Annotated in this window: 98 protein-coding genes, 7 tRNA genes and 1 riboswitch (2 of these 106 only partly in view); of the genes, 67 read left to right on the top strand and 38 right to left on the bottom strand. The window is 66.9% G+C overall.

The features are described 5' to 3' along the window. Positions 1 to 469, bottom strand: partial view of a TIGR01777 family oxidoreductase gene (locus ACR65J_RS15420; RefSeq protein ID WP_440170600.1) — the 5' portion only. 434 nt of this gene lie to the left of the window's left edge; 469 of the gene's 903 nt are visible here — the first part of the coding sequence; the start codon lies at positions 467 to 469; the stop codon falls past the left edge of the window. A 74-nt stretch (positions 470 to 543) separates the two neighbouring features. On the opposite strand from ACR65J_RS15420, the gene ACR65J_RS15415 reads away from it, so the two are divergent. Further along, complete coding sequence (locus ACR65J_RS15415; protein WP_440170597.1) at positions 544 to 4,086, top strand: S41 family peptidase; 3,543 nt, start codon at positions 544 to 546, stop codon at positions 4,084 to 4,086. An 81-nt stretch (positions 4,087 to 4,167) separates the two neighbouring features. Here the strand turns inward: ACR65J_RS15415 and ACR65J_RS15410 are convergent, their stop codons facing one another. The 5 genes from ACR65J_RS15410 to ACR65J_RS15390 all read right to left on the bottom strand — a co-directional run bounded on the left by ACR65J_RS15410 (position 4,168) and on the right by ACR65J_RS15390 (position 10,269). Beyond that, the gene (locus ACR65J_RS15410; protein WP_440170596.1) at positions 4,168 to 4,596 is read right to left on the bottom strand and encodes an OsmC family protein; all 429 of its coding nucleotides are present in this window, start codon (positions 4,594 to 4,596) and stop codon (positions 4,168 to 4,170) included. A gap of 137 nt (positions 4,597 to 4,733) precedes the next feature. After that, entirely contained in the window at positions 4,734 to 5,087 is a 354-nt protein-coding gene (locus ACR65J_RS15405) for a hypothetical protein (protein WP_440170594.1), read from the bottom strand. A gap of 147 nt (positions 5,088 to 5,234) precedes the next feature. After that, a complete protein-coding gene (gene sucB / locus ACR65J_RS15400; protein WP_440170592.1) occupies positions 5,235 to 6,995 on the bottom strand; it encodes a 2-oxoglutarate dehydrogenase, E2 component, dihydrolipoamide succinyltransferase in 1,761 nt (586 codons plus the stop codon). A 114-nt stretch (positions 6,996 to 7,109) separates the two neighbouring features. Then, positions 7,110 to 8,492: a dihydrolipoyl dehydrogenase gene (lpdA, locus tag ACR65J_RS15395; protein WP_440170589.1), complete on the bottom strand. Its 1,383-nt coding sequence runs from the start codon at positions 8,490 to 8,492 to the stop codon at positions 7,110 to 7,112. Between the two features lie 253 nt (positions 8,493 to 8,745). Then, positions 8,746 to 10,269: a leucyl aminopeptidase gene (locus tag ACR65J_RS15390; protein ID WP_440170586.1), complete on the bottom strand. Its 1,524-nt coding sequence runs from the start codon at positions 10,267 to 10,269 to the stop codon at positions 8,746 to 8,748. A gap of 256 nt (positions 10,270 to 10,525) precedes the next feature. Here ACR65J_RS15390 and ACR65J_RS15385 point away from each other — a divergent pair, with 256 nt between their 5' ends. From ACR65J_RS15385 to ACR65J_RS15370, 4 genes are all read left to right on the top strand, one after another. Beyond that, on the top strand, positions 10,526 to 11,464 hold the full coding sequence (locus ACR65J_RS15385) for a proteasome assembly chaperone family protein (RefSeq protein ID WP_440170584.1): 939 nt from the start codon (positions 10,526 to 10,528) through the stop codon (positions 11,462 to 11,464). A gap of 51 nt (positions 11,465 to 11,515) precedes the next feature. Next, entirely contained in the window at positions 11,516 to 12,862 is a 1,347-nt protein-coding gene (locus ACR65J_RS15380) for an MFS transporter (RefSeq protein ID WP_440170582.1), read from the top strand. Between the two features lie 111 nt (positions 12,863 to 12,973). Beyond that, positions 12,974 to 14,311, top strand: a complete 1,338-nt coding sequence (locus ACR65J_RS15375) for a DUF4192 domain-containing protein (protein WP_440170579.1) — start codon at positions 12,974 to 12,976, stop codon at positions 14,309 to 14,311. Positions 14,312 to 14,554: 243 nt separating this feature from the next. Next, on the top strand, positions 14,555 to 15,871 hold the full coding sequence (locus ACR65J_RS15370) for an RNA polymerase sigma factor (RefSeq protein ID WP_440170576.1): 1,317 nt from the start codon (positions 14,555 to 14,557) through the stop codon (positions 15,869 to 15,871). Between the two features lie 240 nt (positions 15,872 to 16,111). On the opposite strand, the gene ACR65J_RS15365 is transcribed toward ACR65J_RS15370, so the two are convergent. Further along, complete coding sequence (locus tag ACR65J_RS15365; RefSeq protein ID WP_306633037.1) at positions 16,112 to 16,333, bottom strand: DUF7455 domain-containing protein; 222 nt, start codon at positions 16,331 to 16,333, stop codon at positions 16,112 to 16,114. 256 nt (positions 16,334 to 16,589) lie between these two features. Between ACR65J_RS15365 and ACR65J_RS15360 the strand changes: the two genes are divergently transcribed. Then, positions 16,590 to 18,698, top strand: a complete 2,109-nt coding sequence (locus ACR65J_RS15360; RefSeq protein WP_440170572.1) for a DNA gyrase/topoisomerase IV subunit B — start codon at positions 16,590 to 16,592, stop codon at positions 18,696 to 18,698. A gap of 41 nt (positions 18,699 to 18,739) precedes the next feature. On the opposite strand, the gene ACR65J_RS15355 is transcribed toward ACR65J_RS15360, so the two are convergent. Next, positions 18,740 to 19,732, bottom strand: a complete 993-nt coding sequence (locus ACR65J_RS15355; protein ID WP_440170570.1) for a M56 family metallopeptidase — start codon at positions 19,730 to 19,732, stop codon at positions 18,740 to 18,742. A gap of 6 nt (positions 19,733 to 19,738) precedes the next feature. Beyond that, a complete protein-coding gene (locus tag ACR65J_RS15350) occupies positions 19,739 to 20,122 on the bottom strand; it encodes a BlaI/MecI/CopY family transcriptional regulator (protein ID WP_440170568.1) in 384 nt (127 codons plus the stop codon). A 259-nt stretch (positions 20,123 to 20,381) separates the two neighbouring features. Between ACR65J_RS15350 and ACR65J_RS15345 the strand changes: the two genes are divergently transcribed. Genes ACR65J_RS15345 through cydD form a run of 3 tightly spaced genes read left to right on the top strand, consistent with a single transcriptional unit; the run spans position 20,382 to position 26,508 of the window. Further along, positions 20,382 to 21,980: a cytochrome ubiquinol oxidase subunit I gene (locus ACR65J_RS15345; protein WP_440170566.1), complete on the top strand. Its 1,599-nt coding sequence runs from the start codon at positions 20,382 to 20,384 to the stop codon at positions 21,978 to 21,980. A 33-nt stretch (positions 21,981 to 22,013) separates the two neighbouring features. Next, positions 22,014 to 23,063, top strand: a complete 1,050-nt coding sequence (cydB, locus tag ACR65J_RS15340) for a cytochrome d ubiquinol oxidase subunit II (RefSeq protein WP_440170563.1) — start codon at positions 22,014 to 22,016, stop codon at positions 23,061 to 23,063. Position 23,064: 1 nt separating this feature from the next. Further along, positions 23,065 to 26,508 (top strand): thiol reductant ABC exporter subunit CydD, encoded by a 3,444-nt coding sequence (gene cydD / locus ACR65J_RS15335; protein WP_440170560.1) that lies wholly within the window; start codon positions 23,065 to 23,067, stop codon positions 26,506 to 26,508. Between the two features lie 55 nt (positions 26,509 to 26,563). Here cydD and ACR65J_RS15330 read toward each other — a convergent pair whose 3' ends face one another. Both ACR65J_RS15330 and ACR65J_RS15325 read right to left on the bottom strand, forming a co-directional pair. After that, positions 26,564 to 27,082: a DinB family protein gene (locus ACR65J_RS15330; protein ID WP_440170558.1), complete on the bottom strand. Its 519-nt coding sequence runs from the start codon at positions 27,080 to 27,082 to the stop codon at positions 26,564 to 26,566. Positions 27,083 to 27,122: 40 nt separating this feature from the next. Further along, entirely contained in the window at positions 27,123 to 29,651 is a 2,529-nt protein-coding gene (locus tag ACR65J_RS15325; RefSeq protein ID WP_440170556.1) for a DNA gyrase/topoisomerase IV subunit A, read from the bottom strand. Between the two features lie 76 nt (positions 29,652 to 29,727). Here ACR65J_RS15325 and ACR65J_RS15320 point away from each other — a divergent pair, with 76 nt between their 5' ends. The 5 genes from ACR65J_RS15320 (at position 29,728) to ACR65J_RS15300 (ending at position 36,920) form a co-directional block, all read left to right on the top strand. After that, on the top strand, positions 29,728 to 32,412 hold the full coding sequence (locus ACR65J_RS15320) for a bifunctional acetate--CoA ligase family protein/GNAT family N-acetyltransferase (RefSeq protein ID WP_440170554.1): 2,685 nt from the start codon (positions 29,728 to 29,730) through the stop codon (positions 32,410 to 32,412). A 41-nt stretch (positions 32,413 to 32,453) separates the two neighbouring features. Next, the gene (locus ACR65J_RS15315) at positions 32,454 to 33,197 is read left to right on the top strand and encodes a DUF5998 family protein (protein ID WP_440170551.1); all 744 of its coding nucleotides are present in this window, start codon (positions 32,454 to 32,456) and stop codon (positions 33,195 to 33,197) included. 1 nt (position 33,198) lies between these two features. Beyond that, complete coding sequence (locus tag ACR65J_RS15310) at positions 33,199 to 34,425, top strand: alkaline phosphatase family protein (protein WP_440170548.1); 1,227 nt, start codon at positions 33,199 to 33,201, stop codon at positions 34,423 to 34,425. Further along, positions 34,418 to 35,167: a thymidine kinase gene (locus ACR65J_RS15305; protein WP_440170545.1), complete on the top strand. Its 750-nt coding sequence runs from the start codon at positions 34,418 to 34,420 to the stop codon at positions 35,165 to 35,167. Before ACR65J_RS15310 ends, ACR65J_RS15305 begins: the two co-directional genes overlap by 8 nt. Before the next feature lie 97 nt (positions 35,168 to 35,264). Beyond that, positions 35,265 to 36,920 carry an HNH endonuclease signature motif containing protein gene (locus ACR65J_RS15300; RefSeq protein WP_440170542.1) on the top strand — a complete coding sequence of 552 codons (1,656 nt, stop codon included), beginning with the start codon at positions 35,265 to 35,267 and terminating at the stop codon, positions 36,918 to 36,920. A 111-nt stretch (positions 36,921 to 37,031) separates the two neighbouring features. Here ACR65J_RS15300 and ACR65J_RS15295 read toward each other — a convergent pair whose 3' ends face one another. From ACR65J_RS15295 to ACR65J_RS15285, 3 genes are all read right to left on the bottom strand, one after another. Next, positions 37,032 to 37,616, bottom strand: coding sequence for a dihydrofolate reductase family protein (locus ACR65J_RS15295; protein ID WP_440170540.1), 585 nt, complete (start codon positions 37,614 to 37,616; stop codon positions 37,032 to 37,034). Positions 37,617 to 37,745: 129 nt separating this feature from the next. After that, positions 37,746 to 39,077, bottom strand: a complete 1,332-nt coding sequence (sepH, locus tag ACR65J_RS15290; RefSeq protein ID WP_440170538.1) for a septation protein SepH — start codon at positions 39,075 to 39,077, stop codon at positions 37,746 to 37,748. 129 nt (positions 39,078 to 39,206) lie between these two features. Then, a complete protein-coding gene (locus tag ACR65J_RS15285) occupies positions 39,207 to 39,695 on the bottom strand; it encodes a DUF3093 domain-containing protein (protein ID WP_440170536.1) in 489 nt (162 codons plus the stop codon). A gap of 115 nt (positions 39,696 to 39,810) precedes the next feature. Between ACR65J_RS15285 and dut the strand changes: the two genes are divergently transcribed. The 4 genes from dut to ACR65J_RS15265 all read left to right on the top strand — a co-directional run bounded on the left by dut (position 39,811) and on the right by ACR65J_RS15265 (position 42,270). Continuing rightward, positions 39,811 to 40,329 carry a dUTP diphosphatase gene (gene dut, locus ACR65J_RS15280; protein WP_440170533.1) on the top strand — a complete coding sequence of 173 codons (519 nt, stop codon included), beginning with the start codon at positions 39,811 to 39,813 and terminating at the stop codon, positions 40,327 to 40,329. A gap of 108 nt (positions 40,330 to 40,437) precedes the next feature. Continuing rightward, complete coding sequence (locus ACR65J_RS15275) at positions 40,438 to 41,151, top strand: DUF3710 domain-containing protein (RefSeq protein WP_440170531.1); 714 nt, start codon at positions 40,438 to 40,440, stop codon at positions 41,149 to 41,151. Between the two features lie 100 nt (positions 41,152 to 41,251). After that, the gene (locus ACR65J_RS15270) at positions 41,252 to 41,503 is read left to right on the top strand and encodes a single stranded DNA-binding domain-containing protein (RefSeq protein ID WP_440170528.1); all 252 of its coding nucleotides are present in this window, start codon (positions 41,252 to 41,254) and stop codon (positions 41,501 to 41,503) included. Then, positions 41,500 to 42,270, top strand: coding sequence for a DUF3159 domain-containing protein (locus ACR65J_RS15265; protein WP_440170526.1), 771 nt, complete (start codon positions 41,500 to 41,502; stop codon positions 42,268 to 42,270). The genes ACR65J_RS15270 and ACR65J_RS15265 overlap by 4 nt, the downstream gene beginning before the upstream one ends. 118 nt (positions 42,271 to 42,388) lie before the next feature. Here ACR65J_RS15265 and ACR65J_RS15260 read toward each other — a convergent pair whose 3' ends face one another. Continuing rightward, positions 42,389 to 43,147, bottom strand: coding sequence for a potassium channel family protein (locus tag ACR65J_RS15260; RefSeq protein WP_440170523.1), 759 nt, complete (start codon positions 43,145 to 43,147; stop codon positions 42,389 to 42,391). Next, positions 43,144 to 43,818 carry a potassium channel family protein gene (locus tag ACR65J_RS15255; RefSeq protein ID WP_440170520.1) on the bottom strand — a complete coding sequence of 225 codons (675 nt, stop codon included), beginning with the start codon at positions 43,816 to 43,818 and terminating at the stop codon, positions 43,144 to 43,146. Before ACR65J_RS15255 ends, ACR65J_RS15260 begins: the two co-directional genes overlap by 4 nt. A 118-nt stretch (positions 43,819 to 43,936) precedes the next feature. On the opposite strand from ACR65J_RS15255, the gene ACR65J_RS15250 reads away from it, so the two are divergent. From ACR65J_RS15250 to ACR65J_RS15200, 11 genes are all read left to right on the top strand, one after another. Beyond that, a complete protein-coding gene (locus ACR65J_RS15250) occupies positions 43,937 to 45,913 on the top strand; it encodes an APC family permease (protein WP_440170518.1) in 1,977 nt (658 codons plus the stop codon). Then, positions 45,910 to 47,298, top strand: coding sequence for a class I SAM-dependent RNA methyltransferase (locus ACR65J_RS15245; RefSeq protein ID WP_440170516.1), 1,389 nt, complete (start codon positions 45,910 to 45,912; stop codon positions 47,296 to 47,298). Before ACR65J_RS15250 ends, ACR65J_RS15245 begins: the two co-directional genes overlap by 4 nt. A gap of 166 nt (positions 47,299 to 47,464) precedes the next feature. Then, positions 47,465 to 50,290, top strand: coding sequence for an aconitate hydratase (locus ACR65J_RS15240; RefSeq protein WP_440170513.1), 2,826 nt, complete (start codon positions 47,465 to 47,467; stop codon positions 50,288 to 50,290). Between the two features lie 144 nt (positions 50,291 to 50,434). Beyond that, on the top strand, positions 50,435 to 52,408 hold the full coding sequence (dxs, locus tag ACR65J_RS15235) for a 1-deoxy-D-xylulose-5-phosphate synthase (RefSeq protein WP_440170510.1): 1,974 nt from the start codon (positions 50,435 to 50,437) through the stop codon (positions 52,406 to 52,408). After that, positions 52,405 to 53,025, top strand: coding sequence for a DUF402 domain-containing protein (locus ACR65J_RS15230; protein WP_440170507.1), 621 nt, complete (start codon positions 52,405 to 52,407; stop codon positions 53,023 to 53,025). Before dxs ends, ACR65J_RS15230 begins: the two co-directional genes overlap by 4 nt. Beyond that, the gene (locus tag ACR65J_RS15225) at positions 53,022 to 53,582 is read left to right on the top strand and encodes a hypothetical protein (protein ID WP_440170505.1); all 561 of its coding nucleotides are present in this window, start codon (positions 53,022 to 53,024) and stop codon (positions 53,580 to 53,582) included. Before ACR65J_RS15230 ends, ACR65J_RS15225 begins: the two co-directional genes overlap by 4 nt. A gap of 9 nt (positions 53,583 to 53,591) precedes the next feature. Beyond that, positions 53,592 to 54,569 (top strand): aldo/keto reductase, encoded by a 978-nt coding sequence (locus ACR65J_RS15220; protein WP_440170502.1) that lies wholly within the window; start codon positions 53,592 to 53,594, stop codon positions 54,567 to 54,569. A gap of 6 nt (positions 54,570 to 54,575) precedes the next feature. After that, the gene (locus tag ACR65J_RS15215; protein ID WP_440170500.1) at positions 54,576 to 55,601 is read left to right on the top strand and encodes a nucleoside hydrolase; all 1,026 of its coding nucleotides are present in this window, start codon (positions 54,576 to 54,578) and stop codon (positions 55,599 to 55,601) included. A 186-nt stretch (positions 55,602 to 55,787) separates the two neighbouring features. Beyond that, on the top strand, positions 55,788 to 56,699 hold the full coding sequence (locus ACR65J_RS15210; RefSeq protein WP_440170499.1) for an ECF transporter S component: 912 nt from the start codon (positions 55,788 to 55,790) through the stop codon (positions 56,697 to 56,699). 10 nt (positions 56,700 to 56,709) lie between these two features. Next, on the top strand, positions 56,710 to 57,498 hold the full coding sequence (locus ACR65J_RS15205; protein ID WP_440170496.1) for an energy-coupling factor transporter transmembrane component T: 789 nt from the start codon (positions 56,710 to 56,712) through the stop codon (positions 57,496 to 57,498). Between the two features lie 85 nt (positions 57,499 to 57,583). Beyond that, positions 57,584 to 59,125, top strand: a complete 1,542-nt coding sequence (locus ACR65J_RS15200) for an ABC transporter ATP-binding protein (RefSeq protein ID WP_440170621.1) — start codon at positions 57,584 to 57,586, stop codon at positions 59,123 to 59,125. 12 nt (positions 59,126 to 59,137) lie between these two features. On the opposite strand, the gene ACR65J_RS15195 is transcribed toward ACR65J_RS15200, so the two are convergent. From ACR65J_RS15195 to ACR65J_RS15155, 9 genes are all read right to left on the bottom strand, one after another. After that, positions 59,138 to 61,303: a 3-hydroxyacyl-CoA dehydrogenase NAD-binding domain-containing protein gene (locus tag ACR65J_RS15195; RefSeq protein ID WP_440170494.1), complete on the bottom strand. Its 2,166-nt coding sequence runs from the start codon at positions 61,301 to 61,303 to the stop codon at positions 59,138 to 59,140. Further along, a complete protein-coding gene (locus tag ACR65J_RS15190) occupies positions 61,300 to 62,580 on the bottom strand; it encodes a thiolase family protein (RefSeq protein ID WP_440170492.1) in 1,281 nt (426 codons plus the stop codon). Before ACR65J_RS15190 ends, ACR65J_RS15195 begins: the two co-directional genes overlap by 4 nt. A 122-nt stretch (positions 62,581 to 62,702) precedes the next feature. After that, positions 62,703 to 64,037 carry an HRDC domain-containing protein gene (locus ACR65J_RS15185; RefSeq protein ID WP_440170489.1) on the bottom strand — a complete coding sequence of 445 codons (1,335 nt, stop codon included), beginning with the start codon at positions 64,035 to 64,037 and terminating at the stop codon, positions 62,703 to 62,705. A gap of 39 nt (positions 64,038 to 64,076) precedes the next feature. Next, on the bottom strand, positions 64,077 to 64,742 hold the full coding sequence (locus ACR65J_RS15180) for a DUF3000 domain-containing protein (protein WP_440170487.1): 666 nt from the start codon (positions 64,740 to 64,742) through the stop codon (positions 64,077 to 64,079). Between the two features lie 58 nt (positions 64,743 to 64,800). Then, the gene (locus ACR65J_RS15175) at positions 64,801 to 65,898 is read right to left on the bottom strand and encodes a threonine aldolase family protein (protein ID WP_440170618.1); all 1,098 of its coding nucleotides are present in this window, start codon (positions 65,896 to 65,898) and stop codon (positions 64,801 to 64,803) included. 43 nt (positions 65,899 to 65,941) lie between these two features. Then, positions 65,942 to 66,661, bottom strand: a complete 720-nt coding sequence (locus tag ACR65J_RS15170; protein ID WP_440170485.1) for an SDR family oxidoreductase — start codon at positions 66,659 to 66,661, stop codon at positions 65,942 to 65,944. Then, a complete protein-coding gene (locus ACR65J_RS15165; RefSeq protein ID WP_440170484.1) occupies positions 66,658 to 68,025 on the bottom strand; it encodes a DUF6421 family protein in 1,368 nt (455 codons plus the stop codon). The genes ACR65J_RS15170 and ACR65J_RS15165 overlap by 4 nt, the downstream gene beginning before the upstream one ends. A gap of 168 nt (positions 68,026 to 68,193) precedes the next feature. Next, positions 68,194 to 68,712, bottom strand: a complete 519-nt coding sequence (gene msrB / locus ACR65J_RS15160) for a peptide-methionine (R)-S-oxide reductase MsrB (RefSeq protein WP_440170482.1) — start codon at positions 68,710 to 68,712, stop codon at positions 68,194 to 68,196. Positions 68,713 to 68,726: 14 nt separating this feature from the next. Beyond that, on the bottom strand, positions 68,727 to 69,218 hold the full coding sequence (locus ACR65J_RS15155; protein ID WP_440170480.1) for a hypothetical protein: 492 nt from the start codon (positions 69,216 to 69,218) through the stop codon (positions 68,727 to 68,729). Positions 69,219 to 69,403: 185 nt separating this feature from the next. Between ACR65J_RS15155 and ACR65J_RS15150 the strand changes: the two genes are divergently transcribed. The 4 genes from ACR65J_RS15150 to ACR65J_RS15135 all read left to right on the top strand — a co-directional run bounded on the left by ACR65J_RS15150 (position 69,404) and on the right by ACR65J_RS15135 (position 75,034). Further along, positions 69,404 to 70,723 carry an alpha/beta hydrolase family protein gene (locus ACR65J_RS15150; RefSeq protein WP_440170477.1) on the top strand — a complete coding sequence of 440 codons (1,320 nt, stop codon included), beginning with the start codon at positions 69,404 to 69,406 and terminating at the stop codon, positions 70,721 to 70,723. Between the two features lies 1 nt (position 70,724). Beyond that, a complete protein-coding gene (locus ACR65J_RS15145; RefSeq protein WP_440170474.1) occupies positions 70,725 to 72,296 on the top strand; it encodes a succinic semialdehyde dehydrogenase in 1,572 nt (523 codons plus the stop codon). Positions 72,297 to 72,328: 32 nt separating this feature from the next. Continuing rightward, positions 72,329 to 73,162 carry an SDR family oxidoreductase gene (locus ACR65J_RS15140; RefSeq protein ID WP_440170472.1) on the top strand — a complete coding sequence of 278 codons (834 nt, stop codon included), beginning with the start codon at positions 72,329 to 72,331 and terminating at the stop codon, positions 73,160 to 73,162. Positions 73,163 to 73,306: 144 nt separating this feature from the next. Next, positions 73,307 to 75,034, top strand: a complete 1,728-nt coding sequence (locus ACR65J_RS15135) for a multicopper oxidase family protein (RefSeq protein ID WP_440170470.1) — start codon at positions 73,307 to 73,309, stop codon at positions 75,032 to 75,034. Between the two features lie 29 nt (positions 75,035 to 75,063). Here the strand turns inward: ACR65J_RS15135 and ybaK are convergent, their stop codons facing one another. The 3 genes from ybaK to ACR65J_RS15120 are packed head-to-tail and all read right to left on the bottom strand — an operon-like array spanning position 75,064 to position 76,994. After that, complete coding sequence (ybaK, locus tag ACR65J_RS15130) at positions 75,064 to 75,576, bottom strand: Cys-tRNA(Pro) deacylase (protein ID WP_440170616.1); 513 nt, start codon at positions 75,574 to 75,576, stop codon at positions 75,064 to 75,066. 10 nt (positions 75,577 to 75,586) lie between these two features. Next, positions 75,587 to 76,039 carry a SufE family protein gene (locus ACR65J_RS15125; protein ID WP_440170467.1) on the bottom strand — a complete coding sequence of 151 codons (453 nt, stop codon included), beginning with the start codon at positions 76,037 to 76,039 and terminating at the stop codon, positions 75,587 to 75,589. Positions 76,040 to 76,067: 28 nt separating this feature from the next. Beyond that, positions 76,068 to 76,994, bottom strand: coding sequence for a sulfurtransferase (locus ACR65J_RS15120; RefSeq protein WP_440170464.1), 927 nt, complete (start codon positions 76,992 to 76,994; stop codon positions 76,068 to 76,070). 214 nt (positions 76,995 to 77,208) lie between these two features. Here ACR65J_RS15120 and zapE point away from each other — a divergent pair, with 214 nt between their 5' ends. Continuing rightward, on the top strand, positions 77,209 to 78,246 hold the full coding sequence (gene zapE / locus ACR65J_RS15115; RefSeq protein WP_440170462.1) for a cell division protein ZapE: 1,038 nt from the start codon (positions 77,209 to 77,211) through the stop codon (positions 78,244 to 78,246). Here zapE and ACR65J_RS15110 read toward each other — a convergent pair. From ACR65J_RS15110 to ACR65J_RS15080, 7 genes are all read right to left on the bottom strand, one after another. Continuing rightward, on the bottom strand, positions 78,243 to 79,466 hold the full coding sequence (locus ACR65J_RS15110; protein WP_440170459.1) for a benzoate/H(+) symporter BenE family transporter: 1,224 nt from the start codon (positions 79,464 to 79,466) through the stop codon (positions 78,243 to 78,245). The genes zapE and ACR65J_RS15110 overlap by 4 nt on opposite strands. A gap of 141 nt (positions 79,467 to 79,607) precedes the next feature. Beyond that, positions 79,608 to 79,871, bottom strand: coding sequence for an antitoxin (locus ACR65J_RS15105; RefSeq protein ID WP_440170457.1), 264 nt, complete (start codon positions 79,869 to 79,871; stop codon positions 79,608 to 79,610). Positions 79,872 to 80,019: 148 nt separating this feature from the next. Next, positions 80,020 to 80,091, bottom strand: a tRNA-Val gene (locus tag ACR65J_RS15100). Between the two features lie 33 nt (positions 80,092 to 80,124). Then, a tRNA-Gly gene (locus ACR65J_RS15095) sits at positions 80,125 to 80,197 on the bottom strand. Between the two features lie 57 nt (positions 80,198 to 80,254). Beyond that, positions 80,255 to 80,326, bottom strand: a tRNA-Val gene (locus tag ACR65J_RS15090). Between the two features lie 37 nt (positions 80,327 to 80,363). Next, a tRNA-Cys gene (locus ACR65J_RS15085) sits at positions 80,364 to 80,434 on the bottom strand. 47 nt (positions 80,435 to 80,481) lie between these two features. Next, a tRNA-Gly gene (locus ACR65J_RS15080) sits at positions 80,482 to 80,554 on the bottom strand. A 327-nt stretch (positions 80,555 to 80,881) separates the two neighbouring features. Between ACR65J_RS15080 and ACR65J_RS15075 the strand changes: the two genes are divergently transcribed. From ACR65J_RS15075 to hisF, 14 genes are all read left to right on the top strand, one after another. Further along, positions 80,882 to 80,953: transfer RNA gene (locus ACR65J_RS15075), tRNA-Val, on the top strand. A 104-nt stretch (positions 80,954 to 81,057) separates the two neighbouring features. After that, positions 81,058 to 81,912 carry a cytochrome gene (locus tag ACR65J_RS15070; RefSeq protein WP_440170455.1) on the top strand — a complete coding sequence of 285 codons (855 nt, stop codon included), beginning with the start codon at positions 81,058 to 81,060 and terminating at the stop codon, positions 81,910 to 81,912. A gap of 77 nt (positions 81,913 to 81,989) precedes the next feature. Next, positions 81,990 to 82,592: a peptide deformylase gene (gene def / locus ACR65J_RS15065; RefSeq protein ID WP_440170452.1), complete on the top strand. Its 603-nt coding sequence runs from the start codon at positions 81,990 to 81,992 to the stop codon at positions 82,590 to 82,592. Next, positions 82,589 to 83,509 carry a methionyl-tRNA formyltransferase gene (gene fmt / locus ACR65J_RS15060; RefSeq protein ID WP_440170450.1) on the top strand — a complete coding sequence of 307 codons (921 nt, stop codon included), beginning with the start codon at positions 82,589 to 82,591 and terminating at the stop codon, positions 83,507 to 83,509. The genes def and fmt overlap by 4 nt, the downstream gene beginning before the upstream one ends. Continuing rightward, the gene (locus tag ACR65J_RS15055; RefSeq protein ID WP_440170448.1) at positions 83,506 to 85,095 is read left to right on the top strand and encodes an RsmB/NOP family class I SAM-dependent RNA methyltransferase; all 1,590 of its coding nucleotides are present in this window, start codon (positions 83,506 to 83,508) and stop codon (positions 85,093 to 85,095) included. The genes fmt and ACR65J_RS15055 overlap by 4 nt, the downstream gene beginning before the upstream one ends. An 81-nt stretch (positions 85,096 to 85,176) precedes the next feature. Further along, positions 85,177 to 85,854, top strand: a complete 678-nt coding sequence (gene rpe / locus ACR65J_RS15050; protein WP_440170446.1) for a ribulose-phosphate 3-epimerase — start codon at positions 85,177 to 85,179, stop codon at positions 85,852 to 85,854. A 39-nt stretch (positions 85,855 to 85,893) separates the two neighbouring features. After that, positions 85,894 to 86,042: riboswitch (FMN riboswitch) on the top strand. 174 nt (positions 86,043 to 86,216) lie between these two features. Continuing rightward, positions 86,217 to 87,356 carry a bifunctional diaminohydroxyphosphoribosylaminopyrimidine deaminase/5-amino-6-(5-phosphoribosylamino)uracil reductase RibD gene (gene ribD / locus ACR65J_RS15045; protein ID WP_440170444.1) on the top strand — a complete coding sequence of 380 codons (1,140 nt, stop codon included), beginning with the start codon at positions 86,217 to 86,219 and terminating at the stop codon, positions 87,354 to 87,356. After that, the gene (locus ACR65J_RS15040; RefSeq protein WP_440170443.1) at positions 87,356 to 88,024 is read left to right on the top strand and encodes a riboflavin synthase; all 669 of its coding nucleotides are present in this window, start codon (positions 87,356 to 87,358) and stop codon (positions 88,022 to 88,024) included. The genes ribD and ACR65J_RS15040 overlap by 1 nt, the downstream gene beginning before the upstream one ends. Beyond that, positions 88,021 to 88,728 carry a 3,4-dihydroxy-2-butanone-4-phosphate synthase gene (gene ribB / locus ACR65J_RS15035; protein ID WP_440170440.1) on the top strand — a complete coding sequence of 236 codons (708 nt, stop codon included), beginning with the start codon at positions 88,021 to 88,023 and terminating at the stop codon, positions 88,726 to 88,728. The genes ACR65J_RS15040 and ribB overlap by 4 nt, the downstream gene beginning before the upstream one ends. After that, complete coding sequence (ribA, locus tag ACR65J_RS15030) at positions 88,725 to 89,459, top strand: GTP cyclohydrolase II (RefSeq protein ID WP_440170438.1); 735 nt, start codon at positions 88,725 to 88,727, stop codon at positions 89,457 to 89,459. Before ribB ends, ribA begins: the two co-directional genes overlap by 4 nt. Positions 89,460 to 89,492: 33 nt before the next feature. After that, on the top strand, positions 89,493 to 89,981 hold the full coding sequence (gene ribH, locus ACR65J_RS15025) for a 6,7-dimethyl-8-ribityllumazine synthase (RefSeq protein ID WP_018770776.1): 489 nt from the start codon (positions 89,493 to 89,495) through the stop codon (positions 89,979 to 89,981). Between the two features lie 104 nt (positions 89,982 to 90,085). Next, the gene (locus tag ACR65J_RS15020) at positions 90,086 to 90,349 is read left to right on the top strand and encodes a phosphoribosyl-ATP diphosphatase (RefSeq protein WP_009358176.1); all 264 of its coding nucleotides are present in this window, start codon (positions 90,086 to 90,088) and stop codon (positions 90,347 to 90,349) included. Positions 90,350 to 90,435: 86 nt separating this feature from the next. Next, positions 90,436 to 91,296, top strand: coding sequence for an ATP phosphoribosyltransferase (hisG, locus tag ACR65J_RS15015; protein ID WP_440170436.1), 861 nt, complete (start codon positions 90,436 to 90,438; stop codon positions 91,294 to 91,296). A 42-nt stretch (positions 91,297 to 91,338) separates the two neighbouring features. Continuing rightward, positions 91,339 to 92,115 carry an imidazole glycerol phosphate synthase subunit HisF gene (gene hisF, locus ACR65J_RS15010; RefSeq protein WP_440170433.1) on the top strand — a complete coding sequence of 259 codons (777 nt, stop codon included), beginning with the start codon at positions 91,339 to 91,341 and terminating at the stop codon, positions 92,113 to 92,115. Positions 92,116 to 92,185: 70 nt separating this feature from the next. Here hisF and ACR65J_RS15005 read toward each other — a convergent pair whose 3' ends face one another. Continuing rightward, complete coding sequence (locus ACR65J_RS15005) at positions 92,186 to 92,830, bottom strand: TIGR03085 family metal-binding protein (protein ID WP_110544633.1); 645 nt, start codon at positions 92,828 to 92,830, stop codon at positions 92,186 to 92,188. 112 nt (positions 92,831 to 92,942) lie between these two features. Here ACR65J_RS15005 and hisI point away from each other — a divergent pair, with 112 nt between their 5' ends. The 11 genes from hisI (at position 92,943) to pyk (ending at position 108,304) form a co-directional block, all read left to right on the top strand. Next, positions 92,943 to 93,398 (top strand): phosphoribosyl-AMP cyclohydrolase, encoded by a 456-nt coding sequence (gene hisI / locus ACR65J_RS15000; RefSeq protein WP_440170429.1) that lies wholly within the window; start codon positions 92,943 to 92,945, stop codon positions 93,396 to 93,398. A 111-nt stretch (positions 93,399 to 93,509) separates the two neighbouring features. Beyond that, on the top strand, positions 93,510 to 95,072 hold the full coding sequence (locus ACR65J_RS14995) for an anthranilate synthase component I (RefSeq protein ID WP_440170427.1): 1,563 nt from the start codon (positions 93,510 to 93,512) through the stop codon (positions 95,070 to 95,072). Further along, positions 95,072 to 95,725: a Trp biosynthesis-associated membrane protein gene (locus ACR65J_RS14990; protein ID WP_440170424.1), complete on the top strand. Its 654-nt coding sequence runs from the start codon at positions 95,072 to 95,074 to the stop codon at positions 95,723 to 95,725. Before ACR65J_RS14995 ends, ACR65J_RS14990 begins: the two co-directional genes overlap by 1 nt. 104 nt (positions 95,726 to 95,829) lie before the next feature. Beyond that, a complete protein-coding gene (locus tag ACR65J_RS14985) occupies positions 95,830 to 96,117 on the top strand; it encodes an HGxxPAAW family protein (RefSeq protein ID WP_056333411.1) in 288 nt (95 codons plus the stop codon). Then, a complete protein-coding gene (gene trpC / locus ACR65J_RS14980) occupies positions 96,117 to 96,938 on the top strand; it encodes an indole-3-glycerol phosphate synthase TrpC (protein ID WP_440170421.1) in 822 nt (273 codons plus the stop codon). The genes ACR65J_RS14985 and trpC overlap by 1 nt, the downstream gene beginning before the upstream one ends. 121 nt (positions 96,939 to 97,059) lie before the next feature. Further along, positions 97,060 to 98,379 (top strand): tryptophan synthase subunit beta, encoded by a 1,320-nt coding sequence (trpB, locus tag ACR65J_RS14975; protein WP_440170419.1) that lies wholly within the window; start codon positions 97,060 to 97,062, stop codon positions 98,377 to 98,379. Further along, positions 98,376 to 99,224, top strand: a complete 849-nt coding sequence (gene trpA / locus ACR65J_RS14970) for a tryptophan synthase subunit alpha (RefSeq protein ID WP_440170417.1) — start codon at positions 98,376 to 98,378, stop codon at positions 99,222 to 99,224. Before trpB ends, trpA begins: the two co-directional genes overlap by 4 nt. Before the next feature lie 2 nt (positions 99,225 to 99,226). Then, positions 99,227 to 100,393, top strand: a complete 1,167-nt coding sequence (gene lgt / locus ACR65J_RS14965) for a prolipoprotein diacylglyceryl transferase (protein WP_440170415.1) — start codon at positions 99,227 to 99,229, stop codon at positions 100,391 to 100,393. A 261-nt stretch (positions 100,394 to 100,654) separates the two neighbouring features. Beyond that, entirely contained in the window at positions 100,655 to 105,268 is a 4,614-nt protein-coding gene (gene gltB, locus ACR65J_RS14960; RefSeq protein WP_440170413.1) for a glutamate synthase large subunit, read from the top strand. Then, positions 105,261 to 106,718, top strand: coding sequence for a glutamate synthase subunit beta (locus ACR65J_RS14955; RefSeq protein WP_440170410.1), 1,458 nt, complete (start codon positions 105,261 to 105,263; stop codon positions 106,716 to 106,718). Before gltB ends, ACR65J_RS14955 begins: the two co-directional genes overlap by 8 nt. Positions 106,719 to 106,795: 77 nt before the next feature. Next, positions 106,796 to 108,304 (top strand): pyruvate kinase, encoded by a 1,509-nt coding sequence (gene pyk / locus ACR65J_RS14950; protein WP_440170408.1) that lies wholly within the window; start codon positions 106,796 to 106,798, stop codon positions 108,302 to 108,304. 139 nt (positions 108,305 to 108,443) lie between these two features. On the opposite strand, the gene ACR65J_RS14945 is transcribed toward pyk, so the two are convergent. Then, a complete protein-coding gene (locus ACR65J_RS14945; protein WP_009358190.1) occupies positions 108,444 to 109,049 on the bottom strand; it encodes an ANTAR domain-containing response regulator in 606 nt (201 codons plus the stop codon). Positions 109,050 to 109,251: 202 nt separating this feature from the next. Between ACR65J_RS14945 and ACR65J_RS14940 the strand changes: the two genes are divergently transcribed. The 5 genes from ACR65J_RS14940 (at position 109,252) to ACR65J_RS14920 (ending at position 112,120) form a co-directional block, all read left to right on the top strand. After that, a tRNA-Leu gene (locus ACR65J_RS14940) sits at positions 109,252 to 109,333 on the top strand. Between the two features lie 87 nt (positions 109,334 to 109,420). Then, complete coding sequence (locus ACR65J_RS14935; RefSeq protein ID WP_440170405.1) at positions 109,421 to 110,551, top strand: tyrosine-type recombinase/integrase; 1,131 nt, start codon at positions 109,421 to 109,423, stop codon at positions 110,549 to 110,551. Positions 110,552 to 110,624: 73 nt separating this feature from the next. Next, positions 110,625 to 110,900 (top strand): hypothetical protein, encoded by a 276-nt coding sequence (locus ACR65J_RS14930; RefSeq protein WP_440170403.1) that lies wholly within the window; start codon positions 110,625 to 110,627, stop codon positions 110,898 to 110,900. 125 nt (positions 110,901 to 111,025) lie between these two features. Next, positions 111,026 to 111,736, top strand: coding sequence for an HNH endonuclease family protein (locus ACR65J_RS14925; RefSeq protein WP_440170401.1), 711 nt, complete (start codon positions 111,026 to 111,028; stop codon positions 111,734 to 111,736). A 99-nt stretch (positions 111,737 to 111,835) separates the two neighbouring features. After that, positions 111,836 to 112,120 carry a hypothetical protein gene (locus ACR65J_RS14920; protein ID WP_440170399.1) on the top strand — a complete coding sequence of 95 codons (285 nt, stop codon included), beginning with the start codon at positions 111,836 to 111,838 and terminating at the stop codon, positions 112,118 to 112,120. 38 nt (positions 112,121 to 112,158) lie between these two features. Here ACR65J_RS14920 and ACR65J_RS14915 read toward each other — a convergent pair whose 3' ends face one another. Continuing rightward, positions 112,159 to 113,265 (bottom strand): alpha/beta hydrolase family protein, encoded by a 1,107-nt coding sequence (locus tag ACR65J_RS14915; RefSeq protein WP_440170397.1) that lies wholly within the window; start codon positions 113,263 to 113,265, stop codon positions 112,159 to 112,161. Positions 113,266 to 113,500: 235 nt separating this feature from the next. On the opposite strand from ACR65J_RS14915, the gene ACR65J_RS14910 reads away from it, so the two are divergent. The 3 genes in view from ACR65J_RS14910 to ACR65J_RS14900 are tightly spaced (each overlapping or abutting the next) and all read left to right on the top strand, a layout consistent with a single transcriptional unit that may run on beyond the window. Then, positions 113,501 to 113,989, top strand: coding sequence for a hypothetical protein (locus ACR65J_RS14910; protein ID WP_440170395.1), 489 nt, complete (start codon positions 113,501 to 113,503; stop codon positions 113,987 to 113,989). Beyond that, on the top strand, positions 113,986 to 115,023 hold the full coding sequence (locus tag ACR65J_RS14905) for a hypothetical protein (protein ID WP_440170393.1): 1,038 nt from the start codon (positions 113,986 to 113,988) through the stop codon (positions 115,021 to 115,023). The genes ACR65J_RS14910 and ACR65J_RS14905 overlap by 4 nt, the downstream gene beginning before the upstream one ends. Further along, positions 115,013 to 115,343: the 5' portion of a hypothetical protein gene (locus ACR65J_RS14900; protein ID WP_440170391.1), read on the top strand. 110 nt of this gene lie beyond the right edge of the window; the window shows 331 of its 441 coding nt (coding positions 1–331); the start codon lies at positions 115,013 to 115,015; its stop codon lies beyond the right edge, outside the window. Before ACR65J_RS14905 ends, ACR65J_RS14900 begins: the two co-directional genes overlap by 11 nt.

Below are 115,343 nucleotides of genomic sequence, written 5' to 3'. Positions count from 1 at the left end.
TCACCACCCGCACTCCCGGCGGCGCCATCAGAGCCGCCTGCTCCCATTCCAGGCAGATCTGCGCCAGCGTCCCGGAGCCTGCCGGAGCGTCCTCGCGCAGGACAGTGTTGCCGGCATCACCGTAGTAGTTGGCACCTGACTGGCTGATGAAGGTGGCTGGTGGCGTATCGGCCCGTGCCATGGCCTGCACCAGCGTCCTGGTTGGTCCCAGCCGTGAACTGAACAACTCCGCCACGCGCCTCCGGGTCCACGGCCGGTCACCGATGCCGGCGCCGGAGAGGTTCACCACCGCGTCGACACCGGCAAAAACACCGGGATCGAGGACACCTGCCGCCGGGTCCCAGCGGACTTCGGCGGCGCTTGCCGGGGGCCTGCGGACCAGCGTCACCACCGAGTGGGCGGCACGGCGGAATGCTGCGGACATGTAAGTACCGATAAGCCCGGAGGCGCCGGCCATGACAATGTGCATGGGTCCATCTCACCACGGCAGCCCGGGCCGTGTAGCTCCCGTGGGGCGGGGTAGCAGTTGACTATGATCGAACGATGACCTCTTCGAGCTACTTCCGTTTCCCGCATTTGCATGGTGATCTGGTCACTTTCGTGGCCGAGGATGACGTGTGGATTGCGCCCCTGGGCGGCGGCCGGGCCTGGCGTGTCTCGTCGCTCCAGCTCCCTGCCCGCAACCCGCGCTTCACGCCCGACGGTAAGCGCCTGGTGTGGACCGTCGTGCAGGGAACGGCACCGGAGGTGGTCTCCGCACAGGTCGACGGCGGCGGGTACCGGCAGCTCACCTATTTCGGCCACAGCAGCACTAAGGTCAAGGGATTCACCACCGGGGGCTCCGTGGTGGTCACCAGTGCCTTCCGCCAGGCCGAAAGCCGGCACACTCACGCCTACAGTGTTCCCCTCGAGGGCGGCTGGGCCCAGGAGCTTCCCTACGGGCCGGTTGAGTCCGTTGCCTTCGGTCCCGAGGTAGGCGATGAACGCCCTGTAGTGCTGGCAAGCGTACTGTCCCGCGAACCGGCATGGTGGAAGCGGTACCGCGGCGGAACGGCAGGGAAATTGTGGATCGACCGCGACGGCAACGGTGAGTTCGAACGCCTGCTCCCGGACCTCGACGGCAACCTCACCGATCCCCTCTGGGTGGAGGGCCGGATCGCGTTCCTGTCAGACCATGAGGGCTACGGCAACCTGTACTCGGTCCTGCCCAGCGGTAAGGACCTGCGCCGGCACACCGACCACCAGGACTTCTACGTCCGGCATGCAGCCACTGACGGCAAGCGGGTCATCTTTGAATCCGCAGGGGAACTCTGGGTCCTCCATGACCTGGGCTCGGACGCGGTAAAGCTGGACATCACCCTCGGCTCCGCCTCACAGACCAGGCGCCCCGCATTGCTCGACGCCGTCAAGCACCTGGGGGCGGTGGCGCCGGATATGGCCGGCGCCGCCAGTGCCGTTGAATCCCACGGCACCATCCACTGGCTGCGGCACAAAGACGGTCCATCCCGCATCATCGAGGCCACCCCGGGCGTCCGCGGCCGGCTGCCCAGGCCGCTCGGGGACGGCCGCATCGCCTACATTGCCGACCACGACGGCGTGGAAGCCCTGCACATCAAGGACATCGCCGCTCCCGTTCCGCACACCGCAGCGCAGCTGGATCCGCAGTCCGGCAGCGTCCCGGCCGCCGTCGCGGGCGCTCCTTCCAACCCTCCCGCGAATGCTTCCGCGGAGGCGGCAACCGGCGGGGAGGACACTGACGCAGTCAGCCTTCCCCGGCCTGTTCCCGCGTCCAGTGGCAAGCCCGCGGGAGCCGCGGCACACGTACCCTCGGATGAGGAGCAGCAGGCCGACGTGGCGCCCACGGATGCAGCTCCCGCCCCGGCTGCCCAGGCAACCCCGGCGGAAGCAGGCATCACCGTACCGACGCCGTCCCGTGCCAGTTCCCTGGAGGCAAGTCCCGACGGCCGCTGGGTTGCCCTGGGAACATCGTTCGGCGACGTATACATACTGGACACCCGCAGCGGCGCCCTCAGCCAGGTGGCCAGCATCGGGGAAGGGAGCATTTCCGAACTCGCTTGGTCGGCGGACTCGCGCTGGCTGGCCTGGTCGGAGCCCGTCACCTCCTTTGGTTCGCGCAGCCGGCTGCGCCTGGCCACCGTGGACCGGCTCGACGCCGAGCCGGTGGACGTTACCGACGGCCGCTTCCGCGACGCGTCGCCTGCGTTCACCCCGGACGGCAAATTCCTCGCCTTCCTGTCCAACCGCAGCTTCGACCCCGTGTACGACGGACATTCGTTCGATCTCTCCTTCCCCAGCCCCATCAAGCCCTACCTGGTGGCACTCGCGGCTGAGACGCCGTCGCCCTTTGGCCCGTCGGTTGATCCCGCGGGCGCGGAGCTGGATACCGGCACGGACGCGAAGTCCACGGATGCAGCCGAGGCAGGGGAAAGCCCCGTGCCTGCGGTCAAGGTGGATGCGGAGGGCCTGGCCCACCGCGTGATCGGTGTCCCCGTGCCACAGGGCAACTACAGTTCACTGAAGACGGTTGACGGTGCGCTCCTCTGGCTCGACTCCGTCCTGGCAGGCGTGACCGGCGACGGGAAGGCCAGCCAGGAGGACAAGGACGCCCGTCCCAGCCTGGTCCGGTACGACATCACCCGGCGCAAGCAGGCCACCCTGGTGGATGCTGTGGACAGCTACCGCCTCTCCGGCGATCGCAGCAAGGTGGTGGTGGTTGCCGACAAGCAGGTCACCGTGGTTCCGTCGGACGCCAAGGCGGACGAGGAATCGGGCAAGGTGGTCAAGGTGGACCTGGGCCGGATCCGTGTCCTGATGGACCCGCTCAGCGTCTGGGGACAGGCATTTGACGAAGCCTGGCGGCTGCAGCGCGACTTCTTCTGGACCGAGGACATGGCCGGCCAGGACTGGGAATCCATCCACGCCCGCTACCGTCCCCTGGTGGATCGGCTGGGCTCCCACGATGACCTGGTGGACCTGCTGTGGGAACTGCACGGCGAACTCGGAACGTCCCACGCGTACGTGCGCCCCGCCGCGGTCACCGAGCGCGGCAGCCGCGGACAGGGCAGGCTCGGCGCCGACCTCTCGCACACCGCGCGGGGCTGGGAAATCACCCGCATCCTGGCGGGCGAGTCCTCTGACCCGCTGGCCACCTCCCCGCTCACCCGGCCGGGCGTCGGTGCCAAGGCGGGGGACGTCCTGCTGGCCGTCGACGGCGTCCCGCTCTCCGAAAACGTAACCCCTGCCATGCAGCTGGTGGGAGCCGCCGGCCGCGCTGTGGAACTCACCCTCCTCAACGGTCCCGGACACGGCGGCGCTGAAGGCACCCAGCGCCGGGTCGCCGTCGTCCCTGTCAAGGATGAGGAGCGCCTGCGGTACCAGGAATGGGTGGCGGGCAACCGGCGGACCGTCCGCGAGGCCTCCAACGGAACCTTCGGCTACCTGCACATTCCCGACATGATGGCCAACGGCTGGGCCCAGCTCCACCGGGACCTGGACACGGAAACCGCATTTGATGGACTGATCGTCGATGTCCGCCGCAACCGCGGGGGCCACACATCACAGCTTGTGGCTGAGCTCATCGGCCGCAAGGTCACGGGGTGGAGCATGCCGCGCGGGGAGAAGCCCCGCACCTACCCCCACCACGCGCCGAGGGGGCCAGTCATCATCCTGGCGGATGAATTTGCCGGCTCAGACGGCGACATCATCACCCAGGTGTCAAAGCTGCGGGGCATCGGGCCGGTGATCGGAACGCGCACGTGGGGCGGCGTTGTCGGCATCGACAACCGGTTTGCGCTGGCGGACGGCACCGGCGTCACCCAGCCCCGCTATGCGAACTGGTTCAGCGGCGGCGTTGGCTGGAGCGTGGAGAACTACGGAGTTGATCCGGATATCGAGGTGGCGTACCCGCCGCATGCCTATGCTGCCGGACGTGATCCCCAGTTGGAGTACGGCATTGGGGCACTGAAGGAAATGATCCAGGAACTGCCGACTGACCGGCCGCCGGCCCGCTCCGGCTACCGCAAGGTGCTGCCCGCTCCGCTTCCGGCCCGAAGGCACGAAGGCTAGCGCCACCAGGAACAACAAAGGCCCTGCCTTTCCGGGATTCCGGAAAGGCAGGGCCTTTGGCGTTTGGCGCGGCGGTGTGGCCTAGGACTGCAGCGTGGCGTCGAGGGTGATCTCGATGCCGGCCAGGGCCTGGGACACGGGGCAACCCTTCTTCGCGGCCTCGGCAATGCGCTGGAAGTCTTCCTGCGAGATGCCGGGGATCCGGGCGTTCAGGGTGAGGTGGCTGCCGGTGATCCCGGTTCCGGGCTGGAAGCCAACCTCCGATTTGGTGTTGACCTCTTCCGGCGTGAAGCCCGCCTGGCTGAGTTCGTGGCTGAAAGCCATGGAGAAGCAGGCCGAGTGCGCGGCGGCGATCAGCTCTTCCGGGCTGGTCTTTCCGCCGGCAGCCTCGGTGCGCGCCTTCCAGGTGACATCGAAGGTGCCCAGGCCGGAGCTGTCCAGGGTGGTGTTGCCCGAGCCTTCGGTCAGGCTTCCGGTCCATACGGTGTGGGCGTTGCGTGTTGTAGCCATGTCTCTCCTCAACGTCGATTCGGTCCGGGTCCGGCAGCATGGCCGGGCCCACCGCTCCCCATCCTAGGGATCCGGCCCATGACTTGCACGGATAATCCGCTCTCAGAGCATTATGACCGGCTGTCCGGCCTGGGAAGTTACTGCCAGAGGGTGGCGATGGCGATGTTGACCAGGGCCAGGCCACCGACGCTGTGGGCGAGGCCGGTGGAGACGGGCTGGCCGTTCTTGACCTTGCGCGTTCCGATCACGGCCAGGACGGCCACCACGATGGCGATGACGAACTTGATGCCCAGTTTGGCGTAGTTGGGATCCGAATCGGGCAGGAACGGAAGGATGCCCATCATGGCAATGCCGGTGAGGAGCTGCAGGAAGGCGCCATCACGCTGGCGCGGATGTACGGTGGGGGTCCGCATCGTGGCGATCCAGTAGCCCACAATCATGGCCGCGCCCACCACGTGCAGGAATACCAGGATGTTAAAGAGGATAGTCATGGCTCCAGCTTAGCCAGTCTGTTCTACGGCCCGTAGCAAAGCCACGCTGGGCATCCCTGCCGGCTGCCCGTTAAACCGCGACGGCGGCGCGCGCCGCCGGTGGTCATCCCACCGTTGGCGCCCGCCGCCGTCGTTCGTGGCTGGCTGTTACAGCCCCAGGTCCGCTTCGAACGCGCCTTCTTCGAGGCGTGCCTTCAGGGTCTGGAGGAACCGGCCTGCGTCAGCACCGTCCACCAGGCGGTGGTCGTACGTCAGGGACAGGTACATCATGGAGCGGATGGCGATCGAGTCGTCACCGTTTTCGTCAGCAACCACAACGGGGCGCTTGACGATGGCACCGGTACCGAGGATGCCCACCTGCGGCTGGTTGATGATCGGGGTATCGAACAGGGCGCCCACCGAACCGATGTTGGTGATGCTGAACGTGCCGCCGGACAGTTCGTCCGGACCGATCTTGCCGTCGCGGGTACGGGAGGCAACATCGGCGATCTTGCCGGCCAGGCCGGCGAGGTTCAGGTTGCCGGCGTCGGCGATGACCGGAACCAGCAGGCCCTTGTCGGTGTCGACGGCGATCGCCAGGTGCTCGGCGTTGTGGTAGGTGATTTCCTGCTTGTCCTCGTCGTACGCAGCGTTGAGCTTGGGGTGCTGCTTGAGGGCTTCGGCTACTGCCTTGGCGATGAAGGGCAGGAAGGTCAGCTTGGTGCCGTTCTGGGCCTGGAACGAGTTCTTGGCCTTGAGGCGGAGCTTGGCCACCTTGGTCATGTCCACTTCGTGCACCTGCGTGAGCTGGGTGGAGACCTCGAGGGACTCGCGCATGCGGCGGGCGATGACCTGGCGGATGCGGGGAGCCTTCTGGGTGGTTCCGCGCAGCGAGGAGGCGGCTGCACCCGACGCGGCGGGGGCCGAAGCGGCGGGGGCTGCGGCCGGAGCCGCGGCGGGAGCGGCCTTGGCTTCAGCGGCGGCTATCACATCCTGCTTGCGGATGCGGCCGCCAACACCGGTGCCGGACAGAGAGGAAATGTCCACGCCATGCTGGTTGGCCAGCTTGCGGACCAGGGGAGTGACGTAGCCGGATTCCGAACCTGCGGCCGGTGCGGCTTCCTGGGCTGCCGGAGCAGGAGCCTGGGCAGCCTGCGACGCGGCCGGTGCAGCCTGCTCAGGAGCCTGCTGGGCGGGAACGGCCTGGGCGGGCGCGGTCTGCGCGGGAGCGGACTCTGCCGGTGCGGGCTTGGGGGCTTCCTGCTGGGGAGCTGCGGGCGCAGCCTGCGGAGCCGCGGCAGCGGGGGCGCCGGAGCCGATGACGGCGAGCACGGAACCAACCTCGGCGGTCTCGTCCTCGTTGACGCGGATTTCCTGCAGGGTGCCGGCAACGGGGGACGGGATCTCGGTGTCCACCTTGTCGGTGGAAACCTCGAGCAGGGGTTCGTCGACCTCGACGGCGTCGCCCACGGCCTTGAGCCAGCGGGTGACGGTGCCTTCAGTGACGCTCTCGCCCAGTGCGGGGAGGGTTACTTCGTGGCTCTCGCCGCCGGCAGCCGGGGCTTCCTGGGCCGGGGCTTCCTGTGAAGGCGCCGCTTCAGCGGGGGCTTCCTGAGCGGGAGCAGCCGCAGGTGCCTCTTCGGCGGGAGCGGCAGCGGGAGCTTCTTCGGCCGGCGCGGAGCCGCCGCCGGAGCCGTCGCCGATGCGCACCAGCGGTGCGCCTACCTCGGCGGTCTCATCTTCAGCGACCAGGATTTCTTCAATCACGCCAGCTACAGGAGAGGGGATTTCAGTGTCTACTTTGTCGGTGGAGACTTCGAGCAGCGGCTCGTCCACCTCTACCCGGTCACCTACCTGCTTGAGCCAGCGGGTGACGGTTCCTTCGGTGACACTCTCACCGAGGGCGGGCAAGTTAACGGATTCAGACATGTCGTCCCCGTTCTCCTTATTGATCTTTAGTGCGAATGATTGCTGCCTTGTTGGAAGCCTAGTGCACCCGGTCTGTACGGCCGGGTGCACCGGGCCTGGTAATGCTGGGGGGAACTAGCCGTGCAGCGGCTTGCCGGCCAGCGCCAGGTGCGCTTCGCCGAGGGCTTCGTTCTGGGTGGGGTGGGCGTGCAGCAACTGCGCCACGTCTTCCGGGTAGGCTTCCCAGTTCACGATCAGCTGGGCCTCGCCCACCTGCTCGCCCATGCGGGCACCGATCATGTGGACGCCCACCACGGGGCCGTCCTTCTGGCGGACCAGCTTGACCAGGCCGGAGGTGCCCAGGATGGAGCTCTTGCCGTTGCCGGCCAGGTTGTATTCCTGGGTCTGGACCTGGTCGTCGCCGAACTTTTCCTTGGCAGCCTTCTCGGTGTAGCCGACGGTAGCGATTTCGGGTTCGGAGTAGGTGACCTTCGGGATGTTGATGTCCTCGACCACCACAGGCTTCAGGCCGGCGATTTCCTCGGCCACGAAGATGCCCTGCTGGTAGCCGCGGTGGGCCAGCTGTACGCCGGGGACGATGTCGCCGACGGCGTAGATGTTGCCGACGCCGGTGTGGAGGCGCTCGTTGGTGATGACGAAGCCGCGGTCGATGGTGACGCCGGCTTCCTCGTAGCCCAGGTTGGCCGTGACGGGGCCGCGGCCGACGGCGACCAGCAGCAGGTCCGCTTCGAACGTCTTGCCGTCCACCAGGGTGACCTTGACGCCGTCGTTATTCTGCTCCACGCCCTGGAAGAAGATGCCGGTGGAGAACTTGATGCCGCGCTTCTTGAAGGCACGCTCGAAGTTCTTGACGATGGTGGCGTCCTCGTTGGGAACGAGGGAGGGCAGGCCTTCGACGATGGTGACGTCCACGCCGAATGACTTCCAGACCGAGGCGAATTCGACGCCGATGACGCCGCCGCCCAGGATGATGGCGCTCTTGGGGATGTAGTCCATGGTCAGCGCCTGGTCGGAGGTGATGACCTTGCCGCCGATTTCGAGGCCCGGAAGGGTGCGCGAGTAGGAACCGGTGGCCAGGACGATGTTCTTGCCCTTGTACGCCGTGCCGTTCACTACGACGGTGTCGGTGCCCTGCAGCTTGCCTTCACCCTCGATGACGGTGATGCCCTTGGACTTGATGAGACCCTGCAGGCCCTTGTACTTGCCGGCGATGATGCCGTCCTTGTACGCGTTGACGGCATTGATGTCGATGCCGTCGAGGGTGACATTCACGCCGTACTTGGCGGAATCACGGGCGTGGTCGGCCAGCTCTGCGGAGTGCAGCAGGGCCTTGGTGGGGATGCAGCCGTTGTGGAGGCAGGTGCCGCCCAGCTTGCCCTTCTCCACGAGGCCGACGGTGAGGCCGAGTTGTACCGCCCGCAGCGCTGCAGCGTATCCGCCGCTGCCGCCACCGAGTACCAGGATGTCGAATTCTTGCGCAGTTGCCTGATCGGCCACTAAAACGCTCCCTCGCGTGAACGATGACGCGATCAGCGCGCATCATCTGGTCTTGGAACTTGCACTGCCGTGATTATGTCAGCAGGGCAACCCTCTTGCATTTGTGACTACCGTGGTTCACCTTAGCGAACCACCTATCCATGCTCCACCTTGGCGTTGCGTTTGTGGAGCGCTTGTGTCCAGTGTCACGCGGCTCTGTGGCACAGGGATCACCTGTGCCCAGAGCCGCGTGGTACCGGGGCTGCAGCCGTTCCTAGGCAGCGGCCAGGATGTCCTCCACGTAGGCAACCAGGGTACGCACGGTGCATCCGGTGCCCTGCTTGTGGGTGTAGCCGTAAGGGCTGCCGTTATTAAAGGACGGTCCTGCGATGTCGATGTGCGCCCAGGGGATCTGTTCGCCTGCCTTGTCCTTACCCACGAACTCGCGCAGGAACACGGCGGCGGTCATCATGCCGCCGTGCCGTTCGCCGATGTTGGCCAGGTCCGCCACCTGTGAATCGAGGGTGGGGCGCAGTTCCTCGGGCAGGGGCATGGGCCAGACCAGTTCACCGGCACGGTCAGCCGCTGCCTTGAGCGCACCTGTGACACTGTCCGATCCCATGATTCCTGCGGTGCGGTTGCCCAGCGCGATCAGTTGCGCACCGGTGAGGGTGGCGACGTCGATGATGGCGTCCGGGTATTCGCGGCTGGCAGCGACGATGCCGTCGGCCATGACCAGCCGGCCTTCGGCGTCGGTATTAAGGACTTCCACGGTCTTGCCGCCGAACATGGTCAGGACGTCAGCAGGGCGTGAGGCGCCACCGCCGGGCATGTTCTCCGCGATGCAGAGCCACGCGGTGGCCTTGACCGGCAGGCCCAGTCCGGCGAGGGCCAGGACAGTGTTAAGGACGACGGCGGCGCCCGCCATGTCGCTCTTCATGTCGCCCATGTTCAGGGCCGGCTTGATGGAGATGCCGCCGGTGTCGAAGGTGATGCCCTTGCCGACGAGGGCGATCTTGGCGGTGGCCTTGGCGGGGGAGTACTCGACCTTGACCAGGCGCGGCTGGCGCGTGGAGCCCTTGCCCACGCCCATGATGCCGCCATAGCCTTCCTTTTCAAGGCGCTTCTCGTCCCAGACGGTTACCTTGACGGGCAGGCCTTTGGCCAGGTCCTTGGCTGCCTCCGCAAAGGATTCTGGGTACAGGTGGCTGGGCGGCGTGTTGACGAGGGAACGGGTGTGGTTCACGGCCCTGGCCACCAGCCCGGCACGCTTCAGGCCCGCGTCCAGGTCCGCGCTGCCGGCCAGGCCGGTGAAGATCACGGCATTGCGGACAGGATCCTTGAGTCCGTCCGCGGAGGATCGGAACTCGGTGAAGGAATACGCACCCAGCGCGGCGCCTTCGGCGACGGCCGTGACGTCCTGCACCGTCGCCGTCGGAAACGCCAGGGTGACCGTGGCCAGGCCGGCCAGCTGCCGGACGGCCGATCCTGCAGCCCTGCGGAGTGCCTCACCCGTAAGCGCCCCCGTGGCAGGAACCTTGCCGACGCCGGCGAGGACCAGGATGCCGGCGCCGGTTTCCGGCAGGCCCGGCAGGCGGACCAGTTGGTCGGCAGCGCCGGTTACCCCCAGTGCGCTGAGGGAGTCTGCGAGTGCCTCGGCGGACTTCGCCGTCAGCGGGTTGTCCAACAGGACGGGGCCATCGGTTCCCTGCCCCACCCCGATGACCACGGCGTCGCTGGGGCTCTTCTTCAGGTCCCGAGAGACGGTACTAAGGTTGACTTCAGTATTCTTGACCACAGGGATGAGTCCTCAATTCTCGAAACGTTCGGGCAGGGATGCATGTTGGGCGCTCTGCCATGCTGGTCCGGATCCGCCCGTTCTGGACGGTCACCGGGTGGGTGCAAGCCCGCCTGGCAGGCCAGTTCCGATCGTAGTCCTTCCCCGGTGCCGCAGGAGAATTTCCTGAGAGGTGCGCCACACCGGCCGGTGGAATGCCGCGTGCCCTTGCAGCGTTATGAATGATGTCCACCCGCACCCCTGAAAGGAACATGCCGTGCTTGAACGGATTTCCGGCTCCCTGCTGGACCCCGACGCGCTCTATGCCAGCAACATCGAGCTGTTCCACAGCCCCGAACTCCAGGGGCTGAACATGGTCATGGGTTTCACCGGGTTTGCCGACGCAGGCCACGTGGTGAAGCAGATTAACTCCGAGCTGCTGGACTCCCTTGATGCCCAGCCGGTGGCAGTCTTCGATGCCGACCAGCTGATCGACTACCGGTCCCGGCGGCCGCACCTGAGCTTTGTCGAAGACCACATCCAGGACTACCAGGAGCCCCGGCTGGCCCTGTACCGGCTGGTGGACGGGCTGGGTAAGCCGTTCCTCCTCCTGGCCGGCTTCGAACCTGACCTGCAATGGGAACGGTTCGCCCGCGCCGTGGTGAACATCGTGGAGAAACTGGACGTCAACCTGGTCACCTGGATCCACTCGATTCCCATGCCGGTGCCGCACACCCGGCCTGTGGGCGTGACCGTGCACGGCAACCGGCCTGAACTGATCGAGGGCATTTCGGTATGGAAGCCCACCGTCGAAGTTCCTGCCGCCGTGGGCCACATCCTGGAGCTGCGCCTCGTGGAGGCCGGACGCAACGTTGCCGGGTACGTCATCCATGTCCCGCACTACCTGGCTGAGGCTGAATACCCGACCGCCGCCGTCGCCGGCCTGGAATACCTGGGCGCCGCCACGTCCCTCATGCTGCCCACCGACCGGCTCCGCGAATCGGGCCGTGAGGTCAGCCGCCAGATTGCCGAGCAGATCGAGGCGTCCGAAGAAGTCCAGCAGGTGGTGTCCCGCCTCGAAACCCGGTACGACGAAAAGTCGGACGGCATCGTGCGCCGGTCGCTCCTGGCCAACGAGAACGATGAGCTTCCCGACGCCGACGACCTCGGCGCCGCCGTGGAGGCCTACCTTGCGCGGGAGAACCCGGGGCAGTAGCGCTGGTCACAACTTCCGGGAAACCGGCGTCCCGCCGGGCATAATGAAGTGGTGACTGCACCCCGCGCCTGGCTTATCTGGACCATTGGAATTTTCGGGTACCTGGTGGCCGTGGCGCAGCGCACCTCGTTCGGTGTGGTGGGACTTGAGGCGACAGAGCGGTTCCACGCCAGCGCGTCCGCCATCTCCTTCTTCACAGTCCTGCAGCTGCTGGTCTACGCCGGCCTCCAAATTCCCGTGGGCGTGCTGGTGGACAGGTTCGGATCGCGGGCCATGATTGCCGGCGGCGCCGTCCTGATGGGACTCGGGCAGCTGCAGCTGGCCTTTGCAGAAAGCATTCCCGGGGGAGTCCTGGGCCGCGTCCTGGTGGGCGCGGGCGATGCCATGACCTTCATCTCGGTGATCCGGCTCATTCCGCTGTGGTTCGCTCCCGCCCGGGTACCCCTGGTCACCCAGTTAACGGGCATGTCCGGCCAGTTGGGGCAGCTGTTCAGTGTCCTGCCCTTCGCGCTGGTCCTCCACCTCGCGGGATGGACCCCCGCCTTCCTGATGCTGGCAGGGATGTCCGCGCTCGCCGTCGTACTCGTCGTCTTGCTGTTGCAGGACGCTCCGCCGGGCACCGAACGGCCGCATGCACGGCAGGGGCTCCGGGCCACCGGGGCGTCGCTGGCCCGGGCATGGCGCCAGCCCGGCACCCGGCTGGGAATGTGGAGCCACTTCACCATCCAGTTCTCCGGCACCGTATTTGCCATGACCTGGGGCTATCCATTCCTGATTTCCGGCCAGGGCCTGGATGCCGGAACCGTCGCCGCCCTGATGGCGCTGTACGTCGCCGCCGCGATGGCGGTTGGCCCCTTCATTGGGCGCTTCGTTTCACGGCACCCGCTGCGCCGTTCCACCATGGTGCTGCTGATCGCCGCCGGCACCGCCGCGGCCTGGGCGGCGGTGCTGCTGTTGCCCGGCCGGGCTCCGCTGTGGCTGCTGGCCGGCCTGGTGGTGGTGCTCGCAATCGGCGGCCCAGGCTCGATGATCGGTTTCGACTTCGCCCGCACCTTCAACCCTGCGCACCGGATCGGCACCGCCACCGGGATCGTCAATGTTGGCGGCTTCATTGCCGCCCTCGTGTCCATCTTCCTGATCGGCCTGGTGCTGGACGTCCTCTACGCTTCCGGTTTCTCGCAGGGGGTGCTGTACGGGCTGGATCCCTTCCGGCTGGCCCTGAGCGTCCAGTTCCTGCTCCTGGCCTTCGGCGCCGCCGCGATCCTGGCCTCCCGGCGAAAGGTGCGCCGGCAGATGGCCGACCAGGGGATCGTGGTGCCGCCACTGCGCAGCGCCCTGGCCCGGCAGCGCCGGGAAAGCCTGGCCCGCCGTCGCCAGACGACGCCCACCGACGACTGACTACTCCTGCACAGGCCCGTGTGGCGCGGGTTTGGCTGCCGGTTGGCGGACTTTTCCACTTAGGCCAAGGACGCCCTTCTGCGGGGTTGGGTCCGGGCGAATGCTGGAGCAATGACAGCTTCAGAACGATTAACAGTCCGCGGGCCGGAAGACATCCTTGGCTTCATCCCCCACTCCCTGGGTTACTGGCCTGAATCCAGCCTGGTGGCCATGACGCTGCACGGCACCAGGCTCGGGGCCACGTTGCGGCTCGACCTCCCGGGACCGGACATACAGGCAGACCCGGCAGGGTTCGCCCGTGCCGTCCGCCGCTACCTTGAGTCTGACCAGGAGGCAGACGGCGCGTTGCTGGCAGTGTTCACCAGCGACGCCGGCATGCTTCCGCCGTCCGACTACGACCGTTTGATTTCGGCGGTGCAGTCCGCCCTGGCCCAGGGCGGGATGCCGGTCCGCGATGCCTGGTTTGTGGGCGGCGAATACTGGCGCGACGCATTCTGCGCTGATCCTTCCTGTTGCCCGCTTCCAGGTAGGCCCGTGCAGCAGATCACGGACAGCATGTTGAATACGGAGATGGTGTACAGGGGCAGCAGCGTTGGCCCGGCTCCCAAGACAGGCCGCGGTCCGGCAACAGCCGTCCCCGCCATGCACCTGGCCGCCGTCCTGGAGGCGCAGAAAGGCTGGGAGGAAGAGCTTGCCGGACGGTCCGGATCCAGGGCACAGTTCGATGCCGTGCTCGACTTCTGGGAGATGCTGTTGGACAGGACGCCGGCACGGCCATGGATGGCGGATGTTGAGCGCGACGCCTTCCTCCGTGCCACGCTGCTCTGTCCCACCTGGCGCGACGCGGTACTGGTGATGGCAGCGGCAGGCCGGAACGCTGCGGAGGCCGGAGCCGAGCAGTTCGGCGTCCTTCACGACGGGGGTGGGGACTCCAGCGGGGTCTCCGTGGTGCCGCTGCCGCTGTTGCCTCCGGCGGACTTCGCGGGCCGCCAACCGCGGAGGGGAAGCAGAAGGTCCGGTGCGGCGGGGCAGGCTGCGGCCCGTCCACGGGAGTTGCGCCTGCTGCGGGGAACCGCGGCCGCTTCCGGCTCTGTGCCTGCGGGCTACGGCGAGGTCCTCATGGGGCTGGCGCCGGACGTTCCCGACTGGGAGGGCCTGGACGCGCTGGACCGGGTTCTTGGCCAATTGGCTGTGCTGGGCGGTGGCGCAGCGGCCGCGGCGCTGACGCTTCAGGGCTGGGTTGCGTGGTGCCGGGGCCGCGGATCCTACTCTGCCGCTTACCTGGACCAGGCTCTTGAACTTGAGCCGGGCTACCGGCTCGCGGAACTGCTGCTGGACCTCGTGGGCAGGGGAACACTCTGTGGCTGGGCGGCCCGGAAGGACGCGGCATGGCAGAAGTTCGGGGAGGAAAGCGCGGGGGAGAAGGCAACAGGGAAGGAAGGTTTGTGAGCGGATGGCGGCGGGAGAGGCCGGATTCCGGCAAATCATGAGACAATGGATGCCGAGACCCGGTTGGGTCCGTGTACCGAGTGCTTGTCAGCGTCCCGCAAGGGAACATTACAGCCACTCCGGGAGTTGTCTTAAGTGACTCTGCCGGCCGTGGTGGCGCTCGGTTTTCATCACGGACTTGACAGGGTCATAGTGGTGTTGCCCGTATGGTGATTCCACAGACCACCGCTAGAAAGGTTTTCTGTGACCCCGTCTTCCACGAAGAAGGATTCCGCCGCCCAGGATGTCTTGTCCCCTGAGGAGAAGCAGGCCGCGACCAATGCCAAGCGGGCAGCCACGCGGGCAGCCAACAAGGCTTCGGCCGGGGAGGCTGCAGCGGACGGCAAGCGCGAGCCCAAAAAGCGTGGGCCCAAGCCCGGCGCCAAGGCTGCAGCAGCGGCCGCAGGAAAGTCCGGTGACGTTGACCCGGACGAGGTCGAAGAAGTCGAGGAAGACATCGACGACAACGACATCGTCCTCGAAGGCGCGGAAGCAGTTGAGGATGCCGACGCTGAACCCGTCAAGGGTGCCGCCGGCAGCGGCAAGGGCTTCGTCTACTCCGATGCAGACGACGACGACGCCCCCGTGCAGCAGGTCATGTCTGCAGGTGCCACGGCCGACCCCGTCAAGGACTACCTGAAGCAGATCGGCAAGGTGGCACTGCTCAACGCTGAGCAGGAAGTGGACCTTGCGCTGCGCATCGAAGCCGGGCTGTTTGCCGAGGAGAAGATCGCCGCTGACGACGGGTCCATGGATCCGAAGTACAAGCGTGAACTCGAATTCATCATCCACGACGGCAAGCGCGCCAAGAACCACCTGCTGGAGGCCAACCTTCGCCTTGTGGTCTCGCTGGCCAAGCGCTACACCGGCCGCGGCATGCTGTTCCTGGACCTGATCCAGGAAGGCAACCTGGGCCTCATCCGCGCCGTTGAGAAGTTCGACTACACCAAGGGCTTCAAGTTCTCCACCTACGCCACCTGGTGGATCCGCCAGGCCATCACCCGCGCCATGGCCGACCAGGCCCGCACCATCCGTATCCCGGTGCACATGGTTGAGGTCATCAACAAGCTGGCACGCGTCCAGCGCCAGATGCTGCAGGACCTGGGCCGCGAGCCCACGCCCGAGGAACTGGCACTGGAACTGGACATGACCCCTGAGAAGGTTGTCGAGGTCCAGAAGTACGGCCGCGAACCCATTTCGCTGCACACCCCCCTCGGCGAGGACGGCGATTCCGAGTTCGGCGACCTGATCGAGGACTCTGAGGCCGTTGTCCCGGCTGATGCCGTGAGCTTCACCCTCCTCCAGGAGCAGCTGCACTCGGTGCTGGATACCCTCTCCGAGCGCGAAGCCGGCGTGGTTGCCATGCGGTTTGGCCTCACGGACGGCCAGCCGAAGACTTTAGACGAAATCGGAAAGGTCTACGGCGTCACCCGCGAGCGGATCCGCCAGATCGAATCGAAGACCATGTCCAAGCTCCGCCACCCCTCCAGGTCGCAGGTGCTGCGGGACTACCTGGACTAAGTCGTCTGCAGGGTTGAACAGGGGTCGTCCCGGATCCACCGAAAAGGGTGGGTTCGGGACGGCCCCTGTTGTCGTCGGGTCCATTGTCTTGTCGGGTCCATTGTCTTCAAGTTCCCCCCGGGAAGGTTTCCGCAGTCCGCGGGGGCGGGGCAGGATCAGCCCTGATGCGGGTCCTTAAACGCCTGCGGGACCCTTCCGTGTGGAAGAGCCCCGCAGGATTCGTTGTTACCGATGCCTCATCTAGTCGATTTCAACGGCAGCTTTCTCGTGAAGCTTTCCCGTCTCGTCGTGCCAGTCGGAGCTCAACGGCTTGAGCGTCGACTCGACTGCACGGGCGTGGTGGCCGCAGAACAGCAGTTCACCGCCGGAGGACTCGAGTACAACCCGGACATATGCCTGAGCTCCGCAACGGTCGCACCGGTCCAGTGCATTCAGCGTGCGGTCTGCCACTGCTGTTGTCATATCGGCCTCCTTAGTAGATCAGTACATCTATATAACCAGCATTCGTATCCAAACCATCGCAAGGATGGGGCAAGTTCGCTGTGCGCGTATCCGCAAGGTTCGGTCAAGAACTCCACAGTTCCGCCCGTCACCCGGGTTCGTGGCGCGCCGCACACCGGTCCGCGGGTGTGGCAGGCGGCCGGGACCGCTGCCGCCGACTACCCTAGAAGGTGCGGTCCCAGCGCCGCGCCGTCGTCCCTGAAGGAGTTCATCACCAGTGGCACCCAGCTCTGAGTACACCGCCCGGCACCTCTCCGTCCTGGAGGGCCTCGAAGCCGTCCGCAAACGCCCGGGCATGTACATCGGCTCGACCGACTCGCGCGGCCTCATGCACTGCCTCTGGGAAATCATCGACAACTCCGTGGACGAGGCCCTGGCCGGGTTCGGCCATGACATCAAGATCATCCTGCACGCCGACAACTCCGTGGAGATCCACGACGACGGCCGCGGAATTCCCGTCGACAAGGAACCCAAGACGGGGCTCACCGGCGTCGAAGTTGTCTTCACCAAGCTCCACGCCGGCGGCAAGTTCGGCGGCGGCTCCTACACAGCCTCGGGCGGCCTGCACGGCGTGGGCGCTTCCGTGGTCAACGCCCTGTCCTCGCGGCTGGACGTGGAGGTGGACCGGGGCGGCAAGACCTACAAGATGTCCTTCCGCCGCGGTGAACCCGGCCGCTTCAAAGACACCGGTTCCCGCCTGGATCCGGCAGCACCGTTCACGCCCTTCGTCAACGACTCCGTACTGGACGTGGTGGGCAAAGCCAAGCGCGGCGTCACCGGGACGAGGATCCGTTACTGGGCGGACCGGCAGATCTTCACCCCAGACGCAAAATTCTCCTACGAGGACCTCGCGGCCCGTGCCCGCCAGACTTCCTTCCTGGTGCCCGGACTCAAGCTCACGGTGCGGGACGAGCGCAGGGTCCCCGGGACGCCGGGTGAAGCCGGCCCCCACGAGGAGGTCTTCCACCACGACGGCGGCATTTCAGAATTCGTCGAGTTCCTTGCAGCGGACCCGGCCGTCACCGACGTCTGGCGGCTGCACGGGTCAGGGAAGTTCAAGGAGACGGTCCCGGTCCTCGACGAACGGGGGCACAGCCAGCTGGCCGAAGTAGAGCGTGACTGCGAGGTGGACGTGGCGCTCCGCTGGGGGATCGGCTACGACAGCACCGTACGGAGCTTCGTCAACATCATCGCCACCCCGAAGGGCGGTACGCACCAGTCGGGGTTCGAACAGGCCCTGATCAAGACTTTCCGCAAAGCCGTCGAGACCAACGCCCGCAAGCTCAAGGCCGGCAACGACAAGATCGAAAAGGACGACATCTTCGCCGGCCTGACCGCAGTGCTGACGGTCCGGCTCGCTGAACCGCAGTTCGAAGGCCAGACCAAGGAAATCCTGGGCACCAGCGCGGTCCGCGCCATCGTGGCCAAGGTGGTGGAGCGCGAAATTTCCGCCAAGCTGTCCGCCAGCAACCGGAACGACAAGGCCCAGTCGGCGCTGCTGCTGGAAAAGATCGTCAACGAGATGAAGTCGCGCATCTCGGCCCGCGTGCACAAGGAAACCCAGCGGCGCAAGAACGCGCTGGAAACCTCCTCGATGCCCACCAAGCTGGCCGACTGCCGGACGGACGACGTCGAACGCTCCGAACTGTTCATCGTGGAAGGTGATTCCGCGCTGGGCACGGCCAAGCTGGCCCGCTCCTCGGACTTCCAGGCGCTGCTGCCCATCCGCGGCAAGATCCTCAACGTCCAGAAGGCCTCGGTGGGGGACATGCTCTCCAACGCCGAGTGTGCAGCCCTGATCCAGGTGGTCGGCGCGGGTTCCGGCCGCAGCTTCGACATCAGCGCCGCCCGCTACGGGAAGGTGATCCTCATGACCGACGCCGACGTGGACGGCGCCCACATCCGCACGCTGCTGCTGACCCTTTTCTTCCGCTACATGCGGCCCATGATCCTCGAAGGCAGGGTATTTGCCGCGGTGCCGCCGCTGCACCGCGTGGAGGTCATCAATGCCGGCCAGAAGGCCAACGAGATGATCTATACCTACTCGGAGGCCGAACTCCACGTGCTGCTGGCCCGATTGGCCAAGGAGGGCAAGCGGTACAAGGAGCCCATCCAGCGGTACAAGGGGCTGGGGGAAATGGACGCCGAGCAGCTGGCCGAGACCACCATGGACCCGCGGCACCGGACCCTGCGCAAGGTGGGAATCGAAAACGCGCAGCAGGCAGAAGAGATTTTCGACCTGCTGATGGGCTCGGATGTGTCCCCGCGCAAGGACTTCATCATCGCCGGCGCGTCCAGCCTGGACCGGGAGCGCATCGACGCCTGATTGCCGCCGGCGCCAGCCCAGCAGCCCGATTGCCGCCGGCGTCAGCCGAGCAGTCCGGGAACCACGAGCAATGCCGTGGGCAGGGCAAGCAGCAGGACGCAGCCGGCCATGACCGCACTGCGGACGGCGGCAGGAAGCTGGGGCTGCGGCGTCAGGAGGCGGCTGACCCTCGAGGCCGCGGTCCTCACGGCATCCGATCCCGGGCCGCCCGCTGCTGCCTCGAGCCCGGACAGGGCCAGGGCGGGGGTGGAGGGCCGGATGTCGCCGGTGCCCGCGCTGGCTGCGGAGCCGCTGGCCACGATGGCGATGGCCTTGATGAGGGTTGCTTTGCTCTCGGTCCGGAGGGCGACGTCGTCGGCCAGCATTTCGATGAGCGAGTTCACCGATTCCTGCGCAAGCCGGGTGGTGGGAAGCCAGGGGAGGGCCTGCCGCCAGGCTGCGAAGGCCCAGAGCAGCAGGTGGTGCCGCTGGCTCAGGTGGGCGTTCTCGTGGATCAGGACGGCACGCAGTTCGGCTGGTTCAAGGGCCGCCATGAGGCCGTCCGACAGGACGGTCACCGACCGGGCGCCGCCCGGAAGGCAGTAGGCGACAGGGGAGTCGTGGCTGATGACGAGGGTTCCGGCGTCCTGGCCGGATGGGGAGGCCAGGAGGGCGAGCAGTTCGCGGTGCCGGCGACGCTGCCGCTGGATTTTGTAGTACGTCAGCAGCAGCGTGAACACCAGGTGGGCCGTGAGCAGGGCGGCGGCAGACAGGGCAAAAATATGCCAGAACCCCAGTGCCGTGGTGGGGGCGTTGAAAAGCACCATGCCGGCAAGGGCGCGCAGCCCCGCGATGAGGTTGTCACCAACAGGTTCCAGGCCGTAGACCAGCATGGCGCCGATCATGGAGAGGCCACCTGCCAAGGCGATCGCCTGCCATAAGAGCATCGCCGTGAATGGCGACCTGGCCGGCCATTGTGCCCGCGACAGGAGGATCGGCACCGGCCAGGCCAGGATAATCGCAAGGACCGCCAGCAGGTATGAGGCCCAGAACATGGTGTGCTAGAGGTGGCCCAGCAGTTTGCGCAGCGTCTCGGCTTCACCTTCGGAGACTGACCCGATGAAGCGGGCCAGGACGGCCTCACGGTCCGGGGCTGAACCCAGGACCTCATGCATCAGTTCAGCGGTGTGGTCTGCGCGGCTGGACACCGCCTGGTAACGGTGCGGGCGGGTTCCGCGTTCGCGTTCCACCAGCCCCTTCTTCTCCAGGCGGGAAAGTACGGTAAGTACTGTCGTGACGGCCAGTTCCTTGCCTTCGTGGCCCGGCCCGCCCTGTGCAGTCGACGTGCGCGCCAACTGGTCCCTCAGGGTGTTGGCCGTAGCCGCTTCGTGGCCCGCCCAGAGCAGGTCCATCACTGCCCGTTCCAGTTCACCAAGACTAGCCATTTCACTTTTCCTTTATTTCCCCGCACCATGCGCCTGGGCGCCCGGTGACGTCACGCGGTTGTTCAACTACACCACTAAATTTACCCCGAAACCGCCGAACCTTCTACATCGGGTAGAACATCTGGCGCGCCGCGCCCCCGTGGGCGATCCTAGGGGAGGGTAATTGGTTTTCATCCGCCGCCGACCATGTTCTACACTTTGTAGAAGTTACAGTTCTACGGAGCGTAGAAAACTGCATTGGCTAACAGTAGGGACTGCCATGGACGCCTTGGAAATCGCACGCTGGCAATTCGGTATCACCACGGTCTACCACTTCATGATGGTGCCGCTGACCATCGGCCTGGGCCTGGTGGTGGCCGTTATCCAGACGGCCTGGTACCGCACCGGCAAGCCCGAGTACCTGCGCATGACCAAGTTCTGGGGGAAGCTCTTCCTCATCAACTTCATCATGGGCGTCGCCACGGGCATCGTGCAGGAGTTCCAGTTCGGCATGGCCTGGAGCGAGTACAGCCGCTTCGTGGGTGACGTCTTCGGCGCACCGCTGGCCCTCGAGGCCCTCCTCGCCTTCTTTGTCGAGTCCACTTTCCTGGGCCTGTGGATCTTCGGCTGGAAGCAGCTCAAGCCCGCCATCCACCTTGCCTGCCTGTGGGTGGCCGTCATTGGATCAGCGCTTTCCGCTTACTTCATCATCGTCGCCAACAGCTGGATGCAGCACCCGGTGGGCGTGGAAATGATCAACGGCCGGCCCGTCATGACCGACGCCTGGGCCGTCTTCACCAACAACACCGCCCTCGTTGCCGTCCCGCACACCCTCTTCGGCGCCCTCGCCGTGGCAGGCGGCTTCCTCCTGGGCATCGCCTGGTACCACCTGTGGCGGAGGCGGCACGACGGCGTTGACACCGTGGGTGCCGACGGCCGGGTCATCCCGGGTGAAGACGCCCGGATCCCGGGCCGGGACCTTGCCGACCACAAGGTGTGGATCCGGTCCCTGCGCATCGGCGCCGTGGTGGCCATGATCTCGTTCGCCGGCACCGCCGTCACCGGTGACCTGCAGGGCAAGCTCATGTTCCAGCAGCAGCCCATGAAGATGGCCGCGGCGGAGGCTGCCTGCCACGACGGCACGGGCTTCTCCGTCCTGAGCATCGGCAACGTGGGATCCAAGAACTGCGACGACGTGGTGGCCGTGATCGAAGTTCCGGGCATCCTGTCCTTCCTGGCAAAGGGCGACTTCACCACCGAGGTCCAGGGCGTCAACAGCCTGCTGCCCGAATACAAGGCCAACTACGGAACCCACCTGCCGGACAACCCGATCTACGGTGACCGGGCCGGCCAGGAAATCCAGTACGTGCCCGTCATGGAAGTCACCTACTGGGGCTTCCGGATGATGATCGGCTTCGGCGGCCTCGCCGCGCTGGCGGCATTGGTGGCACTCTGGCTTACCCGCAAGGGCACGGTCCCGGAATCCCGGTGGCTCATGCGCCTGGCCGTCTTCGGCATCCTGGCCCCCTTCGGCGCCAACGCCGCCGGCTGGATCTTCACCGAGATGGGCCGGCAGCCGTTCGTGGTGGCGCCCAACCCCGATCCCAGCGGCATCGACCAGGTATTCATGTTCACCGCGGCCGCCGTCTCACCGGGCGTCTCCGCCGGCGAGCTGATTGCCTCGCTGGTGGCCCTGACCGCCGTCTACGCCGTCCTGCTGGTGGTGGAGGTGAAGCTGCTGGTCACGTACATCCGCGGCGGCGTGGTGTCCGCGATGCCGGAACTGGGCCACGCGCCGGCGGACGAGAACGAGGATGAAACACCCGGCGGCAGCGGGGACACCAAACCGGCCGACGACGTCCTGGCCTTCGCCTACTAACCGCACCCGCAGACCGAGCAGAGGAAACACACAATGGAACTGCTTCCCACCATTTGGTTCATCGCCATCGCGGTGCTGTGGACCGGCTACCTCTTCCTGGAGGGCTTCGACCTGGGCGTGGGGATGCTGATGAAGCTCTTCGCCCGCGACAACACCGAACGCCGCGTGCTGCTGAACACGATCGGACCCGTCTGGGACGGCAATGAGGTGTGGCTGCTGACCGCCGGCGGCGCCACCTTCGCCGCCTTCCCGCTCTGGTACGCGTCCTTGTTCTCCGCGCTCTACCTGCCGCTGCTGGTGGTCCTGCTGGCCCTGATCTTCCGTGCCGTGGCGTTTGAATACCGCGGCAAGGTGGACACCGACAGCTGGCGGAACCGGTGGGACTGGGCCATCGCGCTGGGCTCCTTCTTCGCAGCCTTCGGCGTGGGTGCCGCCCTGGCCCTCACCACCACCGGCCTGCCGCTGAACGCCAACGGCGACCGCGAGGGCGGCCCCATGGCCTGGTTCAGTGGCTACGCCCTCCTTGGCGGCGTGGCAGTGGTGGGATTCTCGCTCCTGCACGCCCTTGCCTTCCTGGCACTCAAGACCGACGGCGAGGTCCGGCACCGGGCCCGGCAATGGTTCGTGCGGCTCCTGCCGGTCCTGCTCCTTCCCATCGCAGCATGGGCCCTCGCCATCCAGTTCATGGACGGCAAGCCCTGGACCTGGGCGGCCGTTGTCCTGGCAGTCGGTGCCGCCCTTACTGCCTGGCTGCTGGCCCGGAAGGGTTCTGAGGGCAGGGCCTTCCTGGCCCTGGGAGCCTTCCTGGTGCTGGGCACGACCGCCATCTTCGGAGCCGTGTTCCCCGTAGTGCTGCCTTCCACGCTGGACAGCGCCTTTGACCTCACCATCTCCAACGCCTCGTCCTCCGACTACACCCTGGGACTGATGAGCATCGTGGCGGCCTTTGGCCTTCCCCTGGTGATTGCCTACCAGGCCTGGACCTACTGGGTGTTCCGCCGCCGCGTCAGCGCGGCGCACATCCCGGAAGCCCACAGCTTCCTCCCGGCGGTGGCTGCCAAGGCCTTTACCACCAAGGGCTGACGTGCGCCCAACTTTTCCCGCCGGTCCCTCCACCCGCTCAGCCATCTACTGGCTGGGACTGCTGGCAGCGCTCAAGGCCCTGTCCCTGGTCCTGATCGGCCAGGCGGTGGCCTCCGTCCTGGCCGGACTGGTTGCCGGGAACCCGGCCTGGGGGAGCCAACTGACCGCCGGACTCCTCGGCGTCGTCCTCCGGTCCCTGACCGTGTGGGGCCAGGCCGTCGCTGCCCGCCGCGCCGCACTGGGCGTGAAGGAAGAACTGCGCGCTGAGCTGCTGGAGCGGGCGCTGCGTACCGGCGTGCGCGGAGCCGGGCCCGGCGACGGCGGCCTGGCGGTCCTTGCCACCCGTGGCCTGGACGCACTGGACAGCTACTACACCCAGTTCCTTCCCGCGCTGGTCAACTGCGCGGCCGTTCCGCTGCTGCTGGGGGCCCGGATCCTCTTCGCGGACTGGGTCAGCGCGCTGGTCATCGTGCTGACGGTGCCCCTGATCCCGGTGTTCATGGTGCTGATCGGCCGGTACACCGAGGACAACGTGCGGGAGGCCCAGGCCTCGCTGGCGCGGCTGTCAGCGCACATGCTGGAGCTCGCCAAGGGCCTGCCGGTCCTGGTGGGGCTGGGCCGTGCCACCGCCCAGCGCAAGGCCCTCGAAGACATCTCGGAGGAATACCGTTCGCGCACCATGGGCACCCTGCGCACTGCGTTCCTGTCCGCGCTGGCCCTGGAACTCATCGCCACCATCTCCGTGGCGGTGGTGGCCGTCTTCATCGGCGTCCGGCTGGTCCACGGCGACATGCCGCTGGAGGCGGGCCTGCTGGCCCTCCTCCTCGCCCCGGACTGCTACCTCCCGCTGCGGGAACTCGGCACCGCCCACCACGCCAGCGACGACGGCAGGGTGGCGCTCGCGGAAACAACCGCGGTGACCCGGGCGCCGGAGCCAACACCGCTGCCCGCGGCCAAGGCCGGCAGGCCGGGCGCCCCGCTGGAGGTCACCGGACTCACGGTGACCTACGCCGGCAGGTCCGGAACCGCCGTCGGACCCCTCACCTTCACCGCACCGCTGGACAGGATTACGGCACTGGAGGGCCCCAGCGGTGCGGGCAAGAGCACTGTCCTGGGCGTCTTGGCCGGAACCATTGGCCATGGAGACGGAACAAGCATCGCCGGCTCCATCACCGGGCTGGACCGCCGTGCCGTGGCCTGGGTGCCGCAGCACCCCGTCATGGTGGCCCGAACCGTCCTGGACGAAGTGCTGCTGTACCTCTCACCGGACCCGGGCCACGCCCCGGACCGGTTCACCGCCGAAGACGCGGCCCGGCAATGCCTTGAACGCGCCGGAGCCGGGCACCTGGCAGCAAAGCACCAGGCGGAGCTGAGCCCGGGCGAGCTCCGCCGTGTGGCACTGGCCCGTGGCCTTGCCAGGATCGACGCCGGGGCTACCCTCCTGCTGCTCGACGAACCCACCGCACACCTCGATGACGCTTCTGCCGTCGTCGTCGAGGACGCCATCCGCCTGCTCCGCGGCCAGGTCACCGTGATCCTGGTGGCCCACAACGAGCGCACCCGGCAGCTTGCGGACGTGCTGGTGCCGGTGGCGCGGGCCACGGCTACAGCCCGTCAGGCGGGCGGAGGCGTGGCGTTCCTGCCCACCTCCCTGCCCGCCTCCCTGCCCGCCGGCTCGGCGGACCCCGCAGGAAGCAGTGCGGGGGACGCGGGCGCCGCCAGCGCTTCCACGGACAGCCAGACCACAGGGAATTCCTCCGCCGGCGGTCCTGCGCAGGCCGTCCCCGGTTCTGGCCGCCTCCTGGCCGCACTCCTTGCGCCGGTCCGGGGAAAGTTCGCGGCTGCGGCCTTCGTCGGCACCCTGGCGGCCGTCTTCGCCGTGGCGCTTTCCGGCCTGTCGGGCTGGCTCATCATCCGGGCCAGTGAACAGCCGCCCATCCTGTATCTCCTGACCGCCATTGTCGGTGTCCGGTTCTTCGGCATTGGCCGGGCTGTGTTCCGCTACTGGGAGCGGCTGCTGCTGCACGATGCCGTGTTCGCCGCACTCACCCGGCTCCGCGGCCGCCTCTGGGAATCCCTGAGCCGCAGGGCACTGTCGCTGCGCCGGCTCCTGCAGGGCGGAAACGTGCTGGGGACGGTGATCGACGACGTCGACACCGTCCGGGACCTCCTGCCCCGCGTGGTCCTGCCCCCTGTCACGGCGTTCGCGGTATCTGTCCTGGCCATAGCTGCCACCGGCATCCTGGTGCCTGACGCCCTTCCAGCCGTGGCGGCAGCAGCCATCAGCGGCCTGCTCGTGGCGCCCGCCGCCGCCCTGTGGGGCGACCGCAAATCCGCCGCCGCCGAGCAGTCCCTGCGTTCCGGCGTCCTGCGCCGCGTCACCGCTGCCCTCGATGCCCGGGCCGAACTGCACGCCAACGGCGTTGCGCCCCGCGTGCTTGACGCGCTGCTGGCGGAGGACCGGGACGCCACCCGTGCGTCGCAGCGCTCGGCCTGGGCGGACGGGCTGGGGCATGCCGTCGCCACCGCGGCCTGCGGCACGGCCGCGCTGGCGGCCGCCTGGTTGGCGGGCCCCGGGGTCCTCACGGCCCAGGTGGCCCCCGCGACGGCGGCCGTGGTGGTCCTCCTGCTGCTCGCGCTGGTGGAACCCTACGCAGCGATGACGACGGCGGTGCGCCAGTTTCCCGCGCTGCGCTCGGTCATGCGCCGGGTGGGGGAGTCCGGCGCCCTTCAGGGAGGCGAAAGCCCTGGCGGCCTGCAGCACGTTCCCCCCAGTGCCGGGGACGCACCAGGCGTTGAACTGGTGGACCTGGCCGCGGCATGGCCGGGCGGCTCTCCGGTCTTCTCCGGCGTGGATGCGGTGGCCGGCCCCGGGCGCTGGCTGGCCGTCACGGGACCGTCCGGTTCGGGAAAATCCACGCTGCTCTCGGTGCTGCTCGGCTTCCTGCCGCCGGCCGCGGGGCAGGCCATGGTTACGGGCCGTGCAGCGTGGTGCCCGCAGGAGGCCCACCTGTTCGATTCCACCATCCGGGGAAACCTGCTGCTGGGACGGCCGTCAGGGAACGTCGCATCCACGGCAGGTGACGGCGAGCTGGAAGCCGTCCTCGCCGCCGTCGGACTTTCAGGACTGGTGGGCCGGCTGCCGGCGGGGCTGGACACCCGGATCGGTCCCGGTGGTGCCTTCCTGAGCGGCGGCGAGCGCCAGCGCCTGGCTGTGGCGCGGACCCTGCTGACCGGAGCCGAAGTGATCCTGCTGGATGAACCCACCGCCCACCTGGATGCGGAGTCAGCGGCTGCCATGCTGGCGGACCTGCGTGCCGGGCTGGGGGACCGCACCGTGGTGCTGGTCACGCACAACCCCGCCGATATCCATGCCGGTGACGCCAGGCTGGACCTCACGGCCTCCTCCGGACAGCCCCGGGGATCCCTGGCGCCCTCGCGCTGAGCCCCCGCTACCGTGCGCCGCCGCCAACCAGGGCGCCGCAGCAGGAACCCCGCCGTCAGCCGTCGACGTCGTGGAGGTGATGGACTACGTCGTGCAGGAAGTATTGGGAGAGCGTCAGGACGGTGAACTCCGAGCCGTTGCTGCGCAGCCCCTTGCGTCCCCAGTCGTCTTCGGGGACACGGGCGAAGGACTCGGCGGCCTCGTGCCCTTCCGCCGCCAGTTCCGGACCCACATCCGACGGGTCGGCGTTGGCGTAGTCCTTCTCGATGGCTGTACGGTCCTGGTCCCAGTCGGCGAAGCGGGTGTCATCCTCCGTGAGCATCAGGTTCAGGCGCTGGTTGAAAAGGGCGAAGACGTCCCGCACGTGGCATGCGTACTCCAGCGCCGACCACGTCTGCCCGTCGGGGCGCTCTGCCGCGTCCGGCCGGCGGAGGACCGCCAGCCACCGGGGGATCATGCTTTCGATGCTTCCGGGGACCGTGGCGGGGGTGGCCGTGGAGGCGTGGAAATTGCATTCCGGGCAGGGCCGGGACAGGACCCAGGTCCAGTTCTTTTCATCAGGAACGATAGGCATGGGAGCAGTCTAAGCTGTGCGCCGTCAGTGGAGGCAGCCGCTACTCGGCGGTTTCCCCGGCTGCGGCCCCGTCCGTCCACGCCATGGCCGGGCCCACCACGTCCACGGCCTGGGAGAGCGGGACGCCCGAGCCGTCGCGGCGGCCGTGCTCCTGCGGCAGCGACCGCGCCACTCCACCGGCGGAGGAGGCCTTGGCCGGTCCATGCCCTGCCCAGGCCAGCAGCAGCATGTCCTCACCCTTCAGGAACCGGTGCGCCCGGACCCCGGCCGTGGCACGCCCCTTCGCAGGGTATTCGGAGAAGGCCGTGACCTTGGCCGTGCCCGGGGCGGTGCCTGGGAGGGCGCCGTTGGTACCGGCGATGGTGACCACGACGGCGGCCTCATCCTGGGGCTTCACGGCACCAAAGAAGATCACCTGGTCACCCGCGGCGAGTTTGATGCCAGCCATGCCGCCGGCAGTGCGGCCCTGGGGGCGGACCACGGCTGCGGTGAACTTCAGCAGCTGGGCCTCCCGGGTGAGGAACACCAGTTCGGTGTCATCGCCACCGGCAGGAGCCACTCCAACCACCACGTCCTTGTCCTTGAGGGTGATGACCTCCCAGTCTTCACGGTTCAACGGGTAGTCCGGCTGGACGCGCTTCACCACGCCCTGGGCGGTGCCGATGGCCAGGACTTCGTCCAGCCGTACGAACGCCACCAGGGACTCACCCTTGACGAGGGTCAGGAACTCTTTGGCCGGAACGCCCCCCGCAAGGTTGGGGAGGCCAGCCACGGGGGCCAAAACCGGCATGTCCATGACCTGCAGCCGGAGCATGCGGCCCAGCGAGGTGACCGCAGCGATTTCGCCCCGGGCCGACGTCTTGACCACCGACGTGTACACGTCATGCCTGCTGCGGGGACCTGCCTCGGCCAAGGGTTCCTGGTTGCCGGTGCGCGCCACCTGCCCGGAGGCGGTGAGGATGGCCCAGCAGGGGTCGTCCGCGATCTCCAGGGACAGCGGCACGGCCTTGCCCTTCTTGCCGTCGGCCGCCGCAGGATCGGCAGCAGCGACGGTGGGGGACACGGCCTCGGATTCCAGCAGCACGGTCCGGCGCGGCGTCCCGTGTTCCTCGGCAATCACGGCGAGCTCGTCGGAGACCACCGTCCGCAGCAGTTCCTCCGAGTCCAGGATGGCCTGCAGTTCCGCGATCTCCCGGCGCAGCTCGTCCTGCTCCTTCTCCAGCTCGATCCGCGAGTACTTGGTGAGCTGGCGCAGCCGCAGTTCCAGGATGTAGTTGGCCTGGATCTCGGTGAGGTCGTAGATGGACATCAGCCGCTCGCGGGCCGCCGCGGCCTCGTCCGAGGACCTGATGATCTGGATGACCTCGTCGATGTCCACGATGGCGATCAGGAGGCCCTCCACCAGGTGCAGGCGGTCCTTCTTCTTGCCCAGTCGGTAGACGGTCCGGCGGCGGACCACGTTGATCCGGTGGTTGACGTAGACGGACAGCAGGTCCACCAGGCCCAGCGTCTGCGGCTGGCCGTCCACCAGGGTGACGTTGTTGATGCCGAAGGAGTCCTCCATCGGCGTGTACCGGTAAAGCTGCTGCAGGACCGCGTTCGGGTTGAAGCCGTTCTTGAGCTCAATGACCAGCCGCAGCCCGTGCTTGCGGTCGGTCAGGTCCACGATGTCGCTGATGCCGGTCAGCTTCTTGGCGTTGACAGCATCCTTGATCTTCTCGATCACCTTCTCCGGGCCCACCATGTACGGCAGTTCCGTAACCACCAGGCCGGTGCGGCGTGCAGAGAGCTGTTCGATTTCCACCTTGGCGCGGGTCTTGAAGGACCCGCGGCCCGTGGCATAGGCGTCCCGGATGCCGTCCAGGCCCACGATCCGGCCGCCGCTGGGCAGGTCCGGTCCCGGCACGAACCGCATGAGGTCATCCAGCGTTGCGCCAGGGTGGGCGATCAGGTGCCGGGCAGCGGAGATGACCTCCACCAGGTTGTGCGGGGCCATGTTGGTGGCCATGCCGACGGCGATGCCCGTGGCGCCGTTGACCAGCAGGTTGGGGAAGGCGGCGGGAAGGACGTCCGGCTGGGTCAGCTGGTTGTCGTAGTTGGGAACGAAGTCCACCACGTCTTCGTCCAGGTGGTTGGTCAGCGTGAGGGCGGCCGCCGCCAGCCTGGCCTCGGTGTACCGCGGGGCTGCCGGGCCGTCGTCGAGCGAGCCGAAGTTGCCGTGCCCGTCGATCAGGGGCAGCCGCAGCGAAAAGTCCTGGGCCATGCGAACCATGGCGTCGTAGATGGCGGCGTCACCGTGCGGGTGCAGCTTGCCCATGACCTCGCCCACCACACGGGCGCTCTTGACGTGGCCGCGGTCCGGGCGCAGGCCCATGTCGCTCATCATGTACAGGATGCGGCGCTGCACCGGCTTCAGGCCGTCCCGGGCATCAGGCAGGGCGCGGGAGTAGATCACCGAGTACGCGTACTCCAGGAAGGAGCCCTGCATTTCGGACGTCACGTCGATATCGACGATGTTTTCCGTGTAGCTGTCGTCCACGATGGGTTTTGAACTTTGCCGGCGGGCCATGGGGTTTGGTGAATCCTTCTGCGGTTACTGCGCAGCCTTTGGGTGTGCTGCGATAGTTTTTGGCTAGGCTAAGCCTATGGTGGATCAGCCCGGGGACGGCGAATATCCGGAACATTGGGAAGCCGATGTCGTCCTGCGTGACGGCGGGACAGCGCATCTGCGGCCCATCCACCCGTCGGACGCGGACGCCGTCCAGGCCTTCCATACCGGGCAGTCGCAGAATTCAATCTACATGCGCTTCTTTGCGTTCAAGGCCAGGCTGTCCGCCAAGGAGCTCAAGCGCTTCACCGAGGTGGACTACAAGGACCGGGTGGCGTTCGTCATCACCATCGGCGGCGAAATCATCGGCATCGGCCGCTATGACCGGCTGACCGATCCCACCGAGGCGGAGGTCGCCTTCAACATCGCCGACGCCCACCAAGGGAGGGGCATCGGGTCCATCCTGCTGGAGCACCTAGCCGCCGCAGCGCACGAAAACGGGATCCGGAAGTTCACCGCCGAGGTCCTGCCGGAGAACCGCAAGATGCTGATGGTCTTCTCCGACGCCGGCTACGACGTCAAGCGCCACTTCGACGACGGCGTCGTCAGCCTGGAGTTCAACGTCGACCCCACCGAAAAATCCCGTGCCGTGATGGAATCCCGCGAGCACCGCGCGGAGGCGAGGAGCGTCCGGGAGCTGCTGGCGCCGTCGTCCGTTGCCGTCATCGGGGCCAGCCGCAAGTGGGGGACCGTGGGGTACCAGCTGCTGGAGCACATCATCGAGGGCGGTTTCCACGGCCCGGTCTACGCCATCAACCCGGAGGCGCTGGAACTGGCGGGCATGCTGTCCTACGGCAAGCTCTCCGAGGTTCCCCAGCCCGTCCAGCTGGCCATCATCGCAGTGCCCTACGAGGAAGTGGCCGGCGTGGTAGAAGAGTGCGCCGCGGCAGGGGTCAAGGGTGTGGTGATCGCCTCAGCAGGCTTCGCGGACGACGGCGAACGCGGGCTCCAGCGGCAGCGCGCCCTGGTGCGCCAGGCCAGGGCCAACGGGATGCGCGTTATCGGGCCCGCATCGCTGGGCATCGCCAACACCCACCCGGACGTGTCACTGAACGCCTCCATGGCGCCCAGCATGCCGCTGCGCGGCAGCCTGGGCCTGTTCAGCCAGTCGGCGGCCATCGGCGTCTCGCTGTATGCCGCCTCCAGCCGGCGCCGGCTCGGGCTGTCCAGCCTGCTCTCCGCGGGCAACCGGGCGGACGTCTCCGGCAACGACATGATGCAGTACTGGGAGGACGACGCCGATACGTCCGCCGTCGGCCTGTACCTGGAGTCGATCGGCAACCCCCGAAAGTTCTCCCGCATCGCACGCCGGCTGGCACGCACCAAGCCGGTCATCGTGGCCAAATCGGACACCATGGGCCTCCGCCTGCCGCCGGGGCACGCCGTGCGGACCACGCAGGCGCCGGCCGGGGCACTGGACGCCATGCTTCGCCAGTCCGGGGTGATCCGCGTCGAAACCGTTGAACAGCTCGTGGACGTCGCCCAGGTGGTGTCAGGCCGCCCGCTGCCTGCCGGAGCCGACGTCGCCATCTTCAGCAACTCCCAGGCGCTGGGCAACGTGGTGGCAGACAGTGCGGCAGCGCACGGGCTGGGAGTGGCGCAAGTGGTGTCCGGACTCGACCTGGACTCCGGCCAGTCGGTGGCCCTGCCCGCGCTGCGGACGGCCCTCCTTGACGCCCTTGCCTCGGACTCGGTCCACGCCGCGGTCGCCGCACTGCTGCCCGCCCGGGGGCTGACCGTCGACACGGTGGCCAGGGTCCTCGCGGAATGTTCCGCCAGCGCAGGGAAGCCGGTGGTGGCAGCCTTCACGGGAATCCTTGACCCCGCCATCAACGTGGAGGGCCTGCTGGGCGTCGAGGGCTGCACCGTCCCCTGCTTCTCAAATCCCGGCGCCGCCGTCGCCGCCCTCGCCGCAGTGGTCCGGTACGCCGAATGGGCCGCGCGCGACCAGGGGCACTTCGTGGAGCCTGCCGGCTGCGACCCCCGGCAGGCTGCGGCAGAGCTCGACGAACTCCTGCGGGACGTCACGGGCGAACAGCTCAAGCAGTTGGACCCCGCGGCAACGGCCTCGCTGCTGCGGCATTACGGCATTACTGTCCTGCCCTCGGCCCCGTTCACCACCCCGGATGAGGCCGTTGCCGCCGCAGACTCACTGGGCTGGCCGGTGGTGCTGAAGACCACCGAACCTGCCCTCCGCCACCGGCTGGACCTCGGCGGCGTGCGGCTTGGCATCGAGGACGCCGAATCGCTGCGCCTGAACGTGCTGCAGATGCGGCGCGCGCTCGCTGCCTACGGAAACCCGGCACTCGAAGTCCAGGCCATGGCGCCGGTGGGGCAGGCATGCACGTTCCGGGCCATCGAGGACCCGTTGCTGGGGCCGGTGATCTCGTTCGGCCTCGCCGGTGACGCCGTCAACCTCCTGGACGACTGGTCCCACCGGGTTCCACCGCTCTCCGCGGCGGACGTGCACGACTTCATCCGGGCGCCCCGGGCGTCCCGCAAGCTCTTCGGTTACCAGGGCCTGCCCGCCGTGGATGTGCAGGCCCTCGAGGACCTGGCCGGGCGGCTGGCGTGGATGAAGGACAACCATCCGGAGATTGCGCTGGCGGAATTCAACCCTGTCCTGTGCGGCACCTCAGGCGTCACGATCCTCGCCGCCGACGTGCGGATCGGCAACGCCGCACAGCGCACGGACAGTGCCCGCCGGGCCATGCTGGGCTGAGGCGGTTAGCAAGTGACCGGACGATCTGTGAAAATGGGGGCATGAGCTTCCAGCCTCCCGCGTCGGCGCCCCAAACGCCCGGCAATGAAAACCAGGCAGTCCGCCAGCACAGCTCACACAACCACGGGGCCCAGGGCCAGAGCCTGGAGGATGCGCTGCAGAAGGCAGGGTTCTATCCGCGCCTGGTGTCTGACGTCGTCGACGATGCACTGGATGACCGGGACTGCGTGGCCCACCTGGTGCACCTGGAAACCCACTTCGACAGGGCAGAAGTGCGCCGCCACATCACCGTCCTGGTCCTGACCGCAGACATGCTGGTCATCACCCATGTGGACGACCAGCAGCTGGACGAGGCAGGGGAGCAGATCGTCGCCCAGATCTCTACCGAGTCCGTTCCCGTGGCCCAGATCCGGTCGGTGGTCCTGAGCTACATGTACGCACAGCCGCAGAACTACAAGCCGTCCGATCCCGTCCGGGAACTGACGCTGTCCATCGCGTGGTCCGGCGGCCAGCGGTTGGACATGGGCCCGGCCAGTTGTGGCGATCCGCAGTGCGAAGCGGACCACGGCTACACCGGAACCATTGCGCAGGAGGACATCGTGCTCCGCATCAGCGCCGAGGCGGACGGGCTCCAGGCCGTGCAGGACGCCAAACTCTTTGCCCGGGCCCTGCGGGCGGTCAACACCGGTTCCGCCGCTCCCGTATCCCACGCCCAGTCCATGGCGCCGCGGCCGCGGTCCGGGGTGTTCGGCAACCGGCTCAGCCGCGGGCACCAGCAGCGCTGAGATGCCGGAAGACCGCCACCACGCCGTACAAACCTCCGGACGCACTCCCGACCTTCCGCCCGCTCCCGCCTATGGGCACCGCTCCATCGCCGAAGTCCTGACCAGCGCGGCGGCCAGCCTTGGCATGGAGGATTTCACCAATACCTTGGGACTTCCGGCTGCCTCCCGGGTGTGCGTGGTGCTGGCGGACGGTCTGGGCCGGAACCTCCTCAAGCAAAAGTCCGCGCACACGCCCTTCCTGCGCTCGGTGTTGCAGGCCGGGCAGGGGGATGTCCCGGTGTGGCTGGACTCCGCCTTCCCCTCCACCACCGCAGCGGCACTGTCAAGCTTCGGGACGGGACTTCCTGCCGGCCAGCACGGCATGGTGGGCTACGACGTCCTGGACCCGGACCAGGACAAGGTGGTCAACCTGCTGGGGAACTGGGATCCAGGCGTCAACCCGTCCGAGTGGCAGCCTTTCCCCACAGTGTTCGAACGGATCGCCGGACAGGTGGAGGTCAGCACCGTCAGTCTCGCCCAGTTCGACGGCTCACCCATGACCCGGGCCGCACTGCGGGGCGGCAGGTTCATCCCCGGGGCCACGCCCCATGCCCGGACTGCCGCCGCTGCCGAAGCCATGGCAGCCTCCGGCCCATCGCTCATGTATTTCTACGTCAACGACCTGGATAAGGCCGGACACCGCTACGGCTGCCGTTCCGAACAGTGGGAACACCAGCTGGAAGAGCTCGACGCCACCGTCAAGCGGCTCAACTCCGCCCTTCCCGCGGGCACCACCATCCTGCTCACGGCGGACCACGGGATGCTGGACGTGGCCGAACCGCAGCGGATTGATTTCTCCACGGACCCTGCCCTGGTGGAAGGTGTCCGCCATACTGCAGGTGAGCCACGGATGGTGCACCTGTACCTGGCGGAAACGCACCTGTTGGCCGGCGGCCGCGACCGGCTGGTGGCCGCGTGGAAGGCTAGGTTCGGTGACCGGGTCTGGGCTTTCACCCGGGACGAGGCCGTTGCCGGGGGACTCTTCGGCGACGATGTCCGGCCGGCTGTTGAAGGCAGGATCGGTGACGTCATGATCGCGGCGCGGGACGCCGTCGCGCTTTACGATGGCCGGCGCATGCGGCCAACCGCCATGGAAGTGGTGGGCCAGCACGGCTCGCTGACCAAGGCCGAGCGGGAGGTCCCGCTGCTCTGCTTCACGGCCGAAGGAAGGAACCGCCGGCGTGGCTGAGCTCATCTTCTTCTCCGGCACCATGGACTGCGGAAAGTCCACCCTGGCCCTGCAGATGGACTACAACCACCGGGCCCGCGGCCGCGGCGGCGTGCGCTTCAGCCGCAACGACCGCGCCGGTGAGTCCCGGATCTCCAGCCGCCTGGGCCTGGAGACGGACGCCGTGGAGGTGCTGGACAGCACCGACTTCTGGGAGGAAGTCATGCTCCGCCGCACCCAGGGCCGGCGCGTTGACTACCTCATCTGCGACGAGGCCCAGTTCTACACGCCCGAACAGGTGGAGCAGTTGGCCAAGGTGGTGGACGAGATCGACGTCGACGTTTTCGCGTTCGGCATCACCGCTGACTTCCGCACCAGGCTGTTCCCCGGCTCGCAACGCCTGATCGAACTCGCGGACCGGGTGCAGGTGCTCCAGGTGGAGGCGCTGTGCTGGTGCGGCCGGCGCGCCACGCACAATGCCAGGACGGTCGACGGCGTGATGGTTACCGAGGGTGCCCAGGTTGTGGTGGGGGACGTGGACATGGTGGTTGAAGCCGCTGTCCCCGAGGCCGGGCATGTACCCGTGGTGGGATACGAGACGCTGTGCCGGCGCCACTTCATGCGGCGGGTGACCGCGCATGGCGCGTCTTTGATGGCACAGCAGGACCAGTTGCTGCCGTTCGACGTTGACGCATGCCTTTGGCACGGCTCCGGCGGACCTGGCGAGGGCCGGGGGATCCACGGCCAGGGCAGCAAAGGCTGACCCTGCCGGGCACCCGCCGGCATTTCAATCCGGGATGAAGAAGCGCTCTGTTCCACCTCCGATCTTAATTGTCGTACCCCCTTGTCATGATTAGTTCATGGGGAAAGCAGCGGTGACTAAGGCGTTAGCGGACATGCGCGCTGCCCTTGCCGTGCTCGTTTTAGAGGTGGACGGTTCTGGTCCGGAGCCGTTTTCTGTGGGTGATCCGTTGGCTGGTTTGGCGGATGGTTGCCTGGACATTCTTGCCGGTGCCCGTGAGGTGGAAGCAGGGATCGCTGCGTTGAAGGCCAGGGCTGCTGTGGCGTATGCGGAGAGCGCCCATGCTGTGGCCGGGCCGCGGGTGCCGGTGCGGGCGCAGGAGATGGCGGTGGCCGCGGAGATCGGGTGCGTGCTGGCTTTGGGTCAGCGGGCGGCGTCCTCGTTCCTGGCGACCTCCCACGCCGTGACGACGATGTTGCCGCGGACGCTGGCGGGGTTGCAGGCCGGGGTTCTGTCCTGGGGCCATGCGGTGGTCATGGCGGACGAGACCGCGTGCCTTGATGCAGTGGGGGCGGCGGCGTTGGAGGCGCATTTCCTGGACCCGGACGCACCAAACCCGGCAAGGGGATGCCCTCCGGGGGAGATGCCGGCGCACCGGTTCAGGGCCAAGGCCCGGACGTGGCGGGAACGCCACCAGGCGGAGAGTATCGAGAAACGCCACGCCAAGGGGGTGGCTGAGCGGCGGGTGGAGTTCCGGGCGGACCAGGACGGGATGGCGTGGCTGTCGGCGTATCTGCCCGCGGCTCAGGCGCTGGCCGGCTGGAATCGGCTCACCGCTATCGCCAGATTCCAGCAGGGGCCGGAAGAGTCCCGCAGCATGCCCCAGCGGCGGGCGGATAACTTTGCCGATGCGATCCTCGGGAGCGGCAGTCTCACGCAAGGCAGCGGCACCTGTGCCGCGCGTGCACGCGACACTAACAGCGACGACGAGGACGGCTGCGGGGACGGCGCGGGTGGCGCCGACCGCCCTAGTCCCAGTGATGATGCCGGGCGGCAGCCTTGGTCTTCGCCCATCCGGGCCCAGGTTCTGGTCACGGTCCCGGTGTACTCAATGATGGGGCTGACCGAAGAGCCGGCGATGCTGGACGGGTACGGTCCCATCCCGCCATCAATGGCCAGGGAGCTCGTGGCCAACGGTGCGGGGTCGTTCTACCGGGTCCTGGTGGACCCGCGGGATGGGGCACCGTTGGAGATCGGCCGGACCAGCTACAGGGTGACCGGCGCGATGCGTGCCTGGTTGCGGATGCGGGACGGCAAGTGCCCGTTCCCCGGCTGCAGCAACAACTCCCTGGACAACGACGCCGACCACATCCTCGCCTGGGCCAACGGCGGCACCACAGGGATCAGCAACCTGGGACAGCCCTGCCCGAAACATCACAAACTTCGCCACAGCACCGGCTGGAATCCTACCCCCGCCACGAAGAATGAACCACCCGGTTGGACCTCACCCTCCGGCCGCCACTACCCGAGCGAACACCAAGACTGGGAACCAGTCCGATGGCCTGCCGGGTTCCTGCAACGTGCACGGAGCCGACCCGAAAAGCTCAGCCTGCAAGGTGAACCGCAGCTGCCCGAAAAACGGAGCCTGCCCGAAGAACGGAGCCTGCCCGAAGAACGGAGCTTGCCCGAAAAATTGGGCTTCAGCAAAGAACCAGCCCTCCTTGAACAGCGAAGCCTTCTCGAAGACGCGCTCTGCCAGCATCTCGCCTCGTGACAGTCCAAGCGCGCGGGTTCGACATGCGCGAGCCGCCGTTCCGCGATGCGCTGCGTGCTGAACCTCGCGTCAGCGGCCGCGCTGCCAGCCTGCTGTCAGCCCAGCCTGCTGTCAGCCCAGCCGGCGGTAACGGATGTGGGTGGCCAAGGGAGAGTGGAGCACCTCGACGGGTTCGAAGCCAAAGGACTCAATCCCGTCAAAAATCCGTTCACCCGAGCCGAGCAGGACCGGAGCGATGTCCAGGGTGAGCTCGTCGATGACGCCGGCGGCCAGCGCCTGACGGACAGTGGAGGCTCCGCCGGCGATATCCACCCCCTTGTCCCCGGCGGCATCGAGGGCCGCGGCGTAGGCCGCGTCGAAGCCACCGGTGACAAAGTGGAAGGTTGTCCCGCCCTCCATCTGGATCGGATCATGGGCGTGATGGGTGAGGACGAACACGGGTGCGTGGTAGGGAGGTTCGGGGCCCCACCATCCGCTCCATTCCTCGTCCCAGTCGCCACGGACGGGCCCATACATGTTGCGGCCCATCACATATGCGCCGCGCGGGCGCATGAGCCAGTCGGCCGCAATACCGTTGGCCTCGTTGGCGCGGGGATCCCCGATATGCCAGCCGTGCAGTTCGAGTCCCCGTTTGCCCAGCGGGTTCTCTCGGCTTTGGTCAGGCCCGGCGACGAAGCCGTCCAGTGACATTGACATGTGGCAGGTGGTATCCGGCACAGCAAACCTCCCGGGATGATTGCAGCTTCTGACCGATTGGGTGCGGGGAGCCTAGCATGCAGGAGGGGCAGGATCGACCCTCGGCGCATCGGCCGGAGGCAAGTGTTTCTAGTCGCTCCGCGTGCCGAAGACGATTTCGTCCCAGGACGGGACGCTGGAACGCTTGGGGCGTGCAGGCCGTTCCGGCGCCTCGGTCTCGGGCAGTTGTCCGGTAGCGGGCGATGCATCGGACTGCTTGGGTGCGGGGCGGCGGGGGTTGCTTCCCAGCAGTTCATCCAGGCCGGCGCCACCGGAGTTGCCGGACCCGGCTGCAGGCGTGGCACCGGTCGGCTTCTGTGGGGACGCCGCGATGGTGATTTCCCGGGTGTCGGTGCTGACGCCGTCGTGAAGCCGCAAGGCGTCATCATGGCCGTCCCGGTGGGGCGGAAGCAGGCTCAGCCGTGACAGCATGGACGGCCTGGCGTCCCTCCGCCGGATGAACGAATCCCCCTGCGCTGCCGGTGCTTCCTGCTGCCCGTCCTGCGCTTCGGGGTCCTCTGCTTCAGGCTGGGCAGAGGCCTCTGCCACCACTTCGGAAGGCCTCGGGTGTGCTGCCGGGACGCCGTGCGCCAGGAGCAACGCCAGGGCGTCGTCCGAATCCTCATCGACGCCGAGCCGCTGGCCCCGCCGTGACCGGAGCATGTCCAGGAGGCCGTCGGATTCCTTCCCGGAGTCCTGGCCGGCACCCTGGGCGACGGGGGAAGCCTTGGAGGAATCCGCGTCAGTCTCAAAATCAAAGGGACGGTCGGAAACCGCTGTGAGCCGGCGGGCGGGAACAGGACCGTCCAGCGGTTCGAGTTCGCTCAACTGCTGCGCCCAGCGGTTGGTGTTCTGCAGTGATTTGCGTCCGGGGCTGAAGGTCCACAGCGCGGGCGGTTCCTCCCCGATTCCGGAGGTTCCGCCGGGCTTGGCCTCGAAGCTTGCCGAGACAGTCCAGGTGCCGTCCTGGCGCCGCCACGAGTCCCATTCCACCGTTGCGGGGTCGATGCCGTGGGCGGAGAGACGATGGGCCACCATGTCGTCCAGCGTCGCCGGGTTGTCACCGAAAGCAGATCGGTAGGCGTCGTGGCCGGGGGAGGGCGCCGCCACTTCAACCTTCCGTGCCTGTTGCGCAACGTACTCACGCTCCGCCAGGACCGGGCCTTCGTAGCGCTCCACCTTGGCCAGCGGCATCCCGGACAATTCCGCGACGTCGGCAGCGGTGGCGCCGGCACGGATCCGGGCCTGGATGTCCCTGGGAGACATGGGAACGGCAGGCCGCTCCGTCCGCACTTTGGCCGTGCCCCGGCTGGCCGTCCTGAGGGCCTCATCGATCGGCAGCTGGAACATCTCGCCGCCGGCCCCGCTCAACAGGAGATGCGTCCCGTCGTCGTGCACGCCTACAAGCCGTAGATCCTGCATACAAATCCTCCACCCTGGCATTACTATCAATCGAAACTCTGCCACCCGGCGGCGCCGATTTGGCTCAAGAAGCAGGGCGCGCCGTGATTTTCCGCTTCATCCGCGGCCGGAAGGAGAAAGGGGGCAGTGTCAGCGCCGGGCCAGGGCTGCTGTCAACTGGTCCGGGTGACGGGTTGAGGCCAGCCAATAGGGGGTCCGGTCGGCAGGGTCGTTGATTTCGATCTTCACCACGGGATCGATCCAGCCGCGGATGCAGAGATAGGCCAGTCCGTTCAGCCGCGTGCCGCGCTCTGCCGTCGCTTCCTCCGACGTGAATTGCTGCACACTGCCTACAAACCGGCGCTCGATGGTGGCCCGGCCCACGGTGAGGGCGTCCGCTGTCACAGTGATGACAGGCGTGGAAAGGACCAGGAGGACCGTGATGATGGCCAGGAGCACCAGTGCCGCCGTGTAGCCCGCGGCCATACTGATGGGGGCGAAGACCAGGATCCCGGCTGCGGATACACCGGCCGCTATAACCCAGATCCAGGCGTTGGGCCACAGCTTCTCCCTGTAAATGACAGGTCCCCCGGTGGAGGGTGTACTGGGGACGGGCGCAGGGGAGCTTGATTCGGGCATAGCCCCAGCTTTCCACCTTTGTCGCGCCATTTCACCTTGGGTCAGGCCTTCCGCCGAACTCCTTGCTGCGGGCTTCTTAGGACTGACTCGGGGGCGCGGGTTAGAGTGAGTGACTGTGACTGATCATCCCGCCACGGTAGACCTTGTTCCGGACGCAGCATCTCCTGCCCCTGCCGCCCCCACCCTGCAGGTCCAGTTGAAAATGCTGGACCCGGAGCTGGAAGCACCGTCCTACGCACACCCGGGCGACGCCGGGGCGGACCTCCGTGCCCGCGAAGACGTGGTCCTGCTGCCGGGAGAGCGCAAACTGGTCCCCAGCGGTGTCGCGATCGCACTTCCCGAGGGATTCGTGGCCCTGATCCACCCCCGTTCCGGCCTGGCCACCAAGCACGGACTCACGATCGTCAATGCCCCCGGCACCGTGGATGCGGGCTATCGCGGCGAGATCTCGGTAACCCTGCTGAATACCGACTCGTCCCAGCCGATAGAGCTGCGGCGCGGCGATAGAATTGCCCAAATGGTCATCCAGCGGGTGGAGTACGCCAAGTTCATTCCTGTCAGCGAACTGAGCGGTTCCGTGCGCGGCACGGGCGGCTTTGGGTCCACTGGCGGCTTCAACGTTCCCGGAGCCTGACCCCGGGGACGCACCCGCTGCCACGCCAGCACGCACGACGGCGGGACCTCCACGGTTCCCGCCGGCACCATTCAGAACTGGCACTTTTTCAGGATTAAGGAGTCACCCATGGTCTTTGGACTCGGCAGGAAAGCAAAGAACGATGAGCCGGCGCAGCCAGCCGAAGAGCTGACGATCGCGGAGGCCGGAGAAGGCACACCGGGCACCGCCGCCCGCCGCCAGGACGGCCCCTTCGACGAAGCCGAGATCAGCAGCCGTGACGGCTTCGTCGACCTCGGCGCCCTGCTGATTACCCCCAGTGAGGGCCTCCAGCTCCGACTCGAGGTGGAAGAGGCAACGCAACGGGTAGTGGCAGTCACCCTGGACCTGAACGGCTCCAGCCTCCAGCTGCAGGCCTTCGCCGCCCCCAAGACAGAGACGCTGTGGGACGAGATCCGCGAACAGATCGGCCAGTCGGTCGGGGCGCAAGGCGGCCAGGTTGAAGAGGTGGAAGGCGCTTTCGGTACCGAACTGGTGGCCAAACTTCCTGCCGGACTTCCCGATGGCAGCCAGGGCTATCGGGTGGCCCGCTTCATCGGCGTTGACGGCCCCCGCTGGTTCCTGCGCGGCGTCCTGGGCGGGCCTGCGGCGCTGGAACGCCCCGCCGCCGAACCGCTCGAGGCCCTGTTCCGGCAGGTCATCGTGGTCCGCGGCGACAGCCCCATGCCGCCGCGCGACCTTCTGCAGCTGAGGCTGCCCAAGGACGCATCAGCCACTCCTCCGCCCGCCGCGCCCACCCTGGAGGAGCCCGAACGTGGTCCCGAAATTACCCAGATCGGCTGAGCCCCCGCAGGAGGGGACCGCGCAGCCACCGCGTGGGATCACGCCCCTGGGCCAACTGCCGGACCGGGGCCGCATCATGTGCCAGGGACACATTGAATCGGTGACGTTTGTTCCTGCCGACCGGACTGCTGAATTCAGCGCGATCGTCTCCGAGGACGACGCCGCACGTCCCGCCGGCCCGGGACAGGGCAGGCCGCCACGGCTCCGTGTCGTCTGGCTGGGCCGCCGCCGCGTGCCGGGCATCGAAGCAGGCGCGGAAATCCGGGTCGAGGGGATGCTTGCCCGCGGTAAGGACATCCCTACCATCTTCAATCCGCGCTACGAGATACTGTCCCGCCAGGAGAACGAATGACCCCGCACCAGCCCGAACAGCCAACCGGCCCCGAGAACCCCGGCCGGAGCGCACAGCAGGGCGGGCCGCAGGCCGGGGGTACGTCCCCCGTGGCCGGGCTGGCCGCTGAGTATGCGGCGAAGGCCGGGCTCCACCGCACCCACGACGGAAGGGTGGACGTCCTGCGGAGCGCCGGGGGAGTGCAGGGCATCGCCGAGAGCATCGTTCCCGGCCTCGTCTTCCTGGTGGCCTTCACCATCACCCGCGAGCTCACCCTGTCCCTGGTTGCGGCCCTGGCGTCCGCAGCAGTCTTCACGGTGGTGCGGCTGGTCCAGCGGCGCCCCCTGACCCAGGCGCTGGCGGGTGTTGCCGGCGTCGGCATTTCGGCCTGGTTGGCCAACACCACCGGCAAGGCGGAGGACTTCTATCTTCCCGGCTTCTTTGCCAACGGTGCCTACATCCTGGCGATGGTCCTGTCCATCGCGGTGAAGTGGCCCGTGGCGGGGCTCCTGTTCGGCTTTATCCGGAACGAGGGCGTTGAGTGGCGCAAGGAACCGGCACGGGTCAAGGCATACCGCTTGGGTACCTGGATCATCGTGGCCGTCCTGGCGCTCCGGCTCATCGTGCAGGTGCCGCTGTACCTCATGGGCACCGAAGGCCTCGCCGCACTGGCCACCACCCGGCTCATCATGGGCGCACCCCTGTACATCCTCGGGGTATGGGTGGCCTGGCTGGTGACCCGGCCGGCTCCGGCCGACCCTGAAACCGGCGCGGACCGCACCGCCTGACAAACCAGGCCGCCTGACGCACCAGCTACCGGACGTACCAGCTACCGGACGCACCAGCCACCCGGCGCACAAGCTGCTTGATGCCCAAGCAGCTTATGCCCTGGGCGCGGCGGCCGGCCTAGCCGTCGAAGCCGTCGTCGTCCAGGGCATGGCCGTGGCTGCCGGCTGTGGCCGGCTGGCCGTTACCCGCAGCCTGTTCGCCGGTGTCGATGCTGCCCGGGGCGGAGGAGAGCAGCTCCCGCAGTCCGTCCTCGGCGGCGATGGTGGTCACGAAGAAGAGCTCGTCGCCGCCGTCGATGACGTCGTCCCGGCTGGGCGTGATGGGTGCCTGGTCCCGCAGGATGGCCACCAGGGTGGCGTCCTCGGGCCAGTGGATGTCACCGACGGTCATGCCGATGACGTGGGAATCGTGGGGCACGGTGAATTCCACCAGTGATGCCACGCCGGTCTGCAGCGTCAGCAGGCGGACAAGGTCACCGATCTCCACTGCCTCCTCCACGAGGGCGGTCATCAGCTGCGGAGTGTTGACGGCGACGTCGACGCCCCAGGAGTCGTTGAACATCCAGTCGTTCTTCGGATTGTTTACCCGGCCCACGGTGCGGCCAACGCCGAACTCCGTTTTTGCCAGCAGGGACACCACCAGGTTGACCTTGTCGTCGCCCGTGGCGGATACCACGACGTCGGCGTCCTCCACCTTCGCACCCTGCAGCGTGGAAAGCTCACAGGCGTCGCCCACCAGCCAGTGGGCGCCCCGGAGGCCGCTGCGCCCGATCACCTCGGGTTTGAGGTCGATGAGGAGGATCTCGTGCTTATGTGCCAGCAATTCCCTGGCGATGGACGATCCGACGCTGCCGGCGCCGACGATAACGACTTTCAATGGTTCTCCTTCGCGGGGGCTTTGGCGAGGATCTGTGCGATCTGGGCGCTGCGGTCCACCTGCAGCATGGCGTGCACGGTGTCGCCGTCCTGGTAGGACGTTCCGGCGTCCGGCAGCAGGCCCTCTCCGAAGCGGGTGAGGTAGGCAACGCGGACATCGGCAGCCTTTTCGATGCTGCCGATCCGGTGTCCGATCCACCCGGAGTCGAGGTCCAGTTCAGCAAGGACCAGCCGGCCGGAAGGCTCACGGAAGTCGCCTGCGAGATGCTGTTCGGGAAGGATGCGGCGCAACACCTGGTCCGCGCTCCAGCGGACGGCGGCCACCGTGGGGATGCCCAGGCGCTGGTAGATCTCGGCGCGTCCCGGGTCATAGATCCTGGCGACGACATGCGGGACATGGAAGGTTTCGCGGGCTACCCGGGTGGCAAGAATATTGGAGTTGTCACCGCTGGAGACGGCAGCGAAGGCATACGCTTCGCCGACCCCTGCCTGCTTGAGGGTGTCGCGGTCAAAGCCCACACCGGTGACCTTCCTGCCGGTGAAGCCCTGGCGGAGCCGGCGGAAAGCGCGGTCGTCCTGGTCGATGATGGCCACCGAATGGCCGGCATCCTCCAGTGTGTGCGCCAGGGTTGCCCCCACCCGGCCACATCCCATGATCACGAAATGCGCCACCGTATCTCCTCTGTATTTATGTCACGATCGTGCAGCTAGAACTCTACCGGCATAGCCCCTGGCAGGCGTGGCCGGGGCCCGTCATGACATCCTCCGCGAATCAGACTAGCTTTGTGGGGTGTTGACAATACTGAACGCCGTCAAACGCGTGCTGGTAGGCAGGCCCTTCCGCAATGACAGCCTGTCCCATACCCTGCTCCCCAAAAAGATCGCACTGCCGATCTTCGCGTCCGACGCACTGTCGTCCGTAGCCTACGCACCCGACGAGATCCTGCTCACCCTGGCCCTGGCAGGGGTCAGTGCGGTAGCGATTTCGCCCTTGGTTGGTTTGGCCGTGATGGTGGTGCTGCTGACCGTAGTGGCCTCCTACCGGCAGAACGTGCACGCGTACCCGTCAGGCGGCGGCGACTACGAGATTGCCAACGAGAACCTGGGCAAGTACGCCGGCCTGACCGTGGCGTCGGCCCTTCTGGTGGACTACGTCCTGACGGTGGCCGTATCGATGTCGTCGGCAGCCGCGTACCTCACCACGGCTGTACCGTCACTGCACGGTGAGCAGGCCGTCATCGCCACCATCGGCGTCGTCATCCTTGCCCTGGTAAACCTCCGGGGCATCAAGGAAGCCGGCAGCGTCTTCGCCGTCCCCACCTACATCTTCATGGCGTCCATCCTGGGCATGACGGCGGTGGGCGTGTTCCAGGCCACCACGGGGCAGCTGGGGCAGGCGCCGTCGGCTGCCTTCACCATCGTCCCCGCAGAGGGCTTCGACCAGGGCCTCGTGGGCCTCGCCGGCGCCTTCCTGCTGCTGCGCGCTTTCTCCTCCGGCGCCGCGGCACTCACCGGCGTAGAAGCCATCAGCAACGGCGTCCCCAACTTCCGGCACCCCAAGAGCAAAAACGCCGCCACCACCCTGCTGCTCCTCGGGGTGATCGGCGCCGCCATGCTGGCCGGCATCATCTACCTGGCCAACGCCACCAAGGTCCACATCGTGCTGGACCCCGCGAAGGAATTCCTGCTCAACGGCAGCCCGCTGCCCGAGGGCTACATCCAGAACCCGGCCATCAGCCAGATTGCGCAAACCATCTTCGGCGCCGGTTCCATCCCCTTCTACATCGTGGTGGCCGCCACCGGCGTCATCCTGGTGTTCGCATCCAACACCGCCTTCAACGGCTTCCCGGTCCTGGGCTCCATCCTGGCCCAGGACGGCTACCTGCCCCGCCAGCTGCGGACCCGCGGCGACCGGCTCGCGTTCAGCAACGGCGTCCTGGCCCTCGCCGCCGGCGCCCTGGTGCTCATCATTTCGTTCGATGCGGACGTCACCAAGCTCATCCAGCTCTACATCGTGGGCGTCTTCATCTCCTTCACCCTCAGCCAGCTTGGCATGATCCGGCACTGGGGCCGCGAGCTGAAACTTGCCAAGGACAAGGCCGTCAGGCGCAAGATGATCAAGTCGCGGACCATCAACAGCATTGGTTTCGGCATGACCGGGCTGGTGCTGGTCATCGTGCTGATCACCAAGTTCCAGCAGGGCGCCTGGATCGCCCTGCTGGCCATGTTCATCCTGTTCCTGATCATGTGGAGCATCCGGGCCCACTACGACAACGTCGCCAAGGAGCTCGCCGTGGACGAGGACTCCTCGCCGCGCGCGCTGCCCACCCGGGTCCACGCAGTACTGCTGGTGTCGCACGTCCGCAAACCGGTGCTGCGTGCACTGGCCTACGCCCGCGCGTCCCGGCCCTCCCGGCTCGACGCCATCACGGTGGACATCGATCCGGACGAGACGGCACACACCATCGCGGACTGGGAAAAGCTCGAGATCCCTGTGCCGCTGACCGTCCTCGCCAGCCCCTACCGCGAGACGGTGACGCCCATCATGGAGTACGTCAAGCAGATGCGCCTGGACTCCCCGCGGGACCTCGTGGTGGTCTACATCCCGGAGTACGTGGTGGGCAAGTGGTGGGAGCAGCTGGTGCACAACCAGACCGCCCTCCGCATCAAGACCCGGCTGCACTTCGAACCGGGAGTCATGGTGGCCAGCGTTCCCTGGCAGCTCAAATCCTCCGAAGAAGCCAAGAACCTCCAGGACGTCCAGTGACCGCCAGAAGCTCTGCCACCACGCAGCCCGCAACCGACGAAGCCGGCCACACCGGGGAAGAGGCTGTGCTCGACGTCGGGCCGGTTGCCCACGGCGGGCACTGCGTGGCGCGCCATGAAGGCCGCGTGGTCTTTGTCAGGCACGCCATTCCAGGGGAGAAGGTCCGGGTCAGGCTGACCGACGCCGCGGACGGCGCCAAGTTCTGGCGGGCTGACGTCATCGAGGTGCTCGAAGCGTCCCCCGACCGCGTCGAGCACTTCTGGCACGTGGCCGATTCCCCGCGCGCCTGGGGCCACGGCCACCCTCCCGTTGGCGGCGCAGAATTCGGGCACGTCACCCTTGCCAGGCAGCGCAGCCTGAAAGCGGAGGTGGTTGCCGAACAGCTCACCCGCCTGGCCGGCTTCGAGCAGTTGCCCTCCGCCTGGACAGGCGAAGTGGAAGCAGTGGGGGAGAAGGACGACGGCGGCAGCGGCCTTGGGTGGCGCACGCGGGCCAGTTTTTCGGTCACCCCCGGCGGCAGGCTCGGGATGCACGCCCACCGCTCCAACCACATTGTTGCGGTGCGCGAGATGCCCCTGGCCAGCGAAGCCATCAACGCCCTGCGCCTATGGGACCTGGACCTGCAGGGCATCGAACGGGTTGAGGTGGCCGCGCCGGCCAACGGTTCCCGGCCCCTGGTGCTCCTGGCCCCCGCGCCCGGCACCAAGGACAAGCGGCTGCGGGCCATCGCCGCGGCACTGTCCGCCGAGGCGTCGGTGGCGGCATTCGATCCGCTGACTTCCACGGTTACGCAGCTCCGGGGACGCACCTGGGTGCAGGAATCCGCCGCCGGACACGAATACCGGGTGACCGGCGAGGGGTTCTGGCAGATCCACCGCGACGCGCCCGGGACACTTGTGGGGGCTGTCACACAATTCCTGGCGGAGGGGGACTTCCTCCACCCCGGTGCGGTGGTCGCCGACCTCTACGCGGGCGCCGGGCTTTTCACCGCCGTCCTGGCCGACGCCGTGGGCGGGACCGGGTCCGTGCTTTCGGTCGAAGGGGCGCCGGGCGCCAGCCGCGATGCCCGGAAGAACCTGCACTCCGCACCGCGGGTGGAGGTGGTCCAGGGGCGCGTGGAGCGGGTCCTGCGCCAGCAACCACGGAACTTTGACGCCCTGGTCCTTGACCCGCCCCGGGCCGGAGCCGGGAAGGCCGTCGTCGGACAACTCGTTGCGTCACAGCCCCGGGCCATTGCCTATGTGTCCTGTGATCCGGCGTCGTTCGCACGTGACCTCGGTTACTTTCGCCGCTCAGGGTGGGGGCTCGTCGGGCTTCGGGCCTTCGACCTGTACCCCCACACCCACCACCTCGAGACGGTGGCACTGCTGACTCCGGCTCCATGATGCCGCCACGGTTTTCGACTACGATGGCCGTGGTAGTCCCACGTCGCGCCCGAATTCTCGGCCGGCCGTGTGCAAATTTTCGGGCCCTGGAACTACTTAGGGCTTCCTAACTAGCAGGCGGTCAACCGCGCGACAAAGATGAAACTGTTGCGAGAGGAGTCCTGCGATGAGCACTGTGGACAGCTTCGGTTCAAAAGGCAAACTTAATGTAGCCGGAACCGAGTACGAAATTTTCCGGTTGAACTCCGTTGAAGGTGCAGAAAACCTTCCGTTCAGCCTCAAGGTATTGCTTGAAAACCTGCTGAGGACCGAGGACGGCGCGAACATCACTGCCGATCACGTTCGCGCTTTGGCAGGCTGGGATCCGAATGCGGAACCCGATACAGAAATCCAGTTCACGCCGGCGCGCGTGATCATGCAGGACTTCACCGGTGTCCCCTGCGTGGTTGACCTGGCCACCATGCGTGAAGCGGTCAAGGACCTGGGCGGCGACCCCAAGCGGGTCAACCCGCTGGCACCCGCCGAAATGGTGATCGACCACTCGGTGCAGATCGACGCCTTCGGCAACTCCGGCGCACTGGAGCGCAACATGGAGATCGAATACCAGCGCAACGGTGAGCGCTACCAGTTCCTGCGCTGGGGCCAGACCGCGTTTGACGACTTCAAGGTGGTTCCGCCGGGAACCGGCATCGTGCACCAGGTCAACATCGAATACCTGGCCCGCACGGTGATGACCCGCGAAGTGGACGGTGCGCTCCGCGCCTACCCTGACACCTGCGTCGGCACCGACTCGCACACCACCATGGTCAACGGCCTGGGCGTGCTGGGCTGGGGCGTGGGCGGCATCGAAGCCGAGGCTGCCATGCTTGGCCAGCCCGTCTCCATGCTCATCCCGCGCGTCGTGGGCTTCAAGCTCAGCGGCAGCATCCCCGCCGGCGCCACCGCAACCGACGTGGTGCTGACCATCACCGAAATGCTGCGCAAGCACGGCGTGGTGGGCAAGTTCGTGGAGTTCTACGGCGAGGGCGTTGCAGCCGTGCCGCTGGCCAACCGCGCCACCATCGGCAACATGAGCCCCGAGTTCGGCTCCACCGCTGCCATGTTCCCCATCGACGACGTCACCCTTGACTACCTGCGCCTCACCGGCCGGTCCGAGCAGAACGTGGCCCTCGTGGAGTCCTACGCCAAGGAACAGGGCCTCTGGCACGATGCTTCCCGCGACATCAAGTTCTCCGAGTACCTGGAACTGGACCTGTCCACGGTTGTTCCGTCCATCGCCGGCCCCAAGCGCCCGCAGGACCGCATCGAACTGACCGAGGCCAAGGACGAGTTCCGCCACGACCTCAAGAACTACGTTGCCCACGACGCCAACGCCGGCACCCTGGACGAGTCCCTGGAGGAGACCTTCCCGGCCTCCGACGCCCCGTCCTTCACCTCCGGCGCTACGCACGTCTCGGACACGGACCGCGAACCGCCCAAGTACTCCGCAGCCCACGGCGGCGCAGGACGCATCACCAGCCCGGTCCCGGTCAAGATGGCTGACGGCCGCGAGTTCGAGCTGGACCACGGCGCGGTGACCATCGCATCCATCACGTCCTGCACCAACACGTCCAACCCCTCGGTCATGCTGGCCGCCGCCGTCCTGGCGCGCAACGCCGTCGAAAAGGGCCTCACCGCCAAGCCCTGGGTCAAGACCTCCGTCGCACCTGGCTCGAAGGTAGTCACCGACTACTACGAGAAGTCCGGCCTGACCCCGTACCTGGAGAAGCTCGGCTTCTACATCGTGGGCTACGGCTGCGCCACCTGTATCGGCAACTCGGGCCCGCTGGAAGCAGAGATCTCCGAGGCCATCCAGGCCAACGACCTCGCCGTCAGCGCCGTCCTGTCGGGCAACCGCAACTTCGAAGGCCGCATCAACCCGGACGTCAAGATGAACTACCTGGCCTCCCCGCCGCTGGTCATCGCGTACGCCCTGGCCGGTTCCATGGACTTCGACTTCGAAACCGACGCCCTCGGCAAGGACGAGGCCGGCAACGACGTCTTCCTGAGGGACATCTGGCCCAACCCGGTTGAGGTCCAGCAGGTCATCGATTCCTCGATCGACAAGGACATGTTCGCCAAGGGCTACGAAGGCGTCTTCGACGGCGACGACCGCTGGAAGGCACTGGACACCCCGGCCGGCGACACCTTCGCCTGGGATCCGAACTCCACCTACGTCCGGAAGCCCCCGTACTTCGAGGGCATGCAGGCACAGCCGGAGCCCGTCAAGGACATCTCGGGTGCCCGCGTGCTCCTGAAGCTCGGCGATTCGGTCACCACCGACCACATCTCCCCGGCCGGTTCCTTCAAGTCCGACACCCCCGCCGGCCAGTACCTGCTGGCCAACGGCGTGGAGCGCAAGGACTTCAACTCCTACGGTTCACGCCGTGGCAACCACGAAGTGATGATCCGCGGCACGTTCGCGAACATCCGCATCAAGAACCAGCTCCTGGACGGCGTTGAGGGTGGCTTCACCCGCGACTTCACCCAGGCTGACGGTCCGCAGGCATACGTCTACGACGCCGCGCAGAACTACCAGGCGGCCGGCACCCCGCTGGTGGTCCTGGCGGGCAAGGAGTACGGTTCCGGATCATCGCGCGACTGGGCAGCCAAGGGCACCGCGCTGCTGGGCGTCAAGGCCGTCATCGCCGAGAGCTACGAGCGCATCCACCGCTCCAACCTCATCGGCATGGGCGTCCTGCCGCTGCAGTACCCGGCCGGCGAGAACGCTGCCAGCCTGGGCCTGACCGGCACGGAAACCTTCTCGGTGGAGGGCGTCACCGCCCTTAACGAGGGCACCACGCCCAAGACCCTGAAGGTCACCGCCACCGCCGAGGATGGCTCCTCGAAGTCCTTCGACGCCGTGCTCCGTATCGATACCCCGGGTGAAGCGGACTACTACCGCAACGGCGGCATCCTGCAGTACGTGCTGCGCCAGATCTCCGCGAACTAGCGGGAACTGCCGCTCAGGCACCAACCTCCCCGAAGCCCCGGCCGGTCACCGACCAGCCGGGGCTTCGGCTTTGCAGCCACGTCCGGCCCTGCGGACCGAGGCGTTAGAGTTAAACGGCATGTCTACCACCCGAAGGAGGGGTCATTGGGAATCTTGGACACCATCCGGAATCCGCAGGACCTGAACGAGTTGACCGAGGAACAGCTGGAACAGCTGGCTTCGGAGATCAGGGATTTCCTGATCACGAACGTCTCCCAGACGGGTGGCCACCTCGGGCCCAACCTCGGCGTCGTGGAACTGACGCTTGCCGTGCACCGCATCTTCGAATCCCCCCGCGACAGCATCGTCTTTGACACAGGCCACCAGTCCTACGTCCACAAGCTGCTCACCGGGCGCCAGGACTTCAGCACGCTCCGCCAGGAAGGCGGCCTCTCCGGCTACCCGGACAGGGCCGAATCGGAACACGACATTGTGGAAAGCTCCCACGCGTCGTCGTCCCTGTCCTGGGCTGACGGCATTTCCCGGGCCCGCCAGCTCACCGGCGAAGGCGACCGGCACGTGGTGGCCATCATCGGCGATGGTGCCCTCACCGGCGGCATGGCCTGGGAAGCCATCAACAACATTGCGGCGGACAAGAAGCGCCGCGTGGTCATCGTGGTCAACGACAACGGCCGGTCCTACGCCCCCACGGTCGGGGGCTTCGCGGACTACCTTGCCTCCCTGCGCCCCACCATCGACTCCTTCCGCGCCGCCCCGGCGTACGAGGGCGCGCTTGACTGGTGGAAGAAGAAGCTGCAGGACGGCGGCCCCGTGGGGCAATTCACCTACAAGAGCCTGCACGCCATGAAAAAAGGCATCAAGGACTGGTGGGCGCCGCAGGGCATGTTCGAGGACCTCGGCATGAAGTACATCGGCCCGGTGGACGGCCATAACCTCCAGGCCATGGAGCACGCGCTCTCCACGGCCAGGAACTACGGCGGTCCCGTCATCGTGCACGCCATGACGGAAAAGGGCCACGGGTACGCTCCGGCCCGCGCCCACGAAGCCGACCAGTTCCACGCCGTCGGCATCATCGATCCCGAAACAGGCGAACCCACCGGCACCGGCGGCGCCCAGTCCTGGACCTCCGTGTTCGCGGACGAGATCGCCGCCATCGCCGACGAACGCGACGACATTGTCGGCATCACCGGCGCCATGCTGATCCCGGTGGGCCTGCACAAGTTCGCGGCCAAGCACCCCAAGCGCGTCATCGACGTCGGCATTGCCGAACAGCATGCGCTCACGGCTGCCGCGGGCATGGCATTTGGCGGCCTGCACCCGGTGGTTGCCGTCTACGCAACGTTCCTGAACCGGGCCTTCGACCAGTTGCTCATGGACGTCGCCCTCCACAAGGCCGGCGTCACCATCGTCCTGGACCGTGCCGGCGTCACCGGCCCGGACGGCGCCAGCCACCACGGCATGTGGGACATGGCCATGGTCCAGATCGTCCCCGGCCTGCACCTGTCCGCACCCCGTGACGCCACCCGGCTCCGGGAGGAACTCCGCGAGGCCGTTGCCATCAGCGACGCCCCCAGTGTGGTGCGTTTCTCCAAGGGGTCCGTCGGCCCCGCCGTCGAGGCACTGGAACGCCTCAGTGACGGCGTGGACGTCCTCGCCCGCCGGCCTTCGGGCTCCACGGAAAACGACGTGCTGATCGTCAGCGTTGGTGCCATGGCCGAACTGGCCCTCGACGTTTCGAACCGGCTCGGCGCCCAGGGCATCAGCACCACCGTGGTTGATCCGCGCTGGGTCCTTCCTGTCCGCCGTTCCATCATTGCGCTGGCTTCACACCACCGCCTGGTGGTCTGCATCGAAGACGGCGTCCGTGCGGGCGGCGTTGGCTCGCGCATCCGCCAGGAGATGCGTGCCGCAGGCGTCGACACCGCCCTGAACGAGGTGGGCCTGCCGGTTGAGTTCCTTGACCACGGCACCCGCAACCAGGTGCTGGAGCGCGTTGGGCTGACCGCCCAGCAGATCACGCACGACGTCGTCGCGCAGGTCCTGGGCACGAAGGTTCCGTTTGCGCGGCCCTTGCCGGGCCAGCAGCACCCCACCACCGGCAGCCTTCCGATCCTGTGAGGGACGAGGATGAACTGAAGTACCCCGGCCCTGCGGGGGAGTCCGGAGCAGTCCTGCACACCACCACCACCCGAGTCCCCAACGGGCTGCAGCCGGGCCAGCTGGTGGTCTCCCGGAACCGGAAATGGAACGGCAAGGCCCACTGGGTGGTCCCCGGGCGCTACCTTGGCGAGGACCAGCACGGGTGGTGGATCTTCCAGGGCACCAACGAGTTCTGTTCCCGCCCCGGCGCCGCGTTCTACACCCGCTCGGACGCTGTCCTGCTGGTGCCGCGCCAGGGCGACTGGGTGGCCACGTTCTACGACTCAGCCCACCCCGGCGGAGTACGGGTCTACATCGACTTGGCGGTAGGCCACGAGTGGACCCACATCCGGCCCGCCGTGACTGAGTTCCATGTGATCGACATGGACCTTGATGTCATCCGCACCGCGGCCCGCGGCGTCTTCATCGACGACCAGGACGAGTTCGCGGAGCACAGCGTCTCCATGCACTACCCGCACCGGCTGATCGAGGACATCCAGGCTGCCGCGGACGGGCTTTACCACGCCGTGAAGGCACAGCACGCGCCATTCGACGGCACCGACGTCGAATGGTTTACCAAAGGACGCACCACATGAGCGGCATTGTCAGGGTCTACAAGCGCGACGACGAGGGCGTCCTCCAGTTCCGGGAGGCCTGGTTCGACGAGGAATACTCCCAGTTCGTCATGAACTTCGGTGCCGTGGGGCACCAGAGCAAGACCGAGGAGACCGATGTCCCCGATGCCGGCGCTGCCGAGGGCCTCCTGGACGCCTTTGCCGCACAGTGCGCGGAGGACGGATACGCGGAGGTCCCCAACGAGGAACAGTTCTGGGTGGTGGCGCAGTTCGCCCTCAAGACCAAGGAAGGCACCGACCGGGACCGCCGCCTTGAGCAGAAGGCCAAGTACGCGCTCATCAGCCACTTGGCGTGGCGGGGCCTGGGAACCGTGGAGCGGTCCGAATTCACCGATTACAAGCTGAATATCTTCTGCCTGTGCCCGGACGTGAACAAGGCAGTCAACGCCATCAAGGTGTGCGCCCGCGGCGAGGACCTCGACTTCACCAAGCTCAGCATCGGGGCTGCCCCGTACAGCGACCCGGACCACTTCAAACTCAAGCATTCCGCCAAGACCGCCAGCAGCTTCAGCCTTTAGGAGGCGTCCGTGACCAGTTACCGCCGCGTTGGAAAATCAGGACTGACCGTCTCCACAGTTGGCCTGGGCTGCAACAACCTGGGCCGGGCCAACACCGCCACGGAGTCGCAGGAAGCCACGGACGCGGTGGTCAACGCCGCGATCGATGCCGGCATCACGCTGTTCGACGTGGCGGACAACTACGGCAAGGAACCGGGACTCAGCGAAACCATGCTGGGCAAGGCCCTCGGCGGCCGGCGGGGCGACGTGGTGGTTGCCACCAAGTTCGGGATGGACGCCAAGGGCGCCAATGGTCCCGACTTCGGCGCCCGCGGTTCCCGGCGGTACATCATCCAGGCGGTTGAGTCCTCGCTGCGGCGGCTCGGCACGGACTGGATCGACCTTTACCAGTTCCACACCCCGGATCCGCTCACGCCCATCGATGAAACCCTGGCAGCGCTGGACACCCTGGTCCGCAGCGGCAAGGTCCGCTACATCGGCCACTCCAACCGCTCCGGCTGGCAGATCGCCCAGGCGGAATACGTGGCCCGCGAACTGGGCACGGCCCGGTTCATTTCCTCGCAGAACCACTACAACCTCCTGGACCGGCGCGCCGAGCTGGAGGTGACCCCGGCTGCGGAGGAATTCGGCCTGGGCGTCCTGCCGTACTTCCCGCTGGCCAACGGGCTGCTCACCGGCAAGTACGCGCCGGGCCATGCTCCCGAAGGGTCCCGCCTCAGCCACACCCGCACCAACATGGTGGACGACGCCGACTGGGACCAGCTGGGCAGGTACAGCGCCTTCGCAAAAGAGCGCGGCCTGACGGAGATCGAGGTGGCCTTCTCCTGGCTCGCCGCCCAGTCCTCGGTAGCCAGCGTCATCGCGGGTGCCACCAGGCCGGAGCAGGTCAGGCAGAACGCGGAAGCGGCCAACTGGGCCCCCACCCCGGAAGATCTCGCCGCCCTGGACGATATCTTCCCGTCCGTGCCCAAGGTGGCACTCTTCTAGGCAGCCGTGCCCGCCTACCTGCTGGATGTCGATACCGGCATCGATGATGCCCTGGCCCTTGCCTATCTTGCCGCCCTCCCGGACACGGAGATCGTGGCGGTCACAGCCACCCCGGGCAACGTTGATGCCGACCAGGTGGCGCGCAACACCCTGGCGCTGCTGGAGCTGTGCGGCCGCCCGGGTGTCCAGGTTGCTGTGGGTGCCCGGAAGCCCCTCTCCATTCCCTTGGTCACCACTCCTGAAACCCACGGGCCGCAGGGCATCGGCTACGCGGTGCTGCCTGGACCGTCAGGCGAACCCAGCCCGCGGAACGCCGTTGACCTGTGGATCGAACATGCCAGGGCCAGGCCGGGGGAGTTGACCGCACTCATCACCGCCCCGCTCACCAACTTCGCCCTCGCATTGCGGCAGGAGCCGGAACTTCCAGACCTCCTGGCGAAGGTGGTGATCATGGGAGGTGCGTTCTACCATCAGGGCAACACCACCCCCACCGCCGAGTGGAACACCCACGTGGATCCGCACGCGGCCAAGGAGGTCTACGCCGCGTACCGGGGCCGGCCGCTGGAGAAACTCCCCATCGTCTGCTCGCTGGACACCACTGAACGCATGGAACTGCACCCGGCCCACGTGGAGGCGCTGGCGCGGGCTGCGGGCGCCGCCGTTCCGGAACTGGTGCTCCCGGAGGACCCAGAGGGCCGCCGCAGCACCTCCGACAACACCCTCATCAGGCATCTTTCGGACGCCCTGCGCTTCTATTTCGAGTTCCACAGGCTCTACGACCAGGGCTACCTGGCGCACGTCCACGATGTCTTTGCCGCGGGGGTGGCCGCCGGAACGCTCGAATACACCGCGCGCCCCGCCACCGTTGACGTCGAAACGGACTCGCCGCTCCTCGTCGGAACAACAGTGGCAGACTATCGGGGACTCTGGGGCGCACCCCCGAACGCCCGGATCGTGTCCGGCAACGACCCGGAGCAGGCCTTCGGTGAGCTGGTCTCCGCCGTGGGGCGCCTGGCCCGGAAGACGGGGTAAGGCGCAGGATCCACGGCCGGCGCGGCAGGAAAATCCTGAAGGGGACGCTGCCGGAGGATGGCCGGTAGAATGTGTTCCGGACCGGCCCGGCGCAGTTGCCGCCGGCTGCTGCCGAGGTGACATAGGCAGCCACATCCCGGCCAGGTACTGCCGGGCCACTGCCTGCACCCCGAAGGAACAGTCCCCATGTCATCGCCCTCTTTGACGCTTCCGTCCCAGGAACGCCCAGCGCGCCGCCGGCTGCTTGAGATCCTCGGCGCCCTGGCCATCGCCGCCACCTACGTCTACCTGGTCCTCAACCAGCCGGCGGACATCACCGGAGGTCCGGGCAGCGCCTCGGCCCTGATCGCCCTCACCGGCTTCCTGGCCGGGGCGGTCCTGCTGATCGTCGCCGTGCTGCCAACCCTTCCGGCCTCCACCCTGGTGCTTATCCCGGTGGCGCTGGTCCTGAACATCGTGCTGGGCCAGTTTGTCGGCAGCACCCTTGTTCCGTTCTACCTCGACGCCATCGGCACAGTGCTGATCGCCGTCCTGGCAGGCCCCGCCGCCGGTGCGGCCACAGGCGCCCTCAGCAGCATCGTCTGGTCCTTCTTCAACCCCACCGTGCTGCCGTTCGCAGCAGGCGCCGCGCTCATCGGCTGCCTGGCAGGGCTCGCCGCACGGTACGGTCTCTTCCGCCGCTTCTACTTGGCTCCCGTTGCGGGTTTCCTCACCGGGATCATCGCCGGTGTCGTGTCCGCCCCTGTGGCTGCCTTCGTCTATGGCGGAACGTCGGGCGTGGCCACCGGTGCTATCGTCAGCGCCTTCCGGGCCATGGGGGACAGCCTCCTGGCCGCCATCACCAAGCAGGCACTCCTGTCCGACCCCATGGACAAGGCGATTGTGTTCACCATCGTCGCCGTCCTGGCCTACGCTTTGCCCCGCCGGGCGCGCCAGCAGTTCCCCTTCATCCGGCACCACCGGGTACTCGCCGGAAACAGCCCGGCCCCGGCGACGCAGGCAAACACGCAGGCCGGCGTCCGGTCCGACGCTCCAGCGCAGGCGCCTGCCCCGGGGAGTGCTTCGGGACCGGCCAACGATTCAGCGCTGAACGGCTGAGCCGGGCACCGTGACAGCATCCCCGGCGGGCAGGACCGCGGCCCCTGCCAGGCGGGAGCGGATTAATCCGCTGACCTCGCTTGCCGCTGCCTGCAGTACGGCGGTGATCACGACGGCGGCAGCAAGCTGGGTGCTGTCAGCCGCCGTGGTCTCGGCGTGCCTTGCCCTGTCACTGGCAGCCGGCACGGCCCGCCGCATGGTGCCCGCCGCTGCGGCAGTCCTGGTCCCGCTTGGCCTGTCCCTGCTGGTGCTGCACGGCCTGTTCTTCCCGGAAGGAAGGACAGTCCTGGCAGAGTGGGGACCTGCCCGCATCACGGCGGAGGGCCTGGACTTCGCCGGGCAACGCATTCTGCAGCTGGCCGCAGTGGTCCTGGTCCTCCTGCTGTTTTCCTTCAGCGCCAACGTCCCGGACCTTGTGGCGGCGTTGTCTGCCCGCGGCGTGCAGGGCCGGTTCGCGTTCGTGCTGGCGTCCACATTGACCCTGCTGCCGGCCATCGCCGAGCGGGCGCGCCGGATCAGGCAGGCCCAGGAATCGCGTGGCCTGGTCATCTCCCGGAGCCTGGTTTCCAGGGCGGCCGCATTCAGGTTGCAGGCTGTTCCCCTGGTCCTGTCCCTCATCGAGGACGCCGGTACCCGGGCTGCTGCGCTGGAAGCGCGTGGACTGACGAGCCGCGGGCCGCGGACCGTCTACCGGGAGGTGCCCGATTCCACCGCCCAGCGGGCAGGGCGGGCCGTCCTGGCGGTGATGGCCCTCGCAGCAGTGGTTCTCCGCGTTGTGCAGGCAGGCGCGAGTGGCTGAACACACGGTCACGGGCGGCCCACAGAAGCCAGGCAGTGACAGGAATGCCGGCAGTTCAGGAAAAGACAGCAATGCAGCCGCGCCTGTGTTGGCTGCCGGCATACGGCGTTTCACCTTCCACGAGGCGGATGCTCCCACCCTGCACAGTGTCACTGTTTCCTTCGCACCCGGGTCCTTCACAGCCGTCCTGGGCGCATCCGGGAGTGGCAAGTCCACCCTGGGCCGCCTGCTGGCCGGCTGGCTGCCACCGAACGGCCACGGAACGCTGGCGGGATTCCTTGAGCTGGCCGGTACACGGCTTGAATTCGACGGCGGCACGGGGGACCCGCGGATCGATCCCGCACAGTGGGGCCGGCATGTAGGCTTCGTCCCGCAGGACCCGGCTGCCGTCCTGTCCACCGTCCGTGCCACCGTGGCAGAGGAACTCGCGTTCGGCCTGGAAAACACCGGCATGGACCGGGCCGGCATGAAAGCCGCCGTGGAGCGCACCGCCGGCCTGCTGGGATTGGACGGCCAGCTGGACCAGGACCCTGCCAGGCTCTCCGGCGGCCAGCTGCGGCGGCTGGCCATCGGCTGCGCAATCATCCCCGGGCCTCCGATGCTGGTCATGGACGAGCCCCTCGCCTCCCTGGACGCGGCAGGGGCCCGGGATCTTGCCGCTGTGGTCCGGGACCTTCTCAAACAGGGAACCGCCGTCGTGATCCTCAACCAGGCGGTTGACCCGCTGCTGCTGGAGGCCGGCACGTGGCTGGTGCTCGCGGACGGCACGCTCACCGCCGGCGGACCTCCTGCTGACCTCGGACCCGGCTCCGGTCTCCTGCCGCCGGCCATCCGGCGCCTTGACGCCCTTGACGCCCTGGAAGCCGCTGTGACGCCCGCGCCCCGCCCCTCCAGCCCCCGGGTGGAGAAGCCGTCCACGGGCCCCGCCGCGCTGGAGCTGCGCGGGGTGTCCTTTGGATACCCGGAAAAGCCGGTACGCCGCGGCAGGAGCCGCAGGCAGGAGCCGGGACCAGGCCGCGGGGCAATGGTGCTCCGGGATGTCCATCTGGCAGTCCATCCGGGGGAAATCGTAGCTGTCACCGGCCCCAACGGGACAGGGAAATCAACACTCCTGCGGCACTTCAACGGCCTGCTGCGTCCCACCGCAGGGACTGTCCTGGTCCACGGCGGCAACATCGCGGGGGTCCCGGTGGGAGAAACAGCAGCGTCCGTGGGCCTGCTCTTCCAGCAGCCCCGTGACCAACTGTTCGAGCAGACCGTGCTGCGGGAAGTCGGGTTCGGGCTGGACCGCCTGGTCGGTCCGGCCAAGGCGGCCGGCCACGCCGCAGCGGCACTGCAGGCTGTTGGCCTGGCAGATGCAGCCCAAGAACATCCAGCTGAACTGCCGGCCTCCGCCCAACGCCTGCTGGCCCTGGCCACCGTCCTGGCACGCAGGCCCGCCGTCCTGGCCCTGGATGAACCCACCGTGGCGCTGGACGGCGACGGGCTGGCCCTGCTCGACGCCGCCGTACGGTCGGCAGCGGAGGCGGGCGCCGCCGTCGTGCTGGTCACCCATGAGCTGGGCTACGCACGCGCGGCGGCGCACCGCGTCCTGGCGCTCGACGGCGGCCGGCTGGTTCCGGCCTGACCGCCGGCGCGCCTACCCCTGGGAGCGGCTTGACGCGACGCCGGGCTGCAGGAAGCGCTTGCCGTTGACCCGCTCCGATGCGCCCACCCGGTCCAGGTACGGCGTGATGCCGCCCAGGAACATGGGCCAGCCCGCGCCCAGGATCATGCAGAGGTCGATGTCCTCGGGGCCGGCGACGACGCCTTCGTCCAGCATCAGGCCGATTTCCTCTGCGAGGGCATCCTGGACGCGGTGCAGCACCTGCTCCGGGGTGGAAGGGCTGGAGCCAAAGGACATCAGGTCAAGCGTGGACTGCGGGATGGCCCGGGTACCGTCCGGGGCGGTCTCCCACAGTGCCTTGACGTTGTTGTCGATGAGCTTCTTCAGGTTGGCGGAGACCGGGAAACGGTCGCCGAAGGCAGTATTCAGCGATTCCTGGACATGCTGGGCCACGGGCAGGCCCACCATGGCCAGCAGCGTGAACGGCGTCATGGGCAGGCCCATGGGCCGCAGCGCGGTGTCCGCCACTTCCGCGGGGGTGCCCTCGTCGAAGGCAGCCGTCACGTCGCCCATCAGCCGCAGCAGGATGCGGTTGACCACGAACGCGGCCGCATCCTTGACCAGCACCCCGGTCTTCTTCAGGGCCTTGGCCAGCTCGAAGGCGGTGGCCAGCACGGCGTCATCGGTCCGCGGGGCACGGACAATCTCCAGCAGCGGCATGACGGCCACGGGATTGAAGAAGTGGAAGCCCACCAGCCGTTCCGGGTGCTGCAGGTCCGCGGCCATCTCCGTCACCGAGAGGGACGACGTGTTGGTGGCCAGGATGCACTCCGGCGACACGATGGCCTCCAGTTCGGCGAAGACCTGCTTCTTGATGTGCAGTTCCTCGAAGACGGCCTCGATCACGAAGTCGGCGTCCGCGAAGGCTTCCTTTGACACCGATCCCGTCACCAGTGCCTTGGTGCGGTTGGCAGCGTCCTGGCTGAGGCGCTTCTTCGCCAGCAGTTTGTCCACCTCGCCGTGGACGTAGGCCACGCCTTTGTCCACCCGCGCCTGGTCGATGTCGGTCAGGACCACCGGTACCTTCAGCTGGCGGGCAAAGAGCAGTGCCAGTTGGCCGGCCATCAGGCCTGCGCCCACCACACCCACTTTGGTGACAGGCCGGGCCAGCTTGCGGTCCGGAGCGCCGGCGGGGCGCTTTCCGCGCTTCTGCACCAGGTCCAGGAAGGCGTAGACGGTGGAGCGGAATTCGTCCGTCTGCATCAGCTCAGCCAAAGTTTCGCATTCCAGGGCGGCGGACTCCGCAGCGGTCACGGTGCGGTTGGCTTCGAGGATGTCCAGGACTTTCGCGGGCGCCGGGGAGGCATTGGAGGTCTTGCCTTCCACGAATTTGCGGCCGGCATCCACGGCAGCGGTCCAACGGGCGGCAGCGTCGGGGGAGGAAGGGTCGACGGCGTTGGGCCGCTCCGGGACCACGTCGCCGGAGATGACTCCCGCGGCCCAGGCCAGCGACTGCTCCAGGAAGTCCGCCGGTTCGAACAGGGCGTCTGCGATGCCCATGCCGAAGGCCTGCGCTCCTGAAAGCGTCCGGTTGTTGCTGAGCGGGTTCTCGATCATGACCTTGACCGCGTTTTCTGGCCCCACCAGGCGGGGAAGGATGTAGACGCCGCCCCAGCCGGGGACCAGTCCCAGGAAGGCTTCCGGCAGGGCCAGGGCGCCCCCGCCGGTGGACACGGTGCGGTAGGTGGACTGCAGGGCGATCTCCAGGCCGCCGCCCAGAGCCACCCCGTTGATAAAGGCGAAGCTGGGGACGCCAAGGTTTGCCAGGGTTGCATAGACGTCGTGGCCCAGTTGTGCCATCCACAGTCCGTGCTCGCGCTTTTCCAGCGACTTCACTGCGGAGAGGTCTGCACCCGCCACCAGGTAGTGCGGCTTGCCGGTGACGCCCACGCCTACGATTTCCCCACGTGCGGCACGGTCCCGCAGGCCTCCCAGGACCGTGCCGAGTTCCACCAAAGTGTTGGGGCCCAGGGTGGTGGGCTTGGTGTGGTCAAGGTCGTTGTCCAGGGTGACCAAGGCAAAAATGCCGGGGCTCGGCTTCCCCGCGGTGCCCGGGAGGACGATGTCCTGCACGTAGGAGTGGGTGACGGTTTCGTTGGGGAAAAGGTCAGCCAGCTTGCGGAAATCTGCGGCGCTCATGCCATGGCTCCTTCTGAAACGGTAGCGGTGGCGGTCTCCCCGGCGGGGGTTCCACTGTAGTCGGGGTGGTGCGGGTTCTCCCAGATCACGGTGCCGCCCATGCCCAGGCCCACGCACATGGTGGTGATTCCGTAGCGGACCGAGGGGTCTTCCTCGAACTGGCGGGCCAGCTGGATCATCAGCCTGACACCGGAGGACGCGAGGGGGTGGCCTACGGCAATGGCGCCGCCGTAGCGGTTTACCCGGGGGTCGTCGTCGGAAATTCCGTAGTGGTCCAGGAAGCTCAGGACCTGGACGGCGAAGGCCTCGTTGATTTCGAACAGGCCAATGTCCTCGATGCCCAAGCCGGCGTTCCTCAGGGCCTTCTCCGTGGCCGGGACAGGACCGATGCCCATGACCTCCGGCTCCACCCCTGCGTAGGCGTAGCTGACCAGCCGCATCTTGACGGGCAGGCCCAGTTCGGCGGCGGCCTCGGAGGATGCCAGGACGGCGGCGGTTGCGCCGTCGTTCAGCCCGGCGGCGTTACCGGCCGTGACCCGGCCATGGGCACGGAACGGGGTACGAAGGCCGGCGAGGTCGTCCAGGGTGGTGCCCGGGCGGGGCGGTTCATCCTTGCTGTGGACAGTCCAGCCCTCGCCGGGCTTCCGGGCGGCGACGGGAACCAGGTCCGGCTGGATCATGCCCTCGCGGTAGGCGGTAGCCAGCTTGTCCTGCGAAGCCACCGCATAGGCGTCGGTGCGCTCCTTGGTGATGGCGGGGAAGCGGTCATGCAGGTTCTCGGCGGTGTTTCCCATGTTCAGGGCTGCCGGGTCCACCAGCCGCTCGGACATGAAGCGGGGGTTGGGGTCGGCGCCTGAGCCCATGGGATGGTGGCCCATGTGCTCCACCCCGCCGGCGATCACCACGTCGTAGGCGCCAAAACCGATGCCGCCTGCCGTAGTGGTGACAGCGGTCATGGCCCCGGCACACATGCGGTCGATGGCGAAGCCGGGGACCGTTCGCGGCAGGCCGGCCAGCAGCGCGGCGGTCCTGCCCAGGGTGAGGCCCTGGTCGCCGGTCTGGGTGGTCGCGGCAATGGCCACCTCGTCGATCCGCTCCGCCGGCAGCGACGGGTTGCGGCGCAGCAGGCCGCGGATGCATTTCACGATCAGGTCGTCGGCCCGGGTTCCGGCGTAGATTCCCTTCTCGCCGGCCTTGCCGAAGGGTGTGCGGATGCCGTCCACAAAGACGACGTCGCGGACAGTGCGCGTAGATGCGCCGCTTCCGTGCTGGCTCACGTGTAACTCCTCATCGAGATGTGGCGCGCCGGGTGCATGCCGGAGGGCGGCAGCAGCCTGGCGTCGGTCACACCGATGTTACTCGTGAGTAACTTAGCCCGCAAGGGCTGCGTCCAGGACGGTTACTGGCCGCCGGCCGCGGCGACGGGTTTGGCTTCCTTGGGCGGCAGCGGCTGCGGGTTCAGGAACGCGCCGGCGATCAGCGGTGCACTGAGTTCCACCTGCCATCTGCGGGCCCCCAGCGCCCGCAGCTCAGCGGCAACTGAGTCCTCGGTTAGCTCTGCGGGAGGCCGCCACGCCACGCGCCGCAGGTAGTCGGGCGTCAACAGGTTCTCCAGCGGCAGGTTCAGTTCCTCTGCCTTGGCCTGGAGCAGGGGCCGGGCCGTGGCCAGCCTGGCGGCGGCTTCGGGGTCGCGGTCTGCCCAGACCCTCGGCGGTGGCGGGGCGTTCGTGGGCAGGTGCAGGGGCGGCAGTTCCTCCAGGTCACGTGCTGCGGCGATGCAGCGCAGCCAGCGGGGAGCTTCGCGCTGGGCCGCGCGGCCGTGGAACCCTTTGGTGCTGAGCAGTTGCGGGACGGTGGCGGGCATGGCCTTCGCGGCCGCTACCAAGGCAGAGTCCGGAATGAGCCTGCCCGGTGCCACGTCGCGTTTTTGCGCCAGTGAGTCGCGTTCCAGCCACAACTCGCGGACGGCAGCCAGTTGGCGGCGGTCCCGGATCTGGTGCAGGCCGGAGGTTTTTCGCCAGGGGTCCACCCGGGGCGGAGCGATGCCGGCTTCGAGGATGGCGGCAAATTCCTGCTCCGCAAACTCCAGCTTCCCGTCCGCCTGGAGCAGCTCAATGAGTTCCTCGCGCAGTTCGGTGAGGACTTCGACGTCCAGGGCGGCATAGCGCAGCCACGGCTCAGGCAGGGGGCGGGTGGACCAGTCGGCGGCGGAGTGTTCCTTGGCAAGCCCGAATCCCAGGAGCTGTTCGATGACGGCTGCCAGGCCCACGCGGGGCAGCCCGGCCAGGCGCGCGGCGAGCTCGGTGTCGAAGAGCTTGTCCGGCCACATCCCGAGTTCGGACAGGCAGGGCAGGTCCTGGCTGGCGGCGTGCAGGATCCATTCAACGCCGCGTAGGGCGTCGTTGATGATGCTCAGGTTCCCGAACGGTTCGGGGTCGATCAGCCAGGTCCCGGCGCCTTCGCGCCGGATCTGGACCAGGAAGGCGCGCTGACCGTAACGGAACCCGGAGGCGCGTTCGGCGTCAACGCCGGCGGGACCGGTGCCGGCGGCAATGGCGGCGGCGCAGCGCTCCAGGCCTGACTGGGTTTCGATGACCAGGGGAACGCCGTCCCGGGGTGCGTCAAGATCGATGATTTCGGGGATGGGGCTGTCAAAGCCCTCCACCGTGATGTGGGGTGCGGCATCAGCAGCCGGGACGCCGGCTGTGGTGTTTTCCGGAATGTTTGGGGTCATGATGCCCCCAGTTTACCGGGCAGGTCCGTCAAAGCCCGGTCAGCTCCTGCGCCGGGGCGGAAGGGCGGTCACGCCGTCGGGCAGGGGCGGCAGGCCCGCGAACGTGCAGACCATGTCCGACCAGGCTTCCAGGTGCGCCTGGACGTCGGACGAATCGGGTGTCCAGGAGGCCCGGAGTTCGATGTCGATGGAACCCGGGCGCCCAGCCAGGGTGCCAAAGCTTTCGGACAGGACACGGGTGGCCGTGCCGCCGGCTGCCCGGTAAGCCGCCTTGTGGTTCTCCAGCGCTTCCACCAGCCACGTCCATGCCACAGTTCCCAGCATCTGGTCGTTGCCCATTTCCGGTTCCAGCTCGGCCCTGATGTAGGTGACGATGCGGAACTCGCCGTCCCACACCGCCGAGCCGTCCGGATCATGCAGCAGGATGAAGCGTCCGGTGGCGAGTTCCGTCTCATCCTCGTCCGCAGCTCCTGCGGCGGCGGAACCGGACGCGGCGGCGAACGCCAGTGCCGCCGGTCCGTGAACGGGCGTGGACAGGCTGCTTGCGCCGGGGGCCATGACCTCAGCGCCAAGCGCGACGGCGAAGGGAGCCAACCGGGCGGGGGCAGGGATCTCGGCCAGGTGCAGTTCCTTGCGGCACCGGGCTTTCCTGAGGGTTCCCAAGGCGTGGAGAAAATCCGGGGGAACCTGGTCAAGTGCGTTCACCTTGGCAGATTACGGTGCGGGGCGGGGCATGGCAGGAAGGCTCGCCGTCAGCGGCCGGTCACCCCGCCCGGCCGTCCCGGTAGTCGCGCAGCTCATGGCGGATCGCAGCAGCAAAGGCATCAATATCGTCCTCTGTGGTGTCGAAGGAGCACATCCAGCGGACTTCCCCCGCCGCCTCATCCCAGTCGTAGAACCGGAAGGAACGGCGGAGCCTATCGGCCACGCCGGGTGGAAGGACGGCGAAGACGCCGTTGGATTCGGTCTTCTGGGTGGGGCGGACGCCGTCAATGGTGTCGACGGCGGCCCGCAGCCTGGCGGCCATGGCGTTGGCATGTGACGCGGAGCGCAGCCAGAGGCCGCCTTCGAGCAGGGCGATGAACTGGGCGGACATGAACCTCATCTTGGAGGCCAGCTGCATGTTCATCTTGCGCAGGTACACCAGGCCGTGGGCTGCCTCAGGGTTCAGGGCCACCACCACCTCGCCAAAGAGCAGGCCGTTCTTGGTGCCGCCGAAGGACAGGATGTCCACGCCGGCATCCCGGGTGAAGGCCCGCAGGGGGAGGTCCAGGTGCGCGGCCGCATTGGCCAGCCGTGCCCCGTCCATGTGCAGCTTCATTCCCTTGGCATGGACATGGTCGGCGATGGCGCGCACTTCCTCGGGCGTGTAGCACGTGCCCAGTTCGGTGGTCTGCGTGATGGAAACGGCCAGCGGCTGGGCACGGTGCTCGTCGCCCCAGCCCCATGCCTCCCGGTCGATCAGCTCCGGGGTCAGCTTGCCGTCCGGGGTGGGGACCTGCAGGAGCTTCATGCCGCCGATGCGCTCGGGTGCGCCGTTTTCATCCATGTTGATGTGTGCGGTGGAGGCGCATACCACGGCGCCCCAGCGGGGGAGCAGGGACTGCAGGGACAGGACGTTGGCGCCGGTGCCGTTGAAGACCGGGAAGCATTCGATGCCTGCGCCGAAGTGTTCAACCATCAGTTCCTGCAGCCGCGCGGTGTAGTCGTCCTCGCCGTAGGACACCTGGTGCCCCTCATTGGCCGCAGCCAGGGCTGCCAGCACCTCGGGGTGGACGCCGGAGTAGTTGTCGGAGGCAAAGCCGCGCACGCTGGGATCGTGCAGCCGCAGCGCCGCGCTTGTTTCTGCTGTGGTGGTCATAGGGTTGCTCACGCTTTCAGTCTAGGTACAGTCGCCGCGGGGGTCAGTCCGCCAGCCGGAGCCGGGCACCGTTGAGTTCGGCGGACGGCGTGTTGAACAGCCGTACGACGGCGGCAGCCAGGTCTGCCACGTCCGTGGCCCCCGGGAATTTCCGCTCGGGATGGGCGCGGCGGAGTTCATCGTCCACCAGCGCCTTGACCACCAGGATGCTCGCAGCAGCCTGGCTTCCGCGCTCCCCGGCGGCCCGGCGGAAGCCGTCCGCCATTGCCATGGTCCAGGCTTCCGCCGCTGCCTTCGCCGCAACGTAGCTGGCCACCGCTGCGGTTGGTTTGTCCAGGGCCGTGGAGGACACCATGGCAAACCTGCCCGAACGCGATGCGGCGATGTCCTCGAAAAAGACCCGTGAGACGTTGCGGAGCGTTGTGACGGCGCCGCGCTCCAGGAAGTCCCAGTCCTCGTCGGACTGGTCGGCGATGCCCTTGGCCCCGCGCCAGCCACCCACCAGGTGGATCACCGCGTCAACCGGCCCGAAGGTCGCGCAGAGCTGCTCCCGGAGCTGCCGGACGCCGTCGAAATCAGCGAGGTCGCACGTGAAAGGGGTAACGCCGTCGCCGGCGTTTTCCGCCGCTGCCCTGATCCTGGCCTGGTCCGATCCCACAACAGCCACGCGGTGCCCTGCCGCCGCCAGTGCACGCGCAACGGCGACGCCGGACGCGCCGCTGCCGCCAGTGACCAGGACGCGGGCAGCGCCGGAGCCGGTCACAGGGCGGAGCGGCCGGTGATGCCGGCGGTTGATTCAATGACGGGGCGTATCTTCTTCTCCAATGCCTCGTAAAACATGGACAGCGGGAATTCGTCGTCCAGGACCTGGTCTGTGAGGCCGCGGGGTGTTCCCGCGAGTGGCAGCGCGTCCGGGCCCTTGGCCCACACGGAGGCCGGGTTGGGCGTGACGGTGGCCGAGACCAGCTGGTAGGCCGCCAGCCAGTGGGCGGTCTTGGGCCGGTCGATGGAGCGCCAGTAAAGGTCGTCGATGCTGGCTCCCAGGGAGATCACGGCGTCCGCCACCTCATCCCAGTCGATGGTAAGCCGGGTGTCCGTCCAGTGCAGTACGTGCTGCTGGTGCAGCCAGGCGAACAGGAGCTGGCCACCCAGTCCGTCGTAGTTGCGGACCCGGCTGCCAGTGATGGCGAAGCGGAAGATGCGGTCGAAGATGATGGCGTACTGCACCAGCTTCGCGTGCCGCCGGGCGTCGGGGTCGGCGTCGTCGTCCTTTTCGATGCGGACCGATTCACGGAACGCGGTGAGGTCGCAGCGCAGTTCCTCCAGGGAGTACAGGAAGTAGGGCATCCGCTGCTTGATCATGAAGGGATCGAAGGGCAGGTCGCCGCGCATGTGCGTCCGGTCGTGGATCAGGTCCCACATGACGAAGGTTGCCTCGGTGAGGTCCTGGTCAACGAGCAGCTCGGCTGCGCCCTCCGGGAGCTCCAGGGAGGTGATCTCCGCGGCCGCCTTGAGCACGCGGCGGAACCGGGCGGCTTCGCGGTCGGCGAAGATGGCCCCCCACGTGAAGGTGGGGGTCTGGCTGACCGCTACCGTCTCAGGGAAGAGGACGGCGGAGTTGGTGTCATAGCCCGGCGTGAAATCGACGAAGCGGATGGGGACAAACAGCTTGTTGGAGTACTCCCCGGCTTCCAGTCCCGCGATGAACTCGGGCCAGATGACCTCCACCAGCACTGCCTCCACCAGCCGGTTGCTGCTGCCGTTCTGGGTGTACATGGGGAACACCACCAGGTGCTGCAGGCCGTCGTGGCGCTGCGCCTGGGGCTGGAACGCCAGCAGCGAAGACAGGAAGTCCGGGGCGGCGAAGCCGCCGGCGGTCCAGGTCCGGAAGTCAGCGCACGCGGCCTCCAGGTAAGCGGCATCATGGGGAAAGGCAGGGGACAGGGCCGTGATGGCGTCCACGATGGTTTCCACGTACCGGGCGGCTGCCGCGTGGTCCGCGGACTCGGGAACGGATCCGTCCTGGACCTGGAGGGCCTGAAGGGCGGTAGCTGCGCCCTTGAGCCGGAGCCAGTCCTGGTCCTGCGCGGAAATCCCGGTAACGGCGGTGGTCAGGGTCTCTGTCATCGTCGGCTGCCTTTCTGGTTGCTTGCTTCTCTGGTGAGCGTAACAAGCAACCAGCAGGACTTATGCCCAAAGGGCTATTGGGTAAGGAGAACTTAGCCTTAGGGCCTGGTGACTGGAACGAGGCCTGCCTTCCGCTGTGGGATCAGTGCAGGCCCGAACCTGGTCCTTTCAGCTTTGCGCCGCGTCTTTCGCGTCGTCCTTTTCCACGAGCCGGAGGGACACCGAGTTGATGCAGTAGCGCTGGTCCGTGGGGGTGCCGTAGCCCTCGCCCTCGAACACGTGGCCAAGGTGCGAGTCGCAGGCGGCGCACCGCACCTCAACGCGGTCCATTCCCAGGGTGCGGTCATGGATGTACCGGACGTTGCCCTCTGCCAGGGGAGCCCAGAAGGAAGGCCAGCCGCAGTGGGAATCGAACTTCTCATTGCTGGTGAAGAGTTCGGCGCCGCACGCCCGGCACTGGTACACGCCCTCCGTGTGGGTGTCCCAGTATTCGCCCGTGTAAGGCCGTTCCGTGCCCGCGTGCCGCAGGACCTGGTACTCCTCCGGAGTCAGTTCCTGGCGCCACTGGGCATCACTTTTTTGGACCGGCGCCTCACTGGGCGTGGCCTCCTGGGTGCTGCCGTGCTGCGTTCCGCCATCAACGCCTGGTGCCTTGTTGCCGAAGATGCTGTTTCCAAAGATGCTCATAGCTTTCCCAACGCTCAGGAGTCGCCGATAAATCCCGAGCCCGCATACAGGTGGAGCACGGGGACGCCGAGTTGGTCCTGTGCCTTGTTGGCCCAGTCGGTGTGGAAGGTATCGGCCACGGCATGCGGCCGGGTGATCACCACGGCCTGGGAAGCGCCGGTTTCCCGGACCTTGGCTACCAGGCCGTCCACAGCCTTGCCGTCCACCACCTGGCCGGCCACACCGGAGCCCAGTCCCTCGAGCGCCGCGAGCGAGGCTGCCAGGGTTTCGTCGGCGTGCGCCCGTTCGGCGGCGGCGTCAGGGTTGCGTGCGGCGAGCTCGCGGAAAGCCTTGGCAACATCCAGCATGGACAGGTTTTCAAGGAAGTCCACCAGCAGGTGCCGCTCCGTGTTCGCCGGCACCAGGACCAGGAGACGGCTGTCCGCGCCGTCCACGAGCCGTTCGATGTTAACGCGGTCGTCCGCGCCAAGCGGTTCTTCAGTCAGGATGACGATGGGATCACTCATGGCCTTAGCCTAGTCCTGCCCGCTGGCCCCCGCACTGCACCCGCCCTTGCACAGCACCGGCCCTCGCACAGCACCGGCCCTTGCACAGCACCCGGGTCAGTCCTTGGCCGGCCGTGCCGTGCCGCGGCGTGCCGGTCCCGTTCCGGAATGCAGGTATCTGCGGCAGGGCCGGTAAGAATAGTGCCATGGCACCTTTCCGGCGAGCGCGCCCTGCAGTGACGGCACCCACCAGGGAACCAGGCGGGGTGTCGCCGGGGGCCAAGTGGGCCATTGGCGGCGCCATCGCAGGTGGCTCGGTGGCGAGCCTGCTGGGAGCGGGCTCCTCGGCGCTCGCCGTGTACTTTGCACGCCGGGTCATTACTCCGGCACGGCAGCGCGTGGCCGACAAGGAAGTCCTGGCGGTGATCCGCGACGGCCAGCAGCAGCAGGTGATCCTGGCCGCCAACGATGACACCACTGTGGACGGGGTCTACGGTTTCTTTTTCGACGGCGGGAAAGGGCACGCACGGATCGGCCGCATTGTTTCCTACTCGCCTGCCGAGCGGACGGTGCTGCGGGAGGTCGAAGCCGTGTACAGCGGGGATCTGTCCACGGCCCGCTGGGGATGGTGGAGCGGCGCCACCTACCCGGACCCCGCCGCCGTCGGAATTCCTGCCGAGGACGTGCTGATTCCCGTTGAGCGCGGCGAGGCTCCTGCCTGGCTGGTCCGGGCAAAGGGTCCGGCACGGACCTGGGCCATCATGGTGCACGGCCGTGGGGCCACCCGGCAGGAAGCGCTGCGGGCGGTGGGGCCGGCGCTGGAACTGGGCCTGACCAGCCTGCTGGTGTCCTACCGCAATGACGGACTGGCGCCGTCAGCCGATGACGGGCGGTACGGCCTGGGTTCAACGGAGTGGCAGGACATCGAAGCTGCCATCGGGTACGCGCTGGCAAACGGTGCCGAGGAAGTTGTCCTGTTCGGCTGGTCCATGGGAGGAGCGATTTGCCTGCAGGCCGCGGACCTCTCGCGCCACCGGCACCTGATCCGGGCGATGGTGCTGGACGCACCGGTCATCGACTGGGTAACGGTGCTGGCGCACCACGCCCAGCTGAACCGGATCCCGTCGCTGGTGGGAAGGTACGGCCAGCTGATGCTGGGCCACCCGTTGGGACGCCGGCTAACGGGACTGTCGGCGCCCGTGGACCTGAAAGTGATGGACTGGGTATCGCGGGCCGTCGAGCTGCGGACGCCCACGCTGGTCATCCACAGCGTGGACGACGAGTACGTACCGTATGGACCGTCAGCCCTGCTCGCCGAACGGAACCCGGACATGGTGACGTTCGAGACCTTCAACCACGCACGGCATACCAAGGAATGGAACGTGGACCCCGAGCGCTGGGAACGGCTGGTGAAGGCCTGGCTCCGGCGGCAGCTCGCACCCCGCCTCAACCCCGGATCCGGGCCTGGTCCGGCCGCGGGACTTCCTCCGGAAACGCCTGTCCCGCCGACGCCGGCGGGAGCGTGAAATGCCGAAACAACGCGCGGCAGGAGCCGTAACCGACCGCGGCAGGGAGCTGGCCGCAACCCTCGCGGCCCTGGTGGCGTCACCCCCGGACCGGCCCGTCCAGGCCTCACACGCACCCTTCGACGGCACCCTGCTGGGCGAAGTACCCGTCAGCACGGAGGACGACGTCCGTGCGGCCGTCCACACTGCACGGATGGCGCAGGAGCTTTGGGCAGGCCAGCCCCTGGCCGCGCGCCGGGCCGTGGTTGCGCGGTTCGTGGCGCTCCTGCTGGACCGGGAGCAGGACATTCTTGACGTGGTCCAGGCGGAGAGCGGCAAATCCAGGTTGAGCGCGTTCGAGGAGTTCGCGGACGTTGTGCTGACCGCCGGCTACTACGAGCGGAACGCTGAGCGGTATCTTCGTCCACGCCGGCGGAAGGGGGCGGCGCCGGTCTTGACCCGCACCACCGAATACCGCATACCCAAAGGCGTGGTGGGGGTCATCAGCCCGTGGAACTACCCACTGACCCTTGCGGTCTCGGACGCCATCCCGGCCCTGCTGGCGGGCAACGGGATCGTCCTGAAGCCGGATTCACAGACGCCTTTCACGGCCCTGCTGATGCTCAGGCTCCTCCGGGAAGCCGGCCTTCCAGCGGACCTGTTCCAGGTCGTCACCGGTCCGGGCACTGCCATCGGGCCGGCCCTGATTGGGCGGGTGGACTTCCTGATGTTCACCGGGTCCTCCAAGACCGGCAAGACCGTCGCCCGGCAGTGCGGTGAGCGGCTGATCGGCTTCTCCGCTGAACTGGGCGGCAAGAACCCCATGCTGGTGCTGGCTGACGCCGACATAGGCAAGGCGGCCGCCGGCGCTGTGCACGCCTGCTTCTCCAACTCCGGCCAGCTGTGCGTCAGCATCGAGCGGATCTACGTCCACGCTGACGTCCATGACAGGTTCCTTGCGGCGTTCACCGCCAAGGTGGAAGGAATACGCCTGGGTGCCGGTCCGGACTGGGAGATTGGCATGGGGTCCCTTATCAGCGTGGCACAGGTGGACCGGGTGGACCGCCACGTCCAGGACGCGCTCGCCAAAGGCGCGCAGCTGCTCACGGGCGGACGGCGCCGGCCGGACCTGGGCCCGTTGTTCTATGAGCCGACTGTCCTGACGGGGATTACGGACGACATGCTCCTTGCCAGGGAAGAGACATTCGGGCCGGTGGTCGCCGTCTACCGGGTCGAAGACGACGACGCCGCAGTCGCCCGGGCCAACGATTCGGATTTCGGCCTCAACGCCAGTGTCTGGTCCGCCGGCCACGGGGAAGCGGTGGCCCGGAGGCTGCTGACCGGGACCGTCAACGTCAACGAAGGCTACGCGGCCACCTGGGCCTCCCATGACGCGCCGATCGGGGGCATGAAGGACTCCGGGGCCGGCCGCCGCCACGGCCGGGAGGGCATCCTCAAATACACGGAGCCGCAGACCATCTCCGTGCAACGGCTGCTCCCGGTCGCCCCCGCCCCTGGAATGTCCAACTACGCCTACGCGCGGATCATGAAAGGCGCCATCACGCTGATGGGCCGCTTCCCCCGAAACCATTGACGACGTCAGTACCCAACCCGAGGAGAACTGGGATGGCCAAAGGAACCCGACTTGCCGGCGCAACCCTGCTGGTCACTGGAGGCGGAAGCGGCCTGGGCCGCCGCATGGCGCTCGCCGCCGCCCGGCGCGGAAGCCGGGTGGTGATCTGGGACCTGGATGCGGCAGCCGGTGCGGCGGTCCGCGACGAGATCCGGGCGGCCGGCGGCAAGGCCGACGCCCAGTGCGTGGATGTCACTGACCGGGACGCGGTCAAGGCTGCCGCGCTGGAGGCGGGCGCGGTGGATGTCCTGGTCAACAATGCGGGGGTCGTCAGCGGCCAGCGGCTCCTCGATGCCACGGATGACGCCATCGAACGGACCATGAACGTCAACGTCCTGGCCCTCTACTGGGTTACCCGCGCGTTCCTGGGCGGGATGGCGGAGCGCCGGCGCGGCACCGTGGCCACTGTCGCCAGTGCCGCGGGCCTGGTGGGAGTCGCCCGGCAGACCGACTACTCCGCCAGCAAGTTCGCCGCCGTCGGCTTCAACGAATCACTCCGCGCGGAACTCCGGGCGGACCACGCGGACGTCAACACGCTGGTGGTGTGCCCCTTCTATATCAACACGGGGATGTTCGACGGCGTCCGGACCCGCTGGCCCCTCCTGCTTCCGATCCTTGAGGAAGAAGACGTGGCAACCAAGATCCTGGACGCAATCGAAGCCGGGCACCGGAAGCTGGTCCTGCCGCCCCTGGTGAACCTGCTGCCGGTCCTGCGGGTGCTGCCGGTCGGCGCCCTTGACCGGCTCATGGACGTGCTGGGAGTCAACCGGACCATGGACCACTTCACCGGCCGCACTCCGGGCCGCACCGGAGGAAATACCGGGTAGGGCCCGCACCTTTCGGCGGGGGACCCGTGACCCTGTGACCGGCCAGTGCGGGGAGTCTATCCTGCTGCTCAAGGGGGGAAACCTGCGAAGAAATGGGGCCCCGAAATGCGCATGACAAGACGACAACTGTTACAGGCTGGTGCTGTGGCCGGGGCGGGACTCCTGGCCCCGCCCGGCATATCTGCAGCCGCGGCGCGCGGCCCTGCGGCCGGCCAACAGGCCATGTTCACCGAGCAACTGCCCACCCTGGCCGAGTTGGGCGTCCTGGACATGCGGGGCGGGGGCCGTGCGGCGCTGTGGGTCCGTAACGCCTGCCACCAGTTCCAGGAAAAGATGGGCCCGGCGAACACCCTGGCCTACCAGGAGGCCGGCTCATCGAGGACCTGCCTGGGGCCCGTCATCATCGCCAGGAAAGGAGTTCCCTTCGAGCTGAAGGTCCACAACGCCGCCGAATACCATCCCCTCGCTTCCGCCATCGACAGCGAACTGGTCCCCCGCGGCAGCGACGATGCGAAGCGGCCGCGGATGTCAGTACACCTTCACGGCGGCAACGTCAGCCCGCAGTCCGACGGCGGTCCGGACCAGGCTTTCGTTCCCGGCCACTCCTACACATACCACTATGGCAACAACCAGGATGCTGCGGGGCTGTGGTACCACGACCACGCGCTGGGAATGACCCGCTTGAACATCTACGCGGGGCTCGCTGGAAGCTACCTGCTCAGGGACGGGATCGACACCGGGGACGGTACGCACCTTCCGCCACCGCCGTACGAGGTGCCGCTGATCATCCAGGACAAGATGTTCAACCCCGACGGTACGCTCGCCTACCCGCCCAACCCCGACCTGAAAGGCCCGGACGGGGCGCCCCGCCCCTGGGCGCCCGAGTTCTTCGGAGACGTGGCAACCGTCAACGGCAAAGCCCGGCCGAACCTCGACGTCGCCCGCGGCCAGTACCGCTTCCGCGTCGTCAACGGCTCCAACGCCAGGTTCTACGACTTCACGTTTGATGCCGGCGGCCCGGCGCTGGCCTTCCACCAGATCGGGTCCGACGGCGGGCTACTCAACGCGCCCGTCCTGCTGGACCGGCTGGTAATTGGCCCGGGAGAACGGGCGGACCTCGTGGTGGACTTTGCCGGGCTCCGGGCCGGTTCGCGGGTGGTCCTGCGCAACAGCGCCCGGGTGCCCTATCCGGACGGGCCGGAATCAGTGGCGGGTGGCGCGGTGCCACTCCCATACATCATGCAGTTCACCGTCACCTCCCGGACCGGCTATACCGTGCCCCTGCCAGCCCGGCTGCGGGAGGATAAGGAAGTCACCAGCCTGCGGGAGGCAACGCCGGCCAAAACCCGTCGGATGGCGCTCGTGGAAGTAGCCAACGCGGACGACGTTCCCGTCATGGCCCTGCTCAACAACAGGATGTTCGACAGCCCGGACACCACCGAAGTGGAGAGCGACACCATGGAAGAGTGGCAGCTCGTCAACACCACCGAGGACGCCCACCCGATCCACCTGCACTTCACCCAGTTCCAGGTGCTCAACCGGCAAAAGTTCCAAGCCGACGCCTACCTGGAGCAGACCGGCTATATTGATCCGGCAACCGGCCTGGTCACACCGGGGCAAGGAGAAGCGGTGGACGTGGAGCGCTTCCTCATCGGCCGGCCCAGGGACGCGGCCGCCAACGAGCAGGGCTGGAAGGACACCGTGGTGGCGCTGCCGGGCGAAGTCACCAGGATCCGGGTTCCGTTCGGTGCAGGGGCGGCAGGCGGAAAGCCCCTGGCCATTGGCTCATCCTTCAAGGGCGACTACGTGTGGCACTGCCACATCCTGGAGCACGAGGACAACGACATGATGCAGCGGTACACCATCAAGTAGCAGACCGCGCCAGCACCAGGACCGGGCGGTCAAGGCCGGGGATTCCCGGCGGCCAGGGAGCTGATGGGCGCGGTGACGGCGTCCGTCAGCCTGGCCAGGTCGGCCGGGGCCAACTCAACATCCAGGCCCCGCCTGCCGCCTGAAACCAACACGGTATCCAGTGCCAGGGCGCTGGAGTCCAGCACCGTGGGGGAGGGCTGCCTTTGCCCGAGGGGGGAAATGCCGCCCAGTACGTATCCGGTGCGCCGCTGGGCCGCCGCGGGGTCGGCCATCGCGGCCTTCTTGGCTCCCAGCGCCGCAGCCATGGCCTTCAGGTCAAGGGTGCCGCTGACCGGGACGATGCCCACCGCGAGCCTGCCCTCCACGTCCACCATCAGGGTCTTGAAAACGCGGGACGGATCGATCCCCAGGGCCTCGGCCGCCTCCGTGCCGTAGCTCGCTGCCGCGGGGTCATGGGTGTACGGATGCAGCACAAAGGGAACCCCGGCCGCGGTCAGTGCCGCTGTGGCCGGGGTTCCCTGTGAGTTGTTCCTGCGCGCCATGGAGGCGGGGTCACGCCTGGCTGCGCGATGCTGCGGCAACCTTGCGTTTGATCCTGCCCAGCATGGCCGTCATGCCACGCATGCGCAGGGGCGTAATGGCGCGCGTCAGCCCCAGCAGTTCCGGCATGTCGTCCGGCACGGACAGGATCTCTTCGGCGGTCAGGCCGTCCAGGCCCTCGTGCAGCACCCCGGCAAAACCGCGCGTGGTGGGTGCTTCGGGCGGTGCCTTGAAGAACAGGCGGACCGCGCCGTCGTCGTCGTTTTCCGTCTCGATGGTCAGGAACAGCGGCGACTGGCACTCCACCACCTGCTCCAGGAGCTCGGGGTGGTCTTTGAGCCGGTCCGGGAGTTCGGGCAGTCCCTCCGAGAACTCCAGCAGCAGCTGCAGCCTCTCGGGTTCGGACAGGGCCTGGAAATCGTCCACGATTGCCGCCAGGGCGGAAGGCAAAGCTTGAGTAGTCATCGTTCCAAGTCTACGCGGGGGAGCCTGGTCAGGCTCCGACGGGGACGGGAACGGAACCGCGCTCCGCACCCTTGACGATCGGCACCCGCACCGCGTTGCCCCACTCGGTCCACGATCCGTCGTAGTTGCGGACGGACTCAAACCCCAGGAGGTACTTCAGGGCGAACCAGGTGTGGCTGGACCGTTCGCCGATCCGGCAGTACGCCACGACGTCGTCGCCCTCGGACAGGCCGGCCTCGCCCAGGTAGATGGACTCCAGCTCTTCCCTGCTGCGGAAGGTGCCGTCGGCGGCAGCGGCACGGGCCCACGGGATGGAGGCTGCCGTGGGGATGTGGCCGCCGCGAAGGGCGCCCTCCTCCGGGTAGGCCGGCATGTGGGTCCGCTGTCCGGTGTATTCCTCGGGGGAGCGGACATCGATCAGCGGGCCGGTGCCCAGGTGTGCCAGGACATCATCCTTGAAGGCGCGGATCGGAGCGTCGTCACGCTCAACCACCGGGTAGTTTCCGGGAGCGGGAGCAGGCCGGTCCTTTGTCAGTTCGCGGCCTTCGGCAACCCACTTGTCCCGCCCGCCGTCCAGCAGCCGGACGTCCTGGTGGCCGAAGAGCTCGAAGACCCAGAGGGCGTAGGCGGCCCACCAGTTGGACTTGTCGCCGTAGATGACCACGGTGCTGTCGCGGGAAATGCCCTTCGACGCGGCCAGTTCAGCGAAGGCGGCACCGTCAACGTAGTCGCGGGAGACCTCGTCATTCAGGTCCGTGTGCCAGTCGATCTTGACAGCGCCCGGGATGTGACCGGTTTCGTAAAGGAGCACGTCCTCGTCGGATTCCACCACGATGAGTTCGCCGCGGGCCACGGCGCCGCTTTCAACGGCGGCAGCAAGCCATCCAGTGGAGACCAGCCGCTCCGGGTGGGCGTAGGCTGCGAACTTCTCATTCTGTTCAACCGGGTAGGGCATGGCTTGGCCTTTCAGTAAGAGCACGGGAAACCGTGGAACATGCATTGGAACCTGTTCCCACCCTAGCCAGCGCCCGTGGGCTTGTCCGTATTCCGTTAATAGGACGAAATGTTGCCTTCATCACCCCTGGGACGGCAGGGCGGCGTTCAAACCGGGGACGGCCCGCGTTGCCGGTATCCTTTCTGGGGACCAACCACCAGCAGAACGGACCACCTTGGTACAGATCGAACAGCTTGCCGCCCGCACTCCGGCAGTTTCGGTGGATGAACTCCTTAAGGGCTTCTACCCGTCGCCCCGGTTCGGGGAGGTTTCCTTTTCGAGCTACCGCCCGGACCCCAAGCAGCCCAGCCAGGCTGCCGCCGTCCGTGCCCTGGAGGGATTTGCCGACGGCGTGGGGTCGGGTAACGGAGGCGGGCTTTTCAAGAAGCTGTTTGGCAAGAAGGACGAGTCCAGGGCGGGAATCTACCTGGACGGCGGCTTCGGCGTGGGCAAGACCCACCTGCTCGCGTCCCTGTGGCACGCGTCCCCGGGCCCCAAGGCCTTCGGAACCTTCGTGGAGTACACCAACCTGGTGGGTGCCCTCTCGTTCCGCAAAACCGTCGATGCCCTGAGCAGCTACCAGCTGGTGTGCATCGACGAATTCGAGCTGGACGATCCCGGCGACACCGTCCTGATGTCCCGGCTCATGCGTGAGCTGGCTGACGCCGGGGTGAAACTCGCCGCCACCTCCAACACGTTGCCTGGCTCCCTGGGCGATGGCCGGTTCGCCGCTGTGGACTTCCAGCGCGAAATCCAGGTCCTGGCGGACCAGTTCGACGTTATCCGCATCGACGGCGAGGACTTCAGGCACCGTGGCCTCCCGGCCGCCCCGGCACCGTTGAGGAACAGCGAGCTCAACGCGCACATGAAGGCGGAGTTCGACGGGAAGACGGTGGCACAGGATGAGTTCTCCACCCTCATCCACCACCTGGCCGGGGTGCATCCCAGCCGCTACCGCCAGCTGATCCACGGCATAGACGGCGTGGTGTGGCGCAACGTGGAGACCATCACGGAACAGGCTGTAGCGCTGCGGTTCGTGGTCCTGGCGGACCGGCTCTACGACAAGGACGTGCCCATCCTGGCCAGCGGCGTCCCCTTCGACAAGCTGTTCACCGAAGAGATGATGGCCGGCGGGTACATGAAGAAGTACTTCCGCGCCGTCTCCCGCCTGACCGCGCTGGCCCGTGAAGGCCAGAACCACGAGCCCTCCTAGGCGGACTTCTTCCCGGACCGGGTGCCGGGCCGCAGCACCAGGCGGACCACCAGCCCGGCCAGGAGCGCCCAAAAAGCGGAGCCGATCCCGGCGAACGCCAGGCCTGACGCGGCCATCAGGAACGTGACGGCCGGGGCGATCCGGTCGCCCGGGTCCGCCAGGGCTGTCGAGACCGCCGAAGCGAGGGTGCCCAGCAGGGCCAGCCCGGCAACGGCTTCAAGCATCCCGGCCGGCGCCCTGCTGACCACCGACACCAGGGTGGCCGAGAAAGCAGCCAGCACCAAGTAGGCCAGGCCAGACGTGAAGCCCGCGACCCACCTCCTGTTTCGGTCCCCGCCGGCTTCCTCGCCGGCGGCCAGGGCAGCACTGAGCGCTGCGAGATTAATGGCGTGCCCACCGAAGGGCGCACCCGCCACAGTTCCCGCTCCCGTGACGAGCATTGCCGGCCGCCACGGCGTCTCATAGCCGAAGGACCTCAGGACGGCCACCCCGGGAATGTTCTGCGACGCCATTGTCACCACGAACAACGGGACTGCAAGGCCTGCCATGGCATGCAGGGTGAACGCGGGTGTGGTCCAGGCCAGCGCAGGGACGAGGGCACCCGGTGCAGGTGCTCCCGCCGACGCCAGGGTAATTCCGATCACACCCAGGGCCACGAGCAGGGCTGCCGGCACCGCCCACCGCGGAGCGAACTTCATCATCAGCAACCAGCAAAGGATCACTGGCACTACAAACACCGGGACCGAACCGAGGGCCTTGAAGGGTGCCAAACAAAGCTGGAGCAGGACGCCCGCCAGCATGGCCTGCGCCAGGGAGGACGGGATGCGCGCCATCAGCCTGCCCAGCGCCGGCACCATGCCGGCCAGGGCCAGCAGCAGCCCTGCACCAAGGAAGGCTCCGACGGCGGCCGGCCACCCGCCGTCGGGCACTCTCGACGCCGCAAGCAGTGCTGCGCCCGGTGTCGACCAGGCCAGGGTCACCGGGACCCGGGAACGCCACGCGAGCAGCAGGACGCCGAGGCCGACGGTGAGCGTCAGGGCCAGCAGGCCGGACGCGGCCTGGGCCGGGTCAGCACCCACTGCCTTAAGGCCGGCAAGGACCACGGCGAAAGATGACGTGAAGCCCACCAATGCTGTGACGATCCCGGCGACGACCGGCCGGGAATTGGTCCGGGCCAGTCCGGGCGTGGCTGCAGTTGCGGGTGCGGGGGACTTGGGCATACCGGCAGGTTACCGGCGCAGGTTTACTAACCGGCAATTGAGGCTGCGAAAGCCGCCCTTAAACGCCAAAGGTGCGGGCGCCGCCTCCCGGCGGGACCCGCACCTCCTTGACGTGCCGGGCAAAGCCCTGGCCAAATCCTTTTACGGAGCCCTGTCAACCGGCGGAACCGGGTTTCCAGGAGCTGCCGGGGGAACCTGCTCGGCGGCAGGTGCCTGCCCCGGGGTGCCGTTCTTGTCAATGAGCTTGGAAGCGCCATCCTGGATCTTGTCGACGTGGCCTGCGTACTTGCCGCCGGTCCTGGTGTCGACGAAATCGCCGGCCTTGTTGATGCCGTCCTTGATGGCCTGCTCGTTGCCGCGGATGAGACCCTGAGCCTTGCCCTTTAGATCGTCAATCAAACCCACGGGCACCTCCCTTCTGTCGCGGAGCCAGGTCGCTCCTCGCGCATTCGATACTATCCGCGGGCAGGAGGTGTGCCAAGGGAATCACGTTCGCCTGCAGCGGATGCGGCGGAAACGAAAAAAGCAGCTCCGGAGAGCTGCTGTGTATGTGTGGGCGATACTGGGATCGAACCAGTGACCTCTTCCGTGTCAGGGAAGCGCGCTACCGCTGCGCCAATCGCCCGGAACCGGAAGACCGGCATATGGGATAAAAGAGAGCGGACGACGAGATTCGAACTCGCGACATCCACCTTGGCAAGGTGGTGCTCTACCAGCTGAGCTACGTCCGCATGTGTGCAGTTTGTTCCGGGTATCCGGTGGCACTGCCGGCAAGTTGCCTTGCCGAGTGGGCGATACTGGGATCGAACCAGTGACCTCTTCCGTGTCAGGGAAGCGCGCTACCGCTGCGCCAATCGCCCATTGCATCCGGAAATCCGGAAACCATGGTTTTCACCGAGGTGGGTACGGGATTCGAACCCGTGTATACGGCTTTGCAGGCCGCTGCCTCGCCTCTCGGCCAACCCACCGTGTTAGCGTCAATTCCGAAGAACGTTAGCTGTGACAGTGTCCTGCGAGCGGACGACGAGATTCGAACTCGCGACATCCACCTTGGCAAGGTGGTGCTCTACCAGCTGAGCTACGTCCGCATTTTGGAGGCTTGATTCCTTGCCGTTTCCGGCATTTCCTCGCGTTCCAACGAGTAAAAACAATATAGGAGGTTCTGGGAAACTCCAAATCGCGTCGACGTGCCAGGCCCACATGACCCGTACTGCCGCGTAACGGCGCGGATTTTTCGAGTTACAGCCATGTAATTTGAGCTCGTACGGAAGGCGGCGGCCCACGCGTGGTGCCGTCGGCTGCCCTACTTTCCTCCATGCGGGCGGGGGGCGAATCCGGCGGCCGGCCCCGCTTTCCAGCGCGGTGCCGCCGATTTTTGAATTGGGGCAGAGGTGGGCTAGCATTCAAATGCATCGGGGCGATTGGCGCAGTGGTAGCGCGCTTCGTTCACACCGAAGAGGTCACTGGTTCGAACCCAGTATCGCCCACCGCAGAGGTCCGTTTCCGCTCATCAGCAGCGGAAACGGACCTTTTTTGCGTGCGGCTCCTGCCGCCGGAGATTTTGTCGGCCCCCTGTGAAAGAGTCCTTTGTATGACTGATCCGCTTCTCGCCCACGCCACCGAATACGGCCGGATGTACGCACGGTCAACGTCCGAGCAGTTTTCAGTACCCTCCATCACCACGGTGATCAGCCAGCAGCCGCATGGCCTCGATGGCTGGTTCGGCTACATGGGGGCCAGCAGCCTGGCCAATGACCCGCTGCTCTCCGACTGCCTGGGGAGCCCCGCCAAGATTAAGCAGGCCATCAACCGTGCGGCAAAGGCTGCCGAAACCTATCGGGACGACGCCGCACGGCGCGGGGACCGGGTCCACAACTACTGCGAGCAGGTGGCCCTGCGTGCGCTGGGACGCCCGCATGCCGTGAAGGAAGCCCGCGACGCACTGGCCGCCAACGGTGAGGAGGCCTTCGCCGTGCGCTTCGACGAGTGGTGGGAACTCTTCCGCGTGGAGCCCATCGCCCCGGAAATCACGGTCTGGAACAACTCGGTGGGGTACGCCGGAACCCTTGACCTCGTGGCAAGGATCAACGGACGCATTTGCCTGATCGACTACAAGACCAAGGGCACCACGCGGGACGGACAGGTCAAGCCCCTGGATGACAAAGTGGTGATGCAGCTCGTGGCCGGCATGAAGGCGGAAGAGAGCCTCGTGGATCCGGAGGCGGGAACCTGGGAGCCCTGGAGGTACGGTGAGGACCCGGTCCTGCTGGCCGTGGCCATCGGGGAGACAGAGGTCCGGCCCGTCCGCGCCAACCCGGAGGTCCTTAAGCACCACTGGTGGAAGTTCTGCGCCCTCCGCCGTGTCTGGGAACTGTCCGCCGACACCATCAGCGCGGGCACTGCGCTGCTGCCCATCGCACCCCCGCCCCTGGCCCGCACCGCCTAAGGCGACGGTGCACGTGGAGACACTGCACCTAAACTGGATAGGTTCACTTTCCCGCCAACCGTGAGGACACCCAGCGCATGGCTATTCTGAATATCCGCATCATCGGCGATCCTGTGCTGCGCACAGTTGCCGATCCCGTGACGGAATTCGGACCCGAGCTTGCCAAACTGGTCGCCGACATGACCGAGACCATGGAGGACGTGGACGGAGCCGGCCTCGCCGCTCCCCAGATCGGCGTCAGCAAGCGCATCTTCACCTACCGGATCGACGGCGTTGAAGGCCACATCATCAATCCCGTTCTGGAGAACAGCGACGACTACCAGCCGGACCACGTGGAAGGCTGCCTGTCCATCCCGGGACTCGGCTTCCCGGTCCGCCGCTTCCGTGCCACCCGCGTCACCGGCGTGGACATGCACGGCAACCCGGTTACCGTTGATGGTGAAGGCATGCTGGCACGCTGCTTCCAGCACGAAAACGACCACCTGGACGGCATCCTGTACACCGACCGCCTTGAGGGCGAGGACCGGAAGGCGGCTCTGCGGTCCATCCGCAACGCCAATTACGACGCCGTCGCCGGGCGCACCACGGCCAAACGCGCCAAGAGTGTTGGCTCAAGTTTCGGCGGGGGAAGCTTTGGTGGAACCAGCACCCCCGGCTCCAGCTTCGGCGCAGCCGGGTGAGGGTCCTCTTCGCGGGGACACCCGCCGTCGCCGTGCCATCCCTGGACGCACTTGTTAATGCAGGGTTCAATGTCGTCGCCGTCCTGACCCGTCCCGACGCGCCGATAGGCCGGAAACGCGTGCTGACGCCGTCGCCCGTTGCGCAGCGGGCCGCCGAACTCGGCATCGAAGTGATCCACGCTGCGCGCGTAGACGCAGACGCCATTGCCGGGATCTCCGCCGTGCAGCCGGACATTGCCGCCATCGTTGCCTACGGCGGACTGGTTCCTCCTGCCGCCCTGGGCATCCCACGCTACGGCTGGGTCAATCTGCATTTCTCCCTCCTGCCCGCCTGGCGTGGAGCTGCTCCGGTGCAGAGGTCAGTCATGGCCGGAGACGATGTCACCGGCGCCGTAACCTTCCAGCTCGAGGAAGGCCTGGACACCGGGCCCGTGTTCGGCACCCTGACGGAGACTGTCAAACCCCAGGACACCGCTGGTGACCTTTTGGAGCGGCTGTCACACAGCGGCGCGGTCCTCCTGGCCCAGACGCTGTCTGCCATCGATGCCGGAAAAGCGGCGCCGCAGCCACAGGCCGGCGATGTCACACTGGCGCCGAAACTGACCCTGGAGGACGGCCACCTCAACTGGGCCCACCCCGCCCTTGCCATCAGCAGGCAGGCCCGCGGTGTCACCCCGGAACCCGGCGCCTGGACCCTGCTGGACGGGCAGCGGGTCAAACTCGAGCCCGTCCGGCTCCGGCAGGATGTTTCCGGGCTCGCCCCGGGAGCCGTGGCCCTGCAGGGCAAGGCCGTGCTGGTGGGGACAGGTTCGCACGCGGTGGAACTTACCCGAATCCAGCCCGCCGGGAAAAAGATGATGGCCGCCGCCGACTGGGCGCGCGGTTTGGCTTCACTTGAGAGCGTGGTGTTCGAATGACCGGATCCGAAGGCAACTCAGGCGGCCAGGCCGGCAGCGGCGGACCTGCCGGCGGCGGCCGTGGCAACGGCGGTCCCCGGGACGCCAGCCGGCGGAACGCCAAGGGGCGGGAACGCAACCGCGGGCCGCAACGGAGCTTCACCGAGCAGGCGCCGTCCCAACGCACCAGACGCGCAGATCCCGCCCGCCTGGTGGCCTTCGAGGTGCTCCGTGCCGTGGCGGCGGATGACGCCTACGCCAACCTGGTGCTGCCCGCACGGATCCGGCACCACCACCTGGACAAGCGGGACGCCGGATTCGCCACCGAACTGAGCTATGGGGCCTTGCGGAGCCAAGGCACCTATGACGCCATCCTGGCGCGGTGCGTGGACCGTCCCCTGGCCCAGCTTGATCCGGCCATCCTGGATGCCCTCCGCATCGGTGCCCACCAACTGCTTGCCATGCGGGTCCCCGCCCACGCTGCACTGGACCAGACCGTGGGACTCGCCCGCGCGGTTATCGGCGCCGGCCCGTCGACGCTGATCAACGCGGTCCTACGCAAGGTGGCCGCCCGGAGCCTCGAGGAATGGCTGGACCTGCTGGTGGAAGGCGAAACGGACGCTACCAAGGTAGCCGCGGTGAGGTACGCCCACCCGGAGTGGATCGTCCGGGCCATGCGACAGTCGCTCGTTGCCCACGGCCGTTCCGCAGCAGAGATCGACGATCTGCTGGAAGCGGACAATGACGCACCTGTGGTTAACCTCGTAGCCCTGCCCGGCCTCGGCAGCCTGGACGAAGCGCTGGAAAACGGCGCTACCCCGGGGGAACTGGTCGAAGGTTCCGCCCTTTCCAGCGGCGGGGACCTGGGCCGCCTGGCCTCCGTCCGTGCCGGTACCACCCGGGTGCAGGACGTCGGTTCCCAACTGGTGGCCAGGGCCCTGGCCGCGGTGGACCTCGGTGCGCCCGGGGGACCGGACGGCGCCGGAAGTGTATCCACGGGCGGTGACGCTGAAGCATGGCTTGATCTCTGTGCCGGTCCCGGCGGAAAGGCAGCGCTCCTGGGCGCGCTGGCACACCAGCATGGTGCCACGCTCCTCGCGAACGAGCCCGCTCCGCACCGGGCCAAGCTGGTCAGTCAGGCACTGTCCGCCGTCCCGCACGCCAGCTGGCAGGTCCGCACCGGCGACGGCCGGGAAGTGGGGGCCGAGCAGCCGGAGCGGTATGACCGCGTCCTGGTGGACGTTCCCTGCACGGGCCTGGGGGCACTCCGCCGCAGGCCCGAGTCCCGGTGGCGGCGCTCGCCCAAGGACATTGCCGACCTCGGGCCACTGCAGCGCGAACTGCTGGGATCGGCCCTGGCCGCTGTCCGCCCAGGGGGAGTGGTGGCCTACGTGACCTGTTCACCGCATCCCGCCGAGACTACCGCCGTGGTCGACGACGTTCTGCGCAAGCGCCCTGACCTGGAACTCCTCGACGCCGGTGCAGCCCTGGACGCGGTCAGCCTGACCGGGAGCCTCGGCGCCGGCCATGAGCTGACGGCGCAGCTCTGGCCCCACATCCACCACACCGACGCGATGTTCCTGGCGCTGATTCAGAAGAAGGCCTGACCAGCAGGAACGGCGTGACATCCAGCAACCACGGCGTGAATTACGTCGTGGGACCAGAACAACCAGTGAAAGGCACCCCCCGTGACGCAATGCTGCATCAACCCGAGCATCCTCTCCGCCGACTTCGTCAACCTTGAGGCCGAACTGCAGCGGATCAGCAATGCCGACGCCGTGCACGTGGACGTCATGGACAACCACTTTGTCCCCAACCTGACCATCGGGTTGCCGGTGGTACAGCGGATCCAGGCCGTCAGTCCCGTACCGCTCGACGCCCACCTGATGATTGCCGATGCGGACCGCTGGGCGCCCGGGTTCGCCGACGCCGGCCTGGCCTCGGTGACGTTCCACGCGGAGGCTTCCATTGCGCCCATCAAGCTGGCGCGGGAACTGCGCAGCAGGGGATCCAAAGCGGGCATGGCCTTGCGCCCCGCAACCCCGGTGGAACCCTATCTGGACATGTTGCCGGAACTGGACATGCTGCTCATCATGACCGTGGAACCGGGCTTCGGCGGCCAGGCGTTCCTGGACATCACGCTGCCCAAGATCCGCAGGGCCCGGGCGGCGGTGGAAGGCTCCGGGTTGGGGCTCGCAATCCAGGTGGACGGCGGCATCACGGAAGACACCATTGCCCGGGCCGCCGAGGCCGGGGCCAACGTTTTTGTGGCCGGTTCCGCCGTGTACGGCGCCGACGATCCGTCCGCCGCCATCGACCTGCTGCGCGCCAAGGGCAGCCGGACATTACGCGCGGCGACGGAATAACCGGGAGCCCATCCGGGTTGTGGCACAATAACAACACACATACGTGCTCCGGGGTCGGTGTAAGTCCGAACCGGCGGTGACAGTCCGCGACCCGCGAGCCGGTGTCCTCCCAGGAGGATTCCGGCAGACGGTTGAACCGGTGGAATTCCGGTACCGACAGTTAAAGTCTGGATGAGAGAAGCACGTACAGCTGTATCTGCGCAGCCTTTGGGCTCCGCAGCGTTCTGCTGTCGTATCCCCGGAGCCATCGCGGTTCGACAGGGAAGGAACGACACACGGATGAACCCGCAGCGATGGCTCTTTGACGCCGCAAGCCCTGCTGCTTCAAAGGCAGGCAACACCACCTCCACTAGGGCAGCCGCATGACGGGCGCCGTGAAGCTTCAGCCGGCCGCCGGGATGGTCACTGCCTTCAGCGCCGCCGAAACCCGCGCCATGGAGAACGCCCTCCAGGCAGCACTCCAAGGCCCGCGCGGCGCGAACCCCCTGGTGGGTGCCGTCGTCGTAAGCCCTGACGGCCGGGAACTCGTTGCCGGCTACCACCGGGGCGCCGGCACCGCACACGCCGAGGCCGACGCAATTGCCCAGGCTGCCGCCGCCGGGCTGGATCTGGCTGGCTGCACCATGGTGGTGACGCTGGAACCGTGCAACCATGTGGGCCGCACCGGGCCGTGCACGGAAGCGATCATCGCCGCCGGGATCACGGACGTGGTCTACGCCGTCGATGACCCCCATGACCCCGCTGCCGGGGGCGCGGCAACATTGCGCGCAGCAGGCGTCCGGGTCCGCAGCGGACTGGGCGCCGACGAAGCCCTGGACCTGAACCGCCAGTGGTTCGAGGCAGTGGCCGCCAAGCGGCCCTTCGTCACCCTCCACATCGCGCAGACCCTTGACGCCCGCATCGCCGCCGAAGACGGCACCAGCCAGTGGATTTCCAGCCCCGAGTCCCTGGCGGACAACCACGGGATCCGCAGCCGCATCGACGCCATCCTGGTGGGCACCCAGACCGTGCTGGTGGACAACCCCCGGCTGAACGCCCGCGACGCCGCCGGCAACCCAGCGCCCAAGCAGCCGGTTCGTGCCGTCATGGGCCTGCGTGGGATTCCGGAGGGCGCTGCGATCCACGGCGACGACGGCCTGGCCGTCCACCTTCCCACCCGCGACCCCCACGAAGCGCTGTCCATGCTGTACTCGTCCGGCATCCGCCACGTCATGGTGGAGGGCGGATCCAGCATCCTGAGCTCCTTCCTGTCGGCCGGACTGGTGGACGAACTCATCGTGTACCTGGCGCCCACCCTGCTGGGATCCGGCACACCTGCACTGAACGGGCTGGGCATCACCAGCCTTCCCGACGCCCAGCAATGGGACTGGGACGCGTCCGACGGCGGCGCGGTGCGGACGCTGGGACGGGACCTTCGGCTCCACCTCAGACCGCAACGGATAGTTGCACTCGATCACCCACCAACCCGCGGCAGCGCGGGGCAAGCCCAGGGAGGCTACTGATGTTCACCGGAATTATCGCCGAGCAGGGGCAGGTGCTGTCGGTGGAGCGCGACGGAGACACCAGTGCCACCGTCCGGCTCCACGCACCGTCCTCCACCGAAGGCCTGGCACTTGGCGGCTCCATCGCCGTCAACGGGGTTTGCCTGACGGCAACCGCACTTGACGGCAAGGACTTCAGCGTGGACGTCATGGGGGAGACCCTGGTCCGGAGCACCATTGGCGAGCTCCGTGCAGGCGACTCCGTCAACCTGGAGCGCTGCGTTCCTGCAGGCGGGCGCCTGGACGGCCACGTGGTGCAAGGCCATGTTGACGGGGTGGGCGTCCTGCTGGAACGCGAACCCCAGGGCAACTGGGAGCGGCTGCGTTTCGGCGTTCCCGCCAACCTGGCCCGCTACATCGCCGAAAAAGGCTCCATCGCCATTGACGGTGTTTCCCTCACCGTGACGGCCGTCAGCCCGGCAGCCGAGCAGGAACCCTGGTTCGAAGTGGGGCTGATCCCCACCACCCTCGCGGAAACCGGCCTGGGCACCAAGACCACCGGCAGCCGGGTGAACCTGGAAGTCGACGTCCTGGCCAAATACACCGAACGGCTGCTTGCCTTCCGTGGCGCCGGAGCCCCGGCCGGCAGCGGCGAAACCGAAGCCGCCATCGCGGGAGGCGCACGGTGAACGCAGCAGTACGCCTCGAGCGGGCCGTGGCCAACGAGGGACTGGACTCCATCGCGGACGCCGTGCGCGCCATGGCCGCCGGACGTCCCGTGCTGGTGGTCGATAACGAGGACCGCGAAAACGAAGGCGACATCATCTTCGCCGCCCAGCATGCCACGCCGGCGCTGATGGGCTGGACCATCCGCTACAGCTCCGGCGTGATCTGCGTGCCGCTCACCGGGGACCGCGCCGATGCACTGGCACTGCCCCCCATGACCGCCGTCAACGAGGACGCAAAAGGCACGGCCTATACCGTCTCCTGTGACGCCGCCTCCGGTGTCAGCACGGGGATCTCCGCCACCGATCGGGCCCTGTCGGCGCGCATCCTGGCGGACCCGCAGGCCGGACCGGCATCCGTGACCCGGCCGGGGCATATTTTCCCGCTCCGTGCAGTTGAGGGAGGTGTGCGGGAACGCCAGGGCCACACCGAGGCCGCTGTGGACCTGTGCCGCCTCGCAGGCCTTGAACCCGTAGGGGTGATCGCGGAAGTGGTGTACGACGACGGTGAGATGATGCGCCTGGACGGGCTCCGTTCGTTCGCAGCTGAACATGGGTGCCCCCTCATCTCCATCGAGGACCTGGTGGCGTATCTTGAAGCCGGGGCCGGGGGCGCCCCGGATGAGGATGCCCGGGCGGTCCCGGGCGGAGAAAAGGAGAAACGATGACGGCAGCGGCAGGCAGCGGCGACAGCCACCACAACGGTCACCGGAAGACCCACGCGGTGTCCGGTGAGGCGCCCCACCCCGTCAGCGGAGGGCCCGTGGTGCAACTGCCCACCGCCTTTGGCGACTTCGTGGCGCAGGCGTGGACGGACCTCGTGACCGGCGTGGAACACCTGGCCGTCAGTTCCCCCAATGCTCCCACCGACGGAAAAGCACCCCTTGTCCGGCTGCACTCCGAATGCCTCACCGGCGATGTCTTCGGGTCCTACCGGTGCGACTGCGGGGAACAGCTCGCCTTCGCGCTGGAACTGATCCGGGACAACGGCGGAACCCTGCTCTACCTTCGCGGCCAGGAAGGCCGCGGCATTGGCCTGGCCAACAAGATCAAGGCCTATGCGCTGCAGGAGGCCGGCTTTGACACCGTCGAGGCCAACGAGCAGCTGGGGCTGCCCGTTGATGCCCGGTGCTACAAGGCCGCGGCGCAGATCCTCGCCGAAATGGGGCTGCATGAAGTACGGCTGCTCAGCAACAATCCGGACAAGCAGAACAGGCTGGCCAAGGCCGGGGTGACAGTGGTGGAAATGGTACCCACAGAGGTCCCCTCCCGCGAACAGAACATCCGGTACCTGCGCACCAAGAAGGACCGCATGGAACACCGGCTGCTGCTGGACACCGAGGCGGCTCCCGTGCCCGTGACGGCCCCCGAAACCCCCTACGACCACGAACAAGACTGACGTCTTCACGAACGAACGGAACACAAGAAACCCATGAGCGGACACGGCGCCCCCGACATTGACCTCAGCACCCTCAACCCCGCTGAAACCTCGCAGCTGAAACTGGCAATCATTGCTGCCAGCTGGCACACGCAGATCATGGACGGACTCCTGGACGGCGCACTCCGTGCCGCCAAGGATGCCGGCATCGCCGAGCCCACCGTGCTTCGGGTTCCCGGCAGCTTCGAACTTCCCGTTGCTGCCGCGCGGCTGGCACCGCACTTTGACGCCGTGGTGGCCCTCGGCGTCGTGATCCGCGGCGGGACCCCGCACTTCGATTACGTCTGCCAGGCCGCGACGTCGGGCCTCACCGACGTCAGCGTGTCCACCGGCGTGCCGGTAGGCTTCGGCGTGCTCACCTGCGACAACGAACAACAGGGCCTGGACCGCGCCGGCCTGCCCGGCTCCAAGGAAGACAAGGGCCACGAGGCCGTGACGGCGGCGCTGGCCACCGCCGTCGTCCTCAAGCAGTACCGCAGCTAAGCCGCGGCGCGCCGCACGGGCGCGGTGTGTATTCCCTCACATCGCGCCCGTCATGCAACTACCCGGGAAGCGCCGCCGCGTCCGCAGCAAGTAGGCTGGAGGGCGTGAAGAATTTCGAGACGCTGTTCGCTGAGCTCAGCGAGAAGGCAGCCACCCGCCCGGAAGGCTCCCGCACCGTCGCTGAATTGGAGTCCGGTGTTCACGGCATCGGCAAAAAAGTCGTTGAGGAAGCAGCCGAAGTGTGGATGGCTGCCGAATATGAATCCGATGAAGCTGCGGCCGAGGAAATCTCCCAGCTGCTGTACCACCTGCAGGTTCTGATGCTCGCCAAAGGCCTGACCCTGGAAGACGTCTACAAGCATCTGTAGCCACCGGCCCGGCGCACTTTCCGCCGTGCCCGCTGTGGCCTGCACTGCCTGAAAACCAAGACCTTCCACCCCAGAAAGAATTTCCAATGCTGCGAGTAGCCGTCCCCAACAAGGGCTCCCTGTCCGAATCCGCCTCCGCCATGCTCTCCGAAGCCGGATACCGCCAGCGGCGCGACAGCCGCGAGCTGGTCATGGTGGACCCCGACAACGACATCGAGTTCTTCTTCCTCCGCCCCCGCGACATCGCGGTCTACGTCGGCCAGGGAACGCTCGACGTCGGCATCACCGGCCGCGACCTGCTTTTGGACGCCGAGGTGGAAGCCGAAGAGCTGCTTCCCTTGGGGTTCGCCGCCTCCACGTTCCGCTTCGCCGGGCCGGTGGGCGATTTCAGCTCCGCCGCCGAACTCGAAGGCAAGCGCCTGGCCACCAGCTACGACGGCCTGCTGCGCAACTACCTGGCTCAACGCGGCATCAACGCCAAGGTGGTCCGGCTCGACGGCGCCGTGGAATCCTCCGTGCGCCTCGGCGTCGCGGACGCCATCGCCGACGTCGTGGAAACCGGCAATACCCTCAAGGCCGCCGGCATGGAGATCTTCGGTGACCCCATCCTGAAGTCCGAAGCGGTCCTGATCCGCCGCACTGGAAACGGTGGTGCCGCCAAGGGCACGGCAAAGGAAATCGACGTCCTCATCCGCCGCCTCCAGGGCGTCCTGGTGGCGCGCCAGTACGTCCTGATGGACTACGACATCCGCAAGGAACTCGTGGAAAAGGCCGCCGGCCTGACCCCGGGCCTGGAATCGCCCACGGTCTCCCCGCTGCGCGATTCCGACTGGGTAGCCGTCCGGTCCATGGTGCCCAAGAAGGAAACCAACCGGATCATGGATGAACTGTACGACCTGGGCGCCCGCGCCATCCTGGTCAGCAGCATCCACGCCTGCCGCATCTGATCAACGGCTTCCCCCAGCACCACTGAATATCCAGGAGTTCCCATGGCAGTAGCAGTACGGGTCATTCCCTGCCTTGACGTCGACGCCGGCCGCGTCGTCAAGGGCGTCAACTTCGAGGGCCTCCGCGATGCGGGCGACCCCGTGGAGCTCGCCCACCGCTACGACAACGCCGGCGCCGACGAACTGACCTTCCTTGACGTCACCGCGTCCTCCGGCAACCGCGAGACCACGTTCGACGTCGTCCGGCGCACCGCCGAGGAAGTGTTCATCCCGCTCACCGTTGGCGGCGGCGTCCGCGGCGTGGCCGAGGTGGACAAGCTCCTGCGCTACGGCGCGGACAAAGCTTCCATCAACACCGCTGCCGTGGCCCGGCCGGATGTCATCGATGAGATCACCCGGCACTTCGGCTCCCAGGTGCTGGTCCTGTCCGTCGACGCCCGCCGCACCCGGCCGGGGTCCCAGCCCACGCCGTCGGGCTTCGAAGTGACCACGCACGGCGGCCGCACCGGCACCGGGATCGACGCCGTCGAATGGGCCAGGGAAGCAGCGGACCGTGGCGTCGGGGAGATCCTGCTGAACTCCATTGATGCCGACGGCACGAAGGACGGCTTCGACCTGGAACTCATCAAACTGGTCCGGGCCGCCGTCAGGGTCCCCATCATCGCCTCCGGCGGCGCGGGGGAGCCGGCGCACTTCCCGCCAGCCGTCGCCGCCGGCGCGGACGCCGTCCTGGCCGCGTCAATTTTCCACTGGGGCCCGGACAACATGATGTCCCAGGTTAAGGACGCCATCCGTGAAGCAGGCTTCGAAGTCCGCTGACGTCCAACTGACTGGCAGTTGTTGTCGTTTTGAACGCTCATAACGACAACAACTGCGAGTCAGTTTGTCTTTAGAGTCCTACTTCGGCGGACTGGAGGAGGGCGACCGCGTCCGGCTGGCCTTCAAAGGTGACCAGGGCATGGCGGGTGCGGCCATGGGCGTGCATCAGCAGTTCGCCCGGCTCACCGACGATGGCCACCGAAACAGGTGCACGCTTGGCCACGTGGCGGGGCCCGGACGGCCGGACCAGGACAATGCCCAGGTCCACGCCGCGGTAGAGGATGGCGGCGCGCTTGACCAGTTCGTCCCAGAGGGCGTCTGAGTACGCCTCGTCCAGTGCCCTGGGCGCCCACCGGTCCACGGCGCGCCGGACGTCCTCCGTATGCACGAAGTACTCGATCAGGTTGGCGCTCTCGTCCAGCGCCCGGATGCTCATCGGCGAGAGGGCCGGCGGTCCGGCGCGGAACGTGTTCACCAGCCGGGCGTAGTCCTCGTTGCTGGTGAGCTTGGCGGCCAGTTTGGCAGTAGCCTGGTCCGACGCCTTGGCCAGGCGCTTGATGATCAAACCGAGCCCGACGGCGGCCTTCCGCTCGCGCAGGTAAAGGTGCGCGGCAAGGTCCCTGGTACGCCAGCCCTTGCACAGCGTGGGCGCATCAGGGCCGGCCGCAAGCAGGGTTTCGGCCAGGACTTCTCGGGACGGTTCGACGAAATGCATCACTTGGAAAACTAGCACGAGTGGTGCGGCGATGGGCAGCACTGCGGCGGGCGGTGGCGTGCCGTTGTTCACAACAGGAGAGGTGGGCCTCGGAGGCACTAGACTTGAGCCGATGTCTGAGCAGCCAACCCCCGTCCAAACCGCAGGATCCGCCGTGTCCGCGCCCGTGCAGTCCATGCCGGCGTCGTCCGTGGAATCAGCGCCCCCGGCAAGCCCGCTTCCCAAGGAGGTGGCCGCCGCGCTCAAGCGCGACGGCGCCGGCCTGGTGGCCGCTGTGGTGCAGCAGTACGACACGAATGAAGTGCTCATGCTCGGCTGGATGGACGACGAAGCCCTCCACCGAACGATGACCACCGGGCGCGTGACGTTCTACTCCCGCTCCCGCCAGGAATACTGGCGCAAGGGGGACACCTCGGGACACGTCCAGTGGGTCAAATCCGTGGCCATGGACTGCGACGGCGATGCACTCCTGGTGCGCGTCGACCAGGTGGGTGCCGCCTGCCACACAGGGACCCGGACCTGCTTCGACGGCAGGGACCTGGACGTGGTGGCGGGCCAGGCAGGCTAAGCGGAACACGCTGCCGGGCCGGCCCCCAGCCGGCTCCGGGCATCCAGCAAAGCACATTCAAGGTGCCGGCACGGCCGGGCCTTTTCGAAGAACAGGCGGACAAGTACAGCCATGCAGGACCTCGGAACCATCAGCCCAAGCCTTGAGGAGTTCCGGGAACTCGCCGGCCACAGCCGCGTCATTCCCGTCCGGCTCAAGGTCCTCGCCGACGCCGAAACCCCCATCGGCCTGTACCGGAAGCTGGCCCAGGGGCAGCCCGGCACGTTCCTCATGGAATCGGCAGCGGTGGGCGGAGCCTGGTCACGGTACTCCTTCATCGGTGCAAGGTCCCGTGCCACACTCACCACCAAGGACGGCCAGGCGCACTGGCTGGGTGAGCCGCCCGCAGGCGTCCCGGTCAGCGGCAGCCCGGTGGACGCCATCCGCGACACGGTCGACGCCCTGCGCACGGACCGGTTCGAAGGGCTGCCGCCCTTCACATCCGGGCTGGTGGGCTTCCTGGGGTGGGAAACCGTCCGGCACTGGGAACGGCTGGTCAGCCCGCCGGAGGACGATCTCCACCTGCCGGAGATGGCCCTGAACCTGGTCACGGACATGGCGGTGCACGACAACGTGGACGGCACCGTCCTGCTCATCGCGAACGCCATCAACTTCGACAACAGCTCCGAGCGCGTGGATGAGGCCTGGCACGACGCCGTGGCCAGGGTCAAGGAACTCCTGGCCAGGATCAGCGCTCCCGTGGTGCAGCCCGTGTCCGTGCTGGCGCCTGCTGCCCTGGACTTCGCTTCCAGCGTCCAGGAGCGCTGGGACGAGGCCGAGTACCTGGCGGCCCTGGACCGCGGCAAGGAAGCGATCGTTGACGGCGAAGTGTTCCAGGTGGTGATCTCGCGCCGGTTCGAGATGGAATGCAAGGCGTCCGCGCTGGACGTGTACCGGGTCCTGCGCAACACCAACCCCAGCCCCTACATGTACATCTTCAGCCTCGAAGACGCCGACGGCCGCGAATACTCCATCGTCGGGTCCTCCCCGGAAGCACTGGTGACGGTCACGGGCGAGGAGGTCATCACCCACCCCATCGCCGGCTCCCGTCCGCGCGGGAAAACGGTTGAAGCGGACAAGGCCCTGGCAGAGGAACTGCTGGCGGACCAGAAGGAACGCGCCGAGCACCTGATGCTGGTGGACCTGTCCCGCAACGACCTCTCCAAGGTCTGCGTTGCCGGCACGGTGGATGTCACCCAGTTCATGGAGGTGGAGCGCTTCAGCCACATCATGCACCTGGTATCCACCGTGGTGGGGCAGCTCGCCCCGCAGGCCAAGGCCTACGACGTACTGAAGGCCACGTTCCCGGCCGGCACGCTCTCCGGCGCCCCCAAGCCCAGGGCCCTGCGCCTCCTCGACGAACTGGAACCGCACCGCCGCGGCATCTACGGCGGCGTGGTGGGCTACCTCGACTTCGCAGGGGGCATGGACATGGCCATCGCCATCCGATCCGCCCTGATCCGCGAAGGGCGCGCCTACGTCCAGGCCGGCGGCGGCATCGTGGCTGACTCGGTGAACCCCACCGAGGCGCTGGAGACCGTCAACAAGGCCGCCGCCCCGCTGCGCGCGGTCCACACGGCAGGATCGCTGCACAACATTTCCGCGGAATCCTTTCCCGGCGGGGCGGATTCCTGATGCCGGGTACCGGAGCAACTGAAGGCAAGGCCGGCAAGACAGGTAACGCGCGGACGAACCGGACCACGCCGGTGTGGGCGCGCAAGTCGACGCTGGTGCTGCTGATCGCGCTCCTTGCGCTGGCGGCCTTCGGCACCACCACGCAGACCTGGATGACTGCCACCCTTGACCCCAACCAGGTAGGCCAGGCCGCTGCCACCCAAAGTGCCATCCAGGTGCAGGGCAGCAAGGCCGCTACCACTGTCACGGCCTTGGCCCTGGTGGCCCTTGCCGGGGGACTGGCAGCTGCCATTGCCGGCAGGATTGCCCGGTGGGTCATCACTGCCATCATCGTCCTGGCCTCAGCCGGCGTCGTCACTGCCGCGGCAACTGTCCTGGCAGATCCGCTCGCGGCCGCGCAGGGCACCATTGCCGGCGCCACGGGGATCTCCGGCAGCCAGGCGCACGTTGAGCTCACCCCCTTTCCGTTACTCGCCGTCGTCGCCGGCTGCCTGCTGGCGCTGGCAGCCCTGCTGATCCTGCCCGCGTCCCGTTACTGGAAGACGCGCACCAAATATGACGCACCCGGCGCCGCAGGAACGATGGCAGCGGCAGGGCCGGTGGACGAGATCGACAGCTGGGACCGGCTCTCCCGCGGCGAAGACCCCACCTAAGGCCGGCGGCCGCCGGCAGCCGCCCCGGCGCCGGACCCCGCGGTACGCGGACGGCGGCCAAAAAATGGCAGAATGTAAGCAGTATCCATCCTGAGGAGATTTCCATGAGCAAAGCACCTGCGTCCGTTTCCAAGTCAGGCACCCGCACGGTTGCCCCCGGCGCCATTGACCACAGCCAGGAACTGGGCCACGGCAACAGCCCGGCCGCATGGACCTGCGTCATCGTCATGCTCGTCGGTGCGCTCATCGCAGCCATCGCCTTCGTCATCGCCAGCACCCCCATCTTCATCGGCGGCGCCGTGGTCATGGTCATCGGCCTGATCCTCGGTTACGTCATGCGCAAGGCAGGCTACGGCGTCGAAGGCAGCAAGCTGAAGAACTCCGGCCACTGATGGCGACTGTTCTCGACGACATCAACGCCGGTGTCAGGGAGGATATGGACGCCAGGAAGCGGCTTGTTTCCCTGGCTGAGCTGAAGGACCTGGCCCAGGCCGCGGCACCTGCCCGCGACGCCTGGGCAGCCCTCGGCGGAACCTCCCCAACCCGGGAACAGCTGAAAGTCATCGCCGAAATCAAGCGACGCAGCCCGTCCAAGGGCGACCTCGCCAGCATCGGTGACCCGGCGTCGCTCGCAACGCAGTACGCCGACGGCGGTGCCTCCGTCATCAGCGTCCTCACCGAACAGCGCCGTTTCAAGGGGTCGCTGGCCGACCTCGACGCCGTGCGCGCCGCCGTCGACATCCCCTTGCTGCGCAAGGACTTTACGCTCGACGAGTACCAGATCTGGGAGGCCCGTGCCCACGGCGCCGACCTCATCCTGCTCATCGTGGCCGCGCTTTCTGACGCCCAGCTCACCGATTTCAGCGCCCTGAGCCGGGAGCTCGGCATGAACGTGCTGGTGGAGACGCACACGGAGGAAGAGATCGGGCGGGCCATCGCTGCCAACGCCCGGATCATCGGCGTCAACGTGCGAAACCTGAAGACGCTCGACGTCGACCGTTCCCTCTTCGCCTCACTGGCGGGGCTCATTCCGGCCGAGGCCGTGGTGGTTGCCGAATCAGGCGTGCGCGACGCGGACGACGTCACGCATTACGCCGCCACCGGCGCCAACGCCATACTGGTGGGCGAGGCCCTGGTAAGCCACGCCACGCCGCGGGAACGCATCGCCGAGTTCACTGCCGCAGGTGCCGCGGCCATTGCCGCCCGCGCCTGACGCACACGGCATTCATCCTGTTGGGGCCGGCAACTGGCGGCCCCGCAGGACAGGCACACTGTTCCGGCGTCCAGCCGGAGCTGCACACTTTTGACCACACCAATCGAACAGGACAGGACTGATGGCTGACGCACCCTCGGGAAACGCTGACAACAACACCGCGGAAGCATTCCTGCAGGGCGGATCCCTCCGCCACGCCCCGGGGCCGTACTTCGGCAACTACGGGGGCCGATGGATGCCCGAGTCCCTCATCGCCGCCCTGGACGAACTTGAAGAGACCTTCAACAAGGCCAAGGACGACCCCGACTTCCGGGCCCAGATCGCGGACCTGAACAAGAACTACTCCGGCCGGCCGTCCCTGCTCACCGAAGCCAAGCGGTTCTCCCAGCACGCCGGGGGAGTACGGGTGTTCCTCAAGCGCGAGGACCTCAACCACACGGGCTCGCACAAGATCAACAACGTCCTGGGCCAGGCCCTGCTCGCAAAGCGCATGGGCAAGACCCGCATCATCGCCGAAACCGGCGCCGGCCAGCACGGCGTGGCCAGTGCCACCGCCGCCGCCCTCATGGGCCTGGAGTGCGTGGTGTACATGGGCGCCGAGGACTGCCGCCGCCAGGCGCTGAACGTTGCGCGCATGGAGCTGCTGGGGGCCAAGGTCATTCCCGTGACCAGCGGGTCCCAGACCCTCAAGGACGCCATCAACGACGCCCTCCGGGACTGGGTGGCCAACGTTTCCAATACCCACTACCTGCTGGGCACTGCTGCCGGAGCCCACCCGTTCCCCGCCATGGTCCGGTACTTCCACGAGGTGATCGGCGAGGAAGCCCGCGCCCAGATCCTCGAGCAGGAAGGACGGCTTCCGGACGCTGTCTGCGCCTGCATCGGTGGCGGCTCCAACGCCATCGGCATCTTCCACGGGTTCCTGGATGATCCCGGCGTGAAGATCTACGGGTTCGAGGCCGGCGGCGAAGGCGTGGAGACGGGCCGGCACGCCGCCACCATTACCCTGGGCAAGCCCGGGGTCCTCCACGGCGCACGCTCCTACCTGATGCAGGACGACGACGGGCAGACCATCGAGTCGCACTCGATCTCCGCCGGACTGGACTACCCCGGCGTAGGCCCGGAGCACTCCTACCTGGCCGACATCGGACGGGTCAGCTACGAGCCCATCACGGACGGCGAAGCGATGGATGCCTTCCGGCTCCTGTGCCGCACCGAGGGCATCATTCCCGCCATCGAGTCCTCGCATGCGCTGGCTGGAGCCATCAAGGTGGGCCAGCGGCTTGCCGCCGAAGATGCAGCCGCCGCGGGCGAAAAAATCATCATCGTCAACCTTTCCGGACGCGGCGACAAGGACGTGGCCACCGCAGCCGAATGGTTCGACCTGTTGGACAAGAATTCCGCCGAATCGGAAATCGGTAAAGAGGGGGAGCAGCTGTGAGCAGCGCAGACATCGCAGACCAGGCAGAGACGAACAGCAAGTCGGCAGCGGCGATCGACAGGGCCCGTTCCCAGGGACGTTCCGCCCTCATCGGCTACCTTCCCGCCGGGTACCCCAACGTGGAGGACACCATCGCCGCCGGCATTGCCCTGGCAGAGAACGGTGCCGACCTGATCGAAATTGGCATCCCCTATTCCGATCCCGTCATGGACGGCCAGGTCATCCAGGCCGCCACCACCGAGGCACTGGCCAAGGGCTTCCACGTCAGCCAGGTGTTCGACGTCGTCGCCGGCATCACCAGCAAGACCGACGCCGCCGTCCTGGTCATGACCTACTGGAACCCCGTGGTCCGCATGGGCGTGGATGAATTCTCGCGCCGGCTCGCCGAGGCCGGCGGCGCCGGCCTCATCACGCCGGACCTGATTCCGGACGAGGCCGCCGAGTGGATGGCGGCCTCTGACAAGTACGGCCTCGACCGGGTGTTCCTGGTGGCGCCGTCGTCCACCCCGGAGCGCATGCAGCGCACCGTCGACGCGAGCCGCGGCTTCGTCTACGCCGTTTCCATCATGGGCGTCACGGGCGCACGGACGTCGGTCAGCACGGCGGCCAAGGACGTTGTGGCTGCCGCGCACGGTGCTGGCGCCGAACGCGTCTGCGTGGGCCTTGGCGTCTCCACCGCGGACCAGGTCCGCGAAATCGCGGCCTACGCCGAAGGCGTCATCGTAGGCACCGCCCTGGTGGCAGCGCTCCGCGACGGGGGAGTGGACGCCGTCGGCGCCCTCACCAAGGACCTCGCCACCGGCCTGATCCGGGAAGCCGGCCTCACGCAGGAATCCGGGGCGTAGCCATGCAGCCGCTCCTTCAGGCAGCCGCCCTGGCGCCCACCATGGTGTCCGCCAGCATCCCCAGTCCGGACTGGTCCGGCTTCGACATTCCCCTCCCGTGGGGCAGCCTGCGGATCCACGCCTACGCGCTGTGCATCCTTGCGGGCATCGTCGTGGGACTGTGGCTGACCTCCGTCCGTTGGGCCAAGCGCGGTGCCCCCGAAGGCAGCGTCTGGGACATCGTCATCTGGGCCATCCCCTTTGGCATCATCGGCGGCCGGCTGTACCACGTGGTCTCGTCACCGGATGCCTATTTCGGTCCGGGCTTCGACGGCACCGGAGACCTCTCACTGATCCCGCAGATCCAGCGGGGTGGGCTGGGTATCTGGGGCGCCGTCGTCCTCGGTGCGGTCGGTGCGTGGATCGGCTGCCGCCGCAGCGGAGTCAAACTCAGCGCCTTCGTCGATGCCGCGGCGCCGGGCCTGCTCCTGGCCCAGGCCGTGGGCCGGTGGGGCAACTACTTCAACCAGGAACTCTTCGGCGGCCCCACCACCCTGCCGTGGGGCCTGCAGGTTGACGCGGACAACCCCAACTTTCCCGCCGGCATGCCCGCGGACACCCTCTTCCACCCCACGTTCCTCTACGAGTCGCTGTGGAACCTGGCCGGGGTCCTGATCCTGCTGGCCCTGGACCGGTGGTTCAACTTCCGCCGGAGCAGGCTCTTCTGGCTGTACGCCATGTACTACACGCTGGGCCGCGTCTGGATTGAAGCGATGCGCATCGACGACGCCGAGCAGATCAGCCTCCTGGGCATCACCACCAGGCTCAACGTCTGGACCAGTATCTTTGTGTTCCTGGCAGCCCTGGCCGCGTTCATCCTCCTCGGGCTCAAGGGCCGGCCGGACCCGGACACGGTGTACCTCGCGGGCCACGAACCGGACAAGGCCGCAGCAGCGGGCCCACATGGTGAGACCGTCACAGAGGTCCGTGATCCGGACAATGTTGTCTCAGATAGTGATTCGCGTGGTAATCTCCCTGATAACCACAGCGGTTCCAGGCATGCTTCCGACCCCACGGAAGAAGCCGCGGCGGCACCGGCCGGCTCAAAGCCCGGAACGGATGCGACGGCTGCCGGACACTCCGGCAGCACAGCCACGGGACCCGCGTCGGAGGCCGGCACCGGAAAGTAGGACGCCGGCCAGGCAGGGCAGTAGAGCCACCGCTCGAAGAGCCCGAAACCACAATGTCGTGGAATGGGGCGAGTCCGGACAGTACAGAGATGCTGGCCGGTATTGCCTCGGGCAGGGGCCTGCGTAACCGTTAGTTCAGCAGGCCGTGCTGACCTACAATTTCCAGTAATCAACACTTTGTTGTGCCCTTTGCAGCGGCGCCGACGAGTGGGGCCAACGGTGTCCCTTCCATACGCACGATCAGGAGGAAGGACGTCTCCCATGACCCAAACTCTTAACACTCCCAGCTGGTCCGAACCGGATCAGCCTGAGACTGCCCTGTCGCCGTTCAAGCGCTTCGCAGCCATGCCGGAGGGCGCCGGGCTGTACAACCCGGAACAGGAGAAGGACGCCTGCGGGCTCGCTATTATTGCGACCCTGCGCGGCGAACCCGGGTACGACATCGTCGATGCCGCCCTGACCGCGCTGCGCAACCTTGAGCACCGTGGTGCCGTAGGCGCCGACGAGGGTACCGGCGACGGCGCGGGCCTGCTCATGCAGATCCCGGACGAGTTCTTCCGGGCCGTTACCGAGTTCGAGCTGCCCGCTCCCGGCCAGTACGTTGCGGGCACGGCATTCCTTCCTGCCGAGCAGCGGGAGGCCGACGCCGCCAAGGCAGGCATCGAAGGCCTGGCCGCCGACGAGGGCCTCAAGGTCCTCGGCTGGCGTGAAGTGCCGGTAGTCGCCGACCTGGTGGGTGCGATGGCCCGTGCCTGCATGCCCTACTTCTCCCAGCCCTTCCTGGCGTCTGCCAGTGGCGAGGAACTGGACCGCAACGAGCTGGACTCCCGCGCCTGGCGGATCCGCAAGCGCGCGCAGAACAAGTTCGGCGTGTACTTCCCGTCGCTGTCCTCCCGCACCATCGTCTACAAGGGCATGCTCACCACCGCCCAGCTGGAGCCGTTCTACCCGGACCTGTCCGACAAGCGCTTCAAGACCAAGCTCGCGATCGTCCACTCCCGCTTCTCCACCAACACCTTCCCGTCCTGGCCGCTCGCACAGCCGTTCCGGACCATCGCCCACAACGGTGAGATCAACACCGTCAAGGGCAACCGGAACTGGATGCGCGCACGCCAGTCCCAGCTTGCCAACCCGCTGCTGGGCGACTCGCCGGAAGAGCTGTACCCCATCTGCACCCCCGGTGCCTCCGACTCCGCGTCCTTTGACGAGGTAGCGGAACTGCTGTGGCTGTCCGGCCGTCCCATCACGCACTCGATCATGATGATGATCCCGGAGGCCTGGGAAAACCACGCCACCATGGATCCGGCCCGCCGCGCCTTCTACGAGTACCACTCGCTGCTGATGGAACCCTGGGACGGCCCCGCCGCCGTCTCGTTCACTGACGGCAACCTGGTGGGAGCCACCCTGGACCGCAACGGACTGCGTCCCGGCCGCTTCTGGATCACCGAGGACGGGCTGATCGTCTTTGCTTCCGAGGTGGGCGTGATCGACGTCGAACCCTCCAAGGTGGTCAAGAAGGGCCGCGTGTCCCCGGGCAAGATGTTCCTGGTGGACACCGAGTCCGGCCGCATCATCGACGACGAAGAGGTCAAGGCCGAAGTGGCCGCGGCCAACCCGTGGGCCGAGTGGGTCAAGGACAACCTGATCGACCTCAACGACCTGCCCGAGCGCGAGCACGTGGTCCACACCGCCGCATCCGTCAACATCCGCCAGCGCACCTTCGGCTACACCACCGAGGAACTGAAGATCCTGCTGGGCCCGATGGCCCGCACCGGCGCCGAGCCCCTGGGTGCCATGGGTTCGGACACCCCGGTGGCCGTCCTGTCCAAGCGCCCGCGCCTGCTCTTCGACTACTTTGTGCAGTCCTTCGCGCAGGTCACCAACCCGCCCCTGGACGCCATCCGTGAAGAGCTCGTTACGTCCCTGACCTGTGCCATCGGGCCCAACGGCAACCTCCTGGACACCAAGCAGGTCCGCCAGCCGCAGGTCCAGCTGCCCTTCCCGGTGATCAACAACGACCAGCTCGCCAAGATCGCCAACATCGAAAGCCCCGACGGCGACCGTGTGGCCATGAAGGTCCGCGGCCTGTACCGCCCCGAAGGCGGCGAAAACGCGCTCCGAGCCCGGCTCACCGAAATCTGCGAGCAGGTTTCCGGCGCCATCAACCGCGGCGTCCAGTACATCGTGCTGTCCGACCGTGACTCCAACGCCCAGTGGGCGCCCATCCCGTCGCTGCTGCTGGTCAGTGCCGTGCACCACCACCTGCTGCGCAGCGCCAACCGCACCAAGACCGCCCTGGTAGTCGAGGCCGGCGACGTCCGCGAGACACATCATGTGGCCGTCCTGATTGGCTACGGCGCCTCCGCCGTCAACCCGTACCTGGCCATGGAATCCGTGGAGCAGCTCATCGCGGCAGGCGACGTCACGGGCGTCACCCCGCAGGACGGCGTCTACAACCTGATCAAGGGCCTGGGCAAGGGCGTCCTGAAGATCATGTCCAAGATGGGCATCTCCACCGTGGCCTCCTACACCGGCGCCCAGACGTTCGAGGCACTGGGCCTGGGCCAGGAACTGGTGGACGAATTCTTCGCCGGCACGCACTCCCAGCTGGGCGGCGTGGGCCTGGACGTCATCGCTGCCGAGGTTTCCGCCCGGCACCAGATGGCCTACCCGGAGGGCGGCATCGAGCAGCCGCACCGTCCGCTCCTGGGCGGCGGCGAGTACCAGTGGCGCCGCGACGGCGAGCCGCACCTGTTCAACCCGGAGACCGTCTTCCGGCTGCAGCACGCCACGCGTGAGCGCCGCTACGACATCTTCAAGGCATACACCAGGGGAGTGGACGACCAGTCCACCAACCTGATGACCCTCCGCGGCCTGCTCAAGTTCAAGAACGAGCGCCCCTCCGTTCCCCTTGAGGAAGTGGAGCCCGTCTCCAGCATCGTCAAGCGGTTCTCCACCGGTGCGATGAGCTACGGCTCCATCTCCCAGGAAGCCCACGAGACGCTGGCCATCGCCATGAACCAGCTGGGCGGCAAGTCCAACACCGGTGAAGGCGGCGAGGATGTGGACCGCCTGCTGGACCCGAAGCGCCGCTCTGCCGTCAAGCAGATCGCGTCCGGCCGCTTCGGCGTGACCAGCCTCTACCTGACCAACGCCGACGACATCCAGATCAAGATGGCGCAGGGTGCCAAGCCCGGCGAAGGCGGCCAGCTGATGGCGCAGAAGGTCTACCCGTGGGTTGCCCGCACGCGGCACTCGACCCCCGGCGTCGGACTCATCTCCCCGCCTCCCCACCACGACATCTACTCCATCGAGGACCTGGCGCAGCTCATCTACGATGCCAAGCGCGCCAACCCCTCGGCCCGCGTGCACGTGAAGCTTGTCTCGGAAGTCGGGATCGGCACGGTGGCGTCCGGCGTGACCAAGGCGAAGGCCGACGTCGTACTTGTCTCCGGACATGACGGCGGCACCGGCGCCTCGCCGCTGAACTCGCTCAAGCACGCCGGTGTTCCGTGGGAGCTCGGCCTGGCCGAGACCCAGCAGACGCTGATGCTGAACGGCCTGCGCGACCGTGTTGTGGTGCAGGTGGACGGCCAGCTCAAGACCGGCCGTGACGTTGTCATCGCTGCCCTGTTGGGCGGCGAGGAGTTCGGCTTCGCCACCGCACCACTGGTGGTCGAAGGCTGCATCATGATGCGCGTCTGCCACCTGGACACCTGCCCCGTGGGTGTTGCCACGCAGAACCCCGAACTGCGTGCGCGGTTCAGCGGCAAGCCCGAGTTCGTGGTCAACTTCTTCGAGTTCCTGGCCGAGGAAGTCCGCGAAATCCTCGCGGAGCTAGGGTTCCGGAGCCTCGAGGAGGCCATCGGCCACGCCGAGGTCCTGGACACCCGCGAAGCCGTAAACCACTGGAAGGCCGACGGCCTGGACCTGGACCCGATCCTGCACGGCCTGGAGTTCGACGACGACGCGCCGCTGCGGAACATGACGGGCCAGAACCACGAGCTGGACAAGCACTTCGACCAGCGCCTGATCACCATGGCTACCGAGGCGCTGACCGACCGCAGCCCGGTGAAGATCACCGTGGACGTCATCAACACCGACCGTTCGGTGGGCACCATGCTGGGACACGTGGTCACCAAGACCTTTGGTACCGATGTCCTGGCCACCGACACCATCGACGTCACGCTCAACGGCACCGCGGGCCAGTCCCTGGGCGCCTTCCTGCCCGCGGGCATCACGCTGCGGCTGTACGGCGACTCGAACGACTACGTGGGTAAGGGCCTGTCCGGCGGCCGGATCATCGTCCGCCCGGACCGTACCAACGTGTTCAAGGCGGAGACCAACGTCATCGCCGGCAACGTGATCGGCTACGGCGCCACGAGCGGCGAGATGTTCCTGCGCGGCCAGGTCGGCGAACGCTTCCTGGTCCGCAACTCCGGTGCCACCGCCGTCGTCGAAGGCATTGGCGACCATGGCTGCGAGTACATGACCGGCGGCCAGACGCTGATCATCGGACGCACCGGCCGCAACTTCGGCGCAGGCATGTCCGGTGGTACCGCCTACGTCCTGGACCTGCGGACCACCCGCGTCAACAAGCAGGCGCTGGAGTCCGGCGAGCTGCAGCTGCGCGAGCTGGACTCCGAGGACCGCGACATCGTCCACGGCCTTCTGGTCAAGCACGTGGAAGAAACTGACTCCCAGCTGGCGGCACGCCTCCTCGAGAACTTCGATGACACCGCCGCCCGCATCACCAAGGTGCTGCCGCGCGACTACGCGGCCGTGCTGCAAACCCGTCTCGACGCCATCGAAGAGGGCCTTGACCCCGACGGCGAAGAAGTATGGTCTCGAATCCTGGAGGTTACCGGTGGCTGATCCACGCGGATTTCTGAAAGTACGCCAGCGTGAAACCCAGCCACGCCGTCCCGTTCCCGTCCGCATCATGGACTGGAAAGAGGTCTACGAGGCGCAGGAAAAGGGCACGCTGAAGGCCCAGGCCGGACGCTGCATGGACTGCGGTGTCCCGTTCTGCCACCAGGGCTGCCCGCTGGGCAACCTTATCCCCGAGTGGAACGACCTCATGTGGCGGGACAAGGGTGACGAGGCAATCGAGCGACTGCACGCCACGAACAACTTCCCGGAGTTCACCGGCCGGCTCTGCCCGGCGCCCTGCGAGGCGTCCTGCGTGCTGGGAATCAACCAGCCCGCCGTCACCATCAAGCAGGTGGAAGTTTCGATCATCGACGAGGCCTGGGACAACGGCTGGGTCACCCCGCTGCCGCCCGCGCGCCTCACCGGCAAAACCGTCGCGGTGGTCGGCTCCGGCCCCGCCGGCCTGGCCGTAGCCCAGCAGCTCACCCGCGTGGGCCACACCGTTGCCGTCTACGAGCGGGACGACAAGATCGGCGGCCTGCTCCGGTACGGCATCCCCGACTTCAAGATGGAAAAAGAGCAGGTGGACCGCCGCGTCGAGCAGATGAAGGCGGAAGGCACCCGGTTCCGGACGGGCGTTTCCGTGGGTGCCGACGTCACCTGGGAGCAGCTGCGCAGGCGCTACGACGCCGTCGTGGTCTGCACGGGTGCCACCGTTCCGCGTGACCTGCCCATGCCGGGCCGCGACCTGGACGGCGTCCACTTCGCGATGGATTACCTGGTGCCTGCCAACCGTGCGGTGGCCGGGGAAACCATCGAGAACCAGATCAACGCGCACGGCAAGCACGTGGTGATCCTGGGCGGCGGTGATACCGGTGCCGACTGCCTGGGTACTGCGCACCGGCATGGCGCCGCGTCCGTCACCACCCTGGCCATCGGCAAGCAGCCGCCGGCGGAGCGGGCCAGCCACCAGCCGTGGCCGACGTTCCCCACCCTCTTCGAGGTGGCCAGCGCACACGAGGAAGGCGGCGAACGCACCTACCTCGCCTCCACCGTCGAGTTCGTTGGCGAAAACGGCAAGCTGACCGGCGTGAAGGTGGCCGAGACCGAGTTCGTCGACGGCAAGCGGCTCCCCAAGGCCGGCACCGAGCGGATCATCCCCGCTGACCTGGTGTTCCTTTCCCTGGGCTTCACCGGCGCTGAACCTGCGGGCATCACCGAGCAGGTGCACGCCGAGTTCGATGGCCGCGGCAACGTGGCCCGCGACGGCTACTACATGACCAACACCGAGGGTGTGTTCGTTGCCGGTGATGCCGGCCGCGGGCAGTCGCTGATCGTGTGGGCCATCGCCGAAGGCCGCGCCGCCGCCGCCGCGGTGGACAAGTACCTGATGGGAAGCACCATCCTTCCTGCGCCCGTCGCGCCAACGGACCGCGCTATCGCCGTCCTCTGACCGCTGTCCCGGGGGATGCATCGAGGGTTCACCTCGCAGACAACTTAACCAATGCAAGAGACCAATAGGGTAGGTATATGAGACGCGCAAAAATTGTGGCTACGTTCGGCCCGGCAATTGCCAGCTACGAAAACACGCTCGCGGTGCTGGAAGCCGGCGTTGACGTCGCCCGCATGAACATGAGCCACGGCGACTACACCGTGCATGACAACACCTACGAGAACGTCCGCAAGGCCGCGTCCGACCTGAGCAAGGCCGTGGCCATCATGGCCGATCTGCAGGGTCCCAAGATCCGCCTGGGCCGCTTCGTTGACGGCCCGCACGCCCTGGCCGTTGGTGACATCTTCACCATCACCACCGAGGATGTTCCCGGCACCAAGGACATCTGCTCCACCACGCTGAAGAGCCTCACTGAGGACGTCAACGTGGGTGACGCGCTGCTGATCGACGACGGCAAGGTGGCACTTCGCGCCATCGAGGTCGACGACGTCAAGGTTGTCGCCGAGGTGACCGTGGGCGGCATGGTGTCCAACAACAAGGGCATCAACCTCCCCGGCGTGGCAGTCAACGTTCCCGCGCTGAGCGAAAAAGACGAGGACGACCTGCGCTGGGCGATCCGCCGGGGTGTTGACCTGGTGGCGCTCTCGTTCGTCCGCGACGCTTCGGACATTGCCCGTGTGCACGAGATCATGGACGAGGAAGGCCGCCGCGTGCCGGTCATCGCCAAGATCGAAAAGCCGCAGGCCGTGGAGCAGCTGCCGGAGATCATCGACGCGTTCGATGCGATCATGGTGGCCCGTGGCGACCTCGGCGTGGAACTGCCGCTCGAGGAAGTGCCGATTGTCCAGAAGCGCGCCGTGGAACTGGCACGCCGTTGGGCGAAGCCGGTCATCGTGGCCACCCAGGTGCTGGAGTCCATGATCGACAACCCGCGCCCCACCCGTGCAGAGGCGTCCGACTGCGCCAACGCCGTGCTGGACGGTGCCGACGCAGTCATGCTGTCCGGTGAGACCAGCGTGGGCAAGTATCCCATCGAGACGGTCAAGACCATGGCCCGGATCATCGAGTCCACCGAGGTTCATGGCCTGGAGCGCGTTCCCCCGCTGGGGACCAAGCCCAAGACCCGTGGTGGCGCCATCACGCGTGCCGCCGTCGAAATCGCCGACCAGCTGGATGCGAAGTACATCTGTACCTTCACCCAGTCCGGCGACTCCGCCCGCCGCCTCTCCCGCCTGCGGCCCATCAAGGCCGTGTTCGCCTTCACTCCGGTGGAGCACGTGTGGAACCAGCTCGCACTGACCTGGGGCATCCAGCCGGTGCTGGTCCCCATGGTGGGTCACACCGACGAAATGACCTCCCAGGTTGACCGCAGCCTGCTGGAAATGGACCTGGTGGACGATGGCGACCTGGTGGTCATTGCCGCCGGTTCCCCTCCCGGAAAGGCCGGCTCCACGAACATGCTGAAGGTCCACAAGGTGGGCGACCTCGCCGACGCCGGCAGCCAGGGTGGAGAGCCCGGCAGCAACCGCGAAAAGCTCGGCCCCTGGCCGGAAAAGAAGAAGAAGAACCAGTCCCCCCAGGACTAGGCTTCAAACGAAAAGGACCCCTGCCGGTTGGCGGGGGTCCTTTTCGCTGTGCTGTTTCTATGGTGACCGGTCGGTCGGTGACCGTTGCTTTTTGGTGGCCGGGCCGTCGTCGTAATCTCTCCGGGCCCGGCCAATGGCGCTAGTTGACCTGGTTGATGATGGTTTCGGCGACCTCGCGCATGCTGAGGCGGCGGTCCATGGAGGTCTTCTGGATCCAGCGGAAGGCTTCGGGTTCCGTCAGGCCCATCTTGGTGGTCAGCAGGCTCTTGGCACGTTCGACGAGCTTGCGGGTGGCGAACTGCTCCTGGAGATCGGACACCTCACTTTCGAGGGCCTTGATTTCCTCGTGGCGGGAAAGTGCGATTTCCAGCGCCGGGATGAGGTCAGCGGGCGTGAAAGGCTTGACTACGTAGGCCATGGCGCCGGCGTCGCGGGCGCGCTCCACCAGTTCTTTCTGGCTGAAGGCGGTCAGCAGTACCACGGGGGCGATGCGGGCCTTGACGATCTTCTCGGCCGCGGAAATGCCGTCCATGACCGGCATCTTCACGTCCATGAGGACCAGGTCAGGCTTCAGTTCCTCGGCGAGCTGCACGGCCTTCTCGCCGTTGTCCGCCTCGCCCACGACGTCATAGCCTTCGCCGCGCAGGATCTCGATGATGTCGAGGCGGATGAGGGTTTCATCCTCTGCCACAATGACGCGGCGCGCCGGCTGGGACGTGGGCTTGGACTCCGTCTGTTCAGTCACGGGATCTCCTTGAAAAGGTACGGCGGGACATCACTATCTTAGGTGCCACCGCGGCTGTACTTGGTTTGCAGGGTTCGTTTGCGGCGACGGCGGCGCGATTCTGGAATTCAGCCTATCTGCATGTAGAGTAATTCCGCGTACGTGAAGCGATCGCGTTGCTCACAGTCAGCTGTGGGCGTACTTTCGCTCCCACGTATTCCGCGCCCGAGTGGCGGAATTGGCAGACGCGCCGCACTCAAAATGCGGTATCGAAAGGTGTGTGGGTTCGAGTCCCACCTCGGGCACAGTGTTTCCGCAGGTCGAAGGCCACTTTCCACTTTGTGTGTTGACAAAAACGCCCAAAGTGTTGACAGCGGCGTACCGTTTTGGATGTGGCAAGCATCCGTAAACGCACTAAGAAGGACGGTTCCTCGTCCTACATGGTGCTGTGGCGGGACCCAAAGAGCCGCGAGCAGCAGGGACTGACAGTCGCTAGTCTCGTCGAAGCCGAGACCCTGAAGAGGCTTCTGGACGCCAATGGCCAGTCCTTCGAGATCGCTCAGCACGCCATCCTGACAAACGAGAAGCGCCCTCCTTCTGTGGCGGAAGTCATCCAGGAACATATCGATCTGCTGGTCCGCCCGTCCAGCGGGACAGTCAAGACGTACCAGACCATGCTTGAACTCCACATCCGGCCGGTCATCGGCCACGTTCCTGTGGACAAGCTCGACTACCGCGTCATTGCCCATTGGGTGAAGTCGATGATGGCCAAGGGCAAGGCGCCCAAAACGATCCACAACATCCACGGCCTCATATCAGCTTCAATGAATACCGCCGAGATGCTCGGCTACATCACCCGCAATCCCTGTCGTGGCGTGCAGCTCCCGAACATTGAGAAGGCTGAGGATGAGGCCATGTTCCTCACGCATGCCGAGTACAGGCTCATCATGGAGGGAATGGGGGAGCGGTACAAGGCCTTCACGGACTTCCTGGTCATGACCGGCACCCGCTTTGGAGAAGCCACCGCATTGACCGTGGCCGACGTGGATCTGCTTTCAAAACCGCCTACTGCACGGATCAACAAGGCGTGGAAGCGGGATGGGCAGAACCAGTTCTACGTTGGCCCGACCAAGACCGGGGCTGGCAAGAGGACTATCGGTCTGAACCCGGCGCTGGTTGAGCTGCTGATCCCGCTGGTGGCGAGCAGGCCTGGCAAGGACCTAGTGTTCACGACGCCCAAGGGCGGCCGAATTGTTCACAAGCTCTACTGGGACGATTACTGGATCCCTGCAGTTCGCACAGCCCAGGCCTTGGGCCTGACGAAAAACCCAAGGATCCACGATCTCCGCCATACGCACGCTTCCTGGCTTATCCAGGATGGCGTGCCCTTGTTCACCATCTCGCGTCGGCTGGGGCACGCTTCGACAAAGACCACCGAGCAGGTATACGGACACTTGATGCCGGAGGCATTGCAGGTCGGTGCTGACGCAACTGAGCGCTCGGTGACAGCTTTCCAGCGGTGATGGAACCGGTCATGTCGGTGGGTCTTCGTACCTGCATGGAAGTGGAAACCAACTCTTCCCGATGGAGGTTTCCGTGGACATCGAATTTTTCGAGCCAGCCGAAGCAGCCGCCCTCATGCGCTGCACCGAGTCCTGGCTCCGCGATGGCGCCACCAGCGGACGCTTCCCCCATGCCTGCTGGGGGAAGGGAAAGATCATTTTCACTTCCGAACACATTCTCGAAATTGCGAAGCTGAGCGAGATCCTACCCGGCAGCGCGGCTAGGCCTCTTCCAGTCAGCGAAGGGCCCGCGGTCAAGGAACGGCTCATCGGCACCCGGGCAAGAGTCAGGCTTGCACCAGCTAATTGAGCCAACCATTCCTCTTTTGACCGGTTGGAGGACGCTTAGGCGAGTGAGGAGCACCACGCCACGCAATGCACGATCTAAGCGGCTCTGAAGGCTAGCGTAGAGACTTCGCAGCACTGAGAAGGACCATGAAGCTCACTCGAATCGCCGACAGGACTTTTGTCGCTATAACTGCCCTGTTTCTGGCAGGTTCCCTTGCCGGTTGTGACACGGCGGCCAACGCTTTAGAGGCCTCAAAGTCTGCTCACGGCGACGCGGGCACTGGGCTGGCCGCCGTTGACGCGGCCGCTGCACTCAAACAGCTGGACGGGATTCCGGTGAAAGGTCGGGCGCCTAAGACCGGCTATACCCGTGACGAGTTTGGCCCGGCATGGTCGGACACGGACCACAACGGTTGCGACACCCGCAATGACGTCCTCGCCCGCGATCTGACCGACGAAACCTTCAAGCCCGGCACCCATAACTGCGTGGTCACCACGGGCTCCCTTGCGGACAAGTACACCGGAACAACGATCAGATTCATCCGGGGCCAGGACACGAGTAACGCAGTCCAAATCGACCACGTCGTCCCGCTCAGTGACGCCTGGCAGAAGGGCGCCCAGCAGCTCAGCGCGGGACAGCGCGAGGAACTGGCCAACGATCCGCTTAACCTCATGGCCACCGACGGGCCCACCAACAGCGCCAAGGGCGACAAGGATGCGGCCACATGGCTGCCACCAAACCGGGCCTTCCGTTGCGAGTACGTTGCCCGTCAAACCGCTGTTAAAGCCAAGTACAGCCTCTGGGTCACGCAAGCCGAACACGACGCTATCATTGGCGTCTTGAAGGCTTGCGATTAGGGCTGCTGATGCAGCCTGCACGACGACTGACACCTCGAGCGTGGCGACACGCTTGCGGTACTCCGGGAGCCTGTCCGTGTCCGGGAGGACCATGGAAGTATGACAGCTCCAACGGTTGAGGCAGCCATCCATGAACTCATGGATCTCGCCTGGAATGTTGTATACGAACTGCTCGAGGAGCGGGGCCTGCTCGCTGACGGGTTGTTCGTCGAGGAATACACCGGCATTCATTCCTGGCTGGACGGGCCCAAGCGATACACGGTCGTCCACTCCCGCCAGGTGGCGGTTCTGTTCGTCGAAACCCGGCCGGTGGACGCCATCGCCTTCCACCACGAGCTGCTTGGCGTCGGCGATCCGGCCAGCTACTTTACGTTGCCTGGTTGACGGCGGCCGACCGGCAGAGGCGGTTCGATGCGAGAGAACTATGAGTGGGCACTCAGCCATTCCTCGACAGAGTCCTCCCAGAGCCGCGGGTCCGCATTCCATTCCTGGGTGTGCCGGCCGGCCGGAAATGGCACCAGCTGTACTTGGTCCGGGAACCGGGCTGCATAGGCTGCGCTGATGCTGATCGGGGTGCTGCTGTCCGCCTCGCTGTGCAGGAGGAGAACGGGAACAAGGGGCCCCTCCTGGGTTAAGTCCAGCGGGCGGAGGTCAAGAGGCTGCCCGGTTCCGGCTACCCCGTGCAGGGGACTGCGGAGGATCCACAGTGCCACATCGGCTAGAAAGGCCGGCAGTCGGGCTGCGGCGGTATTAAAGGCAAGAGTTTCGCGCCAGGACAGGACGGGAGCCGTCAGGACAAGGCCGGAGATCAGGTGGCGGTGGTGCGACGTGTGCGTTGCTGCGAGCGCCATGGCGGCGCCCATGGACCAGCCTGACAGGATGATGGAGGTCGCGCCGTTGGAAGCGGCGTATTCCAGTGCTGCCTCCACATCGTCCATTTCCGTGTGACCGAGATGATGCTTGCCATCGGGTGTTGCGGGGGCGTCGCCGTCCCCGCGGTAGGAAATCAGCAGTTGGGTGAAGCCGAGTCTGTCGAAGAGTGGGGTCGTTCTGACCCCGGTGGCCCGTCGGCCGCCGAGGCCGTGGATATGGATGACCCATCGGCCGCTGTCGCGTCCCCGGATCAGCCAGGCGGGAGCAGGGCCAGGCAGGATGACGTCGTCGGCTATCAGTCCGATGGCGCCCGGTGACGGGTATGCGTATCCGGACCAGTAGCCGGTGGTGCCGGGCTCAAGGCTGCCCGTGTAAACCTGCTCGACGATACGGATGACGGTCTCGCCGGAGGGGTCGTGGGCGAGGATGGCACCTATGCGCGCATGCCCGGCCCGATTGCCCCAATACAGGCTGAACACGCCTGGTGTCAGGGTGTCCGGATCGGCTTTGAGTGTGACCGTGCCGGCGCCGGTGTCTAGGATCTTGACCCGCTCGAGGCGTTCTCCGGACGGGGTGGTCAGGGTGCGTGCGATGTGTACAGAGATTATGGCCACTGATGCCAGGGCCACGGCACCAGACAGCAGTGCGGTTCTCACACCGGTACTCTAGCGCCTCGGCACTCCGATTGCTCGTGGGCGTCGGTGACGAGGGCCTCGATCCAGCCGGGGATGGTCAGGGATGGTTGCAGGTACAAGCGCAGCGGGATCCTGATGTTTGGCTGCTTCTGCTCTGGACACGTCCAGAGCAGAAGCGTTCAATTGACGGTGAGGCGCTCGGAGCGCCTCGGTGGTTCAACAGCCACCCTTGCTGTCCGCTGCAAAAGGGGGCGGTATGGACCAGCAAACAACAATTGGACCAGGACCAGAACAGGTGGCGGCGGAAGCCTTTCAAGCTCTGCGGCTCCCCACCCATCTGACGTTGGATGGGCTCATTGCGATCGTGGCGGCTCGGCGCCGCCGCCGCATCGAGATCGAGGCCACGGACATCCTCAACGGGACGCCGGTATGCGGCCTGTGGCTCTCGACCGAGTCGCGGGAAATCATCCTGCACGCGATATCCGACTCACTCATACACAGGCAGCAGTTCATTCTTCATGAGCTTGGGCATATGATCCTGCGTCACGATGAATTGGGCGTTTCGTCGCAATACGCGGGTAGCCTGTTCCCCAACCTTGACGGCGAGATGGTGTCCCGAGCCCTGGCACGCAGCAGCTTCGTGGACGATATGGAGGCCGCCGCCGAAACGCTCGCAGATCTCCTCGCCGCGGCGATTCGGGACAGCGCCCTGGAACCGAAATCATTCGAGCAGGTTTTCGGGTGATCCAGGTAGTCGCGGCTGCTGTCATCTGGGGCCTTGTTCTGTGCATTTTGCCGGGTGTGCGCAACAGGAAGGACCACACCATTCTTATCGCAGCGGTGGCGATTGCTACAGCACTGTCACTGAACGTTGACCCGATTTACATCGCGGGCGATGCCCTGCTCGGCGGCCGCAATCTTCTGGATCTCTGCGCGAATGTCCTGATGGTTGTAGGTATCTACTCTCTTTCCCAGGCGATACTCCGGGCCGCGGAGTTTAATGATGCATCGGTTCGCCGGGATGGTCTTGGAATGACAATCCTGAGCTTCGTAGTACTGGGACTGGCTGCTGCTTTCTTCAGTATTGAAGCACCGGTATCGTCGACCCGGTTCATGCTTGACTATGGAAGCCAGCCCGCGGCTGCCTTGTACTCGTCAATCCAGTTCGCCTACATCGGTATCGTGGTGGGCTTGACGGGCTACGTCTGCTTTAGATTTCGACGGCGGATGGCCACCATTCATTTCCGGCTCGCCTTCACCCTCATCGGCATTGGCTGCACCCTGGCTCTGGTAGTCGTGTTCGCAGTTTTGGGGATGGATATTGCCCACGTGCTTGGAGACTTGGGCACTATGCAGAGGCTGGCAGTCGCCTACGATGTGAGCTTCGTCGGGGCGATGCTGTTTCTGTGTGCCGGCTTGGCGTTGCCCCCGGTCGCCCGTCGAATGTCTCGACGCATTGACGTGAGGACTCGGGAGGGCTTGCTGAACAGTCTTACAGAGACTTGGGAAAAGGCGACGGCTAACCGAAAAGACATCCGGTTGGCTACGGCGGCCCGAGGCGTCGAACGCGGAGACGCTTCCACCCGCAAACTCCATAGGATGCTCGTTGAGATTCAAGACGCGCTATTGATGGACCCATCCGCTGCTGAGTTGCTGGATGAGGCTGATAGGCAAACAGTCAGCAGGACAGAAGTTTTCCTCGCATCGCACCACAGCGCCCAGGGAAGCCGACTCAGCCCGTCAGTGTGGGGGAGGACGCGCGGCATAAATGACAGATAACGCAGCACACCTTCCTGAATCTCCCCAGAGCAGACTCGCCAGAAAACTCAATCTCCTGCTCGACCTGCACGAATCCCAAGGGAGAGGCACGCTCTCGTTTCGGGAAATTAGTGACAGCATGAGCGAACGAGGAACGCCGCTCTCACGTTCACGGTGGGCCTACATGCGGGGCGGTGATAGCTCGCTGGCTATGGACCAGAAGCTGCTGCAGAACCTCGCTGAGTTTTTCGGTGTAGATCGCAGGTATCTTCTTGATGACTCGGCAGAGGTGCCGGAGCTCGTGGAGGCGCAGCTCGATCTCCTAAAATCGATGCGCGAAG

It is taken from the genome of Arthrobacter sp. SAFR-044 (genome assembly GCF_059414985.1).
Note: the sequence above shows the minus strand (reverse complement) of the source record. Positions and strands in the feature narration are given on the sequence as shown.

Excerpts from the sequence above, each read along its gene's own strand:
- ACR65J_RS15415 (WP_440170597.1), top strand. The coding sequence starts at position 544 with ATGACCTCTTCGAGCTACTTCCGTTTCCCGCATTTGCATGGTGATCTG.
- ACR65J_RS15410 (WP_440170596.1), bottom strand. The coding sequence starts at position 4,596 with ATGGCTACAACACGCAACGCCCACACCGTATGGACCGGAAGCCTGACC.
- ACR65J_RS15405 (WP_440170594.1), bottom strand. The coding sequence starts at position 5,087 with ATGACTATCCTCTTTAACATCCTGGTATTCCTGCACGTGGTGGGCGCG.
- sucB (WP_440170592.1), bottom strand. The coding sequence starts at position 6,995 with ATGTCTGAATCCGTTAACTTGCCCGCCCTCGGTGAGAGTGTCACCGAA.
- ACR65J_RS15375 (WP_440170579.1), top strand. The coding sequence starts at position 12,974 with ATGACAGCTTCAGAACGATTAACAGTCCGCGGGCCGGAAGACATCCTT.
- ACR65J_RS15365 (WP_306633037.1), bottom strand. The coding sequence starts at position 16,333 with ATGACAACAGCAGTGGCAGACCGCACGCTGAATGCACTGGACCGGTGC.
- ACR65J_RS15355 (WP_440170570.1), bottom strand. The coding sequence starts at position 19,732 with ATGTTCTGGGCCTCATACCTGCTGGCGGTCCTTGCGATTATCCTGGCC.
- ACR65J_RS15350 (WP_440170568.1), bottom strand. The coding sequence starts at position 20,122 with ATGGCTAGTCTTGGTGAACTGGAACGGGCAGTGATGGACCTGCTCTGG.
- ACR65J_RS15345 (WP_440170566.1), top strand. The coding sequence starts at position 20,382 with ATGGACGCCTTGGAAATCGCACGCTGGCAATTCGGTATCACCACGGTC.
- cydB (WP_440170563.1), top strand. The coding sequence starts at position 22,014 with ATGGAACTGCTTCCCACCATTTGGTTCATCGCCATCGCGGTGCTGTGG.
- ACR65J_RS15330 (WP_440170558.1), bottom strand. The coding sequence starts at position 27,082 with ATGCCTATCGTTCCTGATGAAAAGAACTGGACCTGGGTCCTGTCCCGG.
- ACR65J_RS15325 (WP_440170556.1), bottom strand. The coding sequence starts at position 29,651 with ATGGCCCGCCGGCAAAGTTCAAAACCCATCGTGGACGACAGCTACACG.
- ACR65J_RS15320 (WP_440170554.1), top strand. The coding sequence starts at position 29,728 with ATGGTGGATCAGCCCGGGGACGGCGAATATCCGGAACATTGGGAAGCC.
- ACR65J_RS15315 (WP_440170551.1), top strand. The coding sequence starts at position 32,454 with ATGAGCTTCCAGCCTCCCGCGTCGGCGCCCCAAACGCCCGGCAATGAA.
- ACR65J_RS15310 (WP_440170548.1), top strand. The coding sequence starts at position 33,199 with ATGCCGGAAGACCGCCACCACGCCGTACAAACCTCCGGACGCACTCCC.
- ACR65J_RS15300 (WP_440170542.1), top strand. The coding sequence starts at position 35,265 with ATGGGGAAAGCAGCGGTGACTAAGGCGTTAGCGGACATGCGCGCTGCC.
- ACR65J_RS15295 (WP_440170540.1), bottom strand. The coding sequence starts at position 37,616 with ATGTCAATGTCACTGGACGGCTTCGTCGCCGGGCCTGACCAAAGCCGA.
- sepH (WP_440170538.1), bottom strand. The coding sequence starts at position 39,077 with ATGCAGGATCTACGGCTTGTAGGCGTGCACGACGACGGGACGCATCTC.
- ACR65J_RS15285 (WP_440170536.1), bottom strand. The coding sequence starts at position 39,695 with ATGCCCGAATCAAGCTCCCCTGCGCCCGTCCCCAGTACACCCTCCACC.
- ACR65J_RS15275 (WP_440170531.1), top strand. The coding sequence starts at position 40,438 with ATGGTCTTTGGACTCGGCAGGAAAGCAAAGAACGATGAGCCGGCGCAG.
- ACR65J_RS15265 (WP_440170526.1), top strand. The coding sequence starts at position 41,500 with ATGACCCCGCACCAGCCCGAACAGCCAACCGGCCCCGAGAACCCCGGC.
- ACR65J_RS15240 (WP_440170513.1), top strand. The coding sequence starts at position 47,465 with ATGAGCACTGTGGACAGCTTCGGTTCAAAAGGCAAACTTAATGTAGCC.
- ACR65J_RS15225 (WP_440170505.1), top strand. The coding sequence starts at position 53,022 with ATGAGCGGCATTGTCAGGGTCTACAAGCGCGACGACGAGGGCGTCCTC.
- ACR65J_RS15210 (WP_440170499.1), top strand. The coding sequence starts at position 55,788 with ATGTCATCGCCCTCTTTGACGCTTCCGTCCCAGGAACGCCCAGCGCGC.
- ACR65J_RS15195 (WP_440170494.1), bottom strand. The coding sequence starts at position 61,303 with ATGAGCGCCGCAGATTTCCGCAAGCTGGCTGACCTTTTCCCCAACGAA.
- ACR65J_RS15185 (WP_440170489.1), bottom strand. The coding sequence starts at position 64,037 with ATGACCCCAAACATTCCGGAAAACACCACAGCCGGCGTCCCGGCTGCT.
- ACR65J_RS15175 (WP_440170618.1), bottom strand. The coding sequence starts at position 65,898 with ATGACCACCACAGCAGAAACAAGCGCGGCGCTGCGGCTGCACGATCCC.
- ACR65J_RS15165 (WP_440170484.1), bottom strand. The coding sequence starts at position 68,025 with ATGACAGAGACCCTGACCACCGCCGTTACCGGGATTTCCGCGCAGGAC.
- msrB (WP_440170482.1), bottom strand. The coding sequence starts at position 68,712 with ATGAGCATCTTTGGAAACAGCATCTTCGGCAACAAGGCACCAGGCGTT.
- ACR65J_RS15155 (WP_440170480.1), bottom strand. The coding sequence starts at position 69,218 with ATGAGTGATCCCATCGTCATCCTGACTGAAGAACCGCTTGGCGCGGAC.
- ACR65J_RS15150 (WP_440170477.1), top strand. The coding sequence starts at position 69,404 with ATGGCACCTTTCCGGCGAGCGCGCCCTGCAGTGACGGCACCCACCAGG.
- ACR65J_RS15145 (WP_440170474.1), top strand. The coding sequence starts at position 70,725 with ATGCCGAAACAACGCGCGGCAGGAGCCGTAACCGACCGCGGCAGGGAG.
- ACR65J_RS15140 (WP_440170472.1), top strand. The coding sequence starts at position 72,329 with ATGGCCAAAGGAACCCGACTTGCCGGCGCAACCCTGCTGGTCACTGGA.
- ybaK (WP_440170616.1), bottom strand. The coding sequence starts at position 75,576 with ATGGCGCGCAGGAACAACTCACAGGGAACCCCGGCCACAGCGGCACTG.
- ACR65J_RS15125 (WP_440170467.1), bottom strand. The coding sequence starts at position 76,039 with ATGACTACTCAAGCTTTGCCTTCCGCCCTGGCGGCAATCGTGGACGAT.
- ACR65J_RS15120 (WP_440170464.1), bottom strand. The coding sequence starts at position 76,994 with ATGCCCTACCCGGTTGAACAGAATGAGAAGTTCGCAGCCTACGCCCAC.
- ACR65J_RS15110 (WP_440170459.1), bottom strand. The coding sequence starts at position 79,466 with ATGCCCAAGTCCCCCGCACCCGCAACTGCAGCCACGCCCGGACTGGCC.
- ACR65J_RS15070 (WP_440170455.1), top strand. The coding sequence starts at position 81,058 with ATGACTGATCCGCTTCTCGCCCACGCCACCGAATACGGCCGGATGTAC.
- def (WP_440170452.1), top strand. The coding sequence starts at position 81,990 with ATGGCTATTCTGAATATCCGCATCATCGGCGATCCTGTGCTGCGCACA.
- ACR65J_RS15055 (WP_440170448.1), top strand. The coding sequence starts at position 83,506 with ATGACCGGATCCGAAGGCAACTCAGGCGGCCAGGCCGGCAGCGGCGGA.
- ribD (WP_440170444.1), top strand. The coding sequence starts at position 86,217 with ATGACGGGCGCCGTGAAGCTTCAGCCGGCCGCCGGGATGGTCACTGCC.
- ACR65J_RS15040 (WP_440170443.1), top strand. The coding sequence starts at position 87,356 with ATGTTCACCGGAATTATCGCCGAGCAGGGGCAGGTGCTGTCGGTGGAG.
- ribA (WP_440170438.1), top strand. The coding sequence starts at position 88,725 with ATGACGGCAGCGGCAGGCAGCGGCGACAGCCACCACAACGGTCACCGG.
- ribH (WP_018770776.1), top strand. The coding sequence starts at position 89,493 with ATGAGCGGACACGGCGCCCCCGACATTGACCTCAGCACCCTCAACCCC.
- hisG (WP_440170436.1), top strand. The coding sequence starts at position 90,436 with ATGCTGCGAGTAGCCGTCCCCAACAAGGGCTCCCTGTCCGAATCCGCC.
- hisF (WP_440170433.1), top strand. The coding sequence starts at position 91,339 with ATGGCAGTAGCAGTACGGGTCATTCCCTGCCTTGACGTCGACGCCGGC.
- ACR65J_RS15005 (WP_110544633.1), bottom strand. The coding sequence starts at position 92,830 with ATGCATTTCGTCGAACCGTCCCGAGAAGTCCTGGCCGAAACCCTGCTT.
- hisI (WP_440170429.1), top strand. The coding sequence starts at position 92,943 with ATGTCTGAGCAGCCAACCCCCGTCCAAACCGCAGGATCCGCCGTGTCC.
- ACR65J_RS14995 (WP_440170427.1), top strand. The coding sequence starts at position 93,510 with ATGCAGGACCTCGGAACCATCAGCCCAAGCCTTGAGGAGTTCCGGGAA.
- ACR65J_RS14990 (WP_440170424.1), top strand. The coding sequence starts at position 95,072 with ATGCCGGGTACCGGAGCAACTGAAGGCAAGGCCGGCAAGACAGGTAAC.
- ACR65J_RS14985 (WP_056333411.1), top strand. The coding sequence starts at position 95,830 with ATGAGCAAAGCACCTGCGTCCGTTTCCAAGTCAGGCACCCGCACGGTT.
- trpC (WP_440170421.1), top strand. The coding sequence starts at position 96,117 with ATGGCGACTGTTCTCGACGACATCAACGCCGGTGTCAGGGAGGATATG.
- trpB (WP_440170419.1), top strand. The coding sequence starts at position 97,060 with ATGGCTGACGCACCCTCGGGAAACGCTGACAACAACACCGCGGAAGCA.
- lgt (WP_440170415.1), top strand. The coding sequence starts at position 99,227 with ATGCAGCCGCTCCTTCAGGCAGCCGCCCTGGCGCCCACCATGGTGTCC.
- gltB (WP_440170413.1), top strand. The coding sequence starts at position 100,655 with ATGACCCAAACTCTTAACACTCCCAGCTGGTCCGAACCGGATCAGCCT.
- pyk (WP_440170408.1), top strand. The coding sequence starts at position 106,796 with ATGAGACGCGCAAAAATTGTGGCTACGTTCGGCCCGGCAATTGCCAGC.
- ACR65J_RS14925 (WP_440170401.1), top strand. The coding sequence starts at position 111,026 with ATGAAGCTCACTCGAATCGCCGACAGGACTTTTGTCGCTATAACTGCC.
- ACR65J_RS14920 (WP_440170399.1), top strand. The coding sequence starts at position 111,836 with ATGACAGCTCCAACGGTTGAGGCAGCCATCCATGAACTCATGGATCTC.
- ACR65J_RS14910 (WP_440170395.1), top strand. The coding sequence starts at position 113,501 with ATGGACCAGCAAACAACAATTGGACCAGGACCAGAACAGGTGGCGGCG.